Source organism: Enterobacter sp. 61D5 (assembly GCF_034107965.1).
Classification (GTDB): Bacteria; Pseudomonadota; Gammaproteobacteria; order Enterobacterales; family Enterobacteriaceae; genus Enterobacter; species Enterobacter cloacae_M.
Window position 1 is genome coordinate 1 of the sequence record NZ_JAWNFK010000011.1, and the last position, 113956, is coordinate 113956.

The window sequence follows — 113956 nt, forward strand, 5'->3', positions numbered from 1 at the left end:
CTTCTCCTAAACCAAGGTTTTTGAGAACCTCTGCGCTCAGCCCTGCATCGGCAATTTCTTTTAACGCATTGGCGATTAAAGGGTACTGTTTATGCGGATTATCAGCAGCAATATGCTTTTTCATCTGATCATCAGCGTAGCCCTTTACCTCAATAACTTTATCGTCAACATACTGGCGCGTTGCCAGCACAACGGATGGATCAATTTTCAGGGAAATTGACGATGTGCTCGACACAATTAGAATCATGCGAATGGTCTGCGTGCGGCCACTGCCTTCCTGCAGCTGAGGCTTATAAGTCTCCGGGCAGTTAGCCACGGCGATCAGAATGCCGTCGTCGTCATAGAGACCGATCTCTCGGATCCAGAAACCGCCCTCATTCTCGGGAATAATCTGTTCAGCGATGATCTGGCTGGTATTGTTTGGGTCAACAGCGAGCAGGTTCAGCGGCGCTATGCGTTTTTGGTTGACGAGCTTCGTCTGCGCCGGATCGGGGGTTGGCAACGTTCCGTTGGCGTCGCCTACCGCCATTTGCGTCAGGTTGAGTTGCGTACCAAGTGCCGTCGCGTTAGCTAGCCGCGCCGCGCCCTGATTCGTCAGTATGGCAAAATATTTTGCGGTCATGCGTTCACTCTCAGGTTATCAATCAAATGGATGGCCGAGGCCGGGTAATAATCACCACCGACAATAAGTTCCTCTGTGGTGTAGGGGTAAACAGCCAGCGCATCGCCGTGATAGCATCCTGCGCCGACATAAAACTCTCCCGTTGAGCTCAGGCTGATAGCCAGCCCGGTCATGTGTCTACTTGCCGGTTTGGCATCCTCAATGAGCCGTTCAAGCTCCTGATACATATCGTCAGTGATGCCGTTATCAAGCACACCGACAACCAGACGGAATGTGCCAGGCTCCTCACCGAGCTGCCACCACTCGCGCACCTCAATCAAAAAGCCAAGCGGTTCCACCACGCGACGCAATGCGCTGATGGTTCCTTTATGCTGATGGACGAAAAACGAGGACATAATGACGCTGCGCTTCGTGCTCTCCGGCCACGCCTCATCCCAGCGATCTACCGACAGCGCCCATGCCAGGTAGGGAAGTAAATTTACCGGGCACGCGCTGGGGTTCCATAAGGTGCGTAGCGGTACCGGCACTCGCTCAATATTCGAGAGCGCAGTAGCAGCGGCGATTTCCAGCGGTGAGGATCCAACGGGTAATAGCCTTTCACTCATCCGAACCCCCGATCGCTATCTGATACGAGGTACAGTTCGATGCCTGCGACTTACTCAGTACAATGTCAGAGTGGGGAGATTCCAGTTCCACGCGCTGCACGCCTTCAACGTGAAGTGCTGCATAAATGGCCGACAGGCGGATATCGCGTCCAAGGCGATGCTGCGCGCTGATATAATTTTGCAGCTTCTGCTCTGCAGCTTGCCTGATGGGTTCAGCTTCTGGTCCGGGATAAACGTAGAGCGTTGCGTTTATCTTGTAAGGCACAATTTCTGCTGACTGAACAGTCACACGATCGCCGACCGGGCGCACGGTTTCAGCGTTAAGCGCTTTTTCAACAACCGCCAGTAGTTCAGGACGAGCGGTGCCATCACCCTCACGGGATAACACCGAAATCGTCACGTATGCAGGCTGAGGGCTTTCAACCGAAACGTCAGCGACCCGTCCGTCGGCACTTCGACCATGATATTCATAGGCTCCAACCGGCCCCGCGACGCTCAATCCTTCAAATGCCTGCTGCGCGCGCAGTCGAAGGTCAGCGTCAGACTCCATGACGGCAGCCGTTGGCGGAATGGTAGCGTCATCTCCCGGGGTGATGATCAGGCGTTCGGTGTTATTGTTTCCCGCAATAACATCAAGGTCGTGACCTGCAGAATAGGCCAGCGTCACGGCCAGCGCAGCCTCATTAACCCGCTGGCGCCAGATGACTTCCCGGTAGGCGTTCTCCTGCAGCAGCTTCACAATCGGCTCGGATTCCAGCGTCAGCGTCCGTGCAATCGCTTCTCGCTCCTCTTCCGGATAGAGGGAGACAAAGGTGGCCTTTCGTTCTGCCAACAGCGTTTCATAATCCACCTCCTCCACGACATCAGGCGCGGCGAGCTGGCTCAGATCAACAATAGCCATAGCGTTTAACTCAGTGAAATGGTGATAGAAAAGGATTGCCCGGAGGTCGGGCGCGTGCCGGTGATATCGACATACAACGTCCCGTCGTTCTCCGAACGCTCGAAAGTGATGGCCGTCAGGCTTATCCGCGGCTCCCATTTCTGGATGGCGGAATAACAGGCGGCCATGATTTGCAGGCGCAGCGCCGGGCTCTGCGGCCTGTCGATCATCGCCGCCAGCAGCGAGCCGTAATCCCGCCGCATGACCCGCGAGCCAATCGGCGTAACCAGAATGTCGCGCACGCTTTGCCGGATGTGTTCAGCCTCTGAAATGCTCAGCCCGGTCTGCCTGTTCATCCCCCTGTAACGCACCGTCATTGTGTCCCCTTAGTCCAGCTTCCGCCGCTTTGCACACTGCCGTGCGCGTGGTTGTCCACCTGCACCCCGTTGGAGGTGAATTTACCGCCGGAATGCTCAATATTTCCGGCCATCACACCGCCCTTCTGCACTTCCAGCGAGGCGGTAATTAACTTGTTGGTACACACCACTTCAGGCGTATCCAGCGTGATGCGGGACGTTGACGTCACCCGCACCTCCGGCACGGTGGCGGTCAGCGATTCAGAGGCGGTAATGTCAGCCGTTTTAATGCCTGCAACCGTCAGCGCCCCGCGCCCGGGTTCGTACTCGATCACCGCGCCGTCAGGGAACGAGACGTGGAACGCGTCAGGTGACCCGGACGGCGCCGGATGGTCGTCAGAGAAAATGCCGGGCAGCACAAAGGCGGTATCAAGCTCGCCGCCGATGGCCAGCAGCAGCACCTGCTCTCCCTCGGAAGGAGCCCACCAGACGCGCGAACGTCCCGCACGACAGGTTAGCCAGTTCAGCCAGGTGGTTTTCATCCCGCCGGTCTGGACACGACAAAGCCCTCTGTTGAGGTCAACATCGGTCACAACACCGATACGAATAAGATTGCGGATCGCGCGAGCGATGCCGTTCATGGAAGTTAATGTATTCATGAGAAGAGAATGCCGTTCAGGAGGAACGGCAGCAACGAGACGGGGTTTTCTGCGGGATGATACAACAAGCGGTCCAGACGGCAGGCGGATGGCGGCCTTCAGCGCGGGGAAATTAGTCCTCCCACTGGCTGACCAGCTCGCCGTTGACGTACAGCGCCTTCGGCCGCGTGACGGGCTCCGGCAGCGGCGGCTCGGGGGAATACGTCGCATGCAGAGCGCCCTGCTCCAGGGAAACAAGAATACGCTCGGTTAATTGCACGCTGATGGTGATATCCATCGTATCGTCATCGTTTAAGACGACCGCGAAGGTGTAGCCGTTTTTGCGTCCTTCATCGAGGGTAAAAATATCCGGCTGGTTTTCCCGAAGCCAGGCCAGCACCGGGACGAAAAATCCCTCGCTGTCGCCGGTGAAGCCGCTAACCTTCGCGTTCAGCGCATACCGCTTTTCAAAGGAGAGCGAGGAGGCCAGTCGGGCGTCAATATTGCCGCCTCCGACCGACATCTGCAGGCGCTCCGGGTTGGCATTGAGTTGGGGGATCGCGTCAATTAATGCCTGACGCAGGCTCTTGAGTTTGTGCATCGAGTTTATCCTGACAGTCTTTGATGGTTTCAACCTGCAGCGCACAGGCGATAAGGGCGTATTCCAGCCTGCGAATATCCGCGCTGAGATCGCCGTTAGTGGCGGGCTCGCTTCCCGGCATCGGGCAGCGGCCCACCTTCGGGCAGGCGTTGTAAACAATGGGCTGCGGAGGCGCAGGCGGTGCGGGTGTGCAGCCTGCGGACAGCATCAGGCAGCTGAGCGGTATACCAGCGGCGTAACGCTTCATTTTCATTGAGTAATCTCCCGATAGTCGCTTCCCGTCTTGCCCTCTCCTCGCCCGCGGTAACAAGCTCCTCACGGAGCCTGACCTGGGCGTTTTCATTTGCTCTGGCCATCCGCTGCGACAGGGACAGCTGCTGGTTAAGCGTGGCGAGGGCCGTTTTTTGCTCGCTGGCGACCCGGTTGGCCGTGGCTAAGGAACGGGACAGGTTCAGGTTGTCATGACGAAGCCACAGCGCGATGGCCAGCAGCCCGGCCAGCGCCAGCATGAGCGTTCTCACGGCAGCCCCTTCATACACCAGGCCTTCTCGCGGACCCGGCGGTTTTCCAGCCCGGCATTTTTGACGCCGTTGACGTACACCCAGCGGGTAAGCTGCCCGCATGCCTGCGGCCACTGTTTACGTTTGATAAAGGACACCAGCGTTGAACGGCAGGCGGCGCCAGCGCCGACATTAAAGGTAAAAATCACCAGCGCGTCATAGACCCGGGGCGGCATCTCCAACGGCGCGCACGCCGCCAGACGCCGCTCAACGTTGAGCACATCGGCGACCAGGTTTACCGCAGCCTCACGCTCGGTAATGTCCCGCATCGGCACAACGTTTACCGTGTGGCCGATGCCTGACGTCCATACACCGGCGCTACACCGGTAGGGTGAAAGGCGACATCCTTCGAGATCGGCAATCAACGCCAATCCTTCCGGGGACGTTTTCAGTAATCGAAAGTCAGGCATCAGCACCGCCAGGGCCAGCACGCCGGCGACGCTGCAACGCTTAATGATTGAGTTCACGAATGCTCTTCTTATCGAGGCCAAGAGACTGGAGATAGCGCCAGGTTTTTCGCTTAAACCAGTAATTCGTTAATGCGGTAAAAATGGCGCAAAGACTCCCCACGTACAGCGCGACTTTTTCAGGAGACATCGCCCCGAACCAGGCCAGCGCCACGGCCAGCCAGTAGGCGATAACCGTGGTGATTTTCTCCAGGCTCAGTCCCATAGGTTTACGGATTCTTTTGTGGGGGCGCTATTCACCTCCGGCATCTCTACCGGCGTGCCGTGAGGCAAGATAACGCCTAACTGCGCGAGGCCAGGATTGGCCTTCAAAACGGCTTCAACGACGCCAGCCGTGCGCCCATAAAAGCGGGCGCAAACGGCATCAAGCGTGTCCCCCTGCATTGCATAGATTTTCATCAGACGCTCCCAACATCCGGTTTCCAGGTACCGTAGAGTTTCCCGGGCCAGCATGCTTTTCGCTATCGCTGTCGGATGGACAATCGCGGGCACAACAAATCGTCCGCGAGCGGCGAAGCGTGATTCAACGGAAGCGCAAAACAGGAATGAGGGTGTTGGTACGGGTGATGACGCCGGGGCTAGCGCCAGCTCTCGTCTTCCCAGACTTCCCGGAGGATAGCGTCCAGCGCCTCGCGATCGGCTTCTTTTTCAAGCCCCTGGAGCTCGACCCCCGTCACCGATCCGATTTTCACGTTCACCCGCGATGACGGAAACAGGGATCGTATTCTGCGGGTCAGTTCGCACTGAAAGGCCTCAACGACGGCATGGCCAATCTGCTGATCTTTATCGAGAGTAATGTTCACCCGAACGTTGCCCTCTTTTTTGATTCGTTCCGGAACAGGCGATGCTGAGAACACAACGGTAAATGCGTTGTTCTTGATTAAATTTCCCCGCGCAATCTCAGCAATCAAATTCAGGGCAATCTCACGATCTCTTTCCTGACACGTTCCTTCCGTCGTCAGTCGCGCAATCAGCTCGACTCGTTCAATCATGACCTGCTCGTTCAACTCTCTGTCCACACAACCTCCACCACGAGATACTGTATAAACATACAGTAGCACGTATTCATAAAAAGAGTGAAGCGAAAAATCAGAACCCTTGACGGTATGTACATGATATGGATGGAGATTAGCGGGCTCTCTGAGCGAAGAGATCCGTTAAATACCCAATACGTTCAAGGATTTTCCGCGCCTTTTGCTGGTAAGAACACGGTGCCGGAAATAGCGATCCGTCGGCTGCGCCCCTGCACCATTTATCGTTGAAGCGGCTGATGCCTCCCGCCATCAGATGCAGGGCTTCTGCCCGGCTGATGGCTATCCCGGTGGCGAGCCGTATCTCATCGATCACCTTCTCCGGTACCCCGTTCTGCGGGTCGCTCGCGAAGACGACGGGCGCTGTAGCGCCAGGGCGGATGAATTTGATGCGTTCGGTTAACGCCCGCCTCGCACGTCGGCTGAGGGGTTGAGAAAGATCGGTCTGCGTACAGTTATTGACAGAACTCCGAGAGGATACAGGCACACCCTTAAGATCCGCGGCCCGCTTCAGCACAATTTTCCACTGCGTGAGTCGGGTTAAAACTGGGCTGCCCGCGCCAACGGCAGAATCGTACACGCCGCGGATGCGGACCGTTTCCTCGCCGTACTGGTTAAACCCGGCGCGCGGCTCATACAGCGTGCGCACCTGTAAATCATCGCGACGCACAAACGGCCCGCCCTGCGCAGTAACGTAACCCGCCCAGTCCCCGGCGTCGGCAGCCTCCTGGACGGCGGCAAACTCAACGCTCAGACCGCGCGCGGCCTCGGTATCCACCAGACGCCGCAGCTCGCGGTAGACCGTTACCGGCGCGCCGCCGATGAACTGAAACTGGCGAATGTGCCAGCGTCCCGCCCAGGCCGACACGGCGGACGCCGTCTCCTTCAGCAGCCCGCCGCTTTCGCTATCGGTCTCGCCATCGAGCGCATAGCCGTCGATATTCTTTGAGATGTATTTGGCGATATAGCCGGTAGCGCTGCCTTTCTGCGGATCGATCGCGTTCGCGTGAAAGCGAGCCTGTCTGGCGCTTTCGCTCTGCAGCTCAACGGCATCCTCCTGCCGGGCATAATCCCCGATAATCCGGCGAACGCATTCGACGTCTTCCGGCATCATAAACATCAGCATGTGCCAGTGGGGCGTACCGTCGTGATGGGGTTCCGCAACGCGGATACCAAAGATACGGCGCCCGTCCCGGTGCAGTTTTGCGCGGATACGCGCCCACAGGCGGGTAAAGTAGATTTGCGTATCCGCCGGGCTGGCCCCGTTCCACTTCGCGTTGGGGAAGCCTGATTTCAGCGTTGCGTGATACTGCGCGGGCGCGGTTAAGGTATAGAACTCGCCCACGTAGCCCAGCGCCTCACAGATATTTTCAAACCCGCGGATGCGGGTCATCAGTTCACAGCGACGTATCGCCGGGTTGGCCACCGAGCTGTCGTATTTTTCAATCAGGCTGATGCGGTTGCCCTCTTCATCTTCCAGCTCCATGCCCTTGAGAAATTCGCGCGTGCGGCGCTTCTGCTCGCGCCACTCGGTCACGCAGCGTTTGCTCGCATACGCCGCTCTCCGTTTGCTGACGTTGCCGAGGGCAATCTGCAGATGTTCGCGCCAGGCAGCCGCGACCCGACGCAGGCGCCCGCGCCACCACGCCTCGGAAAACATGCGGATCACCGCCGCGGCAACGTCATCTTTGTTGAAAAATGTCTTCGACACCCGCTCCCAGTGCGGTGGCGACACGTTGAACTGTCGGGCGATCAGTCCGGCGCGCTGATACCAGACGTACAGCGTCTGGTATTCGCCCATTTCAGCATCGTTAATATTCGCCAGCTCGCCGCGAATAAAGCTGGCGATATCTGCGGCCAGCAGGTCGATGTCCGCACGGGACATATCCGGAAGGCGGTTATAGCGGGCAACCAGTTCGACCATCCGCGAGGCGAGGTATTGCAGAAGCTGAGTGTCGAAATGGCCGTCGAACACGGCCCTGGAAACTTCGTCGTGCAGTCCTGTGCAGGCATAGCGATCGGAGACCCGCCGCAGGCGAGGTAACATCCTTTTACAGAAGCGGATCAAAAAGGCGTTAGCCTGCGGGCTGCCCCGATGCTGTTCGAGGGCGTCAACCGTGCGCCAGATTTCGAAGCGTACGCAGTCGGGCTGCTGTGAAAGGGCAATTCTTGCCAGCTGCAGCGCCGCGAAAAGGCGATCGCGGCGCTGCAGCTGGGCATGGGTGAGGTAAGGGCTGGCAATGGCCGACCGTGGGGCATTCCACGGATAAGCAAATGACGTAGCCAACTTATCCTCCCCGGATGTGTTTATTTTTCATTTCCGCGATCTCCTGGCAGGTCACGCACAGGGCTACGCCGGGCACCGCTATTCGGCGCGCCTCCGGTATTGGCGCCTCGCAGTCCTCGCAGAGGAAACGCGAAGGCGATGCGGGTCGTCTGCGGGCGCGATTAATGTATCGCTCTCTGTCTTCCTGCTCGCGCGCCTGCGCAAGATCGATAAAATCGGCCATCAGTGCAGCTCCTGGGATTCGCGCTCGTAGCGAGCCGCCTCATGGCACAGCAGTTCGGCAACGTCTTCCCCGCTCATGCCGGTTTTGTAGATATGGCTCGCCAGCGCCTCCAGACGCAGGGAGACCGCGAGGGCTCGCGCGCATCGTTCCTCTGTTTTTGCCTCCGCCAGCAGGCGTTTCAGTTCTTCACTTCCGATCGGATAAGGGCGGTTTTCACTGTTTCGCATCACGCGTTCTCCTTAATTTCAGGCAATAGGGTGCCCGGCGGGTTTACGCCATTAGTTTTTGGGTTGGGTTATATCGGCATGGTCAGCCGTTCAGGAAATAAACTCACAACAGCACGAAAATGGTTCATGGCGTTAATCAGCGCCCGTTTCTCTTCGGTCGTCAGCTCACTGATATCGCACTCGTGGCGGGCGACGGGCAATCTCGCCAGGAAAAAGAGGGCGGCCAGCGCCCTGCTGTTCTCCTCAAAACAGGGATCGCGCCTATCGCGCATTTCAGCCATAAACCGCGCCAGATCTTTTCCGCTATCGCCCCCGTATCGAGCGCGCAGTTCAGCGACGTGGTTAAGCCCGCTAAGACGCGCTCCCACGCTAAGTGGAACCCTTGCACGGGCAGCTTCTATCGCCATATCTCCCCTCGCGTAAATTCACGCACGCTAGTGCGCTGAAAACGGGCACAGCACGGTATTTTCCGCCGTTTGATGATTGCGATTTCAGATGCCATGCTGCATGATTCCCATTTTGATAATGTCTGCAATCATTAGCCTCTGTTTGCCAACGCCTGCCGCTGATTGCCCGAATTTGTAATGATACTAATACTCAAATGAGTATTAGTAAACACCCAAAGGAATATATTTTGATTATAGATTCTCAAGTGAATAATGAAGAGTTACTCGATAGAATCTGTCAGGTATATGGTTTCACGCAGAAAATCCAGCTGGCCCGGCACTTTAATATCGCCGCCAGCTCGCTTCAGAACCGCTATGCGCGCGGTACCGTCTCTTACGACTTTGCGGTTCAGTGCGCGCTGGACACCGGTGCCAGCCTTCGCTGGCTGATGACCGGACAAGGAGCACAGTTTGAAGGTAACCCCGCGCCGGGCGATCCGGTTTCGGTTTCCGCATTCACACTGAGGGATGGAAAGCTGGAAGAAAATACCACTTTGAGTATCGATTCTGGTTTCTTTAACAAACCGCTGGCTCGCGGCATCGCCGTTCGGGCGGAGGGGAAGCTGCACTTTATTGAAAAAGAAGCATCGTTAACCGACGGCCTGTGGCTGGTTGAGATTGAAGGCACCGCCAGCATCCGCGACCTCACGCTGCTGCCGGGTAAAAAACTCCACGTGGCGGGCGGCAAGGTTCCGTTTGAATGCGGTATCGACGAGATAAAAACGGTGGGTCGCGTGGTGGGGATTTACAGCGAGGTTAGCTGAGGCTGCAAGATTCAAGGCTGACGACGCTCGCCAGCCTTTTGGCTGATTTTAAACGTTATTTTTCGATGTAGTTGTATGAAGTCAGAATTCCTTTGTCAGAAAAATCAACGGACAGCTGCTGCTTGCGGTCCAGATTAAGTGGAATGATGAGATAGATACGACGGTCGAGGATCTGCGACGTATATTCCCAGTGGCGCGTATTATTGTAGTCAGCCGTATTGGCAGGCACGCCAAAAGCAATCAGTACATCTTTGCGGGTCGTGACCTCTGGGATCAGCTTCTGCTTTATCTCTTTTTCAGAATACTGCGCCAGGCTTGTTGCTTTAGTTCCATCGTAGTTTGATGCACAAGAGGTGCTCAGGAGACAGACTAACGCCACGCCTAAGACATTTATGGTTCTCACTGTACAAAATCCTTTTCAATATAAATACCATTGACGGTATCCAGCGCGACTTCTTTCATATAAAGCACGCAATATCCCGTTTTATCGCTATAGCTAATATGGCCTTCGTAAATCTTTTTCTTTTCTGGCGTGAAGGTGAGCGAGACATTACATCCCTGGTATAAAGCGTGCTGAACAGTCGTTTTTTCATCTGGCACAATCAGCGTTTCAAAATAGTCTTTATCATATTTCTTGCCCGTCACTTTAGGGAGACCAATATCTTTTGTCGACCCAAGGAAAGGGTTCAGATAGCGATTGTGCTTAAGTACCCACCCACCAGTTTCTTTACCTGTCTTATCATACTGATAGATGCCATAACTCATCGGCGGGCCAATGAGGCGAATCTTAGCCACATCCTCGCTATTCGGAGGAGGCGTGTACATTTTCGGCTCAGGAAAGAAAGTGCTACAGCCAGAAAGACTCACTATTGCTGGAAGAATTATATATTTTAAAAATCGCATACCGTTACCTTTATATATACCATTTCTTATTTCCCGGGAGACAAGCCGGGGCATTAACGTCCCGGAATGTTATTAACAAATCACTCATAGATATAAAGGTCAACTAGAAAAAAATAAATTTAGGTTTAGTGTAATAAAAATGAGCGTGACGTTGGATTTTGAGGAATTCACGAATACGATTTGTACAATGAAATACCCATTGCTATATGATGCTCCTCAGGCACGGAAAGCGCTGCGAATCCCATGGCGAAGCGTGGAAGCACTGGCAGAGCAGGAACGGGGAACGCAAACCATCCTGTCTCTTTACTCACAAACCCTAAAAACTAAAGAAATCCCCCATCGCGCCGATCATCATCCGTGTGTATTATTTCCTGTAGCTTTTACAACAACTAACCTTAACTCAAATACTTAAGCGCCAAAGCGAAAGGCATCATGAGCACACCGATCAAACGGCTAGAAATCATTAAAAATGCCATTGAACTGGAAGATGACGACATCATCCAGAGCCAGCTGACACGGCTGAAAAATGAAGCGTTTGACGATGAGCTACAGGCAATCGTCGTGGCGCTTGAAAAGAAGAACTACACCGCTGCGATGGCGGCAATTACCGCCTGGCTTCAGGGCCAGCGCGCCGTGACCCAGTGGCGCGATCCGCAGGTGGCCGCCAGCAAGCTGGAGCTTAAGGCGCTGGAAGAACGTCTGCGCGATCTGATTGACCGCCGCAACGCCCGGGTGCAGCAGCTTGATGAGTTCAACGATCTCTATTTCTCTCGCCTCGGGCCGCTGATGCAGCAGATCCTCGCTCTGCGTAAAACCCTGGCCGAGCTGAACCTGCGCCGTCAGCAGGCGGAAGCGCGTCGCCGTGAGGAAGATTACCGTCGCTGCCAGCGCTATATGGCGCAGGCGGTAGAGGTGCTGGCAACGCTCACCCAGCGCTGGCGCGATCTACCGGCCGACTCAGTGCAGGCCGCTGAGGCGCGTAAGCATCTGGAGCAGCAAAGCAATCTGATTGCCAACCTGCTGGCCGAAGCGCTGGAGCTGGAGAGCGGCTTAACGCGCGAAGAGGAGCCTGCGCGTCAGGCGCGCGACGACGCTAACGAAGAGTACGAGAAATATCGCGAGCAGCATCACGATGCCGAAGTGCGGCTGCGCAAGGGTAAGGATCTTTCGGAAGAGGATCGGAACGAGCTCAAGCGTCTCTGGCGGCAGGCGAGCAAGCTCTGCCACCCGGATCTGGTGGCGGATGACCTGAAAGAGGAAGCTAACGCGATGATGGTCCAGCTCAACCAGGCGAAGCAGCGTGGCGACGTTAAAACCATTCGCTCACTGGTGGCGCGCCTGCAGCAGGGCTTTGAGCCACTGATGGCAAGCGACAGGTTGAACGATCTGGAACGTATCCGCAAAAAAATGGCGCAGGTTCGCGAGCAGATAGACACTTTAGTGAACGAGCTGGCGGAGCTTGAGAAAGAGGAGTCCTGGCTTCTGGTCTCGTCGCTGAACAATATGGAAGCGTACTTCGCTCAGCAGGAGAAAGCCCTGCACGAGGTCCGCGCCTCGCTCGAACATCAGGTGAGCGAAGCGCAGCTGGATTCCGCCGCCTGATTATTTGGCGTGCCAGTATGCGCTGGCACGCACCAGCTGCTGGTCAATCGCATCGGTTTCAAACTGACGGCTCAGCGTCTTCACTACCTTCCCTTCCCCGGTCAGCCAGATAAAGTAATCTTCCCCCGGAACGGCCAGCGCCGCCAGATGGTCCGCTACCGCCTGCTCGCTGTGGCCCACCACCCAGGTGATGTTGAATTCGCTCAGGTGCGCCAGATAATCCTTATAAGAGTCGTCCCCAACCGTCACTACCGCATGAATTTCCGGGCGAACCGGCAGTTTAGCAATGCTCTCTAAGCGTCGGCGCAGCGCGGGCATGCCGGACTCGTCGCACACGTACAGCTGCCAGGCGTAATCCTCCGGTACCACCAGCGAACCGCGCGGGCCGCCGATCGTCAGCCTGTCTCCCGCTTTCGCCTCAACCGCCCAGCGGCTGGCAACGCCGCCGTCATGAACGAAGAAATCGAGCACCAGCTCATGGTTTGCCTCGTCGTACAGCGGCGTGTAGTCGCGCGTCTGAGGACGTACGCCTTCACCCCAGTCGATGCCTTCATCGGTGACCACCGGCGGCACAAACACCGCGCCAGGGGCAGGGAAAAAGACTTTGGTATGGTCGTCGAAACCGCGGGAGCTAAAGCCCTCCAGCTGCTCGCCGCCTAAAACAATGCGCTGGAAACCCGCGCTGGGTCGCTCTACGCGGAGCACCGTCAGCTCGCGAAAGCGCAGGTCATTACGAACACGCTGTGGGTAACGGGTAGATGCCATTTTTAGCCCCTTCTCTGGTGAATACGATATATCTAAATCAATTTTCAAATGATAATGATTACTAATAAGCAAAAATGCAAGATCTTTTAGATTGCATCTGAATATATCTTAGATATAGTTTAGATATATCAAATTGAGAGAGCTACTATGCGACACGAACACGACAGCGGCGGGCGCCGACCGCGATTTTTCGGCCACGGCGATCTGCGGCTGGTGATTCTGGATATTCTGACCCGCAGCGCGAGCCACGGCTACGAGCTGATCAAAGAGATCGAGAATCTGACCCAGGGGAATTACACCCCGAGCCCAGGAGTGATCTACCCGACCCTGGATTATCTTCAGGATCAGGCCTTTATCACCATTACGGAAGAAGAGAACGGTCGTAAGACGATTACGATTACCGCTGAAGGACAACGCTGGCTGGACGAAAACAGGGAGCAGCTGGAACAGATCCAGGTGCGTATCAAAGCCCGTTCCGTCGGTTTTCAGCTGCGCAAAAACCCGCAGATGAAGCGGGCGCTGGATAACTTCAAAGCGGTGTTAGACCTGAAGGTGAATCAGGGAGAGCTTAGCGACGCGCAGCTCAAGCAGATTATCGGCGTTATTGACCGCGCGGCGCTAGAGATCTCCCAGCTGGACTAAGCCGGAGCGTGCTCGCTCACGCGGAAGACGCGTACCAGCTCCTTCAGGTGCATCGCCTGTTCGTTAAGCGATGCCGCCGCCGCGACGGACTCCTCCACCAGCGCGGAGTTCTGCTGGGTGGTGGCATCAATCAGGCCAATCGCGCTATTAATCTGCGAGATACCTTCCGTCTGCTCGTGGCTGGCCTGGCGGATTTCGCGCAGGATCGCGTCCATCTCTTCCACGTTACCGACCATCCCGTTGATCAGCCCACTCGCTTTTTCGACCAGGTTCATCCCGTCCTGAGTCTGGCTGGTGGAGCTCTCAATCAGCTCGCGGATTTCGCTGGCAGATGACGCACTCTTCTGGGCAAGCTGGCGAACTTCACCCGCCACCACCGCAAAGCCGCGACCGTGCTCGCCGGCGCGAGCCGCTTCCACCGCCGCGTTCAGCGCCAGAATGTTGGTCTGGAACGCAATGGCGTCGATCAGGTCGATAATGTCGGACATCCTGTTCGACGTCTCGTTAATCAGGCGCATTTTGCTGGTCACCTGCTTCATCATCTCGCCGTTGTTTTTAACCACCGTGGCGGCGTCCGCCGAGAGGTTGGTCGCTTCCCCGGTATGCGAGGCGGTATTTTTCACCGTCGCGGTGATCTGCTCCATCGAGGCGGCGGTCTGTTCTACAGAACTTGCCTGCTCTTCCGTGCGCGCGGCCAGATCCTGGTTCCCGGCGACAATCTGCGCGGCAGCGCTGGAGATATTCTCCGAGCCGGTTTGCACCTGCTGCACAATGTCCAGCAGTCGCGTTTTCATCTCCATCAGCGCATGCAGCAGAAGACCCGTTTCGTCTTTGCCGTGTGGCGTGATGCTGCCCGTCAGATCGCCCTCGGAAATGGCTTTAGCGAAATGCACCGCCTCGCCGAGCGGACGAGTGATAGCGCGCACGATAAACCAGCCGATCAGGCTGCCTGCCCCGACGCTAAAGAGCGTGAGCAGGATCAGCAGCAGTCGGTTAGACCTGAAATCCCCTTCCACCTGCGCGCCGGCACTCTGCATCTCGCTGTTTTGAATGGTAATCAGCTCCTTCACCTTCGCTTTATAAGCCTGCTGCACGGCGAGGGTGGTGGTCATCATCTCCTGAATAGCGCCCGCACGATTGTTGTTCTGCACCGCCTGCAAAATGCGGTAGCGCGAGTCCAGATACTGCTGGCGCACGCTGCGGATCTCCGCCAGCACCTGCTGAGACTTTTGATCCTGCAGCGCGTTGTTCAGCTCGCCCAGAATCACCGTGATGTGCTCGCTGATCTCTTTCAGGCGCTGCTGAGATTGCCCCGTGTAAGTGCCCTGCTCGTCCAGCAGCATCAGCTGTTGAGTGCTAATAAATTCCTGGAAGTTATCGATTAACTGGTTCGCTTTTACCGTGGTCGGATAATCGCTGGTAATAATCGATTGCATCCCGTTATTAGCCCGGTTCAGGCTTATCAGAGACAGGCTCGCGCTGATCGCCATCAGGACAATAAAGAACCCAAACGCCAGAAATAATTTCGTGCCGATCTTTACGTCATGTAAGAACATATTTTCTCCATCGATGTGATTATTTCTCAGACGATCGCTGTTATCGGTAACGATTACGCTAACTTTATGAGTTTGATCGTTTTTTTATTTCATAACCCACGCAATGGATAGGTAAAGGCTATTAATATTGCCTCATCGATCGTTACCAGACCGTCAAACCGGGTATTTTCGAAATAGCATTCTGAAGAACTGACTTAGGCAGGGATAAATAACCAAGGCGATTTCTTTAGTTATTTAATATTAACTTAACAATAAAATACATTAATAGTCACATACAGCAAGTAAAACGCCGCTTATTCCTTACGGAATAAACGGCTTTTTTAGGAAAATTACTGACTCAATGAAGCACGGTCACCGCATCCTTGAGGCGTCCGGCACGGTGCTTCACCATCGCAGAAATGTGGGCGCTCTCCTCGACCAGGTCGGCGTTTTTCTGCGTGATGCTGTCGAGTTCGGCCACCGCGCGGGTCAACTCTGACAGTCCGGTTGCCTGCTCGGAGGTCGCGTGGCTGATCTGGGCGATAAGCTGCGTCACGTTTTTCACCTGCTCGACAATATCATCCATTGTGCGGCCTGCGGCGTGAACCTGCTCAGAGCCGGACTGCACCTTGCTGGCGCTGGCATCAATCAGTTTACGAATATCATTCGCGGCACTGGCGCTGCGACTGGCGAGATGGCGGACTTCGCCCGCGACCACGGCAAATCCTTTGCCCTGCTCCCCTGCCCTTGCCGCTTCAACCGCCGCGTTCAGCGCCAGAATATTGGTCTGGAAAGCGATATCGTTAATCAGGGAAGTAATCGAGCCAATTCGCTGCGTGCTGTCGGCAATATCATCCATGGTTTTGACAACGGTCTGCATCGCGTTGCCCCCTTTCGTCGCCGCGCTGCTCGCGGCCACGGAGAGTTTATCCACCTCGGCAGCGGTTTCAGAGTTACTCTGAACCGAAGCGGCCATCTGGTTCATTGTCGCGACGGTCTGCTGCACGTTCGCCACGGTCTGACGCGTCCGATCGTTCAGGTCTTCATTTCCCTGCGCCAGCCTGTCGCTGCCGTCACGGACGCTCACCACCTGGCTCGACACGTCATTGATTAACCAGCGGCACATCAGGCCAAGTTGCCCAACCGCGCGCAGCGTCAGCCCCAGCTCGTCGCTGCGGTTCAGATGCTGCACGCTGTTGCGCTCCCCGGTGGCGACCTTCAGGGCCTGTCGCGCCACGTTCTCTACCGGGCGGACAATCTGCTGCTCAAACAGCAGTGTCCCCAGCAGCATGACCAGAGCGGCTGCGGCGAGCGGCATCCACCCGGCGGAGGTCGCGATCAGCGTGGCGGCGAGAACGGCAAAAAGCGCCACCATCACGCTGCGCACGCGCCAGCGCAGCGGCATAGCCGGCAGTTTACCCAGCCAGCCTTTTCCAACCACCAGCCCCTTGTGCACACGTTTCTTACAGCGCCCGTCGTTCAGCGCACGGTAGAGCGGCTCCACGGCGGCAATCTCATCCGCTGTAGCTTTGGTGCGAATGGACATATAGCCCGTCACCTGCCCGCGGCGCACCATCGGGACCGCATTCGCACGCACCCAGTAGTGGTCACCGTTTTTGCGCCGGTTTTTGACAATTCCGCTCCACGGCTCGCCCTGCTGCAGCGTGTACCACATATCGGCAAACGCGGCTTTTGGCATATCGGGGTGGCGCACCATATTGTGCGGCTGGCCCGTCAGCTCATCGAGCTGGTAGCCGCTCACCTTCACAAAGGTGTCGTTGGCGTGGGTAATGTAGCTGTGGACGTCTGTGGTAGACATTAAGGTGGTGTCATCGTCCAGAGGATATTCATTCTGGGTGACATAAGTTGGAGAGGACATCGTGGGCATCCCTTGCAGGTTATTTGAATGTTAATTTTGTGGGTCAATGTTTTTTCGGCGGTAAACAATTTATCTTTAGTTGTTAAACTTGATGAAGATCGCAAATTTGACTTAAACCATACTTTTTGTACGATTTTATAATTCATTGATTTCAAATACTTTCGATAAGAAATTACCTGTAAAGCATGACCAGTTAATGCCCACTTAAGTAGCAGGGAATGCACTTCTTTAGTGCAGTGGCGCTTTTCCGCTCTCCTTTGTCCTCTCAGTCCTGTACCGCTAAATCCCGTTTCGGTTGCTCCGGCATGATTAAATATTGTGCAACATTATTTTAACCTGGCGTTTATCCCGATTTTCGTTAAGTCCTCTGAAGTGGCGTAATCCCTGCAATACTTAATTCAGTATCATGTGATACGCGATCCCCGGGAGCACATTTTGAACAGGTTACCTTCCAGCGCCTCGGCTCTTGCCTGTACCGCGCACGCACTGAATCTCATTGAGAAGCGAACGCTCGATCATGAGGAGATGAAACAACTTAACCGAGAGGTCATCGATTACTTTAAAGAGCACGTCAATCCAGGGTTTCTGGAGTATCGCAAATCTGTTACCGCCGGCGGGGATTACGGAGCCGTAGAGTGGCAAGCGGGAAGTCTTAACACGCTTGTCGACACCCAGGGACAGGAGTTTATCGATTGCCTTGGTGGTTTTGGTATCTTCAACGTGGGGCACCGTAATCCAGTTGTGGTTTCCGCCGTACAGAATCAACTTGCGAAACAACCTCTCCATAGCCAGGAACTGCTCGACCCGCTTCGCGCCATGCTCGCGAAAACGCTGGCGGCCTTAACGCCCGGCAAACTGAAATACAGCTTCTTTAGCAACAGCGGCACGGAATCGGTCGAAGCGGCGATTAAACTCGCCAAAGCGTACCAGTCGCCGCGCGGGAAATTCACCTTTATTGCCACCAGCGGCGCGTTCCACGGTAAATCCCTGGGCGCACTGTCTGCTACCGCCAAATCCACCTTCCGCAAACCGTTTATGCCGCTGCTGCCGGGCTTCCGCCACGTGCCGTTTGGCGACATCAACGCCATGCGAACCGCGCTGAGCGAATGCCGTAAAACCGGCGACGACGTGGCGGCGGTGATCCTGGAGCCGATTCAGGGTGAAGGCGGCGTGATCCTCCCTCCGCAGGGCTATCTGCCCGCCGTGCGTCAGCTGTGCGATGAGTTTGGCGCGCTGCTGATCCTCGACGAAGTCCAGACCGGGATGGGGCGCACCGGCAAAATGTTTGCCTGCGAGCACGAGAACGTTCAGCCGGACATCCTGTGCCTGGCGAAGGCGCTCGGCGGCGGCGTGATGCCGATTGGTGCGACGGTTGCGACTGAAGAGGTCTTCTCGGTGCTGTTCGACAACCCGTTCCTGCATACCACCACCTTTGGCGGTAATCCGCTGGCCTGTGCGGCCGCGCTGGCAACCATCAACGTGCTGCTGGAGCAAAACCTGCCCGCGCAGGCGGAGCAGAAAGGCGACATGCTGCTGGACGGCTTCCGTCAGCTAGGCCGGGAGTATCCGGACCTGGTGCAGGACGCGCGTGGGAAAGGGATGCTGATGGCGATTGAGTTTGTCGACAACGAAATCGGCTACAGCTTCGCAAGCGAGATGTTCCGCCAGCGGGTGCTGGTCGCCGGGACGCTCAACAACTCGAAATCTATCCGCATTGAACCGCCGCTGACGCTGACGGTTGAGCAGTGTGAGCAGGTGCTGAAAGCAGCGCGTAAAGCGCTGGCAGCGCTGCGGGTGAGCGTGGAAGAGGCGTAAGTGACTCCCCTCCCTGCCGGAGGGGAGTTGTTAATTTTTTTAGAATAACCTGTAAAACACACCAAATCATCCAATCCTGTTTTTATATTATGTACGGAATGTTATTTTTTTTATAAAAATCTGTAAACCCCATCAAATCACCCAATCTATTTTTGATATCGCGTACGGGATATTACTCTCAACCCACTCATTTAAAATGGGTATTTTTTAAGAACAAAGACAAGACGACACACAGTCCAAAAGTAGACAATAATGAATTTGAAAATAAACATGTCGACTGTAAAAATGCGCACCGAACAGTAAGGAATACAAAATATAATTTAGTTCTATTAACAATACATAGAACCAAATTATTTAGAAGTAGGTGTTTACTTATTGAAAAAAGGAAATGATAACGCCGCCATCAAAAAAGCAGTGAGTATTGTTTCTGGCTCTGGCGAAAAAAATCATTAATATCTAATGGAGAAACAAATGAAAAAGCACGTATTAGCAATGGTTGTAACTGCTCTGATGGCAGGTGGTGCAGTATCTGTAGCCCAAGCTGCTGATGTAACTGTAGCTGGCGGTACGGTTAACTTTATTGGTGAAGTTGTTAACGCAGCGTGCGCAGTCTCTGCTGACTCTGTTGACCAGACTGTAACCCTGAGTCAGGTCCGCACCGTTCGTCTGGCTACAGCTGGTCAGGCAGCGGGTCAGAAAGAAGATTTCCAGATCAAACTGGAAGACTGCGATACCACCGTCAGCACTTCTGCTGCAGTCATGTTTAACGGCCAGTCAGATGCAGACGTAGCCGGTACTCTGGCTAACACCGCTGGCGCTGGCGCGGCTAAAAACGTTGCTCTGCAGCTGTACGGACCGGACGGTAAAGTTCTGGCAATGGGTGTTAAATCCTCTTCCATTACTCTGATCGACGGCTCCAACGTGGTTCCACTGAGCGTAGATTATATCGCGACTAAAGCGGCAGCTACCCCAGGTAACGTTGCAGCGGTAGCAACCTTTAATATGATTTATTCCTAATCAGGAATAATGCTGCAGGCCTCCGCAGCATATCGCGGAGGCTTTTTTTTATAATTTTGCAGTGGAGGCATTATGCGGCAATTGATGCGTCGCGACCTTTACAGCGTCCTGACCCCGTTCTTTATTACCTTCTCCCTTTCGGTTCACGCAGCTCCATTAACTAATTATATAAAAGATGGCTACGTACATTTTTATGGCAAGGTAGTGAACGCAGGATGTTCTGTTGCAACGGATAGTCAGGACCAGACTGTACAAATGGGACAAATACGAAGTAATACATTCAGCAGTCTGGGAGAATGGAATGACCCGCATTACTTCCAGATTAAACTTGAAGATTGTTCCACCGATGTCACGAAAACCGTCGGGATTATGTTTACCGGTGAAAGTGATGGCAAAGATCCGCTCGTTTTCCGGACAGGTAATCACGCAGGAGCATCAAATGGCGTGGGAATAGGGATTTCAGACTCCCTTGGCCATTTACTGGTTCCTAATACCTCTCCCGTTAGATATTCGCCGTTAGAAGAGGGTGAAACGGTATTGAATTACACAGCACGTTATCGGGCGACAAGCCGAAACGTCATTCCGGGTGATGCCAGCACGCAGGTTTGGTTTAGCCTTTATTATCAGTGATTAGAGAGTCAGAAATGAAATATCCTTACTTGAAAAAAACCGCTACCGGCCTGGTGGGGTTACTCATGCTAGGTTCAACAACATTTGCCCATGCCGGTGGCGTAGCACTTGGCGCGACCCGCGTTATTTATCCGCAGGGAGATAAACAAGTCTCTCTGCCTATTACTAACTCATCTGAAAGTACTGATTTCTTAATTCAGACATGGATCAATAATCCTGATGGCATTAAATCTTCAGACTTCATTATCACACCACCTCTTTTTGTGATTCACCCCAATAAAGAGAACACATTGCGAATTATGTATGTCGGTCCTGACCTGCCAACAGACCGTGAGAGCGTATTTTACCTTAACAGTAAAGCGATTCCGTCGATTGATAAATCCAAACTTTCAGCAAATAATCTGCAAATTGCGACGCAAAGTGTAATTAAGCTGTTCGTTCGTCCCAAACATCTGCCGACACCATCTATTGATGCGCCTAAAACGCTTCGTTGCCAGCTATCCGGGAATAAAATTACGCTAACCAACCCTTCACCTTATTATGTCACCTTAGTAAGGTTTTATTCCGGCGGAACAAAGTTACCTAACTCCATGGTCGCTCCAAAAAGCAATCTTACTGTTGATATTCCGGGCGGGAATAACGGAAAAATTACGTTCCAGACGCTCAATGATTTTGGCGCAAATACGCCTACGCAGTCCTGCGCAGGCTAATACCTAAGACTGGTGCAAACACATGAAGTGTAACAACCAACATAATATAAAATCATTTTCTCTCTCGGCGGTAGCCCTGGCGTTACTCAGTGCGTTGGTTTCTAACCAGAGCCAGGCAGGTAACTATTTCAACCCGGCATTCCTTGCGAGCGATCCCGCTGCAGTGGCAGATTTGTCGCGCTTCGAGGGTAATGGGCAGGCGGCCGGGAAATACCGTGTCGAAATTTGGCTTAACGGATCATTCCTTGCAACCCGTGATGTTACCTTCAATGCCCGTGAAAAAAATGATAAAAGCTCGGCGGACGATACCGGACTCATCGCCTGCCTGACGCCAAAAGCGCTGCAAAATATGGGCGTTAATATCAAAGCCTTCCCGGAATTAGCAAAATCACCGGAGGATAGCTGTGTTGATGTCGAAAAAGCGATTCCTTCTGCATCAAGTTCGTTTGATTTTGAGCATCAGAAATTAGAGATAAGTATCCCGCAGGCGGCAATGAATAATAATGCTCGCGGATATATTCCCCCGGAGGAATGGGACGACGGAATTAATGCTCTGCTGATGAACTATCAGTTCACCGGCTCAAACAGCCAGGATCACACTCAGGGCGGCAACTCGGATAATAACTATTTCCTTGGGCTAAACAGCGGCCTTAATCTGGGTCCATGGCGCCTGCGCGATTACTCATCCTGGAACTACGACAGTTCCAACAAAGACGAGAAGAGCAAGTGGGACCACATTAGCACCTATGCCCAGCGCGCGATTATTCCGCTGAAGAGCGAGTTAACGCTGGGTGACAGCTACACGCCGTCGGATATCTTCGACAGCGTGCCGTTCCGCGGCGTGCAGCTGGCGTCGGATGACAACATGCTGCCGGACAGCCTGAGAGGCTTTGCGCCGACGGTTCGCGGTATTGCCAAAAGCAATGCCCAGGTCACGATCAAACAGAACGGCTATGTCATTTATCAAAGTTACGTTACGCCAGGCGCATTTGCCATTGACGATCTGTTCCCCACCTCTTCAAGCGGTGACTTAACCGTTGAGGTCAAGGAGTCTGACGGTAGCGTAACCAGCTATTCCGTACCTTACTCCGCCGTTCCCGTTCTCCAGCGTGAAGGACGGGTCAAATATGCCGTCACCGCTGCGGAATACCGAGGTAACAGCGATCAGCAAGATGATATGAATTTTGCGCAGGGCACGCTGACATGGGGCTTACCTCACGGCTTCACCGCCTATGGCGGTAGCCAGTTATCCGATGATTATGCCGCATTCGTGCTGGGTGGCGGCGTCAACATGGGTAATTTCGGCGCCATTTCCGTCGATGTCACTCAGGCGCACAGTACCCTGGCGGACGACAGCACCCACGATGGTCAGTCGGTTCGTTTCCTGTATGCAAAATCGCTTAACGATCTTGGTACCAACTTCCAGCTGCTTGGTTACCGTTACTCCACATCCGGGTTCTATACCCTGGACGACACGGCTTATAAGCACATGGACGGCTACACCGCTGATTTCGACGATGACGACGATCAGGAAACCCCTGTCTGGGCCAGCTACTACAACCTTTACTACAGCAAACGCGGCAAGGTACAGCTGAACGTCTCCCAGCAGCTGAATGATTATGGCTCCGTATTTATCACGGGCAGCCAGCAAAGCTACTGGAACACCGATAACACCGACACGCTAATGCAGGTTGGCTACAGCGGCACGTATGCAGGGATTTCATACAGCCTGTCGTATAACTACAACAAAAATGCAGGCGCGCCGGAGAGCGATCAGATTTACGCGCTGAATATGTCTCTTCCGCTGAGCCGCTGGCTGACCCCAGGGGGCGACATTTCGCAAAGCAGCAACAACAATGCTTATGCAACCTATAGCCTCAGTACGGACAAACACGGCACCACCACCCAAAACGCAGGCATCAACGGCACGTTGCTCGAAAGCAATAACCTCAACTACAGCGTACAGCAGGGTTACCAGAATCACGGAACCGGCGCCAGCGGCAGCGCCAGCCTGCAGTACAACGGGGGTTACGGTAACGCTAACGTTGGCTACAACTACAGTTCTAACGGCGATTACCAGCAGGTGAACTACGGCCTGAGCGGCGGCGTGGTCGCGCATCGCAACGGCATCACCCTGAGCCAGCCGCTGGGCGACACCAACGTGCTGATTGCCGCACCCGGTGCGGATAACGTCAACGTTGAGGGTCAGGCGGGCGTGCATACCGATTTGCGCGGCTATGCCGTCGTGCCGTATGCCACCACCTATCGTCTGAACCGCATGGCGCTTGACACTAACTCGATGGGCGACGACCTGGATATCGACGATGCCGTCACCAACGTGGTGCCGACCAAAGGCGCTCTGGTTCGCGCCGAGTTTAAGGCCCACAAAGGCCTGCGCGCGCTGCTGAAACTGACGCATAACGGCAAGCCGGTACCGTTCGGCGCGGTGGTCTCCCGCAGCGATAAAGGGGGCGACACCATCGTCGGTGATGAAGGCGAAGCGTATGTGTCTGGCCTGTCACCGGAAGGGGAATTAAAAGTGCAATGGGGTAATACAGCAGAAACCCAATGCTCGGCAAAATATAGCCTGGTGCAAAGTAAACAATCCCTGGTTCGCCAGGTAGTAGGATGTAATTAATATGTTGAAATTATTTATCGCTGCGTGTTTAACAATTTGGTCAGTATGCGGTTGGGCAGGACAATGCTATACCGATAGTCGTGTCCCTATGTACTTCAATTATAATTTCGGTACACGCACCGTTACGAATCCCGACCAAAACAAAGCCGGGCAAACATTTCCTAATGCATACTCATGGGATTTAGGTCTGTCAACAGCCATAGGACATTGTTCATGCAGCGGTACCTTCTATGGAGTGTATTATAGTACGAGAACATCATTGCCTTTAGGGCATAACGATGGAACATTACAGTATTATAAAGTAAATGACAACATTGAGGTCGCTACAAATATTTATATAGGTGGCAAGCTCAGTAGATATATGCCAACTCCATGGAATTCAGTTTGGAATAATGGCGGTACCGGTGGTAGTCAGAACTGTGCCGATGGTGCGTATTTCGACACAGGCTCGAAAGGTGTTCTTTCATTATATATTGCAAAACCATTTATAGGTAGTTCATCATTCTCAACTACCGTCGTTTCGATTTATGGAGCAACATCACCTTCTGATTACATTGGTTCATACCCCCTTAGTGTAGTTAGTATATCTGGGGCAGTTGTCGTCCCTCAAACATGCAGTATTAATTCAGGGCAGACGATTACTGTTGATTTTGGCACCCTGCTCAGCTCCTCGTTTAAAAATACGGGTCAAAAGCCTGAAGGAATGACGGACAAATCGTTCAACGTCCCCATCAAATGCACCAACGTCGATGGTACGGCTAACCTGGCGCTACGCGTGACGGCAACCCCGGCATCCGGTAACGCTAACGCGATTGCCAGTAATAACGCAGATGTCGGCGTGGTGGTCACCAGCGAGCAGGGTACCGTGCTGACGCCAAATAACAGCAGCAGTGCGGTACCGTTTAACGTTGACAGCAGCGGTAACGCCAGCGTCACGCTGAAGGCCTACCCGATCAGCACCACCGGCAAGCAGCCGAAAGAAGGCTTATTTACCGCCCTGGCAACGCTGGTTATCGATTTTGCATAAAGGAAAGACCACGATGAATAAATTTAATCTGGCATGTCTGGCCTTATTATTCACAGGCCTGCCTGCGGCGAATGCTGCCGATAACCTGAAGTTTACAGGAACAATTGTAGCTTCATCCTGTGATGTGGATACAAGCAGCGCGAATCAGGACGTCACAATAGGGCAGTTCTCACCTGCGGATTTTCCAACCGTAGGTACAACAACGGCAGCAGCGAAATTTAATATTAAGCTCAATAACTGTAGCGAAGGTATTACGGGTTCGAAAGTATTGTTTAGCGGAACCAGCGATAGCAGTGACCCCACATTGTTAGCGTTATCCAATACCGGAAAAGGGACAGAAGGGAAAATGGCAACCGGTATTGGCGTACAGATATTAGATGCCAACCAGAACCCTGTCAGCATAAATAATACCGATTCGGATATTTACCCTCTGGTTGAGGGCACAAATACCCTTGATTTCTTTTTACGCTACAAATCAACTAAAACAGTCGTGACGGCCGGGGATGCCACTGCCGTTATGTATTTTGATATGAAATACCAATAAGAGGCGGCAATGAAACGTATTATGTTGGTTTGTACGCATCTCCTGCTCGGGCTGGCAGGATTCAATGCGACCGCTCATGACGGCACGGTGAATGTGCTGGGTAAAATTGTAGAAAATAGCTGTGCGGTAACCGCGGATTCGAAAACGCTCACCGTTAACTTAGGTAGCGTAGCGAGCAAGCAGTTTGCCAGGGCGGGTGATGGATCGGTTTTCGAACCTTTCGCCATCAATCTTGAGAAATGCCCGAGCGCGGTGAAAACCATTACCGTTCATTTCGAAGGAACGCCGGACAGCAAAAATGCTGATTTGCTCGCATTAACGACAGGAGCATCGTCGGCGGCAGGAATTGGGGTGGGGATCTATAACGCCGATCGCAGCCTTATCCCTTTTGGCGATGAGAGCGCAAAATTTACCCCTGCTGAAGGCGAAACGACTGCAACGCTGAATTTTTACGCCCGCTATGTGGCTAACGGTGGAACCGTTACTGCTGGTACGGCAAATGCCTCTGCAACGTTTGTTTTGACCTATGCGTAAATTGTGCATTCTGCTTCTGTTTTCCTGCTCAGTAGCACAGGCTGGTGTCGTCGTTGGCGGCACCCGTTTCGTGATCTCTGAAAAGAAAAAAAGCGTAAGCGTATCGGTCTATAACCGTTCTGCCATCGCCTACCTGGTGAATTCCAAGGTTACGCGTGGAGACATATGGTCCGGCAACGAAAATGCTCAGACAAGCGATGTCGCATTTACGATTACCCCTCCGCTTTTTTCACTTGCGGCAGGCAGAGAAAACACGCTTCGCATCGTTCAAACCGACGACAATTTACCGTCCGATCGTGAAAGTCTTTATACCGTAAGTATTGCCGCGATCCCGTCAGGCGCAGCTGAACCAGATAAGGTTCAGCTGGCGGTGCGGTCGAACCTCAAACTGTTCTACCGCCCTTCCGGGTTGAAGGGCAGCCCGGAAGACGCGTATCGACAGCTTGTATGGCGACATACCGCCAGCGGTCTTATTGTTGAAAACAAAACCCCTTATTACGTCACGCTATTCAACCTCAAGGTGAACGGTAAAGCGATTGATGACGCAGGGGTTGTGGCTCCGTTTAGCCAACGACAGAGCAACTGGTGTACGGACAAGGTGACCTGCCAGCTAGTCTGGCAAAGCATCAATGACTACGGGCGCGTGATGCCCGTAGTCACAAAAAACATTAATATTAAGTGAGTTAAAACATGAATCTGACCAAATCCATTTTCACCACGCTGGTATTGCTGACAGCGATTACAACACCTGTACTGAGCCAGGCACAGGAAAAACCCGCCTTCACGTCGGAGCAGCAGGCTGAAATCGGCAAAATCGCCGAGGACTATTTCACTGCGCATCCTGAAAAAATGGGGGAGGCGATTTCTATTTACCTCGCGACCCATCCTGAGTTTCTGGTAGCGGCCAGCGACACGCTTCGTCAGAACCAGCAGGCCGCCGCGAAAAAAGTGCAGGAGATGCAGCAGGCTGCACAGTCTAAATCAAACTAACAATATTTCCCCCTCATCTGCCGTGAGGGGTTTTCATCGCAGAAACACTCCCCTCTTATTCCGGCAAAAGCCCAACAAAGCTGCGTTTCTTACGCGGCTCCGACATCAGTTCCTCAAGCTTATCCACGCACGCCAGATAGTGCGGGGTTTGCTTGTGCGCCAGCACCGCCTCTTCGTCTTTATAGGCCTCGTAGATAAAGAACCGGGTTTTCACGCGCGGGTCCTGCAATACGTCAAAACGCAGGTTTCCCGGCTCCTTGATTGCCCCCTCGTGGTTGGCGCGAAACACCTCCAGAAACTCGTCCACCCGCTCGGGCTTGATGTTGATCTCCACCAGCGTCACGTTCATTTTGCTTCTCCCTGTTTCTCTTCCTGCCAGAACTGGAACGCATCGCGAGCGTTCCAGTTCTCATGAACCACTTTTTTCACCGCCTTCAGCATGGCTAGCGGCGCGCTGGACTGGAAGATATTGCGCCCCATGTCCACGCCGGACGCGCCCTGGTCGATCGCCCGCCAGCACATCTCCAGCGCCTCGTGCTCCGGCAGCTTTTTGCCCCCGGCGATCACAATCGGCACCGGGCAGCTGGCGGTCACTTTTTCAAAGCCCTCGTCCACGTAGTAGGTTTTGACGAACTGCGCCCCCATTTCGGCGGCGATGCGGCTGGCCAGCGAGAAATAGCGCGCGTCCCGCGCCATCTCTTTACCGACGCCCGTCACCGCCAGCGTCGGCATGCCGTAGCGCGCGCCCGCATCGACAAGCTTGATGATGTTGTTGATCGACTGATGCTCAAACTCGCTGCCGATATACACCTGCGCCGCCACCGCGCAGACGTTCAGGCGCAGCGCGTCTTCCATCGCCACCGCCACGCACTCGTTCGACAGCTCGCCCAGAATCGAGTTACCGCCGGAGGCGCGCAGCACCACCGGTTTGTTCGTCGCGGCTGGCACCTGGCTCCTGAGGATGCCGCGGGTGCACATCAGCACGTCGGTTTCGCCAAACAGCGGCGCGATGGAGAGATCGATGCGCTCAAGGCCGGTGGTCGGCCCCTGAAAGTAGCCGTGGTCAAAGGCCAGCATCACCGTGCGGTTGCTCTGCGGATTGAAGATGCGCGAAAGCCTGGACTGCATGCCCCAGTCCAGCGAGCCGCAGCCCTTCAGGGTGTAAGGCACATTCTTCTGCGGCGTGCCGATGCCAAAATCCTTGCCGTCTTTGATGTCGTCTAAATCAGCCATTTGCTCCCCCGTCAGAAATCGTATTTGCTGATGTTCTCTTTGGTGAACACCACCCGCTCCGGCAGCAGCACGATGCCGTTGCCCTTCGCCTCATACTGGTAGCCCTGCACGCTGTTCGGTTCGACCTTCAGCGCGCCGATATTTTTTACGTCCACGCTGTCGCCGACGTTAAGATCGCCTTTTTTCAGCAGGCGATCGGCGACATTGACCGCAATTTTGCCCTGTTGCACCACGTCCCACAGGCCGAAGGCCTTCACCGTGCCGCGCTCAACGTACGGGCGCATCACGTTCGGCGTGCTAAACCCGACAATCGCCACCCCTTCCCGCTTCAGGTTTTCCGCCGCCTGCGCCGCGGCTGGCAGCGCGTTGGCGTCCGGGGCGATGATTGCATCCAGATCCAGATATGCTTTTAAGATCCCTTCGGCGGTCTGGAGGGATTTGGTGGCGTCGTTATAGCCAAACTGGGTGGTCACGATCTGCCACTGGGGATGATCTTTCTCGATTTTGGCCTTCGCCTCTTTCACCCACTGGTTCTGGTCGGTGACGGTGGGGCTGGAGTAGAAGAACGCCACTTTAGCGTTTGGTTTGGTGACCTGCTTGCCCGCCATCTCCACCAGCAGTCCACCGAGCTGTTCCGGCGTCCCCTGGTTGATGTAGATGCTGCGGCACTCCGGCCTGGTGTCGGAATCCCAGGTCAGAACCTTGACGCCGCGCTGCATCGCGCGCTTCAGCGCCGGACACAACCCATCCGGCGACACGGCGGAGACGATGATGGCGTTATACCCCTGGTTGACGAAGTTATTGATGAGCTGCACCTGGCCGGAGACGCTCGGCTCGGTCGGACCGTCGTAGGTCACGTCCACGCCGAGATCTTTCCCCGCCTCTTTCGCGCCGTTGCCGCCGCTGGTGAAGAACCCCACGCCCACCAGCTTCGGGATAAAGGCAATGCGGTCCGCCGCCTGCGCCGAGGCGAAGCTGAGGGCCATTGCCAGGACTATCAGTTTTGTTTTCATCTTACGCTCCGGATAGTTTTCTAAAGAGAGAACGCACCCACTCGCGGTGCAGACTCAGCGAACGTCCCATCACCACCACAACCAGCAGCGCCCCTGACAGTGCGCTCGACACCTGGTTAGGGATGCCGACCATCTGTAAACCCTGCTGCAGGTAGCCCACCAGCAGCGCCGCCAGCGCCGTACCGACAACCGAACCTGACCCGCCGTAGATATTGGCCCCGCCCAGCACGGCGGCGGTGAGTGCGGGCATCAGCAAATCGCGCCCCAGATCCGAACGCGCGGAGCCGAAATAGGAGACCATCACCAGCGCGGCAATCGCCGAGGCCACGCCCACCAGCCCGTACAGCGCGTAGGGCATGCCGTTCACTGACAGCGCCGCATAGCGCGCCGCGCGCGGGTTTTGCCCGATCAAAAACAGGTGACGGCCAAAGCGCCCGCGGTGGGTAATCAGCCAGAAGAAAACGGTAATCACCGCGAACAGCACCAGCGGGATCGGCAGACCCAGCACCGTGAGGTTAGCGAACGCCGTGAAGCCGTCCGGGAAGCCGCCGATGCCCTCGTAGCCCGTCGCGCCCGCCATGCCGGAGAGCAGCAGCGCGCCGCCGCCGTAGAGGTAGAGCGTGCCGAGGGTGATCACCAGAGGGCTGATGCCGGTGTAGTGAATCAGCGCGGCATTAAGTAATCCGCACAGCAGTCCGAGCAGCAGCGTCAGCGGAATGGCGACCGACATAGGCCATCCAGCCTGCATCATCACGCCCAGCGCGATGGCGCACAGGCCAATGGTCGAGCCGAGGGAGATATCGATCCCGCCGCTAATAATCACCAGCGTGAGCGGCAGCGCCACAATGCCGATGCAGATAAAGTCGCTGGTGCTGAACAGCAGCATGTTGATGTCGAGCATGCGCGGGTTGATGGCGCCAAAGAGCAGGATCTCCAGCACCAGCAAAATCAGCAGCGCGCTTTCCCAGTTAAGCCTCATTTACGCCACCTCTTTTTTGCGTTTGGGAAACGGGGTGACGTGCTTTCCCCCTCTGTTACCCGGCTGGAAGCGACCGTACTTCAGCGCCCGCTGATGGCGTGCCAGCGCCTGGCGCAGGCGCCCGTCGAGCACCAAAACGCCCAGCAGCACCAGCCCGGCGATAAAGTCGTTCCACCACGCCGGGAGCCTGAACAGCACCAGCACGGTGTCGATTTGGGTCAGGAAGAAGGCACCGAGCAGCGCGCCAACCAGCGTGCCCGTGCCGCCCAGCAGCGAAATCCCCCCGAGCACGCAGGCGGCGATGGCCTTCATCTCCAGCCCGCTGCCGGTCTGGTTGGGCACAAAACCAATCTGCGCGGCAAAGACGATCCCTGCGCAGGCCGCCAGCATGCCGTTCAGGGTAAAGGCGAGCATTCGCGTGCGGTTCACCGCCACGCCCAGCTGGCGCGCGGCGGCGAGGTTATCCCCCACCGCGTAGAAATCACGCCCGAACGCGGTGCGCGAGAGCGTCCACGCACCTGTGGCCGCGACGATCAACACCAGCATGCCGAGCGGCGAAATGCCGATGGCGGCAGGCTCAGAGAGGGATTTCAGCCCGGGCGGCAGCCCCTCAATCCACTTTCCGCCGGTCCAGAGCAGCATCGCCCCGCGGTACAGCCCCAGCGTGCCGAGGGTGGCGACAATCGCCGGGATGCGCAGCCCCACCACCAGAAACCCGTTGAACGCCCCGGCCAAAGCGCCAATAGACAGCGCGAAGAGAATGGAAACCGAAAGGCTGTAGCCGCTGTTCAGCGCCACGCCGACGGCGATGGCGGACAGCCCGACGATGGAGCCGACGGACACGTCGATATTGCGGGTCAGCATTACCAGCGCCGCGCCGATGGCCAGCAGGATCAGGATCTGCGAGCTGGCGAAGATCATCCCCAGCGTCTGCAGGCTGAAGTATGAAGGGTTCAGCGCCACCAGCACGGCGAACAGCGCCAGAATGGCGAGAAACGCGCTCAGCTCGCGGTTTTTGAGTAAGGTCTTCATGATTGCCCTCCAAACGCCAGCGCCATCATCCTGTCGAGGCTGACGGCGTGGCGCGGCAGCTCGCCGCTGAGCACGCCCTGATGCATCACCAGCACCCGGTCCGCGAGCCCAGGAAACTCGTCGAGATCGCTTGAGATCATCAGCACCGCCACGTTCTGCGCCGCCACGCTTTTTATCAGCTGGTAGATATCGGCGCGCGCCGAGACGTCCACCCCGCGCGTCGGTTCATCGACGATCAGCAGCAGCGGATTGGCCTCCAGGCAGCGCGCCAGCAGCACCTTCTGCTGGTTGCCGCCGGAGAGCGTGCGCACGGTTTGATCCGCATGGTTGAGCTTGATCCCCAGCGCCCGGTGATAGCGCTCCACCACCGCCGACTCCCGCTTGCGCCGCTGCCAAATCGACGGCTCGTTCAGCGCCACCGTGTTCCAGCGGATCGGCGCATCGAGGAACAGACCGGACACCTGCCTGTCTTCCGGCAGGTAGACCAGCCCTTTTTCCAGGCGCGAACTTACCGGATCGTCGGTGATCTCCTGGTTTTCCAGCCAGACGCGCCCACCGCGTACCGGCCGCAGACCGTAGAGCGTTTCCGCAAACTCGGTGCGCCCGGATCCCACCAGCCCGGCCAGGCCGACGATCTCTCCGGCGTAGATCTCAAGGCTGAGATCGATAAACCCTTCCCCGGTAAGATCGTCAACGCGCAGCACCGGGAAATCCTGCGGCTGGGTGCGGCGGTTGCCCGGCAGCGCCAGCCACAGCTTTTGCGTATCGCTGAGGGATTTCTCCCGGCTTACCGGCGTCATGGCGGCGATCAGGGCGCTGTCGTCAAACTGCGCGGTTTCGCCGCTCAGCACCACCGCGCCGTCGCGCATCACCGAGACGTGGCTCGAAAGCATGCGAATTTCCGGCAGCTTGTGCGAGATAAAGACAATCCCGACGCCAAGCGCCTGCAGGGCGCGGATCTGGCGGAACAGCCGCTCGGTTTCGCCGGGCGTGAGGGAGGCCGTCGGTTCGTCGAGGATCAGGATCCTCGCGTTGCGCATCAGACCGCGCAGGATCTCCACCATCTGCTGGTCCGCCACCTCCAGGGTGCTGGCGGCGGCATCGAGGTTAAGCAGGCACTGCAGCTGCTGGAGCTTCTCCGCCAGCCGTTTTTCCAGATCGCGTTCGCGCGGCAGGCGGAACAGGATGTTTTCCCGCACCGTCAGGTTGGGGAACAGCAGCGGCTCCTGCGGCACCAGATAAATGCCTAACCCGTGCGCCTGAGCGGGCGTGAGCCGCGTATATGACTGCCCCTCGACAGAAAGTTCACCGCTGTCCGGCGTTTCCACCCCGGCGATGATCTTCATCAGCGTCGATTTTCCCGCGCCGTTTCCGCCCATCAGGGCGTGCACCTGGCCCGCAAGCAGCGTGAAATCTATGCCTTTTAAGACCGGCACGCCTGAGAACTGCTTGCTGATATTCCGCGCGTCGAGAAGTGAGGTCATCATCGCTCCGCTATTGAACAAATGATTTTTAGATTTAATAATGTTCAAAAGCGTAGACGGTGAACTATATTTACAACCGTGCAGGGATCACAGTTTTATCGATTGAGATTCAGATAAAGCAGAAACGATCGAAAAGATCCGTTTTGTCGCGTGGCTCACACTTTCCCTTCGCGCCATCACGAACATATGATCTAAATTTTTATAAGAGTTCAACTATGAGCGATAAACGCACTGCGGAAGAAGGACGGTTTGCCGGGCTGGCACTGGCGGAAGAGGAACTCGTGGCTCGCGTGGCCTGGTGCTACTACCACGACGGATTAACCCAGAACGACATCGGCGAGCGGCTCGGGCTGCCGCGCCTGAAGATCTCCCGCCTGCTGGAAAAAGGACGTCAGTCCGGGGTGATCCGCGTGCAGATCAACTCCCGCTACGAGGGCTGCCTGGCGCTGGAGACCGAGCTACAGCAGCGCTTCGGCCTGAAGCTGGTGCGCGTGATGCCCGCGTTAAATACGCCGCCGATGAACGTGCGGCTGGGCATCGGCGCGGCGCAGTCGCTGATGGGCGTACTGGAGCCCGGCCAGCTTCTGGCGGTGGGGTTTGGTGAAACCACCATGAGCTGCCTGCAGCACCTGAGCGGTTTTATCAGCTCGCAGCAGATCCGCCTGGTGACGCTCTCCGGCGGTGTCGGGCCGTATATGACCGGCATCGGCCAGCTGGACGCGGCCTGCAGCGTCAGCATGATCCCCGCCCCGCTTCGCGTGTCATCCGCAGAAGTTGCCGGGATCTTAAAACGCGAGACCAGCGTGCGGGACGTGATCCTCGCCGCGACCGCCGCCGACGTGGCAGTGGTCGGCATTGGTTCAGTGAACCAGCGCCGTGACGCCACGATACTGCGATCCGGCTATATCAGCGAAGGTGAACAGCTGATGTACGCCCGCAAAGGCGCGGTCGGCGACATTCTCGGCTATTTCCTCAATGCCGAAGGCGAGTGCGTTGAGGAGCTGGAGATCCACAAAGAACTGCTGGGCGTCACGCTCGATGAACTGGCGCAGCTGCCCACCATCGTTGGCGTGGCCGGAGGGGAAGAGAAAGCCGATGCGATTTATGCCGCACTGAAGGGTCGCCGTATCAATGGCCTGGTGACGGAGGAGACGACAGCCCGCGCGGTGCTGGCCCTGACGTAACGGGCAGGCCCTGCGCTAACAACGAGGCAAGCTCATGAGTTACCTTTTAGCGTTAGATGCAGGGACAGGCAGCGTTCGCGCCGTTATTTTCGATTTACAGGGCAACCAGATTGCCGTCGGCCAGGCCGAGTGGAAGCACCTGAGCGTGGAGAACGTGCCGGGATCGATGGAGTTCGACCTCGAGACCAACTGGCTGCTGGCCTGCCGGTGCATTCATCAGGCGCTGGAACGTGCGCGCCTGAGCGCGGCGGATATTAAGTCTGTCGCCTGCTGCTCGATGCGCGAAGGGATCGTGCTGTATGACCGCAACGGCGAGGCCATCTGGGCCTGCGCCAACGTCGACGCCCGCGCCAGCCGCGAGGTGGCCGAACTCAAAGAGATCCACGACGATCGTTTTGAATCCGAGGTGTATGAGGTTTCCGGCCAGACGCTGGCGCTGAGCGCCATGCCGCGCCTCCTGTGGCTGGCGCACCATCGCCCGGATATTTACCGCAAGGCCGCGACCATCACCATGATCAGCGACTGGCTGGCGGCGAAACTCTCCGGCGAGCTGGCGGTCGACCCTTCTAACGCGGGCACCAGCGGCATGCTGGATCTCTTCTCTCGCGACTGGCGTCCGGCGCTGCTCGACATGGCCGGGCTGCGCGCCGATATCCTCTCCCCGGTGAAAGAGACCGGTACCGTGTTGGGCGCGATTACCAAAGAGGCCGCGCAGCAGAGCGGCCTGCGCGAAGGCACCCCGGTGGTGATGGGCGGGGGCGACGTGCAGCTGGGCTGTCTGGGGCTGGGCGTGGTCCGCGCCGGCCAGACTGCGGTGCTGGGCGGTACCTTCTGGCAGCAGGTGGTCAATCTGCCGCAGGTGCGCACCGACCCCGACATGAACATCCGCGTGAACCCGCACGTTATCCCCGGCATGGCGCAGGCGGAGTCGATCAGCTTCTTTACCGGGCTGACCATGCGCTGGTTCCGCGACGCCTTCTGCGCCGAAGAGAAGCTGATCGCCGAGCGGATGGGGATGGACACCTATTCCCTGCTGGAAGAGATGGCGAGCCGCGTGCCGGCGGGTTCGCACGGGGTAATGCCGATATTCTCCGACGCGATGCATTTCAAGCAGTGGTACCACGCCGCGCCGTCGTTTATTAACCTCTCCATCGACCCGGAAAAGTGCAACAAAGCGACGCTGTTCCGCGCCCTGGAGGAGAACGCGGCGATTGTCTCGGCCTGCAACCTGGCGCAGATCTCTCGCTTCTCCGGCGTGACGTTTGAGAGCCTGGTGTTTGCGGGCGGCGGGGCTAAGGGTGCCCTGTGGAGTCAGATTTTAAGCGACGTCACCGGGCTGCCGGTGCGCGTGCCGGAAGTGAAAGAGGCAACGGCGCTCGGCTGCGCGATTGCCGCCGGCGCGGGTGCGGGGCTGTTTGCCGATATGGCCTCGACGGGCGAGCGGCTGGTGAAGTGGAGCCGCGAGTTCACGCCGAACCCGCAGCACCGCGAGCTGTACGACGGCATGATGCAGAAATGGCAGGCAGTGTACGCCGATCAGCTGGGGCTGGTAGACAGCGGGCTGACGACGTCGATGTGGCAGGCGCCGGGGCTAGTGCGGACATCCCCCTCACCCCGGCCCTCTCCCTAAGGGAGAGGGAGATTACGTCCCCTCTCCCCGTGGGAGAGGGTTAGGGTGAGGGCATCAGGCCACACCAATATTTGAATCCCATCACAATCACTGCATTCGCCTTTTCCCTTTTACTCCCCGCTGGCTAAATTAGTAACTCATCCGACCACATAACAATAATTTTACACTGGAAGAGACTATGAGCCGCTACCCGTCGTTATTCGCCCCCCTCGATCTGGGGTTCACCACACTCAAAAACCGCGTGTTGATGGGCTCGATGCACACCGGGCTGGAGGAGCATCCGGACGGGGCCGAGCGTCTGGCAGCCTTCTATGCCGAGCGCGCCCGCCACGGTGTGGCGCTGATAGTCACTGGCGGCGTGGCCCCAGCCCATTCCGGCGTGGGCATGGAGGGCGGCGCGGTCCTGAACGATGCATCACAGCTGCCGCACCACCGCATTGTGACCGACGCGGTCCACCGCGAGGGCGGTAAAATCGCCCTGCAAATCCTGCACACCGGACGCTACAGCTACCAGCCGAACCTGGTCGCGCCGTCGGCCATTCAGGCGCCAATCAACCGCTTTAAACCTCACGCCCTCACCCACGACGAGATCCTCGCGCTGATCGACGACTTTGCCCGCTGCGCGGCGCTGGCGCGCGAGGCGGGCTACGACGGCGTGGAGGTGATGGGCTCAGAAGGCTATCTGATCAACGAGTTCCTCGCGGCCCGCACCAACCAGCGCGACGACGAATGGGGCGGCGACTATGCCCGACGGATGCGCTTTGCCGTGGAGGTGGTGCGCGCGGTGCGCGAACGTGCGGGCGCAGACTTTATTATCGTCTTCCGCCTGTCGATGCTCGACCTGGTGGAAGGCGGCGGCACGTTCGACGAAACCGTGCAGCTGGCGCAGGCGATTGAAGCCGCAGGTGCCACGATTATCAACACCGGGATTGGCTGGCACGAGGCGCGCATCCCGACCATTGCCACGCCGGTGCCGCGCGCGGCGTTCAGCTGGGTAACGCGCAGGCTGAAGGGCAAAGTCTCTGTTCCACTAGTCACCACCAACCGCATTAACGATCCGCAGGTGGCGGACGATGTGATTTCGCGCGGCGACGCCGATATGGTGTCGATGGCGCGCCCGTTCCTGGCGGATGCCGAACTGCTCTCCAAAGCGCAAAGCGGCCGTGCGGATGAGATCAACACGTGCATCGGCTGTAACCAGGCCTGTCTGGATCAGATCTTCGTCGGCAAGGTCACCTCTTGCCTGGTTAACCCGCGCGCCTGCCATGAAACCAAGATGCCGATCGTTCCGGCGGACAGTAAAAAACGCCTGGCCGTGGTGGGCGCAGGCCCGGCGGGGCTGGCGTTTGCGGTGAATGCCGCCACGCGCGGGCACAGCGTGACGCTATTTGATGCGCTGGCGGAGATTGGCGGACAGTTTAATATCGCCAAACAGATCCCCGGCAAAGAGGAGTTCTATGAAACCCTGCGCTACTACCGCCGGATGATCGAGCTGACGGGCGTCGATCTGCGGCTTAACCAGTTTGTCAGCGCAGCGGATCTGATCGGTTTCGACGAGGTGATCCTGGCGAGCGGGATCGTACCGCGCACGCCTGCGATCGAGGGTATCGATCATCCGAAGGTGTTGAGCTATCTGGATGTATTGCGTGACAAAACGCCGGTCGGCGAGAAGGTGGCGATTATCGGCTGCGGCGGGATCGGCTTTGATACCGCCATGTACTTAAGCCAGCCGGGCGAGGCTACCAGCCAGAACATCGCCGAGTTTTGCGTGGAATGGGGCATCGACACCAGCCTGAACCAGTCCGGCGGGCTGCGCCCGGAAGGGCCGCAGCTGCCGAAAAGCCCGCGCCAGATCGTGATGCTGCAGCGCAAGGCCAGCAAACCGGGCGAAGGGCTGGGCAAAACCACGGGATGGATCCACCGCGCCACCCTGCTCTCGCGCGGGGTGAAGATGATCCCGGCAGTCAGCTACCAGAAGATCGACGATGAGGGTCTGCACATCACGATCGGCGGCGAGCCGCAGCTGCTGCGCGTGGATCATGTGATTTTATGCGCCGGGCAGGAGCCGAAGCGCGATCTGGCCGATCCGCTGCGCGAAGCCGGTAAAACGGTGCATTTGATCGGCGGGTGCGACGTGGCGATGGAGCTGGATGCGCGGCGGGCAATTGCGCAGGGCACCCAGCTTGCACTGGTTATTTAACGACGACGTCCCAGCTTCACCGCCTTCAGCACCACGAACTTATTGTTCGTCGCAATGGTGACGCAGTTGCCGAAAATCTTCTTCAGCTTGTGGAAGTAGTCCAGGTGGCGGTTCGCCACGATGTACAGCTCGCCGTTGATTTTCAGGCAGCGGCGCGCGTGGTGGAACATCTCCCACGCGACGTTATCCGTCAGGGCGTGCTTCTGGTGGAACGGCGGGTTGCAGAACACGGCGTTGAAGCGGAACGGCTCTACGCCGGACAGCGCGTTATTGATCATAAACTCGCAGCGGTCCAGCGCTTCCGGCATGTTGGTTTCCACGTTCAGACGGCTGGACGCCACCGCCATCGGCGACTCGTCGCTGAACACCACGCTGGCGTCCGGGTTCTTCGCCAGCAGCGTCAGCCCAATCACGCCGTTACCGCAGCCCAGATCGACAATCTCACCTTCCAGATTTTCCGGCAGATGTTCCATAAAGAAACGCGCACCGATATCCAGCCCGGTGCGGGAGAAGACGTTCGCGTGGTTGTGGATGGTCCAGTCGGTCCCTTCCAGCTTCCAGCTCAGGGTCTCCGGCGCGTCGGCCAGCTCCGGTGCGCTGAAGGTACAGTTGATCAGGCGCGCTTTTTTCCAGGCCAGCGTCGTGGTGGTCGGGCCGAGGACCTTCTCGAACAGCTCGAGCGTCGAAGTGTGAATATCGCGCGCTTTGGCTCCCGCGATAATGCGCGTTTCAGGCGTGACGACCTTACGCAGCGCGCGCAGCTGTTGCTCCAGCAGCGCCATGGTTTTTGGCACTTTGATCAGCACCACGCCCGGCGCCTGCGGGTAGTCTGCGGTGCTGTCGAGGAACTTCACGCTGGATTCTTCGATGTCGTTATGGCGCAGGTTTTCACGCGTCGCCAGCTCGCTCAGGTAGGAATCGCCGATGCTGTAAGGCGTGTGCTCCGCCAGGGCGCAGCCCAGCGCGCCAAAGGCGTCATTCAGGATCAAAACCGGGCCGCGGATTTCAGTCTCATCCAACTGCTGCAGCAGATATTCATCCGCCGCTTCCCACGCCATGAGCGGGTTAACGTCGTCCGTTTCCGGGAAACGTTTAAGGTTGAGTGAACGGAAACCGTTGTCTAAGTGGCTCATCGGCCCTCCTGAATGGTAAAATTTGGCGTATCCCTGAAAAGGGTGCGTGAGTATACCCGTTTTCGCATTAATTTGGGCTTTTGATGAACCAACTTACTTATCTCCAGGGCTATCCGGAGCATTTACTGACTCAGGTTCGCAGCCTGATTGCCGAGCAGAAGCTCGGCGCGGTGCTGGAAAAACGCTATCCCGGCACCCACGATTTCGCGACCGATAAGGCCCTCTGGCAGTATACGCAGGATCTGAAAAGCCGGTATCTGAAGAGCGCGCCGCCGATCAACAAGGTGATGTACGACAACAAGATCCACGTGCTGAAAAACGCGCTCGGCCTGCACACCGCCATCTCCCGCGTACAGGGCGGCAAGCTGAAAGCGAAGGCCGAAATCCGCGTCGCGACGGTTTTCCGTAACGCGCCGGAGGCGTTTCTGCGGATGATCGTCGTCCACGAGCTGGCGCACCTGAAGGAGAAAGAGCACGATAAAGCGTTCTATTCCCTGTGCTGCCACATGGAGCCGCAGTACCACCAGCTGGAGTTTGATACCCGCTTGTGGCTTACGCATTTATCGTTAAATGGTAATGCGGAATAGCGCACGCGAATTGTCATGATGACGTGCTACAGTGGCTAAAGGTTCCCCGCTACGGAGTACGTAAACGTTTATGATACGTTTCGCAGTCATTGGTACGAACTGGATCACGCGCCAGTTCGTCGACGCCGCCCACGAAACCGGCAAACTTAAGCTTACCGCAGTCTATTCCCGCAGCCTCGAGCAGGCGCAGAGTTTTGCCAACGACTACCTCGTTGAACATCTCTTCACTTCGCTTGATGACATGGCGCAAAGCGACGCCATTGATGCGGTGTATATCGCCAGCCCGAACTCCCTGCACTTCCCGCAAACGAAGCTGTTCCTCAGCCATAAAAAGCATGTGATTTGCGAGAAGCCGCTGGCGTCAAATATCCAGGAAGTGGAAGCGGCCATTGCGCTTGCCCGCGAAAACCAGGTGGTGCTGTTCGAAGCGTTCAAAACCGCCAGCCTGCCGAATTTCCTGCTGCTGCAGCAGTCTCTGCCGAAAATTGGCAAAGTGCGTAAAGCCTTTATCAACTACTGCCAGTACTCGTCGCGCTATCAGCGTTATCTGGACGGCGAGAACCCGAACACCTTTAATCCGGCCTTCTCGAACGGCTCGATTATGGATATCGGTTTCTATTGCCTGGCCTCTGCCGTGGCCCTGTGGGGCGAACCGCACGGCGTCAGCGCCACCGCCAGCCTGCTGGAGAGCGGCGTGGATGCGCACGGTGTAGCGGTGCTGGATTACGGTGACTTCAGCGTCACGCTGCAGCACTCCAAAGTCAGTGATTCCGTACTGCCAAGCGAGATTCAGGGCGAAGCCGGCTCGCTGGTTATCGAGAAGATCTCCGAATGCCAGAAAGTGAGCGTGGTGCCGCGCGGCGGTAAAGCGCAGGAACTGACGCAGCCTCAGCATATTAACACTATGCTCTATGAGGCAGAGGTCTTTGCCCGTCTGGTGGAAGACAACGAAGTGAATCACCCGGGTCTCGCGGTGAGCCGCACCACGGCGAAACTGCAAACGGAGATCCGCCGCCAGACCGGCGTGGTGTTCCCGGCAGACGGCGTGAGCGCGGAAGCTATCGCGTAAAGCTGTGTAATGAAACGGCGCAGACCATTGACGAAATCAATGGTCTGACATATTTTGTTACCTGCAAAGGGGAGTAACTTCTTCGTCGGTGGATCGTCATTACGATGCGTGTAATACCGCATCCGGTCGCCGGGCAACCCTCGTGGTTGTAAGTGAGACCTTGCCGGAAGGCGAGGTCTATGCATAAAAAGCTAACGGCTATCGTCTTCTGACCATGGCCGTTTTTGTTTTTTATGTGTAAGGAAAATAGTATGCATTCTGTCGGCACTCCAATGTTGTGGGGCGGATTCGCGGTTGTCGTGCTCATCATGCTGGCGATCGACCTCTTTTTGCAGGGGCGTCGCGGCGCACACGGCATGACCATGAAGCAGGCCGCCGCCTGGTCTCTGGTGTGGGTTACCCTTTCCCTGCTGTTCTGTGCTGCCTTCTGGTGGTATCTGGCCTCGACCGAAGGCCGGGCGGTGGCCGATCCTCAGGCACTCGCCTTCCTCACCGGTTATCTGATTGAAAAAGCCCTGGCGGTCGATAACGTCTTCGTCTGGCTGATGCTGTTCAGCTACTTCGCCGTGCCTGCGGCCCTGCAGCGCCGCGTGCTGGTCTACGGCGTGCTGGGCGCGATTGTTCTGCGTACCATCATGATCTTCGCCGGCAGCTGGCTGATTACCCAGTTCGAATGGCTGCTGTACGTCTTCGGCGCGTTCCTGCTGTTCACCGGAGTCAAAATGGCGCTGGCGAAAGAGGACGGCTCCGCGATTGGCGATCGCCCGCTGGTGAAGTGGATCCGCGGCCATCTGCGCATGACCGACAAGATCGAGAGCGAGCACTTCTTCGTGCGCCAGAACGGTCTGCTGTTTGCCACGCCGCTGCTGCTGGTGTTGATTCTGGTTGAGCTGAGCGACGTGATTTTCGCGGTAGACAGTATTCCGGCGATCTTCGCGGTGACCACCGACCCGTTCATCGTCCTGACCTCAAACCTGTTCGCCATCCTCGGCCTGCGTGCGATGTACTTCCTGCTGGCGGGTGCGGCGGAGCGCTTCTCGATGCTGAAGTACGGTCTGTCGGTGATTCTGGTGTTTATCGGTATCAAGATGCTGATCGTCGATTTCTACCATATCCCAATCGCCATTTCGCTAGGCGTGGTGTTTGGCATTCTGATCGTGACGCTGATTATCAATACCTGGGTTAACCGCCAGCACGATAAGAAGCAGCAGGTGGAGTAAAACGTTCGGTGCGGGCTGATGCCCTCACCCCGCCCTCTCCCACAGGGAGAGGGTGAACACACTTCTGTAACGTAGTAGTTAAAAAATATGATGCAACACGTAAAATCCAGCATTTTACGCTTCCCTCCTTTCGCGCATTCTCTATACTCGACCAGGCAAACATTTACTTACATCCGGACATAAATGTGACTAAGAGCACATTCGGAATGGAACGCAATTTCACTCAGGAATAATGTATGAGCACACAATCGACGGGTCTTTTTGCGCGCCTGGCGCAGGGAAGCCTGGTTAAACAAATTCTGGTAGGACTGGTGCTGGGTATTCTGCTGGCCATGGTGTCAAAACCTGCTGCGGAGGCAACGGGGCTGCTCGGCACCCTTTTCGTGGGCGCCCTGAAGGCCGTCGCACCGGTACTGGTTCTGATGCTGGTCATGGCGTCGATTGCCAACCATCAGCACGGACAAAAAACCAACATTCGCCCCATTCTGTTCCTGTATCTGCTGGGAACCTTCTCGGCTGCCTTAACGGCCGTGGTGTTTAGCTTCCTGTTCCCTTCCACGCTGCACCTGACCAGCGCGGCCGGTGACATCACGCCGCCATCCGGCATTGTCGAAGTGCTTCGCGGCCTGCTGATGAGCATGGTTTCTAACCCCATCACCGCGCTGATGAGCGGAAACTACATTGGCATCCTGGTCTGGGCGATTGGTCTGGGCTTCGCGCTACGTCACGGTAACGACACCACGAAAAACCTGGTCAACGATCTGTCCAACGCCGTGACCTTTATGGTGAAGCTGGTGATTCGCTTTGCGCCAATCGGGATCTTTGGTCTGGTTTCTTCAACGCTGGCAACCACCGGTTTCGACGCGCTGTGGGGCTACGCGCAGCTGCTGGTTGTGCTGGTCGGCTGTATGCTGCTGGTGGCGCTGGTGATCAACCCGCTGCTGGTGTTCTGGCAGATCCGCCGCAACCCGTATCCGCTGGTGCTGACCTGCCTGCGCGAGAGCGGCGTGTATGCCTTCTTCACCCGCAGCTCTGCGGCGAACATTCCGGTTAACATGGCGCTGGCGGAGAAGCTGAACCTGGACCGCGATACCTACTCCGTGTCGATCCCGCTGGGTGCAACCGTGAACATGGCGGGCGCGGCAATCACCATTACCGTGCTGACTCTGGCGGCGGTGCATACGCTGGGCATTCCGGTGGATCTGCCAACCGCGCTGCTGCTGAGCGTGGTGGCGTCGCTGTGTGCCTGTGGCGCATCCGGCGTGGCCGGCGGTTCGCTGCTGCTGATCCCGCTGGCGTGTAATATGTTCGGCATCCCGAACGAGATTGCGATGCAGGTTGTGGCCGTCGGCTTTATCATCGGCGTGCTGCAGGACTCCTGCGAAACCGCGCTGAACTCCTCTACCGACGTGCTGTTTACCGCAGCGGCCTGTCAGGCGGAAGACGCGCGTTTAGCGAAGAACGCCCTGCGAGGCTAACAGCAAAACGGCAACCCTGAGGTTGCCGTTTTTAGTGTTTGTACCCTCTCCCCGTGGGAGAGGGTCAGGGTGAGGGCATCAGGCCGCACCGATTAAAGCGTCACACCACTCTTAAAGATCGCCAGCTCGCGGAAGTCGTTCTTCTCGTTACAGGTCTGCTTGCCGTTAGCAAACTCCACGATAGTATCCACGAACTCCGTCAGTAGCTGCGGCATGGCTTTGCCGTGAATCAGCTGGCCCGCATCAAAGTCGATCCAGTGCTTTTTCTTTGCCGCCAGCTCGCTGTTGGTGGCGATTTTCACCGTCGGCACAAAACCGCCGTACGGCGTGCCGCGACCGGTACTGAACAGCACCATATGACAGCCGGCACCCGCCAGCGCGCTGGTGGCGACCGCATCGTTGCCCGGTGCGCTCAGCAGGTTCAGACCGTGGGTTTTCAGGCGCTCGCCGTAGCGCAGCACGTCGACCACCTGGCTCGCGCCCGCTTTCTGGGTGCAGCCGAGGGATTTCTCTTCCAGCGTGGTGATCCCGCCCGCTTTGTTACCCGGCGACGGGTTCTCATAAATGGGCTGGTTGTGGGCGATGAAGTACTGCTTGAAGTCGTTCACCATGGTGACGGTTTTCTCAAACGTCTCTTCGTCGCGGCAGTGGCTCATCAGAATACGCTCCGCGCCGAACATTTCCGGCACTTCGGTCAGCACCGTCGTGCCGCCGTTGGCAATCACGTAATCCGAGAAGCGGCCCAGCATCGGGTTAGCGGTAATGCCGGAAAGGCCATCAGACCCGCCGCACTCCAGCCCAAACTTCAGCTCGCTCAGCTTGCCCGGCTCGCGCCTGTCGTGACGCATCACCTCATAAAGCTGGTGAAGCTGTTCAACGCCCGCTTCCACTTCGTCGTCCTGATGCTGACACACCATAAAATGCACGCGCTCAGGGTCAAACTCACCGAGCGTATCGCGGAAGGCGTCCACCTGATTGTTCTCGCAGCCCAGGCCAATCACCAGCACCGCCCCCGCGTTCGGGTGGCGCACCATGTTTTGCAGCATGGTGCGGGTGTTAATGTGGTCGTCACCGAGCTGGGAACAGCCGTAGGTGTGGCTGAACAGATGCACCCCGTCAGTGCCTTCAGCATTGTTGGTCTCTTTCAGGAAGCGCGTCTGGATCTGACGCGCAATCCCGTTCACGCAGCCGACGGTCGGGAGGATCCACAGCTCGTTGCGGATCCCCACGTCGCCGCTGGCGCGACGGTAGATCTGCACCTCACGATCCGCCGCCTGACGTTCTTCTGCGGGTAAATCAGGTTGATAGCTGTACTCGTCCAGATCGCTCAGATTAGTGCGGGTATTGTGGGAGTGGATGTATTCACCCGGCGCAATATCCGCCAGCGCATGGCCGATGGGCAAACCGTACTTCACCACGTTCTCCCCTTTCGCTATGGGGATCAGAGCAAACTTGTGTCCACGAACGATCGCCTGACGCAGGGTGACGCTCTGGTTATCAACGGTCACCACGTCGCCTTCACCGAGATCCGTCAGCGCGACGGCCACGTTATCCAGCGAATGGATTTTGATGTATTGCATATCAACCTCAAACGGCCTTAGTTCAGTTCAATGGCGAAGTAGTCACGCGCATTGTTAAAGCAGATGTTTCTCACCATTTCGCCCAGCAGCTGGATATCCGCTGGCGCTTCGCCTGCGTGCACCCAGCGGCCAATCATCTGGCACAGAATGCGGCGGAAATATTCATGACGGGTATAAGACAGGAAGCTGCGGCTGTCGGTCAGCATGCCGACAAAGCGGCTTAGCAGACCCAGCTGCGCCAGCTGCGTCATTTGACGCTCCATGCCGTCTTTCTGATCGTTGAACCACCAGCCGGAACCGAACTGCATCTTGCCCGGCATCCCTTCGCCCTGGAAGTTGCCGACCATGGTACCCAGCACTTCGTTATCGCGCGGGTTCAGGCAGTACAGGATGGTTTTTGGCAGCAGGTTTTGTTCGTTCTGTTTGCTCAGCAGTTTAGACAGCTCTTCTGCCAGCGGACGGTCGTTGATGGAGTCGAAGCCCACATCCGCGCCCAGTAGCTTAAACTGGCGCTGGTTGTTATTGCGCAGCGCGCCGATATGGTACTGCTGTACCCAGCCGCGACGCGCGTATTCCGCACCGAGGAACACCAGTACCGCCGTTTTAAACTGCGCCACTTCGTGCTCGCTCAGGCCTTCGCCGGAGAGACGACGCGCCAGAATGCTGTCCAGCTCTGCTTCGTTTGATTCCGCAAACAGCACCACGTCCAGCGCGTGGTCTGCGACTTTACAGCCGTGCGCCGCGAAGTGATCCAGACGCTTGGTCAGCGCGGTTTGTAGATCGGCGAAACGACGGATGTCGGTATCCGACACTTCCGCCAGCTTCGCCATGTAGTCGGTGAAGGTGGCCTGCTCAATGTTGAAGGCTTTGTCCGGGCGCCAGCTTGGCAGCACTTTGATATCGAAAGAGGTGTCTTTCGCGACAACGGCATGATGCTCCAGGGAGTCGATCGGATCGTCGGTGGTGCCCACCATCTTCACGTTCATCTGCTTCATGATGCCGCGCGCGGAGAAGTTATCCTGCGCCAGCAGCGCATTGCAGCGATCCCAGATTTCATCCGCGGTCGTTGGGGAAAGCAACTTGCCGGTGATGCCAAACGGACGGCGGAGCTCAAGATGGGTCCAGTGATAGAGCGGGTTGCCGATGGTGTGCGGAACGGTCGCCGCCCAGGCGTCAAACTTCTCGCGGTCGGTCGCATCGCCGGTACACAGGCGCTCAGCCACGCCGTTGGTGCGCATGGCTCGCCATTTGTAGTGGTCACCCTTCAGCCAGATGTCATACAGGTTTTTGAAGCGATAATTTTCGGCAACCTGCTGCGGCGGTAAATGGCAGTGGTAGTCGAAAATCGGCTGGTCTTTTGCGTAGTCGTGGTACAGGCGGCGAGCAAATTCGGTATCTAACAGAAAATCTTCGGTCATAAACGGCGTCATTATCGTCTTCCTCATTACGGGAGCGCAGAAAGCGTATGTTCATATGCTGCAAAGTTATCACACCAATTTCCACCCGCCGAAGCTTTTTTCGTGAGTGAGATCAATAAACGTCAACAAATAAATTACCCTTAATGGGGTAAACCCTTCTGTAACCCCCGCCAGTACTGGCTTTGCGCGCAACGATTAATGTCCCCATAAAGAATCATACATTTGTGATGTCACTCACCTTTTAAAGTTGTATGACAAGTTATCTTTTCGCCGTCGCAAACACTCAGCCGACGGAATGCATTACCGGTGTGAGAGACATCGGGTTTAACGGTACGGATACCGACTTATGCACGCTTACTTATGGCAAGGTTCGGGCCGTTCCGGGACATACTTCCGGCTACGCCCCTCCCGTTACACAACTGCTCCCGGAAACGGTTGAGAGGTTGCCGTGCTCTGGCGCGGAAATAACATAACGATGAGGTTTTAGATGCGTAAAATTAAAGGGTTACGTTGGTATATGATCGCACTGGTGACGTTAGGCACCGTGCTGGGCTACCTGACGCGTAACACCGTGGCAGCAGCAGCGCCAACGTTGATGGAAGAGCTGCATATCTCCACACAGCAATACTCCTACATCATTGCCGCCTATTCCGCGGCTTATACCATCATGCAGCCTGTTGCGGGCTATGTGCTGGATATTCTCGGTACCAAAATCGGTTATGCCTTCTTCGCCATCGCCTGGGCGGTGTTCTGCGGCGCAACCGCGCTGGCAGGAAGCTGGGGTGGGCTGGCGCTGGCGCGCGGTGCGGTCGGTGCGGCTGAAGCCGCGATGATCCCGGCGGGTCTGAAGGCCAGCTCCGAGTGGTTCCCGGCGAAAGAGCGTTCCATTGCCGTCGGCTACTTCAACGTGGGCTCGTCCATCGGGGCGATGATAGCGCCGCCGCTGGTGGTGTGGGCGATCGTGATGCACAGCTGGCAGATGGCGTTCATCATCTCTGGCGTGCTGAGCTTTGCCTGGGCGATGGCGTGGTTGGTTTTCTACAAACACCCGCGCGATCAGAAAAAACTGTCTGAAGAAGAACGTGAATACATCATTGGCGGTCAGGAAGCGCAGCATCAGACCAACAACGGCAAAAAAATGACCGTCTGGCAGATCCTGGGCACCCGTCAGTTCTGGGGGATCGCCCTGCCGCGCTTCCTGGCTGAACCGGCCTGGGGTACCTTTAACGCGTGGATCCCCTTGTTCATGTTTAAAGTATACGGCTTTAACCTGAAAGAGATCGCGATGTTCGCCTGGATGCCAATGCTGTTCGCTGACCTGGGCTGTATCGTGGGCGGCTACCTGCCACCGCTGTTCCAGCGCTGGTTTGGAGTGAACCTGATTGTTTCCCGTAAGTTGGTCGTCACCATGGGCGCGCTGCTGATGATTGGCCCAGGCATGATCGGCCTGTTCACCAGCCCGTACGTCGCCATTGCCCTGCTGTGCATCGGTGGTTTTGCGCACCAGTCCCTGTCCGGCGCGCTGATTACGCTCTCGTCTGACGTTTTCGGTCGTAACGAAGTGGCAACCGCCAACGGTCTGACCGGCATGGCCGCCTGGACCGCGAGCACCATGTTTGCACTGGTGGTCGGCGCGCTGGCGGATACCATCGGCTTCAGCCCGCTGTTCGCGGTGCTGGCGATCTTTGACCTGATGGGTGCAGTGGTTATCTGGACGGTGCTGAAAAGCAAATCGGCAGAAGAGCTGGCGAAGGAGTCGCTCGGCAAACCGGCTACGCAGAGTTAGCGAAAATACGTTTCAACTAAGCCGCCTCCGGGCGGCTTTTTTAATGGCAAAATCTGGAGAGTGGCATGCAAAAGTGGTATAACAAATCATCTGCCGTACCCTGCCTGGAGCGCATATGGAAATCACCGAACCACGTCGTTTATATCAACAACTTGCTGCGGAGCTGAAAGATCGCATCGAGCAAGGGGTCTATCTTGTCGGTGATAAACTTCCCGCCGAGCGCTTTATCGCGGATGAAAAAAGCGTCAGCCGCACCGTGGTGCGTGAAGCAATTATCATGCTGGAAGTGGAAGGCTACGTTGAGGTACGCAAAGGCTCCGGCATTCACGTGATTTCTAATCTGCCGAAACACTCTCCCGTCGCGGACGAAAGTCTGGAATTCGCCAGCTATGGCCCGTTCGAGCTGCTCCAGGCTCGCCAGCTGATTGAAAGCAATATTGCTGAGTTTGCGGCGACGCAGGTGACCAAGCAGGACATCATGAAGCTGATGGAGATCCAGGAGAATGCCCGTAAGGAAAAATGTTTCCGCGATTCAGAGTGGGATCTGCAGTTCCACGTTCAGGTCGCTCTGGCAACCCAAAATACGGCGCTGGCGGCAATTGTTGAAAAAATGTGGACTCAGCGCGTTCACAACCCGTACTGGAAAAAACTGCACGACCATATCGATTCCCGTACCGTCGACAACTGGTGCGACGATCATGACCAAATCCTTAAGGCGCTGATTCGTAAAGATCCGCATGCCGCTAAGCTGGCGATGTGGCAGCACCTGGAAAACACCAAGCAGATGCTGTTCAACGAAACCAGCGATGACTTCGAATTTAACGCTGACCGCTATCTTTTTGCCGATAATCCGGTTGTTCATCTCGATACGGCTTCCAGTGCCGCAAAATAGATGACCTTTCTGCTGGCAGGCGCTACGTCGCGCCTTCCGGCTTACAGGAGTAAGCAAAACATATATAGTGTCAGCCTTTGTAAATCCCCTCGCTCACTTCCTGGGCTTACGCCAAAATCAACTCAACCCTGCAAATTCTGTGACGCAGAACGTTGGGCTTTGTTACAATTGGATTCAATTCCTTATTTTGTAAGTTAGTGCTTGCTAACCAGCCAATTAACAGGGAACAGTGTTGGCCACACCGCAATGTGTCCGCGAGCGACCATAATGAAATCACAACAACGTCGCCGTGCTGTTTGTCCCGGATAACAGGCGTGACGTTAACCGATTTCCAGGAACACTGAATGGAACTTTTGACCCAACTGCTGCATGCCCTCTGGGCGCAGGATTTTGAAACGCTGGCCAACCCTTCCATGATTGGCATGCTCTATTTCGTCTTGTTTATGATCCTGTTCCTTGAGAACGGTTTGCTGCCTGCTGCCTTCCTGCCCGGTGACAGTTTGCTGGTGCTTGTCGGCGTGCTGTGTGCCAAAGGGGCGATGGCGTTTCCACACACCATTTTATTACTGACCGTGGCGGCCAGTCTCGGCTGCTGGGTGAGCTATATCCAGGGAAGATGGCTGGGCAATACCCGGATCGTCCAGAACTGGCTCTCTCACCTTCCCGCGCATTATCACCAGCGGGCGCACCACCTGTTCCACAAGCACGGGCTTTCCGCGCTGCTGATTGGCCGCTTTATCGCCTTTGTTCGCACCCTGCTGCCGACCATTGCCGGTCTGTCGGGGTTGAGCAGCGCGCGCTTCCAGTTCTTTAACTGGATGAGCGGCTTGCTATGGGTGCTTATTCTGACGACGCTCGGCTATGCGCTGGGTAAAACGCCGGTCTTTATGAAATATGAAGACCAGCTGATGTCCTGCCTGATGCTGCTGCCTGTGGTACTGCTGGTCTTCGGCCTGATTGGCTCACTGGTTGTCCTGTGGAAGAAGAAATACGGAGCCAGAGGCTAACGATGGCTATCTCACCGCTCGCCCTGCGCCGTTTTGCCTTTGCCGTGATTACGCTGATCGTCCTCAGCGCCATGCTGCTGGCATGGAGCGCGCTTTCGCATCAGGAATCGACGCTGGCCATCCGCCCGGTAAACCAGGGCGCCAGCGTGCCTGACGGTTTTTCTGTCTGGCATCATCTGGATGCGAACGGGATCCGCTTTAAGAGCATTACCCCGCAGGACGATGTTTTACTGATCAAGTTTGATTCCCGTGCGCAAAGTGCCGCCGCGAAAGTGGTTCTCGATCGTACGCTGCCGCACGGGTATATCATTGCCCAGCAGGAAGATGACAGCCAGCCTGCAGCCTGGCTGTCATTGATTCGCGATACGTCGCATCGGTTTGGATAACTTCCAGGATTCCGAATCTTTTCACTCACTTTGGTGAATCCCCCGTTTACTTACTATGCTTAAGTACGCGGAGCACCCCTCAATGTACTCCGCATAACTTTGGATAGCGGCGAACGCCGCAACACAATGGAAGGTTTCGATAATGAAATTCCGCATGACTCTGGCTCTGGCCCTTTTTTCTTTAAGCACAGCATCCTTCGCAAACTCTCTCTGTCAGGAGAAAGAACAGGATATTCAGCGTGAGATCGGTTATGCCGAAAAGCATAACAATCAGCACCGTGTTGATGGTCTTAAAAAAGCGCTGAGCGAAGTGAAAGCGAACTGTTCAGACAGCAAGCTTCGTGCCGACCACAAGAAGAAAATCGCTGAACAGAAGGACGAGATAGCCGAGCGCCGTCGCGACCTGCAGGAAGCGAAAGAGAAAGGAGATGCGGAAAAAATTGCTAAGCGCGAGAAGAAGTTGAAAGAAGCGCAGGACGACCTGAAAGCGCTGGAAGCTCGCGATTATTGAGTTAACGGAAATCTCAACAGGAGAGAGAATCATGTCAAAAGATACGACGTCTGAACATCTGCGCGCTGAACTGAAATCCCTGGCCGATACCCTTGAAGAGGTGCTGAACTCCTCTGCTGACAAGTCAAAAGAAGAGGTCAGCAAGCTGCGCAGCAAGGCGGAGCAGGCGCTGAAAGAGAGCCGCTATCGCCTGGGTGAAACCGGTGATGCACTGGCGAAACAGACCCGCGAAGCGGCTGCCCGCGCGGACGAATATGTGCGTGATAATCCATGGACGGGTGTAGGGATTGGTGCCGCAGTGGGTGTGGTACTGGGTGTCCTTCTGACGCGTCGTTGATATGGAAGATCCTCGTCACGCACAAGGGCCTGCTAACAACGTCCTCGGCATCGGCCAGCGTATTTTAACGACGCTGGTCGGGATTGCCGAAACGCGCGTCCGGCTCGCAGTGGTCGAGCTGGAAGAGGAGAAAGCGAACCTCTTCCAGATGCTGCTGATGCTCGGGCTGACCATGCTCTTCGCCGCGTTTGGTCTGATGAGCCTGATGGTGTTAATCATCTGGGCCATCGATCCGCAGTATCGTCTTAACGCGATGATTGCCACCACCGTCGTTCTGCTGGTCGCCGCGTTGATAGGCGGTATCTGGACGCTACGTAAAGCGCGTAAGTCCACTTTCCTGCGCCATACGCGTCAGGAGCTGGCGAACGATCGAGCTCTGCTGGAGGATGACTAGCCTTGAGCGATAAAGCCGAACGTCAAAAGCGAAAAGCGTACCTGTTAAGCCAGATCCAGCAGCAACGGCTGGATCTGTCAGCCAGTCGTCGGGACTGGATTGACGCGACGCGACGGTTTGACCGGGGCTGGAATACCGTCCTGAGCCTGCGTTCATGGGCGCTGGTCGGCAGCAGCGTGATGGCTATCTGGTCCGTTCGTCATCCGAATATGCTGATCCGCTGGGCTCGTCGTGGATTCGGCGCCTGGAGCGCCTGGCGTCTGGTGAAAGCCACGTTGCGGCAGCAGCAGCTGCGGTGATAAAAGCAAAACGGTAACCCTGGTTACCGTTTTTTGTTTTTGCGCCCTCTCCCTATGGGAGAGGGTTGGGATAAGGGCTCCAGCGCGCACGCCCCTTACTCAATATCTTTGAAGAAGATTGACAGTTTTCCTTGCTAACAATTACCACCCTCCCCGTTTATTATCCTCTCCATCGACAGCAACGCCGCGGTATCTACCCGGAATTGCAGACAAATAATGTTCAGCCGCTCATGTGGTTTCCTGGAGAGTAAAATGAAAAAATTAGAAGATGTTGGTGTACTGGTCGCGCGTATTCTGATGCCAATTCTGTTCATCGTGGCAGGTTGGGGAAAAATCACCGGTTATGCGGGTACCCAGCAGTATATGGAAGCCATGGGCGTTCCGGGGTTCCTGCTGCCGCTGACCATTCTTCTTGAGTTCGGCGGCGGCCTGGCGGTACTGTTCGGCTTCCTGACCCGTACCACCGCGCTGTTTACCGCAGGCTTCACCGTGCTGACGGCGTTCATCTTCCACAGCAACTTTGCGGAAGGTGTGAACTCTCTGATGTTCATGAAAAACCTGACCATCGCGGGTGGCTTCCTGCTGCTGGCCGTCACTGGCCCGGGCGCATACAGCATCGACCGCGTTCTGAATAAGAAGTGGTAAGCACGCTATACTGAATGAACACAAAGCGAGGAGACATCTCCTCGCTTTTGCTATCTGACGGAGGAGAAAAAATGGGACAACTCGTAGACGGCGTATGGCAGGATGTCTGGTATGACACCAAATCCACCGGAGGTCGCTTCAAGCGCTCAGTTTCGGCCTTCCGTAGCTGGCTGACCGCCGACGGCGCGCCAGGCCCGAGCGGCGAAGGCGGCTTCGCGGCTGAGAAAGACCGTTATCATCTTTATGTTTCGCTTGCCTGCCCGTGGGCACACCGCACGCTGATTGTGCGTAAGCTTAAAGGTCTCGAATCCTTAATTCCGGTTTCGGTCGTGAACCCGCTGATGCTGGAAAACGGCTGGACGTTTGACAGTGATTTCCCCGCGGCGACCGGCGACGATCTTTACCACCACGATTTCCTTTACCAGCTCTATCTGCGCGCCGATCCTCACTACACCGGGCGCGTTACCGTGCCGGTCCTGTGGGACAAGAAAAACCAGACGATTGTCAGCAATGAGTCTGCGGAAATCATCCGCATGTTCAATACCGCGTTTGACGCGCACGGCGCCCGTGCCGGAGATTACTATCCGGCTGAGCTGCGTGAGAAAATTGACGAGCTGAACAGCTGGATTTACGACAACGTCAACAACGGTGTCTACAAGGCCGGTTTCGCCACCAGCCAGGAAGCGTATGACGAAGCGGTCGGAAAGGTGTTTGAATCGCTTGAGCGTCTCGAGCAGATCCTGGGCCAGCATCGCTACCTGACGGGCGATCGCCTGACGGAAGCGGACATTCGCCTGTGGACCACGCTGGTTCGCTTCGATCCGGTCTATGTCACCCACTTTAAGTGCGACAAGCACCGCATCAGCGATTACCTGAACCTGCATGGTTTCCTGCGCGACATCTACCAGATGCCGGGTATTGCCGACACGGTCGATTTCGACCATATCCGCACCCACTATTTCCGCAGCCACAAAACCATCAACCCGACGGGCATTATCTCCATTGGGCCGTGGCAGGATCTGGATGAACCTCACGGGCGCGACGTCCGATTTGGATAAATACGAAGGGCATCACCAGATGCCCTTTTTTAATTCACAATCTCCATCTATCCTTACCTCGATCGCTTAGAAAACAAGTGATTGACTGACTAATGAGGCAAGGAAAATGGACTGGTATTTAAAAGTACTGCGTAACTACATTGGATTTGGTGGCCGTGCCCGCCGCAAAGAGTACTGGATGTTCGTTCTGGTGAACTTCATTCTCATTATGGTGCTGGGTATTGTGGATAAAATTCTTGGCTGGGAGCGGGCTGGCGGTGAAGGCGTGCTGACCACCATTTACGGCCTGTTAGTCTTGCTGCCATCGTGGGCGGTGCTGTTCCGTCGACTGCACGACACCGATCGTTCAGCGTGGTGGCTACTGCTGCTGTTGATCCCGATTATTGGCTGGATCGTGATTTTGATCTTCAACTGCCAGAGCGGGACGCCGGGTGAAAACCGCTTTGGTCCGGATCCGAAGATCGGCGCATAAAAAAAGCCCGGTGGCGCTTACGCTTACCGGGCCTGCCAATTACGATTTTATTTATTGTATTGCGTGAAAAGCTTCGGAATTTCGCGTAAACACCATGATTTGGCTTCGCCCATGCTGTCACGGCGCCACGCCATAATGATATCCACCTCGTGGCTATATTCCGGGCTGACTACGCGCAGCCGCCCTTCAGCAATATCCTTTTCGACAAACGGGTACGGCATGGTCGCCACGCCCAGACCGGCCAGCAGCGCCTGACGTTTGTCTTCCAGTGAGGTGACCGTCAGACGAGGCTGTTTATCCAGCAGCTGCACCGTCAGCACCGGACGCTCACGCGCGGTATCCGCGACCGCCACGCCGCGATACTTCACGCGCGTCACTTCAGATAGCGGCTCCGGCTCCTGGTGAATCGGGTGATTGGGAGCAGCAACATAGACGTTCATCACGCTGTAGAGCTTGCGCGAGTTGATTTCCGATGAGGAACGGAAGTGCATGTCCGGCGCAATCACAATATCCGCCCTGCCCGTTTCCAGACGTTCCCACGCGCCTGCCAGCACCTCGGTGATGATTGACAGCTGCGTATTGGCCTTCGCCGCCAGGCGGTCCACCAGCGGGAACAGCGCTTCTGTCGGCACCAGCGCTTCGGTAACTAACGTCAGATGGGTTTCCCAGCCGCGCGCCAGCGCTTCGGCGTCCGTCGTGAGCTTGTCCGCCGCTTCCAGCAGCACGCGGCCGCGCTCCAGCAGCATTCGCCCCACGTTGGTGAATTTTGTTCGATGACCGGAGCGGTCAAATAGCACCACGTCCAGCTCTTCCTCCAGCTTCTGCATGGTGTAGCTTAGCGCAGACGGAACGCGCCCCAGCTCGTCTGCCGCCGCCGCAAAACTGCCGCGCCGGTCAATCGCGTCCATGACGCGAAGCGCCTCAAGCGTCAATGCTCTCTCTTTAGCCATCTCGTTCTCATTCAGGAAATTTGAACATACCGGGCAGAATATCTGGCTAACAATGCAGCGTCCATACCTTTACCATTGTTTTAGTGTAAAGAGAGGTCAAGTTTATGATTACGACAAGAACAGCTAAACAGTGCGGACAAGCCGATTTCGGTTGGCTGCAGGCCCGCTACACCTTTTCCTTTGGACACTACTTTGACCCTAAACTCCTCGGTTACGCTTCACTGCGCGTGTTGAATCAGGAAGTGCTCGCCCCGGGCGCTTCCTTCCAGCCGCGTACGTACCCGAAAGTCGATATCCTGAACCTGATCCTGGAAGGCGAGGCAGAATACCGCGATAGCGAGGGCAATCATGTCCAGGCAAAGGCTGGCGAAGCGTTGTTAATTTCCACGCAGCCGGGCATCAGCTACAGCGAACATAACCTCAGCAAAGATAAAACGCTGACCCGTATGCAGCTGTGGCTGGACGCCTGCCCCGAGCGTGAAAATCCGCTGGTACAGAAGTTAGATTTAACGGGCGATAAGCAGCAGCTGATTGCATCGCCGGACGGCAGTAAAGGTAGCCTGCAGCTGCGCCAGCAGGTGTGGCTGCACCATATCGAACTGAAGAAAGGTGAACAGGCGAGCTTCCAGCTTCATGGTCCGCGCGCCTATTTACAGTCTATTCACGGTACGGTACATGCGGTGACGCACACGGAAGAGAAAGAAGCGCTCACCTGCGGCGACGGGGCGTTTATTCGTGATGAAGCGAACATCACCCTGGTGGCGGATACGCCGCTGCGCGCGCTGCTGATTGATTTGCCGGTTTAGAGAATACCCTCACCCTAACCCTCTCCCAATGGGAGAGGGAACCGATCGAGCCACGGCAGAATCATCCGGCGCCTTACGCGACGTACGGAATCACTCTGCCAGCGCGTTAGCCATATCGGTTCTAATCTGCTTACGCTGTTCCGGCGTCAACACCTGGCTGACATCGAAGTAATATTTCACGCGGTAATAGCGGGCCTGCTCTTCAATTTTGCTAAAGGCGACAAGCTGGCTTTTCACCGTGCTTTCGTCCCATTTACCCGCCTGGAACATGTCGATCAGCGCGCCGTCCTTCACCCCTGTCATCGGGATCTTGCTGACATTTTGTTCCAGCTGCTTATGCAGATCTGCAATTTTCTTAACCTGCTCATTGCTGAGCTTCAGGTGCTGTACCAGCGGATCCTGCGATGGAGACGGGGCAGCCTCAACGTTCGCGGCCTGTGCCGTAAAACTGCACACTGCCAGCGAGGCGGCGACCAGCGCAATACGGGTCATTTTCATCATCTTACTGTCCTTACATGCTGTTATAGGGAAAAGCAGGCGTATTGTTTTTCAAGAGCGGATGAATATGTGTGAGTAATTATACAAACAATTTTGTATGTTTAGCGGGCAAAAAAATGCCCCCTGCGTTGAGGGGGCATGAGCACTCGCGTTTAGATGGATTGGGTAAACGTTCGCGAAATCACGTCCTGCTGCTGCTCCCGCGTCAGCGCATTAAACCGCACCGCATAGCCTGAAACGCGGATCGTCAGGTTCGGGTAATTCTCCGGATGCGCAATGGCATCAAGCAGCATTTCCCGGTTCATAACGTTGACGTTCAGATGCTGCCCGCCCTCAATGGACGCTTCGTGATGGAAGTACCCGTCCAGCAGCCCCACGAGGTTGGTTTTGCGCACCAGCTCGTCCTTGCCCAGGGCCTGCGGCACGATGGAGAAGGTGTAGGAGATCCCGTCTTTCGCATAGGTGAACGGCAGTTTGGCAACCGACGTTAGCGAGGCCACCGCCCCTTTTCTGTCGCGACCGTGCATCGGGTTCGCGCCAGGCGCAAACGGCGTGCCGCCGCGGCGTCCGTCCGGCGTGTTCCCGGTCTTCTGGCCGTAAACCACGTTGGAGGTGATGGTCAGAATCGACTGGGTCGGTACCGCGTTGCGGTAGGTTGGCAGCGCCTGAATTTTCTTCATAAAGCGCTCCACCAGGTCGCAGGCGATGCTGTCCACGCGATCGTCGTTGTTGCCGTACTGCGGATAGTCCCCTTCAATCACGAAATCGACTGCCAGACCGGTATGGTCACGCACCGGCTTCACCGTGGCGTATTTAATGGCCGACAGGGAATCCGCGGCTACCGACAGCCCGGCAATGCCGCAGGCCATGGTGCGGTATACGTCCCGGTCGTGCAGCGCCATCAGCGAGGCTTCGTAGCTGTATTTATCATGCATGTAGTGAATGAGGTTCAGGGCGCTGATGTACTGCACCGCCAGCCAGTCCATAAAGTGATCGAGGCTCGCCATCACGGTGTCGTAATCCAGCACGTCGTCCAGCAGCGGCTCGGTTTTCGGGCCGACCTGGATCTTCAGCTTCTCATCCACCCCGCCGTTGATCGCGTACAGCAGCGTTTTAGCGAGGTTGGCACGCGCGCCAAAGAACTGCATCTGCTTGCCGATCACCATCGGGCTGACGCAGCAGGCAATGGCGTAGTCGTCGCTGTTGAAGTCCGCACGCATCAGATCGTCGTTCTCGTACTGCAGAGAAGAGGTGACGATCGACACCTGCGCGGCGTATTTCTTGAACGCGATCGGCAGCTGTTCAGACCAGAGGATCGTCAGGTTCGGCTCCGGCGCAGGCCCCATGGTGTGTAGGGTATGTAGATAGCGGAAGCTGTTTTTGGTCACCAGCGTGCGCCCGTCCAGCCCCATGCCGCCGATCACTTCCGTCGCCCAGATAGGATCGCCGGAGAAGAGCGTGTCGAACTCCGGCGTGCGCAGGAAGCGCACCATGCGGATCTTCATGATGAAGTGGTCGATCAGCTCCTGCACCTGGACTTCATTCAAGCGTCCTGCCCGCATGTCGCGTTCAATGTAGATATCGAGGAACGAGGCCGTGCGCCCCAGCGACATCGCCCCGCCGTTCTGGGATTTCACCGCGGCAAGGTAGGCAAAATAGACCCACTGCACCGCTTCCTGGGCGTTCATCGCCGGGCGTGCGATATCAAACCCATAGTTCGCCGCCATCTGCTGGATCTGCAGCAGCGCACGCCTGTGCTCCGCAAGCTCTTCACGCAGGCGGATCGTCGCCTCCAGTTCTTCTCCGCGCTCCAGCCTGCCCTGCAGATCCGCAAACTGAAGTTCACGCTCGCGCACCAGATAAGCGATCCCGTACAGCGCCACGCGGCGATAGTCACCGATGATGCGTCCGCGCCCGTAGCCGTCCGGCAAGCCAGTCAGCACGCCGGATTTACGACAGCGCATCATCTCCGGGGAGTAGACGTCAAACACGCCCTGGTTGTGGGTTTTGCGCAGATCGGTAAAAAGGTATTCGAACTGCGGATCCATCTCCCGGCCATAGGCTTCGAACGAGCTGCGGATCATGTTGATCCCGCCGTACGGATGCAGCGCGCGCTTGAGCGGCTTATCGGTTTGCAGGCCGACGATCGTCTCCAGATCCTGGTCGATATAGCCCGGCCCGTGGGCGGTAATGGTGGTGGCAATGTTGGTGTCAAAATCCACCGGAGCGTGGGTGGCATTCTCCTGGCGAATGCCGACCATTACCTTCTGCCACAGCGCCGTCGTTGCTGGCGTCGCCTGCGCGAGGAAAGCTTCATCGCCTTCATAAGGGGTGTAGTTATGCTGAATAAAATCGCGGACGTTGACGGTGTTTTTCCATTCTTCACCGCGAAACCCGGCCCACGCGTCGCTGTAGGGCGCGACGCCCGTATCGATTGTTACTTTCATGTGTTTCTCGCTTTATCAGGCGTAAGCCGCAGCCGGGGTAACCTTCCCAAGACGGAGGGCGTCCAGCGCGATCATTTTTTCTTCGTTGGTAGGGACCACCGCGCAGGCCACGCGGGACGACCCGGTGGAGATCACGCGCTCGCCCGCGCTGCCCGGCAGGGCATTTTTGGCGTCGTCGAGGATGATGCCGAAGACTTTCAGATGTTCCGCCACCAGCGCGCGGACAAGCTTCGAGTTTTCGCCAATGCCGCCGGTAAAGACCACCCCATCCAGGCGGTGCAGCGACGCCGCGTGCCCGGCGATATGTCGCGCAATGCGGTGAACGAAGGTATGGATAGCCAGCTGCGCCCGCTCGTTGCCTTCGTGCCAGGCTTTCTCCAGCGTGCGTAAATCGGACGAGATGCCGGAGATCCCCAGCAACCCGGACTCTTTATTAACCACGCGCTCCAGGTCCTCAAACGATTGCCCGGTCTGGTGTGCAATCCACGCCATCGCACCGAAGTCCACGTCGCCGCAGCGCGTGCCCATAACCAGCCCTTCCAGCGGCGTCATCCCCATCGATGTGTCGACGCTTTCGCCGTTGCGCACCGCGCAGATGGACGCCCCGTTCCCGAGATGGGCAATCACCAGGCCGCTGTCATCGGAGGACAGCCCGAGAAGCGTATGCGCCTGCGCGGCCACGTAGCGGTGAGAGGTGCCGTGGAAGCCGTAGCGGCGCACGCCCAGCTCTTCAAAATAGCGGTACGGCAGACCGTACAGATAGGCCTGCGGCGGCAGCGTCTGGTGGAAGCTGGTATCAAATACCGCCACCTGCTGCACGCCCGGGAACAGACGCTCTGCGGCTTCCACGCCGTTCAGGTTGGCGTAGTTATGCAGCGGCGCCAGCGGGGAGACCTGGCGGATCTGCGCGATCACCTCTTCCGTAATCAGGGTCGACTCGCTGAAGCGGTCGCCGCCGTGCGCAATGCGGTGGCCAATTAAGGCCACGCTGCTCATCAGGTTACGCTTCTCCAGCTCCAGGGCGATGGCAGCCAGCGCCCCTTCGTAGTCCTGATGAGCCAGTCCGGCTGGCTCACCCCCGTTCACGGAAATAAAGGCCTTCTCGGTGTTGATCCCATCTGCAATGCCCGTCATCAGGGCATCGCAGCTTCTGGCGTCGAGCACCGAAAACTTAACGGAGGACGAACCGCAGTTAATTACCAGTACAACCGGATACTCAATCATCATGTGACTCCACTCTTCCTGAGCAATGGGTTAGAACAGTTTGTAAACGATATTCAGAATGGTCAGCAGGCCGACCGCGGTAACGAAGATGTTCTCGGTACGCCCTTTGTATTTCGCCAGCGCAGGCGCTTTGCGGATGGCATACATCGGCAGCAGGCACAGCAGAGAGGCGATGATTGGTGCGCCCATGGCTTCAATAAGGTCCAGAATGTTCGGGTTGGCGTAGGCCACTACCCAGGTGGAGCCCATGATGAACACCATGCTGATGGTGTTCAGTTTGCCGACAGAGACTTTCTTCTTATCGCCCTTGTAGCCGAACTTAAGGATCAGACCGTTCAGCCCTTCAAGCGTGCCCAGGTAGTGGCCGAAGAAGGATTTGAAGATAGCGACCAGCGCGATGATGGAGGCACCGTATTCCAGTACCGTTGCGAACGTCGATTTGGTGCCAGACATTGATGCAAAGTGGTTCGCCAGGTAGGAGAGCACCGGAATGTTCTGCGCCTTGGCGTCCGCCATGTTCTGCGGAGAGAGCGTAAACAGGCAGCTAAAGGCGAAGAACATTACCACGGCCACCATCAGCAGGCTGGCGCGACCGATGATTTTGGAACATTTCTGCTCGGTAAACTCTTTCCCGAACTCCGGCTCATACTCTTCGCGCTTGGAGACCACAAACGAGGAGACGATAGGCGAGAAGTTAAAGGAGAAGACCATGATGGAGATACCCAGCCACACGGTGACCAGAATGCCGTCATGACCGGTAAAGGCGATATCGCTCAGGTTGACCTGGTCGATCACCGCCGAGTTCCAGTAAGGGATCAGCGACAGGGAAATCAGCACCAGGCTGGCGATAAACGGAAACACCAGGAAGCTCATGACCTTCACCATCAGGTCTTTACCAAACCAGATAACAAAGGCCATCAGCAGCAGCAGGAACAGCGCCACGACGCCGCGATTCAGCGCGGGCAGCTGGAGCTGGTTTTCCCAGAAGGTCATAAAGGTGTTGGTAATGGTGACGCCATAAATCCACAGCAGCGGGCAAATGGCGAAGAAGTAGAGGAACGTGATGACCACCCCACCGGTCTTACCAAAGTGCTCTTCCACCGTTTCGGTGATGTTGCCGGAGACGTTGCTGCCGGAGAGGCACAAACGCGCCAGCGCGCGGTGGCAGTAAAACGCAATCGGAAACGCGAGAACCAGCATCAGCAGGATAGGGATCAATCCACCAAAGCCTGCGCGAATGGGGAAGAACAGCACGCCTGCGCCAATGGCGGTACCAAACAGGCCAAGTGTCCAGGTGGTATCAGACTTACGCCAGGAGGACGTTTTTGTCTGACCAACGATAATGCTTTCTGTGTTGCTCATAGGTCACCTTTATGCGTCAACGAAGCCGGTAATTTGGGAAACGCGGGAGAGGTCGATATTGCCGCCGGAAATAATGCAGACGGTTTTACGGCCCTGAATATAGCGATCGAGCTTGCCGCTTAATAACGCGGCACAGGCCAGCGCGCCGGCACCTTCCGTCACCACTTTATTTCGCTGAATAAGGGCAATCATGCTGTCGCGAATGTTGTCTTCGCTGACCAGCACAATGTCATCAACCAGCTCGCGAACAATTTCGAACGGTAAATTACCGGGACGAGAAACATCACAGCCGTCGGCCAGCGTGCCGGTAACGCGATGGCTCATTATTTCCCCGGCCTGGTACGATGCCGCCATGCCGTGAACATTTTCTGACTGCACGCCGATGATATTAATGGTGGGGTTGATGGATTTAATTGCCGTCGCAATCCCGGCAATTAATCCGCCGCCGCCGATAGGCACAATGACGTTATCCACATCGTACAAATCTTCGAGAATTTCCAGACCGATGGTGCCCTGCCCGGCAATCACTTTGGCGTCATCGTACGGCGGAATAAAAATACGCCCTTCCATCTCGACGATTTCGCTGACTTTGGCGATGGTGTCGTTGAAGTTCTCGCCGTGCAGCACAACTTCCGCCGAGTAGTCGCGCGTCGCGGCCACTTTAGACTTCGGCGCGCCCATCGGCATCACCACTTTGCCGTCGATGCCAAGCATGGCGCAGGAGAGGGACACACCCTGCGCGTGGTTTCCCGCGGAGCAGGCGACAACGCCTTTGCGTTTCTCGGCATCGGTCAGCGAGCTTAATTTGTTAAACGCGCCGCGGATCTTAAACGAGCCGGTACGCTGCATGTTCTCAAACTTCAGGAATATTTCGCCCTTACAGCGTTCGCTGAGATAATTCGAGCGCGGCATGCCGGTTTTATATACTTTTCCTGCCAGTCGTTTTCTGGCGTCCTGAATATCTTCAATCGTTACCGGGAGATCGTAGGTAATGTGCATAATATCCTCGTTATAATAATTCATTCTTTTCAGGCAAAGTCAGGGTATCAGAGCGTTACAGAGATAAGCTCTGGGTGTTTTTAAAATGAATACTCATTATTCATCGTCGTCTTTCGATATTCATCGACGAATACTGTTTTGCCAGCTCAACTAATACTGACGCCGATTTTTTAATCCTGTAATTTTTTGACCACACGGCGGCATAACGCGCCACGGGTAATTCATCTTCCACGGGCAACACAATAAACTGGTCAGAACCGAACGGCGCAATCATGTCGCGGGGAATAACCGTCAGATAATCGGCATTCAGCACAAGGTTATAAATGGTGACGACGGAATCGGTCTGGACGATGTTTTCGATGCTGATGTGGTTGTATTGCAGAGTGGTCAGAAGTTCTTTGTAGTAGCCCATATCGGTTTGCGGCATCACCCACTGCTCGTGCGTGAGCGATGCCAGTGTCGTCGGGCCGGTGCACGTTCGCGTTTTGCTGGCGACCAGCACAAACTCGGACTCAAACAGCGGTTCGACGTGCAGATCCTGCAGCAGCATTTCATCACTCAGGGTGCCGATAGCGAAATCCAGACGACCGTCGCGAATGGCCGGAAGGAAAGAGGAGAGCTGGGCTTCATACATCGAGACGCGTGCTTTTGGGAACACTTCCTTAAATTTTTTGATCATCTCTGACAGGAAGGTAAAGCCGATCAGCGACGGGTAGCCAAAGGAAACGTCCATAACGGTACTGAAACTCAGGCTGTTAATCTCACTCACCATGTTTTTCATTTCGCGGGTGATCGACTCTGAGTACGAGAGCAGAACCTGGCCTGCGGCAGTGAGTTTTACGCCGGTGTTTTTACGCACCATCACTTCCACGCCGAAGTAGGACTCAATATCGCTGATGATTTTACTGACGGCGGGTTGCGTCAGGCCCAGCTGTCTTGCTGCAGAACCTATGGAGCCACTTTTAATGACTTCCTGAAATACCACGAGGTGCTGTGTTTTCGGTAGAATAATAGTGTTCATAATATTCTGCGCTTATTTCCCTATGACGGAGCGAATTCTACCTAATAGTGTTTCAGAGGGTATGTGCTGTCACTCACAATTTGCTTTTTAGCACGCTTTACCGGAACAACAACAATCTGAAAATACATTTATTATCAATGACATATATAAATAAAGCCACACCATTACGCTGATATCGATCAACAAAATCAGTAGTAATAAATTTATTTTATGGCGATAACCTTGATAAATTTTCCGGCTTTAAAAAAATCAATAAAGACGATCTTTCAGGCAATTAAAGACCAATAAATAACCGCTATTTGTTTAAAACATTCTTTCAGTTTATTAAATTTTTTCGATGCGAATTGTCAGGTTTGCGAAAAAGAGTGGAATGCGTCACATATTCACGGGAGAAATGTATTTGATTTCAATATATGCATATCAAACGCGAAAAGTTTCGGGATCATTAAGGTAACAAACATAACAAATTATCAATACTAAAAATCGTGTTTTTTTAGCGTGAAATTTTGTGATGAAGATCATCTACAGATACAGAAACGACACTGAAGGGATAAAAACAGTGAAATGTGCTTAATGTCGCAAATATGAGAATTGATGTCGTTTGTCCCGTTGCCACGTGGCGCTGCGCTTACCCGGCCTGCTACACCCGGAAAGCAAAAACCCCGCCGAAGCGGGGTTTTTAAAGAAGTTGAAGCTGACCGATAAGCCGGGTTCTGTCGTGGACAGTCATTCATCTAGGCCAGCAATCGCTCACTGGCTCAAGCAGCCTACCCGGGTTCAGTACGGGCCGTACCATGTGAACCCCTATTTGGCCTTGCTCCGGGTGGAGTTTACCGTGCCACGGACTGTTACCAGCCGCGCGGTGCGCTCTTACCGCACCCTTTCACCCTTACCTGATCCCGCTTACGCGGGCCATCGGCGGTTTGCTCTCTGTTGCACTGGTCGTGGGTTTCCCCCCCAGGCGTTACCTGGCACCCTGCCCTATGGAGCCCGGACTTTCCTCCCCTCCGCCCGTCTCCCCCGAAAGGGACGACGACGAAGCGGCGACTGTCTGGTCAGCTTCGGCGCGCAGTATAGAGGGTTTGCGCGCCGCTGTCACCCTAAGGTGAAGGCAAGGCGTGATTAACGCGCCACTTCCACCTTCGCCAGCTTTTCGTAGTAGCATGCAATCGCGCTGTGGTCGGCCGTGCCCAGGCCATCGGCACGCAGCGCCTGCATCATCTCCATGACCGCCGCGGTCAGTGGCAGCTGTGCGCCTACGCCGTGAGACGTATCCAGCGCGTTCGCCAGATCTTTGATATGCAGGTCGATGCGGAAACCGGGTTTGAAATTACGATCCATGACCATCGGCGCTTTGGCATCCAGCACGGTACTGCCCGCCAGACCACCGCGAATGGCCTGATAGACCAGGTCCGGGCTAACGCCCGCTTTGGTTGCCAGCGTCAGCGCTTCGGACATGGCGGCAATGTTCAGCGCCACAATCACCTGGTTTGCCAGCTTGGTCACGTTACCCGCCCCGATGTCCCCGGTATGCACCACGGAGCCCGCCATGGCTTTCATCAGGTCGTAGTATCTGTCGAAAACGGCTTTATCGCCGCCGACCATCACCGACAGCGTGCCGTCGATCGCTTTCGGCTCTCCGCCGCTGACCGGCGCATCCAGCATATCGACGCCCTGCGCTTTTAACGCCTCGCTGATTTCACGGCTTGCGAGCGGCGCAATAGAGCTCATATCAATCAGCACCAGGCCCGGCTTCGCACCGTCGATAATGCCGTTCTCACCCAGCGCGACCTCTTTAACATGCGGGGAGTTTGGCAGCATGGTGATGATAACGTCGCACTGCTCGGCAATGGCTTTCGCGGTTGTGGCAGCTTCAGCGCCAGCCGCTATCACCTCTGCCACGGCCTGCGGATTGTGATCGGACACCACCAGTGAGTAACCCGCTTTGATGAGGTTCTTACTCATTGGTTTACCCATGATGCCCAGGCCAATAAAACCCACTTTCAGCGTCATAATCTGTTTCCTCAATGATGGTTATTTTTTAAAAGCGTCCGCTAATTTCTGCGTGGCTGAGCGGAATACGCCGAGGTCGCTACCGACGGCAACAAACGTGGCTCCCCACTCCAGATAGCGCCGGGCGTCAGCTTCAACCGGCGCCAGAATGCCGCAGGGTTTGCCGTGCGCTTTGGCGCGGGCAAAGATGTGCTGGATCGCGCGCTGCACGTCCGGATGACCGGCATTCCCCAGGTGTCCGAACGCGGCCGCCAGATCGCTCGGGCCGACGAAGATACCGTCCACGCCGTTTGTGGCTGCAATCGCGTCGACGTTATCAACGCCCTGTTGGCTCTCAATCTGAACCAGAATGGTGATGTTGCTATTGGACTGCGCGAAGTAGTCCGGCACGGTGCCAAACATATTGGCGCGATGCGAAACCGAAACGCCGCGGATCCCTTCTGGCGGATAGCGCGTTGAGGCTACGGCCAGTGCCGCTTGTTCTTCCGTCTCCACAAACGGGATCAGGAAGTTGTAGAAACCGATATCCAGCAGGCGCTTGATAATCACCGGCTCGTTGGTGGGCACGCGCACTACCGGGGCGCTGGGGCTGCCTTTCAGCGCCATCAGCTGCGGAATAAAGGTGCTGATATCGTTCGGCGCATGTTCGCCGTCCAGCACCAGCCAGTCGAAACCGGCCAGACCCAGCACTTCGGTGCTGATAGGGTTTGCCAGCGCGGACCAGCAGCCAATCTGAATCTGGTGCGCCGCGAGGGCCGCTTTAAATTTATTCGGGAAGATAGCGTTATTCATCGTAATTACCTTTTTAATTCCGCAGCCTTTTTCAGCATCATTTTATTTATTCAGACACCGCGCCAGCATTATATTTATTATTCTGACGTATTCTGGCGTTATAAAATCGTCATTCAGTATAAGACGCAATCCACGACCGCACATTGTTGTAATGCTCAAGCATTGCGGTAAATTTTGATAAAATTTTTTGCATATGCACAAGGCGCTGGGCGCTAATGCACAGAATCAGGGATTACCGGTTCGGGAGCGATCGCGATCACATTTTCATCTTCACTATGCTGACATGCTTTAATTCTGAAAGCCGCGTATTTATTTCTACCATTTGAAAATTGGCTGAATTTATTATCAGACACTTTGCTGGAGAATACTGAACAATGGCCGACATTGAAATTCGACAGGCATCGCCGACGGCGTTTTATATAAAAGTCCACGACACCGATAATGTGGCGATTATTGTCAACGACAACGGCTTAAAAGCGGGCACCCGCTTCCCGGACGGGCTGGAACTGATTGAGCATATTCCGCAGGGACATAAAGTCGCCCTGGTGGATATCCCTGCTAACAGCGAAATCGTACGTTACGGTGAGGTCATCGGTTATGCCGTTCGTTCTATACCACAGGGTAGCTGGGTTGAGGAGTCGCTGGTAGCGCTGCCGGAAGCGCCGCCGCTGAACACGCTTCCGCTGGCGACCCGCGTGCCGGAACCGCTTCCTCCGCTGGAGGGCTATACCTTCGAAGGCTACCGCAACGCGGACGGCAGCGTCGGCACCAAGAATCTGCTCGGTATTACCACCAGCGTGCACTGCGTGGCGGGCGTAGTGGATTACGTGGTGAAAATCATCGAACGCGATCTGCTGCCAAAATACCCGAACGTCGACGGCGTAGTTGGCCTGAACCATCTCTACGGCTGCGGCGTGGCGATTAACGCCCCTGCTGCCGTGGTGCCTATCCGTACCATCCACAATATCGCCCTGAACCCGAACTTTGGCGGCGAGGTGATGGTAATCGGTCTGGGGTGTGAAAAATTGCAGCCAGAGCGCCTGCTGCAGGGCACCGAAGATGTGAAAGCCATTCCGGCAGACGAGGCCAGCATCGTGCGTCTGCAGGACGAGCACCACGTGGGTTTCCGCTCAATGGTCGACGATATCCTGCAGGTGGCTGAACGCCATCTGGACAAGCTCAACAAGCGCCAGCGCGAAACCTGCCCGGCGTCTGATTTGGTAGTGGGAACACAGTGCGGCGGCAGCGATGCCTTCTCCGGCGTGACGGCCAACCCGGCGGTGGGCTATGCGTCCGATCTGCTTGTTCGCTGCGGCGCCACGGTGATGTTCTCCGAGGTGACCGAAGTGCGTGACGCCATCCATCTGCTCACGCCACGCGCCGTTAATGAAGAGGTCGGCAAGCGCCTGCTCGAGGAAATGGCCTGGTACGATAGCTATCTCGATATGGGCAAAACCGACCGCAGCGCCAATCCCTCACCGGGGAACAAAAAAGGCGGTCTGGCCAACGTAGTGGAAAAAGCCCTCGGGTCGATTGCCAAATCCGGCCAGAGCGCGATTGTGGAAGTGCTATCTCCGGGCCAGCGCCCGACGAAACGCGGCCTGATCTACGCGGCAACGCCGGCTAGCGATTTCGTCTGCGGCACGCAGCAGGTCGCATCCGGCATTACGGTGCAGGTCTTTACCACCGGGCGCGGCACGCCGTACGGCCTGATGACGGTGCCGGTGATCAAGATGGCGACCCGCACCGAGCTGGCAAACCGCTGGTATGACTTAATGGACATCAACGCGGGCACCATCGCCACCGGGGAAGAGAGCATTGAGGACGTGGGCTGGAAACTGTTCCACTTCATTCTGGATGTCGCCAGCGGGCGGAAGAAAACCTTCTCGGATCAATGGGGATTACATAATCAGCTGGCGGTGTTCAACCCGGCACCGGTGACGTGATTCATATTCCCAACCGCACCGAGCAGTCCCCTCTCCCCTATGGGGAGAGGGTTAGGGTGAGGGGAAAGCCCCCTTAAACCAGCACCACCTCAATCCCGCTTTTTCGCAGCCCTTCAAGGCTCTCCGTTGGAATGCCTTCATCGACAATAATCATATCAATCCTTTGCGTATCAATGATTTTATGCAGGCTTGAGCGGTTAAACTTGCTGGAGTCAGTGACAACGATAATACGCTCCGCCACCTCGCACATTTTGCGGTTCAGGCGGGCTTCGTCTTCGTTATGCGTACTCACGCCGCGGTCGAGATCGATGGCGTCAACGCCGAGGAACAGCAGGTCAAAATGGTAATTCTGTAGCGACTGTTCTGCCTGGTCACCGTAGAAAGATTGCGACTGACGGCGCAGATGCCCGCCGGTCATCAGCAATTCCACCCCTTCCGCTTCCAGCAACGCATTCGCCACGTTCATCCCGTTGGTCATCGCAATCACGTCCGTGTGCTGGCGCAGCATGCGGGCGATTTCATACGTCGTGGTGCCGGAGTCCAGAATAATACGGTGCCCGGGTTTGACCAGCGCGGCAGCGGCCTGCGCGATACTGCGCTTCACCGCCGTGTTCAGCGAGCTTTTATCCTCCACGGAAGGCTCAGCGCCCGGCATGTTGCCTTCGCAAATCAATGCCCCACCGTAAGCGCGAACGGCGATGCCCTGCTTCTCCAGGAACGCCAGGTCGTTGCGGATCGTCACCGTCGATACGCCATACAGATGAGACAGATCGTTAACCTGCACGCTTCCCTGCGCCCGCAACCGCTGAATGATCTGCTCTCGCCTTTCACTGGTGCCGGTGATGCGCTTTTCCGCGGATGAATCGGTGCTGCTCATACGAGCTCCTTAATAAATAGTCTTTCGTTTCATTTCGTTTTGTCTATTAAGGCCTTTCTTTTTCGGGAATGCAAGTCCCGCCTTACGTCCAGACGCAAGCCAACACTTAGCTGAAACCTTTCATTATGTTTCTTTTGTGAAACGGATCGGAAAACCATTATCTTTCGTTTTATTTTTATATCACCATGATGCAGGATTAAATGAAACAAAACGAAAGATAAATATCATTACCATCCGAAATGGAGAGGAAAGTGAAACATCTGACAGAAATGGTGGAACACCATAAACGGGGGGATTCAAACGGGATTTACGCCGTCTGCTCCGCGCATCCACTGGTACTGGAAGCAGCCCTTCGTTACGCGCATTCGCATCAGTCGCCGCTGCTGATCGAGGCCACCTCCAACCAGGTGGATCAGTTTGGCGGCTATACCGGCATGACGCCTGCGGATTTTCACGGGTTTGTCTGCCAGCTGGCCGAGTCGCTCGACTTCCCGACGTCACAGCTGATCCTCGGCGGCGATCACCTTGGCCCTAACCGCTGGCAAAACCTGCCGGCGCAACAGGCGATGGCAAATGCCGACGATCTGATCAAAAGCTATGTCTCTGCCGGATTCAAAAAGATCCACCTCGACTGCAGCATGTCCTGCGAAGACGACCCCGTTCCCCTGACCGATGCGATCGTTGCCGCACGCGCCGCACGCCTGGCGAAGATCGCCGAAGCGACCTGTCGCGAGCAGTTTGGTGAATCCGATCTGGTCTACGTTATCGGTACGGAAGTGCCGGTTCCCGGTGGCGCGCACGAGACGCTCACCGAACTTGCCGTCACCACGCCGGACGCGGCCCGCGCCACGCTTGAAGCGCACCGCCACGCGTTCGAAAAGGAAGGCTTACGCGACATCTGGCCGCGCATTATTGGCCTGGTGGTCCAGCCTGGCGTGGAGTTCGACCACGCGCACGTCTGCGACTATCAGCCGCAGAAAGCCGTTGCCCTGAGCAAAATGGTTGAAGCCTACGACACGCTGGTGTTTGAAGCGCATTCCACTGACTACCAGACGCCGCAGGCGCTGCGCCAGCTGGTTAACGATCACTTTGCGATTCTGAAAGTTGGCCCCGCCCTGACCTTCGCCCTGCGCGAAGCGCTGTTCTCGCTGGCCGCCATAGAAGAGGAGCTGCTGCCAGCGAAAGCCGTTTCAGGCCTGCGTCACGTGCTGGAAAACGTCATGCTCGACCGCCCGGAATACTGGCAAAGCCATTACCACGGTGACGGCAACGCGCGTCGCCTGGCGCGCGGCTACAGCTACTCTGACCGCGTGCGCTATTACTGGCCGGACAGCCAGATTGACCACGCCTTCGAACGGCTGGTGCGCAACCTGGCAGACGAGCCTGTTCCTCTGCCGCTGATCAGCCAGTACCTGCCGCTGCAGTACAGTAAAGTTCGCGAGGGTGCTCTCAAGTCAACGCCACGGGAACTCATCATCGACCGCATTCAGGACATACTCCAGCAGTACCACGCCGCCTGCGAAGGCGTAACGACTCAAAACGCATAATTAAAAAAGAGGAAAACGCTATGCCAAACATTGTCTTATGCCGCATCGACGAACGCCTGATCCACGGTCAGGTGGGCGTGCAGTGGGTGGGGTTTGCCGGCGCAAACCTGGTGCTGGTCGCTAACGATGAGGTCGCTGAGGATCCGGTTCAACAGAACCTGATGGAAATGGTGCTCGCGGAAGGGATCGCCGTGCGCTTCTGGTCGCTGCAAAAGGTGATCGACAACATTCACCGCGCCGCTGACCGCCAGAAAATCCTGCTGGTCTGCAAATCACCCGCCGATTTTCTGAAGCTGGTCGAGGGCGGCGTGCCCATCACCCGTATCAACATCGGAAATATGCACTACGCCAGTGGCAAACAACAAATTGCCAAAACGGTCTCTGTCGACGCGAACGATATCGCCGCGTTCAACGGCCTGAAAACGGCCGGTGTGGAATGCTTCGTTCAGGGCGTTCCAACAGAAACTGCTTTGGATCTCTTTAAACTGCTCTGAGGGATTCACAATGGAAATCAGTCTGTTGCAGGCGTTGGGGTTGGGCATACTCGCCTTTATCGCCGGTCTGGATATGTTTAACGGGTTAACGCACATGCACCGCCCGGTGGTGCTCGGGCCGCTGGTCGGCCTGATTCTGGGCGATCTGCACACCGGCATTTTGACCGGCGGTACGTTAGAGCTGGTCTGGATGGGGCTGGCCCCGCTGGCCGGTGCCCAGCCGCCTAACGTCATTATCGGCACCATTGTGGGTACCGCATTTGCCATCAGCACTGGGGTGAAGCCAGAAGTTGCCGTTGGCGTCGCCGTCCCGTTTGCCGTCGCGGTACAGATGGGAATCACGTTCCTCTTCTCGGTGATGTCCGGCGTGATGTCACGCTGCGATCGCATGGCGGCCAATGCAGATACTCACGGTATTGAACGGGTGAACTATCTTGCGCTGCTGGCGCTCGGCATCTTCTATTTTCTGTGCGCGTTCCTGCCGATCTACTTTGGTGCGGAACATGCGAAAACCGCCATTGACGTTCTGCCGGCACGGTTGATTGACGGCCTCGGCGTCGCAGGCGGCATCATGCCTGCCATCGGCTTCGCCGTGCTGCTGAAGATCATGATGAAAAACGTCTACATCCCTTACTTCATTATCGGTTTTGTCGCCGCCGCCTGGCTCAAGCTTCCGGTGCTGGCGATTGCGGCGGCCGCGCTGGCGATGGCGCTGATTGACCTGATGCGTAAATCACCTGAACCGACGGCTCCCGCAGCCCAGAAAGAGGAATTCGAAGATGGCATCTAACCACACCACCCTGCCGGGCGTGTCTGAAAGCGAAGAGACGCTGCTGACCGGCGTGAATGAAAACGTCTACGAAGACCAGAGCATCGGTGCCGAACTGACGAAAAAGGATATTAACCGCGTGGCCTGGCGTTCCATGCTGCTGCAGGCCTCGTTTAACTACGAGCGTATGCAGGCCTCCGGCTGGCTGTACGGGCTGCTGCCCGCGTTGAAAAAGATCCACACCAACAAGCGCGACCTGGCGCGGGCGATGAAAGGCCATATGGGCTTCTTTAACACCCACCCGTTCCTGGTGACCTTTGTTATCGGCATCATTCTGGCGATGGAGCGATCCAAGCAGGATGTGAACAGCATCCAGAGCACCAAAATTGCCGTCGGCGCACCGCTCGGCGGCATTGGCGACGCCATGTTCTGGCTAACCCTGCTGCCCATCTGCGGCGGTATTGGCGCCAGCCTGGCGCTGCAGGGTTCGATTCTGGGCGCAGTGGTCTTTATCGTCTTATTTAACGTGGTACACCTCGGCCTGCGCTTTGGCCTGGCGCACTACGCTTACCGGATGGGCGTCGCGGCCATTCCGCTGATTAAAGCCAACACCAAAAAGGTCGGCCACGCGGCGTCTATCGTGGGGATGACGGTGATCGGCGCGCTGGTGGCAACCTACGTCCGCCTCAATACCACGCTCGAGATCAAAGCCGGGGATGCGGTCGTCAAGCTGCAGGCCGACGTTATCGACAAGCTGATGCCTGCATTTCTGCCACTGGTCTATACCCTGACCATGTTCTGGCTGGTGCGCCGCGGCTGGAGCCCGCTGCGGCTGATCGGTATCACCGTGCTGCTGGGCGTTGTCGGTAAATTCTGTCACTTCCTGTAAAAGCAAAGAGGTTGCGATGTTAGGCATTATTTTGACGGGTCACGGCGGTTTTGCCAGCGGGCTTGAGCAGGCGATGAAGCAGATCCTCGGCGAGCAGCCGCAGTTTATCGCCATCGATTTTCCGGAAACCTCCACCACCGCGCGGCTGACCGCTCAGCTTGAGCAGGCGGTGAGCGAACTCGACGCAGAGCACGATGTTGTGTTTCTCACCGACCTGCTCGGCGGCACGCCGTTCCGCGTGGCGTCAACGCTCGCGATGCAAAGATCGGGCAGCGAAGTGATAACCGGCACCAACCTGCAGCTGCTGCTGGAGATGGTGCTGGAGCGCGACGGATTAAGCAGCGAGGCGTTTCGCCTGCAGGCGCTGGAGTGCGGACACCGCGGCCTGACGAGCCTGGTGGACGAGCTGGGGCGCTGTCGCGAGGAAGCCCCTGCCGAGGAAGGGATATGAGCCAGCTGCTGCGCGCGCGGCGGATCCTTACCGAACAGGGCTGGCTGGACGACCACCAGCTGCGCATTGAAAGCGGCGCGGTTGCAGCGATTGAACCCATCCCGGCGGGGGTTACGGCGCGCGATGCGGAGCTGCTTTGCCCGGCGTATATCGATACGCACGTCCACGGCGGCGCGGGCGTGGACGTCATGGATGATGCGCCCGACGTGCTGGACACTCTGGCGATGCATAAAGCGCGCGAAGGGGTGGGCGCATTTCTGCCCACCACCGTCACCGCGCCGCTGGAGGCCATCCACGCCGCGCTGATGCGTATCGCCCGGCGCGCTCAGTCCGGCGGCCCCGGCGCGCAGATCCTGGGCAGCTATCTGGAAGGACCGTACTTTACGCCGCAGAACAAAGGGGCGCATCCGCCGGAGCTGTTCCGGGAGCTGGATATCGCCGAGCTGGACAGGCTGGTAGACGTTTCACAGGGCACGCTGCGGGTAGTGGCGCTCGCACCGGAAAAGCCCGGCGCGCTGCAGGCGATTCATCATCTTAAACAGCGCGGCATACGCGTAATGCTGGGCCACAGCGCCGCCACGTACCGGCAAACTCTCGCCGCGTTTGATGCGGGTGCCGACGGGCTGGTTCACTGCTACAACGGCATGACGGGGCTGCACCACCGAGAGCCCGGCATGGTCGGCGCCGGGCTTACGGACAAACGGGCGTGGCTGGAGCTGATTGCCGACGGCCACCACGTCCATCCGGGGGCGATGCGCTTATGCTGCTGCGCGCAGGATCGCGTGGTGCTGATTACCGATGCCATGCAGGCGGCAGGTATGCCGGACGGTCGGTATACCCTGTGCGGTGAAGAGGTCACGATGCAAAACGGCGTGGTTCGAACCGGCTCCGGCGGGCTGGCGGGCAGCACGCTGTCGCTGGATGCCGCGGTCAGGAATATGGTGAAGTTTGCGGGCGTAGCCGCCGAAGAGGCGATCCATATGGCCTCGCTGCACCCTGCCCGGCTGCTGGGCATTGACGGTCAGCTTGGATCCTTAACCCCGGGCAAACGCGCCAATATCATTGCGCTGGACGGTGATTTACATCTCCAGCGGATCTGGATTCAGGGCCAGGCTCTCCCCCTTTAGCCCTTTCACTGTGTCTCCTTTTTGGCTTTACGGCCTGAAACCGTAAGGCCTTTCTTTTCCTTTCCTTAAATTCCTCCTTTATTTTCACGATCACACTTTTCGTTTTATTTCTTTTCATCCATTGAAGTTTCGATTTCTTTTCTATAGATTTTATTTAACTGCTTAAGTGAACAAGTGAAACGAAACGAAAGATAGCGACAAGATTGCCAGCGTCTGATGTGGAATTCACACGACTAAGGACTGAGTTATGCCACAAACCACTACCACCACTACAACCGGCACCTGGACCGAGGAAGAGATCCGCCAGCAGCCTGCCAGCTGGATCCGCTCGCTCAACAACATCGATAACCTGCGTGCTTCAATCGACAGTTTCCTGACGCCGCTGCTGCGCAAGCGCGATCTGCGGATCGTCCTGACCGGCGCGGGCACATCAGCCTTTATCGGCGATATCATTGCGCCATGGCTTTCAAGCCACACCGGGAAAAACTTCACCGCCGTCCCGACAACCGATCTGGTCACGAACCCGATGGACTACTTCAGCCCTGGGCACCCGCTGCTGCTGGTTTCGTTTGCCCGCTCCGGCAACAGTCCGGAAAGCGTCGCGGCCGTTGAGCTGGCAAACCAGTTCGTGCCGGAGTGCTACCACCTGTCCATTACCTGCAACGAGGCGGGGAGCCTGTACCAGAACGCCGTCGACAGCGATAACGCCTTTGCCCTGCTGATGCCTGCCGAAACGCACGATCGCGGGTTCGCGATGACCAGCAGCATCACCACCATGATGGCGAGCTGTCTGTCCGTGTTCGCCCCGGAAACGATCAATAGCCACACCTTCCGCGACGTCGCCGATCGCTGTCAGGCGATCCTCACCTCGCTCGGGGATTTCAGCCACGGCGTCTTTGGCAGCGAACCGTGGAAACGGATCGTGTATCTGGGAAGCGGCGGCCTGCAGGGCGCGGCGCGCGAATCGGCGCTGAAGGTGCTGGAGCTGACGGCGGGCAAGCTGGCGGCATTTTACGACTCCCCTACGGGCTTCCGTCACGGGCCGAAGTCGCTGGTCGATAGCGAAACGCTGGTGGTGGTGTTCATCTCCAGCCATCCGTATACGCGTCAGTACGATCTGGATCTGCTGGCCGAGCTGCGCCGCGATCGCCAGGCCCTGCGCGTCGTCGCCATCGCCGCTGAAAACGATCCGGTCATTGAAGCGGGTCCGCACATTCTGCTGCCGCCTTCACGTCCGTTTATCGATATGGAACAGGCGTTCTGCTTCCTGATGTATGCCCAGGTCTTTGCGCTCACCCAGTCGCTTAGCACAGGCATTACGCCCGATACGCCATCCGCCAGCGGGACGGTCAACCGCGTGGTGCAGGGCGTCGTTATTCATCCGTGGCAGGCTTAAGAGGATCTGATTATGAGTATTATCTCGACGAAATACCTTCTGCAGGATGCGCAGGCAAAAGGCTACGCCGTTCCGGCGTTCAACATCCACAACGCGGAGACGATCCAGGCGATCCTCGAAGCGTGCAGCGAAATGCGATCGCCGGTGATCCTCGCGGGCACGCCGGGCACCTTTAAGCACATTGCGCTGGAAGAGATCTACGCCCTGTGCAGCGCCTACTCCCACACCTACGACATGCCGCTGGCGCTGCACCTCGATCACCACGAATCGCTGGACGATATTCGCCGCAAGGTGAACGCGGGCGTACGCAGCGCGATGATCGACGGCAGCCATTTTCCATTTGAACAAAACGTGAAGCTGGTGAAGTCGGTGGTCGATTTCTGCCACCTCAACGACTGCAGCGTCGAAGCCGAGCTGGGCCGCCTGGGCGGCGTGGAAGATGACATGAGCGTGGACGCCGAAAGCGCGTTCCTCACCGATCCGCAGGAGGCGAAACGCTTCGTCGAACTGACCGGCGTCGATAGCCTTGCAGTCGCCATCGGCACCGCGCACGGCCTGTATACCAAACGCCCGAAAATTGACTTCCAGCGGCTGGCGGAAATTCGCGAAGTGGTCACCGTGCCGCTGGTGCTGCACGGCGCGAGCGATGTGCCGGATGAGTTTGTTCGCCGCACCATCGAGCTGGGCGTGTGCAAAGTCAACGTGGCCACCGAGCTGAAAATTGCCTTCTCTGACGCGGTTAAAGCCTGGTTTGCCGAAAACCCGCAGGGCAACGATCCGCGCTTCTACATGCGGGTCGGCATGGACGCCATGAAAGAGGTGGTCAGAAGCAAGATCGCCGTTTGCGGCTCGGCAAACCGGCTCCTGCTTTCTGCCGAAGCCTGATCCCATCGCGCATTACGTCAATCCCTAAAAAATAACTATAAGCCTCGCAAATATGAAGGCGCGTCCTTAAGCCAGACTGCGCCTTCCATTATCCTAAAAATCCGAGGAGTCCCTACATGACACAGGAAAAGTCGTTTAAATCGAAAGCGTGGGAATTTTTCCAAAGCCTGGGAAAGACGTTTATGTTCCCGGTCTCTCTGCTGGCCTTTATGGGGTTGCTGCTGGGTATCGGTAGCTCCGTCACCAGCCCTTCTACTATTAAAAGTTTTCCCTTTCTGGGCGGTGAGTTAACGCAGCTGACCTTTGGCTTTATCGCCATGGTAGGCGGGTTCGCCTTTACCTATCTGCCGCTGATGTTTGCCATGGCGATCCCGATGGGTCTTGCCAAACGCAACAAGGCCGTAGGCGCCTTTGCCGGGTTTGTTGGCTATATGCTGATGAACCTGAGCATCAACTACTACCTGACCGCCACCCACCAGCTTGCCGACGCCGCCACCATGAGACAGGTAGGACAATCGATCGTGCTGGGGATCCAGACCCTGGAGATGGGCGTGCTGGGCGGCATAGTGGTCGGGGTGATCACTTACTTCCTGCACGAGCGTTTTCAGGACACCGTGCTACATGACGCCTTTGCCTTCTTTAGCGGCATTCGTTTTGTGCCCATCATTACTGCCCTCACGCTGTCGCTGGTCGGGCTGTTTATCCCGCTGCTGTGGGAATACGTCGCGCTGGGGATTGCCGGAATTGGCCATATCATTCAGAGCACCAGCGTTTTCGGACCGTTCCTGTACGGCGTAGGCGTGCTGCTGCTTAAACCCTTTGGTCTGCACCATATTCTGCTGGCGATGGTGCGCTTCACGCCGGCAGGCGGCATTGAGATGGTCAACGGTCATGAAGTGGCCGGCGCGCTGAATATCTTCTACGCCGAGCTGAAAGCCGGACTGCCGTTTAGCCCGCACGTTACCGCGTTTCTGTCGCAAGGCTTTATGCCGACCTTTATCTTTGGCCTGCCTGCCGTGGCGTACGCCATCTACCGCACCGCGCGCCCGGAAAACCGCCCGGTGATTAAGGGACTGCTGCTTTCCGGCGTGCTGGTTTCCGTCGTCACCGGTATTTCAGAACCGATTGAGTTTCTGTTCCTGTTTATTGCCCCCGCGCTTTACGCCTTCCATATCGTCATGTCTGGCCTGGCGTTGATGGTGATGGCTCTGCTGGGGGTAACCATCGGCAACACCGACGGCGGGATCCTGGATCTGCTGATCTTCGGCGTGATGCAGGGGATGTCGACCAAATGGTATCTGCTGTTCCCGGTCGGTATCGCCTGGTTTGCCATCTACTTCTTCGTCTTCCGCTGGTACATCCTCAAACACGATATCAAGACGCCGGGACGTGAAGTGGACGCGCAGGGTGCGCAGCAGGCCGTCGAAGCCAACACCCGCGCGCGTGGGAAATCGAAATACGATCACGGGCTTATCCTGCGCGCCCTCGGCGGCAAAGAGAACATCGAGTCGCTCGACAACTGCATCACTCGCTTGCGCCTGGTGGTGAAAGAGATGGGGCTTATCGATCAGCAGGCGCTGAAAGCGGCGGGCGCCCTGTCTGTGGTGGTGCTGGATGCTCACAGCGTTCAGGTGATCATCGGTCCGCAGGTGCAGAGCGTCAAAACCGGCATTGAAGCCTTAATCTAACAGGGGGTTGTTGTGTTTGATTTCGACAAAATCATCGAGCGTAAAAGCGATAAGTGCCGTAAATGGGACCATGCTTTTGTCTGCTCACGCTTTGGTGATGTCCCGCAGGGGTTTATCCCGCTGTGGATCGCAGATATGGACTTCACCTCGCCACCGGCGGTTATTGAAGGCTTCCAGCGCATCGTTGAGCACGGCACCTTTGGCTATACCTGGTGCTTCGATGAATTCTACGACGCGGTGATGGCCTTCCAGCGCACGCGTCATCATGTTGAGGTGGAGAAATCGTGGATCACGCTGACCTACGGCACTGTCTCCACGCTGCATTACACGGTCCAGGCGTTCTGCACGCCTGGCGACAGCGTGATGATGAACACGCCGGTTTACGATCCGTTTGCGATGGCAGCGCAGCGCCAGGGAGTTCGGGTGCTTGCCAACCCACTGTGCGTGAAGGATAACCGCTATCAGCTGGATTTTAATCTGATTGAAGATCAGCTCAAAACCCACCGTCCAAAACTGTGGTTCTTCTGCTCGCCGCATAACCCCTCGGGCAGGATCTGGCGCGCGGATGAGATACGCCTGGTGTCCCATCTCTGTAAACGCTACGGCACAATTCTGGTTGTCGATGAGGTTCACGCTGAGCACATTCTGGACGGCACATTCGTCAGCTGTCTGACCTCGGGCTGTGCCGCACTGGACAACCTGATCGTGCTGACATCGCCAAATAAAGCCTTCAACCTGGGCGGGCTAAAAACGTCCTACTCCATGATCCCGAACGGTTCGCTGCGCCAGCGCTTCCGCCAGCAGCTTGAGAAGAACTCGATTACCTCACCCAATATGTTCGGCGTATGGGGGATTATCCTCGCCTACCAGCACGGCCTGCCGTGGCTTGACGCGCTGAACGGGTATCTGCAAGGCAATGCCCGCTACCTTGCGGACGCTATTCATACCCATTTTCCGGCGTGGAAGATGATGAACCCGGAGTCGTCGTATCTGGCCTGGATAGACGTAAGCGCCGACGACCGCAGCGCCACAGCGTTGACCCAACATTTCGCCCAGCAGGCCGGTGTCGTGATTGAAGACGGCAGCCACTACGTGCAAAACGGCGAAAACTACCTGCGGATTAACTTCGGCACCCAGCGCTACTGGCTGGAACAATCCATCAACCGAATGCTGAAGCATTACTGATTAGGATCTTAACCGATGAAAAAAGTGCTCACTCTCTCGCTGCTGGCTTTCTCTGTTTCTCATGGTGCTCTGGCCGCCAACTACGCGTTCAATAACGACAATATTGCTCTGTCGTTTGATGATGCAAACTCAACGGTAGTGGTTAAGGACAATAAGGCAAACCATCCACTCACGCCGCAGGAGCTGTTTTTTCTGACGCTGCCGGACGAGACAAAAATCCATACCGCGGATTTCACCATTAAGCACGTCGAAAAGCAGGACCACGCAATTGTCATTGACTTTACCCATCCAGACTTTAACGTAACGGTGAAGCTGAACCTGGTGAAGGGAAAATACGCCAGCATCGGCTACACCGTTGCCGCAGTCGGCCAGCCGCGAGACGTGGCAAAAATTACCTTCTTCCCGACCAAAAAGCAGGCTCAGGCGCCCTATGTTGACGGCGCGATCAATAGCTCGCCGATCGTGGCTGATTCGTTTTTTATTTTGCCGGACAAGCCCATCGTTAACACTTACGCCTATGAAGCGACCACCAATCTCAACGTAGAGCTGAAAACACCGATCCAGCCAGAGTCGCCGGTCAGCTTTACCACCTGGTTCGGCACCTTCCCGGAAATCAGCCAGCTGCGCCGCAGCGTGAACCAGTTTATTGATGCCGTGCGTCCGCGGCCGTACAAGCCTTACCTGCACTACAACAGCTGGATGGATATCGGCTTTTTCAATCCGTACACCGAGCAGGATGTGCTGAAGCGGATGGACGAGTGGAATAAAGAGTTTATTTCCGGGCGCGGCGTGGCGCTGGACGCCTTCCTGCTGGATGACGGCTGGGACGACCTTACCGGGCGCTGGCTGTTTGGCCCGGCATTCAGCAACGGTTTTGGCAAGGTACGGGAAAAAGCCGACAGCCTGCACAGCTCGGTCGGACTGTGGCTTTCACCGTGGGGCGGATATAACAAACCGCGCGACGTGCGCGTCTCGCATGCAAAAGAGTATGGGTTCGAAACCGTTGATGGAAAGCTGGCGCTGTCAGGGCCGAACTACTTTAAGAACTTCAATGAGCAGATCGTTAAGCTTATCAAAAACGAACACATTACCTCATTCAAGCTGGACGGGATGGGTAATGCAAATTCGCATATTAAGGGCAGCCCGTTCGCCTCGGATTTTGACGCCTCTATCGCTCTGCTGCACAACATGCGCAGCGCCAACCCGAATCTGTTTATTAACCTGACGACCGGTACCAACGCCAGCCCGTCCTGGCTGTTCTACGCTGATTCCATCTGGCGCCAGGGCGATGACATCAACCTGTACGGCCCCGGCACGCCGGTGCAGCAGTGGATGACCTACCGCGATGCGGAAACGTACCGCTCCATTGTTCGCAAAGGGCCGCTGTTCCCACTGAACTCGCTGATGTATCACGGGATCGTCAGCGCGGAAAACGCCTATTACGGGCTGGAAAAGGTGCAAACGGACAGCGACTTTGCCGATCAGGTCTGGAGCTACTTCGCGACCGGCACGCAGCTGCAGGAGCTGTATATCACCCCTTCAATGCTGAACAAGGCGAAGTGGGATACCCTGGCGCGGGCCGCGAAGTGGTCGCGGGAAAACGCCGGCGTGCTGGTGGATACGCACTGGATTGGTGGCGATCCAACCGCGCTGCAGGTTTACGGCTGGGCATCCTGGAGCAAGGACCAAGCGATTCTCGGCTTGCGTAACCCGTCGGATAAACCGCAAAGCTACTACCTGGATTTGACGAAAGATTTTGAAATCCCGACAGGGAACGCGGCGCAGTTTCGTCTGAAAGCGGTGTACGGCAGTAATTCAACCGTACCGGAGAAGTATAAAAACGCGGTGGTAATTACGCTGCAGCCGCTGGAAACGCTGGTGTTTGAGGCGGTGCCAGTTAACTAAAAGGCGCATAACGATCTGCAGGCCGGGTAAGGTGCAGCCGCCACCCGGCAAAACAGGCGGCAGGGGCTTACTCCCCCTGCTGCTCCAGCGCATGCTTATACAGCGCATTTTTCTTCACGCCGTGGATCTCCGCCGCTAGTGCCGCCGCTTTCTTCAGCGGCAGTTCCGCCTGCAGCAGCGCCAGCGTGCGCAGCGCGTCGGCAGGCAGCGCGTCTTCCTGCGCTTTATGTCCTTCGACAATCAACACCATTTCACCCTTGCGGCGGTTTTCATCTTCCTTCACCCACGCCAGCAGTTCACCCACCGGCGCACCGTGAATGGTTTCCCATGTTTTGGTCAGCTCGCGCGCCAGCACCACGTAGCGGGCCTCTCCCCACACGATCACCATATCTTCCAGGCTCTCCAGCAGGCGGTGCGTGGATTCGTAGAAAATCAGGGTGCGCGGTTCCGCCTCCAGATCTTTTAACACGTCGCGACGGCCTTTGGATTTAGCAGGCAGGAAGCCTTCATAGCAGAAACGATCGGATGGCAGACCCGCCGCACTCAGCGCAGCAATGGCAGCGCACGGTCCCGGCAGCGGCACAACGCGAATACCGGCTTCACGACAGGTACGCACCAGGTGATAGCCAGGATCGTTGATCAGCGGCGTACCGGCGTCGGAGACCAGCGCAATGTTCTGCCCCTCTTTCAGCTTCGCCACCAGCGTTTCGGCTTTTTGTTGCTCATTGTGATCGTGCAGGGCAAACAGACGGGCGTTAATCGCGAAGTGTTGCAGCAACAGGCCGGTGTGGCGGGTATCTTCAGCGGCAATTAAATCAACAGCTTGCAGTACGGTGAGCGCACGTTGGGTAATATCAGACAAATTCCCGATAGGAGTAGGTACAATATAAAGCTGGCCTTGAGAATTATCTGCCGTTTCGTGTTGTTTCATTGTTTCGTCCGTATTGCCGATTTAATATTGAGCATTGCGTAAAAAAAATCACTGGATACAGTATGGTACCGTTAACGTTTCTTCGAAAAAAAGCCACGCGCAGCGTGCCGCTTCTGCTGGCAGCCCTGATCTTTGCAGGCTGTGGCACCCAGGCACCTGACCAGAGCACCGCCCATCTTCAGGGTTCTGCTCAGGCTGATTCTGGCTTTTATCTGCAACAAATGTCGCAGAGTTCAAATGATACCAAGACCAACTGGCAATTACTCGCCATTCGTGCACTGCTGAAAGAGGGTAAAACCCAGCAGGCAGCCGAACTGTTTAACCAGTTGCCAAAAGATCTTAACGACGCCCAGCGTCGTGAGCAGAGCCTGCTCTCTGCCGAGCTGAAGGTCGCGCTGAAAGATTACGCCGCCGCGAAGAAGATCCTCGGGGATATTGACGTGAGCGCGCTGGATAAAAATCAGCAAGCTCGCTTCTGGCAGGCGGGCATTACCGCGGAGCAGGGGCGTCCTTCCCTGACGCTGCTCCGCGCCCTCGTCGCGCAAGAGCCGCTGCTCGGCGGTGCCGACAAGCAGAAAAATATTGATGCTACCTGGCAAGCGCTTGCCTCGATGACTCAGGAACAGGCGCAGGCGCTGGTCATCAACGCCGATGAAAACGTCCTTCAGGGCTGGCTGGATCTGCAGCAGATGTGGTTTAACAACCGCAGCGATCCAAAGATGCTGAAAGCCGGTATTACGGACTGGCAGACGCGCTACCCGCAAAACCCGGGTGCGAAAATGCTGCCAACCCAGCTGGTGAACGTGCAGAACTTTAAGCCAGCATCCACCAGCAAAATCGCCCTGCTTTTGCCGCTCAACGGCCAGGCGGCGGTGTTTGGCCGTACCATTCAGCAGGGCTTTGAAGCCGCGAAAAACGGTACCACCTCGGTAACCGGCAGCGCGGTTCCCGCGCAGGCGGCCCAGGCGGCTAACGTGAATGATGTGGTCAGCCCGTCCGCAGCGGAGACCAGCGACCTGACCACGGCGCAAGCGCCGGCGCAGGGTACGATGCAAAACCCGGTGACGGCTCCGACGACGCCTCCAGCTACAGCTGCACCTGCTGCGGCAGCCCCGGCTACTACAGCACCTGCTACTCAGGCTCCGGCCGAGACGCAAGCGGCGCCAGCGCCTGACGCAACGGCAGAACAGCCTCAACCGCAGCCTGCACAACCCGCGGCCCAACCTGCTGCGCAGCCGCAGGCCGTGGCAACCACCAGCGCCAACCCGGGCGCTGAGTTGAAAATTTACGACACCAGCTCGCAGCCGCTTGACCAGGTTCTGGCCCAGGTTCAACAGGACGGGGCGAGCATCGTTGTCGGTCCGCTGCTGAAAAACAACGTGGAAGAGCTGATGAAGAGCAATACCACGCTGAACGTGCTGGCGCTCAACCAGCCTGAGCAGGTTCAGAACCGAGCCAATATTTGCTACTTCGCGCTTTCCCCTGAAGATGAAGCCCGCGATGCGGCGCGCCATATTCACGAACAGGGTAAGCAGGCTCCGCTGCTGCTCATCCCACGCAGCGCGCTGGGCGATCGCGTGGCCAACGCCTTTGCCGATGAGTGGCAGAAGCTCGGCGGCGGCGTGGTGCTGCAGCAGAAATTCGGTTCCGTCTCTGAACTGCGCGCGGGCGTAAACGGTGGAGCGGGTATCGCGCTTAACGGCAGTCCTGTCACCGCGAGCCTGCCGCAGCAGCAGGGCGTGACGATTGGCGGGCTAACGATTCCTGCTCCGCCTACCGACGCGCAGATTAGCGGTGGCGGCAAAGTGGATGCGGCCTATATCGTTGCTACACCGCAGGAGATCGCCTTTATCAAACCGATGATCGCGATGCGTAACGGCAGCCAGAGCGGCGCAACGCTCTACGCCAGCTCGCGCAGCGCGCAGGGCACCGCAGGCCCGGATTTCCGTCTGGAAATGGACGGTCTGCAGTACAGCGAAATCCCGATGCTGGCAGGCAGCAACCCGGCGCTAATGCAGCAGGCGCTGAGTACCGTACGTAACGATTATTCGCTGGCGCGTCTGTATGCAATGGGTGTCGATGCATGGGCGCTGGCGAACCACTTTACCCAGATGCGTCAGGTGCCGGGCTTTGAGCTTAACGGCAACACCGGCGATCTGACCGCGACTCAGGACTGCGTGATCAACAGGAAGTTATCATGGCTCAAATACCAGCAGGGGCAAATCGTCCCGGCCAGTTAAGCCGTAAAGAGACCGGCGATGCGTGGGAATTAAAGGCGCGTCTCTGGCTTGAAGGCAAAGGACTGCGCTTTATCGCCGCTAACGTCCGCGGGCGCGGCGGCGAAATCGACCTGATCATGAAAGACGGTCAGGTCATCGTGTTTGTAGAAGTCCGCTTTCGACAGTCCTCCCGTTTTGGCGGTGCTGCCGCCAGCGTGACGCTCGCCAAACAACATAAATTATTACAGACTGCCCACTTGTGGCTTGCCCGCCATAATGGGAGCTTTGATACTGTGGATTGCCGGTTCGATGTGATAGCCTTCACCGGAAATGAGATCGAATGGCTTAAAAACGCTTTTGGCGAAGACGCATAATTAAGATTTAAAAGGGATAACGTGCTCGAAAGAATTAAAGTGTGCTTCACAGAAAGCATCCAGACTCAGATTGCCGCGGCGGAAGCCCTTCCGGATGCTATCTCGCGTGCCGCAATGACGCTGGTGCAATCCCTGCTTAATGGCAACAAAATCCTCTGTTGTGGCAACGGCACGTCAGCCGCCAACGCACAGCATTTTGCTGCCAGCATGATCAATCGCTTTGAAACAGAACGCCCGAGTTTACCCGCCATTGCACTTAATACCGATAATGTGGTCTTAACGGCGATTGCTAACGATCGTCTGCATGACGAAATTTACGCAAAGCAGGTGCGAGCCCTGGGTCACGCCGGAGATGTGCTGCTGGCCATCTCCACGCGCGGCAATAGCCGGGACATTGTCAAAGCCGTTGAAGCCGCCGTCACCCGCGACATGACAATCGTGGCCTTAACCGGCTATGACGGGGGTGAGCTGGCGGGTCTGCTTGGGCCGCAGGATGTGGAAATCCGCATTCCTTCTCACCGGAGCGCGCGTATTCAGGAGATGCATATGCTCACGGTGAACTGCTTATGTGATTTGATCGATAACACGCTTTTCCCTCACCAGGATGATTAAGGAGTTCTTATGAAGGCTTTATCGACCCTCGCAGTCCTTATGTCTGCATTACTGCTTCAGGGATGTATCGCTGCGGCCGTTGTGGGTACCGCTGCCGTAGGCACCAAAGCGGCAACCGATCCTCGCACCGTGGGGACACAGGTGGATGACGGTACGCTGGAGCTGCGCGTCAACAGTGCGCTGTCAAAAGACGAACAAATCAAGAAAGAAGCGCGTATCAACGTGACGGCTTATCAGGGCAAAGTGCTGCTGGCAGGCCAGGCGCCGAATCTGGAGCTCGCCTCTCGCGCGAAACAGATTGCGATGGGCGTCGAAGGGACCACAGAGGTGTTTAACGAAGTGCGTCAGGGCAAGCCAATTGGCCTGGGTGACGCCTCTTCCGATACCTGGATCACCACCAAAGTGCGTTCCCAGCTGCTGGGCTCGGACCAGGTGAAATCCTCCAACGTGAAAGTGACGACTGAAAACGGCGAAGTATTCCTGCTGGGTCTGGTGACCGACCGTGAAGGGAAAGCGGCGGCCGATATCGCCAGCCGGGTGAGCGGCGTGAAGCACGTCACCACCGCGTTTACTTACATCAAATAAAAAAAATCCCCTCGCTTGAGGGGATTTTTTTGTAGGCCCGGTAAGCGTAGCGCCACCGGGCTTTTTTCACAGAAGCGCAATACTCCCCACCATCACCCCGCTCAACGCCACCAGCCCTGCGGTCAGCCACAGCGCTTTCGCCGGGAACGACTTACGCAGCATGATAAGCGACGGCAGGCTGATCGCCGGCAGCGTAATCAGCAGCGCCAGCGCCGGCGCGGTGCCCATACCGGCCAGCATCATGGTCTGAACAATCGGGATCTCCGCCGCCGTTGGGATCACAAACAGGCAGCCTGCAACGGCCATTGCAATGACCCACATCAGCGTGTTGTCGATAGCGCCATCCGCATGCGGGAAGAGCCAGACGCGCGCCGCCCCCAAAACCAGTACCGCCAGGATATAGACCGGGATAGTGCTCCAGAAAAGCTGCCATAGCGCCCTGCCCCAGCGCGCAAAGAAGCCACCCTGCGGTTCGCTGACGTCCAGCTCAACAGACGCGGACTCTGGCGTCTTATCCTTCACCAGATTTTGCACCAGCGTCGCCACCACCAGCACGGTCAGCAGCCCGGCGACCAGACGGATGAACGCGAAATGCCAGCCCAGCACAAAGCCCATAAACACCAGCGTTGCCGGATTGAGCAGCGGGTTCCCCATCCAGAACGCCAGCGCGCCGCCCATCGACACGCGCTGACGCCGCATCCCTGCGGCCACGGGCGCGGCGCAGCAGGAACACATCATGCCCGGCAGCGAGAAAATCGTCCCCAGCAGCATGCCCTGAAAGCGCGGCTGCCCAAGGGTTTTCACCAGCCAGTTACGGGGGATAAGCACCTGAATCAGTGACCCCAGGATCACGCCTAAGGCGGCGGCCTTCCAGACGGCAAGGAAGTAGACCATGGCGTAGTCCCACGCCGCCTGAAGCGGGCTGGCATCCGCCTGAGCGAGAATAGATTTACCGATGCTGTGCGTTTCGGCGGCGGTGAAGGCTTTGCCGTAGTACGGCTGCCATTTCACGTACCAGAGGCCAACAATGACCACGAGAAAGAAGAGTGCGGGCTTCCACCACTGAACAGGTGTTGCCGCCTGAGATGAAGACTGACCAGTCATAGCATTCCCCGGAGAGTATTAGGTTATTAGCCGGGGGAGTTTACGCCTCGCCCTGCGCGATTTCACGCAGTTTTGCCGAAGGGATAATGTTTACGCCCGCTTTCGACGGGGCCAGCCCCTCTTTTAACATCGCGCGCGCGACGTCCCGCGCCTCGATGGATTTCCAGTTGCCGGGAAGAATGCGAAACAGCGGGGCAAATATCGACTCGTTAAACCGGCGTTCGTCCCGGTGGCCGATCAGCATCGAGGGGCGCACAATCGTCAGCTGCTCCCATTTCTGCGCTATCAGCGCATCCTCCATTTTGCCCTTCACCTTGTTGTAGAAGAAAGGCGACCCGGCACTGGCGCCCAGCGCGCTGACCACCAGAAAATGTTTGGCCCCCAGCTTTTTCGCCGTGAGCGCGGTATCCACCACCAGCGTGTAGTCGGCGTGGATAAAGGCCTCTTTGCTGCCCGCCTCCCGCCGCGTGGTGCCCAGACAGCAAAAGGCGATATCAATGGGATCCTCCACCTGCGCCAGCGCGTCGGTCAGCTGAGGATCGTGCGGATTAAAGACGCCGGATAAGTCCGCCAGCGGTCGACGCGTCGGGGCGGCGATATAGTTCACGCGGCGATCCTGAATCAGCAGCCGCAGCAGATGATCGCCCACTAACCCGGTAGCACCCGTAATCAATACCTGACTCATCTTTTCCCCTTTACAGAATTGTCCGTTTGCGAACTCAGCGTCGTCGACCACACTTAGAAGTCTGTTACAGGTAAGTATTTACCACAAGCGGAGAAAAATCAGTCTGAAGCCAAAACAACGGAGGAAGCATGGGCAAGAAAATCGCAGTCTTGATTACCGACGAGTTTGAAGATTCAGAATTCACCTCTCCAGCAGAGGCGTTCCGCAAGGCGGGACATGAGGTCATCACCATTGAGAAAGAGGCGGGTAAAACGGTGACAGGCCATAAGGGCGAGGCGACCGTAACCATCGATGAGACCATCGATAACGTGAGTCCCTCAGATTTCGACGCTCTGTTGTTACCCGGCGGCCATTCCCCGGATTCCCTGCGCGGGGACGAGCGCTTCGTGACCTTCACCCGGGACTTTGTCTCCACCGGCAAACCGGTCTTTGCCATCTGCCACGGCCCGCAGCTGCTCATCAGCGCAGAAGTGGTCCGCGGGCGTAAGCTTACCGCCGTGAAACCGATCGTTATCGATCTGAAAAATGCGGGGGCCGAGTTTTACGATCAGGAGGTGGTCAACGACAAAGACCAGCTGATCACCAGCCGAACCCCGGACGATCTCCCGGCGTTTAACCGCGAAGCGCTACGCCTGCTCGGCGCGTAACCAGTGCAGCTTCTTGCCAAAGCCCAGGGTGTTGTCGGTAAATTTCAGCTCATCGAGGCGGATTTCCCACACCGGGGCTTTTAGCGCAGCGGCAACGGGAAAGCGGCGCGTGTAGAGCTTACGGCGCGCGTCGCTCTCTTCACCATCCAGACGACGGATCTCCCCTTTAAACTGCACGCCGCGGATCAGCGCGACCGTTTTCGGCTGGCCGTTTACCGTCCCCGCCACCTTTGCCTGCTGGCCGGTCATCTGCGCATGCCGCGTTTTGTCTTCGCTCATGACATAAAAAGCCACGCGCTCAGGGTCATAGTAGTAAAACGCATTTGCGCACCACATTTCACCCTCGTGACAGACGCACCAGGTGACAACATGCTGCTTCGCCAGCCAGCGGTTAATGGCGGCCAGTGTTTCCATTTTCGTTCTCTCTCATGCTATGGTGCGTTCACCTTAACATACTGAATCCGTTTACCGTGTGCTGGTTTCTCTATCTTGTCCGAACCGCTGATAACGCACTCTACACCGGGATCACCACCGATGTGGCGCGGCGTTTTTTACAACATCAAACGGGAAAAGGGGCAAAAGCGCTGCGGGGGAAAGGGGAATTACAGCTCGCCTTCTCAGCGGCCGTCGGCGACCGTTCGCTGGCGCTCAGGCTGGAATACCGTATCAAGCAGCTGACGAAGCGCCAGAAAGAGCGCCTCGTGACCGGAGACGGCTCCTTTGAGGCGCTACGCGAGAGCCTGATTAAAAGCGATTGAAATGGTCGTGATACTCGACCAGGCCGTTGACGCCGTTGAGCGCGTCGTCCGCCAGACGGTGGACCTGGAAAGCGGATTCCGTACCCGGCCAGCGACAGCGCAGATCGTAATGCGCGGCCTGCTCAAAGCCTAAACGGCCATAGAACGCCGGATCGCCCAGCGTGACAACGGCGGCATAGCCAAACTCATTGAGCGAATCCAGCCCTTCATAGACCAGCTGACGCGCCAGACCCTGCCCGCGATAGCTTTCATCTACCGCCAGCGGCGCCATGCCGACCCACTGCAGCTCTTCGCCCTGAACGATGACCGGACTGAAGGCAACATAGCCCACCACCTGACCTTCGTCATCGGTGGCAACCAGCCCCAGCGTAATCAGGCCGTCTTCGCGAAGGTCGTGGACCAGTTGGGCTTCGGCATCGCTCGCAAAGGCGCGGCGTAACAACGCATCGATCCCCGGCGCATCAATCCCAATTTCGACTCGAATCAGCATGGCTCACCTACTGAAGTGTGTTTACCGTCCGGCGGGGTTTTCAGCCCGGCCTCAACGAAATCTGCCATTTGCATTAACATCACGCGCAGCGCTTTTGGCATCTGCTCCAGCTCAATGGCATCCATTAAATTCTTCACGTACAGGCCCAGTTCCGTGTCGCCTTCAATCACCAGACGGCGTTGGAAGAAGAGCGTATCCGGATCCTGCTTGCGCGCGGCGATCATCAGCAGATCGCTGGCGTTGGCGCTAAAGCTCACATCCGCGTCGGCGGATTCGCGTACGATCAGCTGGTCATTCTCAACGGAGGTAAACCAGCGCAGCCCGATGTCACGCACCTCAATGCTTAACCAGCGGCCTTCGAGGAATTCCAGCTCGCCGTCCTGCAGCGCCTGGCGGAACTGCCAGCTCAGGACCTGCTCTAGCACCTGGCGTTTTAGCGCGAACGGCGCCAGCTTGACCGGCACGCTCAGCATTGATGGTCCAAATTGTACGAGATGTGAACGCAGTTTATCCAGCACGAGCTTTACTCCCTGATATCTATAGTCCTGCTATTTTGCCATATCCGAAGCACGACATAGCGGCGTAAATCAACAAACCGTCGCCCGCCGTACCTCATTATTGGTGTCATCAATACGCCATTAGCTGCCTTAAATCAAAAATTGTCGCGTATGGGTTAATTAAAATCCCAGCTCGTTAACAATTTTGCGATCGACAACATCAGGATAAATTATGGAGCTGCTCTGCCCTGCCGGAAACCTTCCGGCGCTTAAGGCGGCCATCGAAAATGGGGCCGATGCTGTCTATATCGGGCTAAAAGATGACACCAACGCCCGCCATTTTGCTGGCCTCAACTTTACGGAGAAAAAGCTTCAGGAAGCCGTTAACTTCGTTCACCAGCACCGCCGCAAGCTGCATATCGCCATCAATACCTTTGCTCATCCTGACGGCTACGCCCGCTGGCAGCGCGCGGTGGATATGGCGGCACAGTTGGGTGCCGATGCGCTGATCCTGGCCGACCTCGCCATGCTTGAGTATGCGGCAGAACGCTATCCCCATATTGAGCGCCACGTCTCTGTTCAGGCATCTGCCACCAACGAAGAGGCGGTGCGTTTTTATCATCAACACTTTGACGTGGCCCGCGTGGTGCTGCCGCGCGTGCTCTCTATTCATCAAGTTAAGCAACTCGCGCGCGTCACGCCAGTGCCTCTGGAGGTTTTTGCCTTTGGCAGCCTGTGCATCATGGCCGAAGGCCGCTGCTATCTTTCGTCTTATTTAACCGGTGAATCTCCAAATACCGTCGGGGCCTGCTCTCCTGCCCGCTTTGTTCGCTGGCAGCAGACCCCTCAGGGGCTGGAGTCTCGCCTGAATGAGGTGCTGATTGACCGCTACCAGGACGGGGAAAACGCCGGTTATCCTACCCTGTGTAAAGGCCGCTATCTGGTCGACGGCGAGCGCTATCACGCGCTGGAGGAGCCGACCAGCCTCAACACGCTGGAGCTGCTGCCGGAGCTGCTGGCGGCCAATATTGCCTCGGTGAAAATCGAAGGACGTCAGCGTAGCCCGGCCTATGTGAGCCAGGTAGCGAAAGTGTGGCGTCAGGCCATCGACCGCTGTATGGCGGATCCGCAGAACTACGCTCCACAGCAGGCCTGGATGGAAACGCTTGGTTCGATGTCCGAAGGCACGCAAACCACGCTTGGCGCGTATCACCGTAAATGGCAGTGAGATCATCATGAAATATTCATTAGGACCGGTGCTCTACTACTGGCCAAAAGAGACGCTGGAAGATTTTTACCAACAGGCCGCGACCAGCAGCGCCGACGTGATTTACCTCGGCGAAGCGGTGTGCAGCAAGCGCCGCGCCACCAAAGTGGGCGACTGGCTGGATATAGCGAAAGGCCTGGCCGGAAGCGGCAAGCAGGTGGTGCTCTCCACGCTCGCGCTGGTGCAGGCGTCGTCCGAACTGGGTGAGCTGAAGCGCTACGTCGAAAACGGCGAGTTCCTGCTGGAAGCGAGCGATCTGGGCGTGGTGAACATGTGCGCTGAACGCAAGCTGCCGTTTGTCGCGGGCCATGCCCTGAACTGCTACAACGCCGTAACCCTGCGCCTGCTGCTCAAACAGGGAATGACGCGCTGGTGCATGCCGGTAGAGCTCTCGCGCGACTGGCTGGCAAACCTGCTTAAACAGTGCGACGAGTTGGGCATTCGCAATCAGTTTGAAGTGGAAGTGCTGAGCTACGGCCATCTGCCGCTGGCCTACTCCGCCCGCTGCTTCACCGCACGCTCGGAAGACCGCCCGAAAGACGAGTGCGAAACCTGCTGCATCAAGTACCCGAACGGACGCAGCATGCTGTCGCAGGAGAATCAGCAGGTGTTTGTCCTCAACGGTATTCAGACCATGAGCGGCTATGTCTATAACCTCGGCAACGAGCTGGCGTCGATGGACGGGCTGGTGGATATGGTGCGTTTATCGCCGCTGGATACCGGGGTGTTCGCTATGCTTGACGCCTTCCGCGCCAACGAAAACGGTGACTCACCGCTGCCGCTGACGGCAAACAGCGACTGCAACGGCTACTGGAGACGGCTTGCCGGGCTGGAGCTGCAGGCGTAAAAAAGGCTCACTTTGTTAACAACGGTTATCATTTTTTAATGCAGTATTAAAGATTCACCGTCGACAAAGTGAGCTGTTATGACTGACAAAACCATTCCGTTTTCGGTGCTGGATCTGGCGCCGATCCCTCAGGGCTCCTCGGCAAGAGAAGCCTTTTCGCACTCTCTGGATCTGGCTCAGCTGGCCGAAAAGCGTGGCTATCACCGCTACTGGCTGGCCGAGCACCACAATATGGTTGGCATCGCCAGCGCCGCGACCTCGGTTTTGATCGGCTATCTGGCGGCAAATACCACCACCCTGCACCTGGGCTCCGGCGGCGTAATGCTGCCGAACCACGCCCCGCTGGTGATTGCCGAGCAGTTTGGCACCCTGAATACGCTCTACCCGGGCCGTATAGATTTAGGGCTTGGTCGTGCGCCCGGCAGCGACCAGCCGACCATGCGTGCCCTGCGTCGCCATATGAGCGGCGATATCGACAACTTCCCGCGCGACGTGGCCGAACTTGTGGACTGGTTCGACGCGCGCGATCCGAACCCGCACGTGCGTCCGGTACCGGGCTACGGTGAGAAGATCCCGGTGTGGCTGTTGGGATCAAGCCTCTACAGCGCACAGCTCGCCGCGCAGCTGGGACTGCCGTTTGCGTTTGCCTCCCACTTTGCACCGGATATGCTGCATCAGGCGCTGCATCTTTACCGAACGAACTTCAAACCGTCCGAGCGTCTTGAGAAGCCGTACGCGATGGTGTGTATCAACATCATTGCGGCCGACAGCAATCGCGACGCGGAATTCCTGTTTACCTCCATGCAGCAGGCGTTTGTGAAGCTGCGTCGCGGTGAGACGGGCCAGCTTCCACCGCCGGTGGAGAATATGCATCAGCTGTGGTCCGCCTCCGAGCAGTATGGCGTACAGCAGGCCCTGAGCATGTCGCTGGTAGGCGATAAGGCGAAAGTGCGTCACGGGCTGGACGCGGTGCTGCGCGAAACGCAGGCGGATGAGATTATGGTTAACGGCCAGATTTTCGATCACCAGGCGCGTTTGCATTCGTTTGAACTGGCGATGCAGGTGAAAGAGGAGTTGGTGGGGTAGTTTTTTGCTTTTCTCCCTCTCCCTATGGGAGAGGGCCGGGGTGAGGGGTTCAACCCCTCGTTTTACTGATAAACGGGCAACAGGTTAAAACTCGACAGCACGTGTACCAGTGCGTTACCAACGCCGAATACCAGAATCAGCGCAATCATCGGCTTGCCGCCCCAGACGCGGAATTTTGGGCTGCCGAAGCGTTTACGTGATTTGCGCGCCAGCAGCGCCGGCACAATCGCCGCCCAGATAGTTGCCGCCAGCCCTGCATAACCGATGGCATACAGGAAGCCGTTCGGCCACAGCAGGCCGCCCACAATCGGCGGCAGGAAAGTCAGCAGCGCGGTTTTTAAACGCCCCATCGCAGAATCATCAAAGCTAAACAGATCCGCCAGGTAGTCAAACAGGCCCAGGGTTACGCCGAGGAAAGAGCTCGCCACCGCAAAGTTAGAGAAGATAACCAGCAGCAGATCCAGACTGCGGCTGTTCAGCACGCCGCTCAGCGCCTGCACCAGCACGTCGATGTTACCGCCCTTCTGAGCAATGCCGATAAATTCCGGACGCGGGATGTTGCCCATCGTCCCCAGCAGCCAAATCACATACAGACCCAGCGCCAGCAGCGTGCCGTAGACCAGACACTTCACAATGGTGCGGGGATCTTTGCCGTAGTACTTCATCAGGCTCGGCACGTTACCGTGGTAACCGAACGACGCCAGACAGAACGGCAGCGTCATCAGCAGGTACGGCGTGTAGGAGGTATTCACTTCGGAGACGTTAAACAGCGTGGCGGGCGTCACGTGTCCCAGCAGGCTGCCAAAGGTCAGGAAGAAGGTGATGACCTTAGCGCCTAATACGATCGCCGTCATGCGGCTCACCGCTTTGGTACTCATCCAGACGATAAACGCTACAGCCAGCGCAAAACACAGCCCCGCCAGACGCGCCGGAACGTTCAGCGACATCTCCGAGAAGGTGTGATGCAGAATCGAGCCGCTCGCCGAAATATACGCGTAGGTCAGGATATAGAGCACAAACGCGATGGATAGCCCGTTCACCAGGTTCCAGCCCTTGCCCAGCAGATCTTTGGTAATGGTGTCGAAGCTGGAGCCAATGCGGTAGTTCAGGTTTGCCTCAAGGATCATCAGCCCGGAATGGAGCATGCAGAACCAGGTGAAGACCAGCGCGGCCAGCGACCAGAAGAACCACGCACCGGACATGACCACAGGCAGGGAAAACATCCCGGCACCAATGATGGTACCGCCAATGATCACCACGCCGCCAAGCAGCGAGGGTGACGTTTGGGTGGTGGTTAGTGTCGCCATACAGCCTTTTCTCCAGTCAATCATGCGGTTCTGCATTTTAATGTGACGCAATGTACCAGTACAAGAGTACAAAGGGAATAAAAAAAGCCCCGATAGCGTATATCGGGGCTGTATATTTTACTTTACGTCAGAAGCGAAAGGCTTACGCGTCACCGAAACGACGGCGGCTGGTGCCCTCTTCACGACGTGGGCCACGGTTTTCGCGACGCTCGCCGGAGAAACGACGACCTTCACCACCGCGACCTTCGCTGCGGCCGCCTTCACGACGCTCGCCACCGAAGCTGCGACCACCGCCACGACGTTCACCACCGCGGTCAGGGCGTGGCTGTGCATCACCCATCAGCTGCATGTTCATCGGCTTGTTCAGGATGCGGGTACGCGTAAAGTGCTGCAGCACTTCGCCCGGCATGCCTTTTGGTAGCTCGATGGTGGAGTGGGATGCGAACAGCTTGATGTTACCAATGTAACGGCTGCTGATGTCGCCTTCGTTAGCGATCGCGCCAACGATGTGACGAACTTCAACGCCATCATCACGGCCCACTTCAATGCGGTACAGTTCCATGTCACCTGCGTCGCGACGTTCACGACGTGGACGGTCTTCACCACCACGCTCTGGACGGTCACCACGTGGGCCACGGTCATTGCGGTCGCCACGACGTTCGAAGCGATCGTCACGGTCACGGAATTCACGCTTAGGACGCATCGGCGCATCTGGTGGCACGATCAGGCTACGTTCGCCCTGAGCCATTTTCAGCAGTGCTGCGGCCAGGGTTTCCATGTCCAGTTCTTCGCCTTCAGCAACAGGCTGAATCTGCGACAGCAGCGCGCGGTACTGATCCAGATCGCTGCTTTCCAGCTGCTGCTGTACTTTCGCGGCGAATTTTTCCAGACGGCGTTTGCCCAGCAGCTCTGCGTTTGGCAGGTCCGCTTCTGGAATGGTCAGCTTCATGGTGCGTTCGATGTTACGCAGCAGACGACGCTCGCGGTTCTCAACGAACAGCAGCGCGCGGCCAGCACGACCCGCACGACCGGTACGGCCGATACGGTGAACGTAAGACTCGGAATCCATCGGGATGTCGTAGTTAACAACCAGACTGATACGCTCAACGTCCAGACCACGTGCTGCCACGTCGGTTGCAATCAGGATATCCAGACGACCGTCTTTCAGACGCTCCAGAGTCTGCTCACGCAGGGCCTGGTTCATGTCACCGTTCAGCGCTGCGCTGTTGTAGCCGCTACGCTCCAGGGCTTCAGCCACTTCCAGGGTCGCGTTTTTGGTACGAACGAAGATAATCGCCGCATCAAAATCTTCCGCTTCCAGGAAACGTACCAGCGCTTCGTTTTTGCGCATGCCGTACACAGACCAGTAGCTCTGGCTGATGTCCGGGCGAGTGGTTACGCTGGACTGAATACGCACTTCCTGAGGATCTTTCATGAAGCGCTTGGTGATACGACGAATCGCTTCTGGCATGGTGGCAGAGAACAGCGCGGTCTGATGACCGTCCGGGATCTGTGCCATGATGGTTTCAACGTCTTCGATGAAGCCCATACGCAGCATTTCATCTGCTTCATCCAGTACCAGGCCGCTCAGTTTAGAGAGGTCCAGAGTACCGCGCTTCAGGTGATCCAGCAGACGGCCCGGCGTACCGACAACAATCTGTGGGCCCTGGCGCAGGGCGCGTAACTGCACGTCATAACGCTGGCCGCCGTACAGGGCTACCACGTTTACGCCGCGCATATGTTTAGAGAATTCCGTCATGGCTTCTGCAACCTGAACAGCCAGTTCACGGGTTGGAGCCAGGACGAGGATCTGCGGTGCACGCAGGTCCGGATCAATGTTGTTCAGCAGCGGCAGCGAGAATGCTGCAGTTTTACCGCTACCAGTCTGGGCCATGCCCAGCACGTCACGACCAGAAAGCAGGTGTGGGATACACTCAGCCTGGATCGGAGATGGTTTTTCGTAACCCAGATCGTTAAGGGCTTCAAGGATAGGAGCCTTCAGGCCCAGATCTGCAAAAGTGGTTTCGAATTCAGCCATGTAGTACAAGTGCCTCGATATTAATGGCGGCCAGTCTACTTAGCTCATCGTGAAAATGATTAGCAATTTTCATTGAAAAGTGTGAACCGGCTCAAAGTAGGTGTATTGACGAACAACAACGCCCTCACCAGTTAAGGTGATGGCAATCAAAAGATTACGGGCTGATGTTTATGTCGTCAGCTATTGCTGGTCCGATTCTGCCAGGTCGTCATGCTCCTGGCCCAAGAGCGATAATTCCAACAATGCATAACGGTGCTCAACGAAGTTGTGTACGTTGTTAGCAACCGCTAATTTGAACAGTGCCGTAGCGCTGTCCATATCCCCCAGACTTAGGTAGTACTTACCTAAATAGAAGTTGGTTTCACTGAGATGCTCAGCGAGCGAGGTGTTATCCGTTGCGTCCGCCTTGAGGCGTTCCATCAGCGTTGCTTCGCTAATGTTGCCCAGGTAGAACTCGACAATGTTCCATCCCCACTGTTCCTTGTCCGATTTATCGAAGCGCTGTTTTAGTGCCTCTTTTGCCTGCTTCTCATCGAGCTTCCGCTCAACGATGTAAAGCCACAGGCTACGGAAAGGATCATTAGGATCGTCTTGATAAAACGCCAGCAGATCATCTTGCGCTAACTTATCACGACCGCCGTAATACAATGCGATACCGCGATTCAAGTGCGCGTAGTTGTAAGTTGGATCAAGCTCAAGTACAGAATCAAACGCTTCATAGGCAGCATCAAAATTGCCTGCCTGCGTTAAATAAATGCCTAAGTAATTGAATACTTCAGGCATATCAGGTCGGATAGCCAGCGCTTGTGAAAAATCATTTCGCGCCAATGCCCTCAGACCGAGACTATCATACAACACTCCGCGCTCATATAAAAGCTGTGCGCGTTCTTCATCGGTTAAAGCCCGACTGGCAAGTATTTGTTCCATGCGTGCCAGAATCACTTCCTGCTGCAAAGTCGGTTGCAATGGCACTGCGAGGACTTCGCTCTTACGCCAGGCAGAGTTGCTGCATCCTGCCAGCGTTAAAGCTGTCGCAACGAAACACCAGCGCAAAAAAGGCTTCATTTCCCACTCCCGAAGACAACTATTGGATGAACGTCCTGTCCCCCGGCGGCTTAACAAGGCGTCCTGCCTGATAATAGGCCCTCCGCAAAGCGGAGGGCAAATGGCAACTTACTCGCCTTGCTGTTCTGCTGCCTGTACTTCTGGCGCAGCAGCTGGCTGAGACTGCTCGGTTGCTTCTTTAATGCTCAGACGGATACGGCCCTGGCGATCAACTTCCAGAACTTTCACCGGTACTTCCTGACCCATCTGCAGGTAATCGGTCACTTTCTCAACGCGCTTGTCAGCGATCTGAGAGATGTGAACCAGACCTTCTTTACCGCCACCGATGGCAACGAACGCGCCAAAGTCAACGATACGGGTCACTTTACCTGCGTAGACGCGGCCCACTTCGATCTCTGCCGTGATTTCTTCGATGCGACGGATCGCGAATTTCGCTTTCTCGCCGTCGGTTGCTGCGATCTTCACAGTACCGTCATCTTCGATTTCGATCGTGGTGCCAGTCTCTTCGGTCAGCGCACGGATTACGGAACCGCCCTTACCGATAACATCTTTGATCTTGTCTGGGTTGATCTTGATGGTGTGGATACGTGGAGCGAATTGAGAAATGTCGCCACGCGGCGCGTTAATCGCCTGTTCCATCACGCCCAGGATGTGCAGACGAGCACCTTTAGCCTGGTTCAGAGCAACCTGCATGATCTCTTTGGTGATACCTTCAATTTTGATATCCATCTGCAGCGCAGAGATACCTTCGCGGGAACCCGCGACTTTGAAGTCCATATCACCCAGGTGGTCTTCGTCACCCAGAATGTCAGACAGAACAACGAAGTTGTCGCCTTCTTTCACCAGGCCCATTGCGATACCCGCAACGGCGGCTTTGATTGGCACGCCTGCATCCATCAGCGCCAGAGAAGCACCACATACGGAAGCCATGGAAGAGGAACCGTTGGATTCGGTGATCTCAGAAACCACACGAACGGTGTACGGGAATTTGTCTGCTTCTGGCATTACTGCCAGCACGCCGCGCTTCGCCAGACGACCGTGACCAATTTCACGACGCTTCGGCGAGCCAACCATACCGGTTTCGCCTACGGAGTACGGAGGGAAGTTGTAGTGGAACAGGAAGCTGTCAGTGCGCTCGCCCATCAGTTCGTCGATGATCTGTGCATCACGTGCAGTACCCAGGGTCGCGGTTACCAGCGCCTGCGTTTCGCCGCGGGTGAACAGCGCGGAACCGTGAGTACGTGGCAGAACGCCAGTACGCACATCCAGACCACGGATCATGTCTTTTTCGCGGCCATCGATACGCGGCTCGCCTGCCAGTACGCGGCTACGAACAACGTTTTTCTCGATAGCGTGCAGGATGTCGCTCAGTTCGTTAGCATCCAGCGCTTCGTCTTCAGCAACCAGCGTCGCGATAGTCTCAGACTTGATCACGTCAACCTGAGCGTAACGCTCCTGTTTGTCAGTGATGCGGTATGCATCGCTCAGACGAGATTCTGCCAGGGCTGCAACGCGTGCGTTCAGCGCGTCGTTTGCCGCTTCTGGCTGCCAGTCCCAACGTGGTTTACCGGCTTCTTTCACCAGGTCGTTGATGTTCTGGATAACGATCTGCTGCTGGTCATGGCCAAATACCACAGCGCCCAGCATCTGGTCTTCGCTCAGCAGTTCAGCTTCGGATTCAACCATCAGTACAGCCGCTTCAGTACCCGCAACAACCAGGTCCAGCTTACTTTCTTTCAGCTCTTCCTGGGTTGGGTTCAGCACGTACTGGTCATTGATGTAGCCAACGCGCGCGGCACCGATTGGGCCATTGAATGGAATACCAGACAGTGACAGGGCAGCGGATGCGCCGATCATGGCAACGATGTCCGGGTTAACCTGTGGGTTAACGGAAACAACGGTCGCGATAACCTGTACTTCGTTAACGAAGCCTTCCGGGAACAGCGGACGAACCGGGCGGTCAATCAGACGCGCAATCAGGGTTTCGCCTTCACTTGGACGGCCTTCACGACGGAAGAAACCACCCGGGATTTTACCGGCAGCGTAGGTACGCTCCTGGTAGTTAACGGTCAGCGGGAAGAAGTCCTGACCTGGTTTAGCTTTTTTCTGGCCAACAACGGTAACGAATACCGCAGTGTCATCCATGCTTACCATAACGGCAGCAGTAGCCTGACGTGCCATCATGCCGGTTTCCAGCGTGACGGTATGTTGACCATACTGGAATTTACGAACGATCGGATTCAGCAAAGTTCTGTCCTTTCTTAAATGTTTGACAGCACACCACCGGTGTGCTGTCGATTTAACCCGACCTTCTTCGCATCCTCGCGACTAATGACAACCAACACCCCCATGGGTGAAGCCTCTCATTAGCCGCGCGAACCTCTGCAATGAAGATCATTTATAGCAACAATACAATAGTTTCCAGTGAATTGCTGCCGTCTGGTTGAAAAAAGGGGCCATCAGGCCCCCTTTTCTGAAACTCGCAAGAATTAGCGACGCAGACCCAGACGCTCGATCAGCGCGGTGTAGCGTGCAACATCTTTACGTTTCAGGTAGTCGAGCAGTTTACGACGCTGAGAAACCATACGCAGCAGACCACGACGGCTGTGGTGATCTTTTTTGTGCTCTGCAAAGTGACCCTGCAGGTGGTTAATCTGTGCAGTCAGCAGTGCAACCTGAACTTCGGTAGAACCGCTGTCATTAGTACCACGACCAAACTCAGAAACGATTTTAGCTTTAGCTTCAACGCTTAGAGACATTTTCAAACTCCAAAGTATAAAGAATGTAAGGATGCCGATCTCTAATTCAGCAATCCCATGTACGCCCCGCAGATTGTTAAACAATTTACCAGGGGTTAAGCGGCGATATTCTACTCGTCTCCCCTGCTTATCGCAAGGTGAGCCGTTATCACCGTCACGCGTCGACCGGATATTCGACGACCAGACGACGCGGCGCAACGCGCCCTTCGCCATCCATTTCGCCCATACCGATGAATTTCCCTTCGTCACCTTCGGTCACGCGTACCAGTCCTTCCAGCGGCGCTTCCGCCGTACGAACCGGGTTGCCGTTCTTAAAGTAAACGGACGATGTTAAAGGAAGATTAACAACCGGGAAGTCTGCTGCCGGACTGTCCATCGGCATCAGCAAGGGATCCAGCAAATCTGCCGGCGCAATCCCCTGCGCTTCCGCCTGTTCTACCAGCTCGCGCAGATGTTCCAGGGTCACCATCCGCTCCACCGGGTACTTGCTCACCGCCAGGCGGCGCAGGTAAATCACATGCGCGCCGCAGCCCAGCTTTTCACCGAGGTCGTCGATGATGGTGCGAATATAGGTCCCTTTCGAACAGTGTACTTCCAGCTCCAGCTCATCGCCTTCATGGCGAATAAACAGCAGCTCATACACGGTTATCGGACGGGCTTCACGCGGGACGTCAATGCCCTGGCGTGCATATTCGTAGAGCTTCTTGCCCTGATATTTCAGCGCCGAATACATCGACGGCACCTGCATCGTGTCCCCACGGAAGCTCTCCAGCGCAGCATCAAGCTGCTCCGCGCTGAAGGTCACCGGACGCTCTTCCACCACCTGGCCATCCGCGTCGGAGGTATCCGTGCGCTGGCCCAGTTTAGCGATAACGCGGTAACGCTTATCGGAGTCGAGCAGGTACTGGGAAAACTTTGTCGCCTCTCCCAGGCAGACCGGCAGCATGCCGGTTGCCAGCGGATCGAGCGCGCCGGTGTGGCCCGCACGGTTGGCGTTATAAATACGCTTAACTTTCTGCAGCACGTCGTTGCTGGAAGCGCCCTGGGGTTTATCCAGCAGCAGCACACCATGCACGTCGCGACCACGACGACGAGGACGACTCATTAGTCCTCCTTGCTGTCGTCCGCCGGGTTAACACGACGCTCGTCGTCATGTTTAACCACGCTGGTCACCAGGTTGGACATACGCATACCTTCGACCAGCGAGTTGTCGTAGAAGAAGGTCAGCTCAGGCACGATACGCAGGCGCATCGCTTTGCCGAGCAGAGAGCGGATGAAACCAGAGGCTTCCTGCAGCGCTTTAATGCCGTTTTTCACTGCCGCTTCGTCCTGATCGTTCAGGAAGGTGACGAACACTTTTGCGTAGGCCAAATCGCGGGACATTTCGACACCGGAAACGGTGGTCATCATGCCGACGCGCGGGTCTTTAATTTCACGTTGCAGAATGAGTGCGATCTCTTTCTGCATTTCCTGCGCTACGCGCTGAGGGCGACCAAATTCTTTCGCCATAATAAATTCTCCAGACAAAAAAGGGGCTAAAAGCCCCTTTTAAAATTATTGCCGGGTGGCGCGAGGCGATCCCGGCTTACAATCGGTAATTAAGCGATGGTACGCTGAATTTCGATGATCTCGAACACTTCGATCATATCGCCAACGCGAACGTCGTTGTAGTTCTTCACGCCGATACCACATTCCATGCCGTTACGGACTTCGTTAACGTCATCTTTGAAGCGGCGCAGGGATTCCAGCTCGCCTTCGTAGATAACCACGTTGTCACGCAGTACGCGGATTGGGTTGTGACGCTTGATGTTACCTTCGGTAACCATACAGCCCGCGATCGCACCGAATTTCGGTGATTTGAACACGTCACGTACTTCAGCCAGACCGATGATCTGCTGTTTCAGCTCAGGAGACAGCATGCCGCTCATCGCTGCTTTCACTTCGTCGATCAGGTTATAGATGACGGAGTAGTAGCGCAGATCCAGGCTTTCAGCTTCAATCACTTTACGCGCAGATGCATCCGCACGAACGTTGAAGCCAACCAGGATAGCGTTGGAGGCAGCAGCCAGGGTCGCGTCGGTTTCGGTGATACCACCTACGCCAGAACCGATGATCTTCACTTTCACTTCGTCGGTAGACAGTTTCAGCAAGGAGTCGGAGATCGCTTCCACAGAACCCTGAACGTCGGCTTTCAGAACGATGTTCACTTCGTGAACTTCGCCATCGGTCATGTTGGCAAACATGTTCTCGAGTTTAGATTTCTGCTGACGAGCCAGTTTAACTTCACGGAATTTACCCTGACGATACAGTGCCACTTCACGCGCTTTCTTCTCGTCACGCACCACGGTCACTTCGTCACCGGCAGCCGGAACCCCGGACAGACCCAGGATTTCCACTGGAATGGACGGACCTGCTTCCAGCACTTCCTGACCCAGTTCGTTACGCATCGCACGAACACGACCGTATTCGAAACCGCACAGAACGATATCGCCTTTATGCAGCGTACCTTCGCGAACCAGAACGGTAGCAACCGGGCCACGTCCTTTATCGAGGAAGGATTCGATAACCGCACCGCTCGCCATACCGTTACGGATGGCTTTCAGCTCCAGAACTTCGGCCTGCAGCAGGATCGCGTCCAGCAGTTCGTCGATACCGGTACCCGCTTTCGCAGACACGTGTACGAACTGGCTTTCGCCGCCCCACTCTTCCGGCAGAATACCGTACTGGGAAAGTTCGTTTTTAACACGATCGGGATCCGCTTCTGGCTTATCGATCTTGTTCACTGCAACCACAACCGGCACACCTGCTGCTTTCGCGTGCTGGATAGCTTCGATGGTCTGCGGCATGACGCCGTCGTCTGCAGCAACAACCAGAACAACGATATCCGTCGCCTGAGCACCACGAGCACGCATTGAGGTAAACGCGGCGTGGCCCGGAGTATCCAGGAAGGTGATCATACCGTTGTCAGTTTCTACGTGGTAAGCACCGATGTGCTGGGTAATACCACCCGCTTCACCAGAGGCAACCTTAGTAGAACGAATGTAGTCAAGCAGAGAGGTTTTACCGTGGTCAACGTGACCCATGATAGTCACAACCGGTGCACGCGGTTCAGCCGCAGCACCAGTATCACGGTCGCTCATTACTGCTTCTTCCAGCTCGTTTTCACGACGCAGGATAACTTTGTGGCCCATCTCTTCAGCAACCAGCTGTGCGGTTTCCTGATCGATGACCTGGTTGATGGTCGCCATGGCACCCAGCTTCATCATTGCTTTGATGACCTGAGAGCCTTTAACCGCCATCTTGTTCGCCAGTTCGCCAACGGTAATGGTTTCGCCGATCACAACGTCACGGTTAACGGCCTGAGCCGGCTTCTGGAAGCCCTGCTGCAGCGCGGAACCTTTACGCTTGCCGCCTTTACCACCGCGAACAGCCGCGCGTGCTTCTTCACGGTCAGCTTTGGATTCAGCGTGCTTGTTGCCTTTTTTCGCCGGACGCGCTGCTTTTGCATTACGGCCACGGCCACGGCCGCCTTCTACTTCACGGTCGTTATCATCTTCAGCCTGACGGGCATGCTGAGAAGTGGTCACGTGATAGTCGCTGGTGTCTTCAGTCGGCTCAACGGTATTCACACCATTCTTCTCGTTTTCTTCTGCCATACGGCGCGCTTCTTCGGCGACGCGGCGAGCTTCTTCTTCCAGCTTACGGCGGGCTTCTTCTTCCGCTTTACGCTTCAGCTCGGCAGCTTCATTTTCACGGCGGGCTTTTTCAGCCTGGGCGGTTTTGGTCATTTCGTCTGTCTGTTGATTGCTCACTTTGTCTTTTTCCGCAGCGTCACGCTTCACTTTATCACTTGCGTCGCGTTTCGCTTTTTCTGCGGCCTCACGTTCAGCTTTTAATTCTGCTTCACGTTTGGCGGCTGCTTCCGCCTCACGCTGAGCTTGTTCTTCCGCTTCACGCTGTGCCTGCTCTTCCGCGGCAAGGCGTTCTGCCTCTTGCGGATCACGTTTTACAAAGGTGCGCGTCTTGCGGACTTCAATTTGTACCGATTTGCTTTTGCCACCGGTACCAGGGATGTTTAACGTGCTGCGCGTTTTGCGCTGCAGCGTTAACTTGTCAGGCGTAGAACCGTGTTCACGGTTCAGGTGCGTTAACAAGGTTTGTTTTTCTTGCGCGGTCACCGAGTCATCAGCGGACTTCGGGATCCCTGCATCAGCAAATTGCTGTACCAGGCGGTCCACGGAGGTCTGAATCTCAGCAGCCAGCGATTTTACAGTTACATCAGTCATGCTGTTCCTTCCTGCTACAGTTTATTACGCTTCGTCGCCGAACCAGCAAATATTACGTGCGGCCATGATGAGCTCGCCGGCTTTCTCGTCGGTTAAACCTTCGATATCAGCCAGGTCATCAACGCCTTGCTCAGCGAGATCTTCCAGCGTACAAACACCACGGGCAGCCAGCTTGAACGCAATCGCACGATCAAGACCTTCCAGATTCAGCAGGTCATCAGCCGGCTTCTTATCGCCAAGGCTTTCTTCCTGAGCCAGTGCCAGGGTGGTCAGTGCGTTTTTAGCGCGTTCACGCAGGGCTTCAACGGTTGGTTCATCCAGACCGTCAATTTCCAGCAGCTCTTTCATTGGCACATAGGCCAGTTCTTCCAGCGTAGAGAAACCTTCTTCAACCAGAACAGTGGCGAAGTCTTCGTCAATATCCAGGTATTTAGTGAAGGTATCGATCGCCGCATGGGCTTCAGCCTGATGCTTAGCCTGCAGGTCATCAACGGTCATTACGTTGAGTTCCCAGCCGCTCAGCTGTGACGCCAGGCGTACGTTCTGACCGTTACGGCCGATTGCCTGCGCCAGGTTGCCCGCTTCAACAGCGATATCCATGGTGTGTTTGTCTTCGTCAACAACGATAGACGCCACATCAGCTGGAGCCATTGCGTTGATCACGAACTGCGCCGGGTTGTCATCCCACAGAACGATATCAATACGTTCGCCGCCCAGCTCAGTAGAAACTGCCTGGACACGCGCACCGCGCATACCGACGCAAGCACCGACCGGGTCGATACGCTTGTCGTTGGTTTTCACCGCAATTTTCGCACGGGAGCCCGGATCGCGAGCCGCCGCTTTAATCTCGATAACTTCTTCACCGATTTCCGGCACTTCGATACGGAACAGTTCTACAAGCATTTCTGGTTTAGAACGGGTCACGAACAGCTGTGCACCACGCGCTTCAGGACGAACGGCGTACAGAACACCGCGAATACGGTCGCCTGGGCGGAAGTTTTCACGCGGCAGCATATCTTCACGCAGGATCACGGCTTCAGCGTTACCCGGCAACCCTTCGGATTTGATCTCCAGGGAGATGTTGTCGCGGTTCACTTTCTTCACCACGCCGGTGATGATTTCGCCTTCCTGATCGCGGAACTGATCGACAACCAGCGCGCGCTCGGCTTCGCGCACTTTCTGCACGATAACCTGTTTAGCGGTCTGAGTCGTGATACGGTCGAAGGTCACAGATTCAATCTGATCTTCAACGTACTCACCCACGTTCAGACTTTCGTCTTCAAAACGGGCGGCTTCAAGCGTGATCTCTTTGGTCGGCTGGGTCACTTCTTCAACGATTACCCAACGACGGAATGTATCGAAGTCACCGCTTTTACGATCGATTTCTACGCGAACATCGATCTCTTGTTCGTATTTTTTCTTGGTTGCTGTAGCCAGTGCACTTTCCAGCGCTTCGAAAATCTTCTCACGCGGCAGTGATTTCTCGTTGGAGACGGCTTCAACAACAGCCAAAATTTCTTTGTTCATCGCGGGCTTTTCACCTCAATCCAGACTGTTAAAAGTGGGGAACCAGGTTCGCCTTCTGGATATTACTCAGCGCGAACACTTCATCTTTGCCTTCGACTGTCACCGTGATCATTTCACCATCAACGGCTTTGATAATTCCCTGCCATTTACGGCGGTTCTGTACGGCCATACGCAGAACGAGAGCCACTTCTTCACCGGTAAAGCGCACATAGTGCTCGGCCGTGAACATCGGGCGATCGAGGCCAGGTGAGGAAACTTCCAGGTTGTACGCAACGGTAATCGGGTCTTCAACATCAAGAACCGCACTCACCTGGTGGCTGACATCAGCACAATCATCAACATTGATGCCATCTTCACTATCAATATAGATGCGCAGCGTCGATGTACGGCCGCGAACGAATTCGATGCCGACCAGTTCGTAGCCCAGTGCTTCGACCGGTGCAGTAATCATCTCTGTTAATTTTTGCTCTAATGTGGACAAGCCCACCCCCAAGACATAAAAAAAGGGCGTAAAGCCCAGTTATTCTGTAGTCAGATAACAAAAAACCCCGATAAATCGGGGCTTTAGATAACTGAACCCTATAGCCACAACTGTGGCCTGGAGCACTTTCCGAAAGAATTTTTTCAAATCCAGCTACGAAGGCTCTAAGTCTTCACAGTATATTTGAAAAAGAACTTTATGGGAAAGTGGTTGCGGGGGCCGGATTTGAACCGACGACCTTCGGGTTATGAGCCCGACGAGCTACCAGGCTGCTCCACCCCGCGCCTGAAACGTGGCAAATTCTACGCGTTTTGGACAGAATTTGCAAATAATGCTGGGATTTGGTACCGAAGACGGGACGTAAAATCGGCGTTTAGTATATTGATAGTTGACCCCACCTGTCAACCCAACTTCCGCCAGATCAATTAGACCAAAATTTTTACAAAAAACGCACGACTCTCTTCCGGTCTTCGCCAAAAGATGATTAAATGAATACTCACTTATTTTGCATAAAAATGCACAAGAGAGCGAAAGCGGTCTCTAATCAGTCAATCAAGCAGGGTTTTATTCTATGACGACGATTCTCAAGCATCTTCCGGTTGGACAACGTATTGGCATCGCTTTCTCAGGTGGCCTGGATACCAGCGCTGCACTGCTGTGGATGCGCCAGAAGGGAGCGGTTCCGTATGCCTATACTGCGAACCTGGGTCAGCCGGATGAGGACGACTACGATGCCATTCCTCGTCGCGCTAAAGAGTATGGTGCAGAGAACGCGCGCCTGATTGACTGCCGTAAGCAACTGGTCGCTGAAGGTATCGCGGCTATTCAGTGCGGTGCGTTCCATAACACCACCGGCGGCCTGACCTATTTCAACACCACCCCGCTGGGCCGTGCGGTCACCGGCACCATGCTGGTTGCGGCGATGAAAGAAGACGGCGTCAACATCTGGGGTGACGGTAGCACCTATAAAGGTAACGATATTGAACGTTTCTATCGCTATGGCCTGCTGACCAACGCCGAACTGCAGATCTACAAGCCGTGGCTGGATACCGACTTCATCGACGAGCTGGGTGGCCGCCATGAGATGTCCGAGTTTATGATCGCCTGCGGTTTCGACTATAAGATGTCTGTCGAGAAAGCTTACTCCACTGACTCCAACATGCTGGGTGCGACGCACGAAGCGAAAGACCTGGAATTCCTGAACTCAAGCGTGAAGATCGTTAACCCGATCATGGGCGTGAAGTTCTGGGACGAGAACGTCAAAATCCAGGCTGAAGAAGTTACCGTACGTTTCGAACGCGGCCATCCGGTTGCGCTGAACGGTAAAACTTTCTCAGACGATGTTGAGCTGATGCTGGAAGCTAACCGTATTGGCGGTCGTCACGGTCTGGGCATGAGCGATCAGATTGAAAACCGCATCATCGAAGCAAAAAGCCGTGGCATCTATGAAGCCCCGGGAATGGCGCTGCTGCACATCGCTTACGAGCGTCTGCTGACCGGCATTCACAATGAAGACACCATTGAGCAGTATCACTCTCATGGCCGTCAGCTGGGTAAACTGCTGTATCAGGGCCGCTGGTTCGATCCACAGGCGCTGATGCTGCGTGATGCGCTGCAGCGTTGGGTGGCAAGCGCAATCACCGGTGAAGTAACGCTGGAACTGCGTCGCGGCAACGACTACTCCATCCTGAACACCGTGTCTGACAACCTGACCTATAAAGCAGAGCGTCTGACCATGGAGAAAGGTGAATCCGTGTTCTCGCCGGACGATCGTATCGGTCAGCTGACCATGCGTAACCTGGACATCACCGATACCCGCGAGAAGCTATTCAACTATGTTGAGAATGGCCTGCTCTCAGCGAATTCCGATAACGGTCTGCCGCAGGTTGAAAACCTGGAGCACAGCGATAAGAAGTAATCGCTGATATAACGTGCAAAAGGCGTCCTATGGACGCCTTTTTTGTGCACTTTCGTAGGGCGGGTAAGCGCAGCGTCACCCGCCATTTTGCCCGGTGGCGCTGCGCTTACCGGGCCTACAAAACCACACCTCAGAATATGCAGACGAAAAAAAAGACGCCTTTCGACGTCTTTCTTCTGGAATATTGGTACCGAGGATGGGACTCGAACCCACAAGCCCGTTAGGGCACTACCACCTCAAGGTAGCGTGTCTACCAATTCCACCACCTCGGTACAGAATACTTAGTGCGGGATATCGCTGGCTGGCTTAGCCGGTGCAGCTGGCTGAGTTTGCTCAGTTTTCGCTGGCGCGCTCAGGTTTTCCCACTCGCTTCCTTTGCTGGTCTTGTTGCTGTTGATATTGCCAAGCACCAGACTGATGATGAAGAACAGCGTAGCCAGAATCGCCGTTGTGCGGGTCATGAAGTTCGCAGAACCACTTGAACCGAACAGCGTACCGGAAGCGCCTGCTCCGAAGGAGGCTCCCATATCAGCGCCTTTACCTTGCTGCAGCATAATCAGCGCTACGAGAGCGATGGCTACAATAAGGAAAACAACTAAAAGAGCTTCGTACATAATCAACCTGTTCCTTGCGGATTTGCCGCATACCAATGCTTCGACCAATTAGCAGGATTTTTGTTTCCCACTGAAGCGGGTGTGAATACTAACCAAAGCGAATGACCTTCGCAAGGGCATTTTTGACGCATTGTATCAACTGCGGAAAAAAACAGCAAAAAGCCATTAATTGCTTAAAACAAAGGCGACAAAAGCCGCCTTTTTATACATTTAGCGTGCACAATTATGCCGCTTTCACAGCATCCGCAATACGGTGTGCAAATTCGGTTACCTGCGCTTCGTCTTCACCTTCCACCATCACGCGGATCAGCGGTTCAGTACCGGACTTACGCAGCAGCACACGCCCACGATTGCCCAGGGCCGCTTCAACGTCAGCCATCACCGCTTTAACGTTCTCATTTTCCAGCGGATCGCCTTTACCGGCAGTGAAGCGTACGTTTACCAGGATCTGTGGGAACATTTTCATCCCGCTGCACAGATCGTGCAGGCTCATATGGTTGCGCGCCATCGCGGCAACCACCTGCAGCGCGGCCACGATACCGTCACCGGTGGTGGTTTTATCGAGCAGGATCACGTGACCCGAGTTTTCTGCGCCGATGCGCCAGCCCTTCTCCTGCAATTTTTCCAGCACATAGCGGTCACCCACTTTCGCACGGACAAACGGAATACCGAGCTGTTTCAGCGCCAGTTCCAGGCCCATGTTACTCATCAGCGTGCCCACCGCACCGCCGCGCAGCTGGCCCTGACGCAGGCCCTCACGGGCAATGATGTAGAGGATCTGATCGCCGTCGACCTTGTTACCTTCGTGGTCGACCATGATCACGCGGTCGCCGTCGCCGTCCAGCGCAATGCCCAGGTCGGCTTTCTCTGCCAGAACACGCGCCTGCAGGGCACGAACATCAGTTGCCCCCACCTGCTCGTTAATGTTCAGACCATCCGGCTCGCAGCCAATGGTGATGACTTTCGCACCCAGTTCGCGGAAGACATTCGGGGCGATGTGGTAGGTCGCGCCGTTTGCACAGTCCACCACAATTTTGAGGTGAGCCAGGCTTAGCTCATTCGGGAAGGTGCCTTTACAGAATTCGATATAACGGCCCGCCGCATCAACGATACGGTTAGCTTTACCCAGCTCTGCGGAATCAACGCAGGTGATCTCTTTTTCCATTTCGGCTTCAATGGCTTCTTCCACGTCATCCGGGAGCTTGGTGCCGTCAATGGAGAAGAATTTAATGCCGTTGTCGTAGAACGGGTTATGAGAAGCTGAGATAACAATCCCCGCTTCCGCACGGAAGGTACGCGTCAGATACGCGACTGCAGGCGTTGGCATTGGGCCCGTAAAGGACGCGGACAGTCCAGCCGCCGCCAGACCCGCTTCCAGCGCTGATTCCAGCATATAGCCGGAAATACGGGTGTCTTTACCGATAATGATCTTACGGGAACCATGACGCGCCAGCACTTTGCCAGCAGCCCATCCGAGCTTCAGGACAAAATCAGGGGTGATGGGAGCATCGCCTACACGCCCACGGATACCATCGGTACCAAAATACTTACGATTACTCATAGCGTTTGTTTTCCTTCGCTGCCAGTGTGGCTTCCACCACACGCATGGCTTCTACTGTTTCTTTGACGTCATGGACACGAATAATGTGCGCGCCCTGCATCGCCGCAATCACCGCGCAGGCCAGGCTGCCGCTCAGGCGTTCGCTCGGCCCCACGTTCAGCAACTGCCCAATCATCGACTTTCTCGACATCCCCACCAGCAGCGGCAGGTCAAAGTGATGGAATTCCGATAAGCGCGCAAGCAACGCATAATTGTGGGAGAGATTTTTACCGAAACCGAACCCCGGGTCGAGCAACAATTTCTCTTTTGGGATACCTGCACGTTCACAGCGCGCGATATGCTCAATAAAGAAGCGATTCACGTCGGCAAAGACATCATCATACCTCGGTGCTTCCTGCATGGTTTTCGGTTGGCCCTGCATGTGCATCAGGCATACCGGTAATCCCGTCTCTGCCGCAGCTTCCAGTGCGCCGGGCTCAGTGAGCGAGCGAATATCATTGATAATGTGAGCGCCCACTCTCGCCACTTCACGAATCACCTCGGGTTTAGAGGTATCAACGGAGATCCACACTTCAAACCGCTGCGCGATAGCTTCAACCACCGGCACCACGCGCGCCAGCTCTTCTTCCACAGACACATCCGCCGCACCGGGACGCGTCGATTCACCACCAACGTCAATGATGGTGGCACCCGCATTAATCATTAAATTCGCGTGCTTAACCGCCTCGATAAGCGTGTTATGCGTGCCGCCGTCAGAGAAAGAGTCAGGGGTAACATTCAGGATCCCCATCACATGGGGATGTGAAAGATCGAGATGCGAGTCCTGAGCGAATAATTTCATGGCGAAATCCCTGGTATCTATATCGTTAAACAGAAATGAAAAACCCCGGAGCAAGCTCCAGGGTTTGAGTTACAGACAAACGCTTCAACAGCAGTGGCTTACTTATCGCCCAACTGTTCTGACATGGTGTTGCCCGGGTTTGGCGTACGCGGTTCATCAACCGGACGCGGCGCACGCGGGGTGCCATTGTTGTCAGAATTATTGGAAGCGCCTGGGTCTTCCCAGCCCGCTGGCGGACGCACTTCACGGCGCGCCATCAGGTCGTCAATCTGCGGTGCATCGATGGTCTCATATTTCATGAGCGCATCTTTCATCGAATGCAGGATGTCCATATTGTCGGTCAGGATCTGGCGTGCACGTGCGTAGTTACGCTCTACCAGAGATTTTACTTCCTGATCGATGATACGAGCCGTCTCATCGGACATATGTTTCGCTTTAGCCACAGAACGGCCCAGGAATACTTCACCCTCTTCCTCTGCATACAGCAGCGGACCGAGTTTGTCGGAGAAGCCCCACTGCGTCACCATGTTACGCGCCAGGTTTGTCGCAACTTTAATGTCGTTGGACGCACCGGTAGAAACATGTTCCACACCGTAGATAATCTCTTCTGCCAGACGACCGCCGTACAGGGTAGAAATCTGACTTTCCAGCTTCTGGCGGCTGGCGCTGATCGCGTCGCCTTCAGGCAGGAAGAAGGTCACACCCAGCGCACGACCACGCGGAATAATCGTCACTTTATGCACCGGATCGTGTTCCGGCACGAGGCGACCGATAATCGCGTGACCCGCTTCGTGGTATGCGGTGGACTCTTTCTGCGCTTCCGTCATCACCATAGAGCGACGTTCCGCACCCATCATGATTTTGTCTTTCGCTTTCTCGAACTCCACCATCGATACGACGCGCTTGTTACCGCGAGCGGCAAACAGAGCTGCTTCGTTGACCAGGTTCGCCAGGTCCGCGCCGGAGAAGCCTGGGGTACCGCGCGCAATGATTGCCGCGTCGATATCTGGCGCCAGCGGTACGCGACGCATGTGAACTTTCAGAATCTGTTCACGGCCGCGAACGTCCGGCAGACCCACAACAACCTGACGGTCGAAACGGCCTGGACGCAGCAGCGCAGGGTCAAGTACGTCAGGACGGTTAGTCGCCGCGATAACGATGATACCTTCGTTACCTTCGAAGCCGTCCATCTCAACCAGCATCTGGTTCAGCGTCTGTTCACGTTCATCGTGACCACCGCCCAGACCGGCGCCACGCTGGCGGCCTACGGCGTCGATTTCATCGATGAAGATAATGCACGGTGCTGCCTTCTTGGCCTGCTCGAACATGTCACGCACACGAGATGCACCGACACCCACGAACATTTCGACGAAGTCAGAACCTGAAATAGTAAAGAACGGCACCTTCGCTTCACCTGCGATGGCTTTCGCCAGCAGGGTTTTACCGGTACCCGGAGGGCCAACCATCAGCACGCCTTTCGGGATCTTACCGCCCAGCTTCTGGAAACGGCTCGGTTCACGCAGGTATTCAACCAGTTCACCCACCTCTTCTTTCGCTTCGTCACAACCGGCGACGTCAGCGAAAGTAGTCTTGATCTGGTCTTCCGTCAGCATACGCGCCTTGCTCTTACCGAACGACATGGCACCTTTGCCACCGCCGCCCTGCATCTGACGCATAAAGAAGATCCAGACGCCAATAAGAAGCAGCATCGGGAACCAGGAAATGAAGATAGAAGCCAGCAGGCTTGGTTCTTCTGGCGGCTCACCTACCACCTTGACGTTTTTGGTCAGAAGGTTATCAAGCAGCTTAGGATCGTTCACCGGGATGTAAGTCGTGTAACGGTTACTATCTTTCTTGGTAACGTTGATCTCACGTCCGTTGATACGCGCTTCGCGAACCTGGTCCTGATTGACCTCCTGCAGGAAGGTAGAATAATCCACCTTGCGGCCATTCGACTCGCTGGGCCCAAAGCTCTGGAATACTGACATCAGCACAACGGCAATGACCAGCCAGAGTATTAGGTTTTTCGCCATGTCACTCAAGGGATTAACCTCATATTACAACTGTGTTAAAAACAGCGTCAGGATACTCTATATCCAGTTTCATTCAAACTTTCGCCTGAAATCTACCGGTTATCATTTTCGCCCGGTCGCTACAATATACACTTCTCGGGAACGGGCCCGGGAAGAGTCCGGCTTACGAACTTTAACCTTCGCAAACA

General features: G+C 56.2%; 116 protein-coding genes, 2 tRNA genes and 1 other RNA gene (1 of these 119 cut by a window edge). 54 read left to right on the forward strand and 65 right to left on the reverse strand.

The window, feature by feature from the left end:
* The 16 genes from UTM25_RS12070 to UTM25_RS12145 form a co-directional block, all read right to left on the reverse strand.
* Positions 1–622 (reverse strand): phage tail protein (locus UTM25_RS12070; protein ID WP_320714811.1); only part of this gene is annotated, 622 nt, incomplete at its 3' end.
* Positions 619–1227: a phage tail protein I gene (locus UTM25_RS12075; RefSeq protein ID WP_194401260.1), complete on the reverse strand. Its 609-nt coding sequence runs from the start codon at positions 1225–1227 to the stop codon at positions 619–621. The genes UTM25_RS12070 and UTM25_RS12075, both read right to left, overlap by 4 nt.
* On the reverse strand, positions 1220–2128 hold the full coding sequence (locus UTM25_RS12080; RefSeq protein ID WP_194401261.1) for a baseplate assembly protein: 909 nt from the start codon (positions 2126–2128) through the stop codon (positions 1220–1222). The genes UTM25_RS12075 and UTM25_RS12080 overlap by 8 nt, the downstream gene beginning before the upstream one ends.
* A 5-nt stretch (positions 2129–2133) precedes the next feature.
* Positions 2134–2484 (reverse strand): GPW/gp25 family protein, encoded by a 351-nt coding sequence (locus UTM25_RS12085; protein ID WP_023309241.1) that lies wholly within the window; start codon positions 2482–2484, stop codon positions 2134–2136.
* Positions 2481–3122 carry a phage baseplate assembly protein V gene (locus UTM25_RS12090; RefSeq protein WP_047646380.1) on the reverse strand — a complete coding sequence of 214 codons (642 nt, stop codon included), beginning with the start codon at positions 3120–3122 and terminating at the stop codon, positions 2481–2483. The genes UTM25_RS12085 and UTM25_RS12090 overlap by 4 nt, the downstream gene beginning before the upstream one ends.
* 112 nt (positions 3123–3234) lie before the next feature.
* Entirely contained in the window at positions 3235–3702 is a 468-nt protein-coding gene (locus UTM25_RS12095) for a phage tail protein (protein WP_194401262.1), read from the reverse strand.
* On the reverse strand, positions 3665–3910 hold the full coding sequence (lysC, locus tag UTM25_RS12100) for an Rz1-like lysis system protein LysC (RefSeq protein WP_233469417.1): 246 nt from the start codon (positions 3908–3910) through the stop codon (positions 3665–3667). The genes UTM25_RS12095 and lysC overlap by 38 nt, the downstream gene beginning before the upstream one ends.
* Entirely contained in the window at positions 3798–4211 is a 414-nt protein-coding gene (gene lysB, locus UTM25_RS12105) for an Rz-like lysis system protein LysB (protein ID WP_233469419.1), read from the reverse strand. The genes lysC and lysB overlap by 113 nt, the downstream gene beginning before the upstream one ends.
* Before the next feature lie 8 nt (positions 4212–4219).
* Positions 4220–4729: a glycoside hydrolase family protein gene (locus UTM25_RS12110; protein WP_194401265.1), complete on the reverse strand. Its 510-nt coding sequence runs from the start codon at positions 4727–4729 to the stop codon at positions 4220–4222.
* Positions 4713–4934 (reverse strand): HP1 family phage holin, encoded by a 222-nt coding sequence (locus UTM25_RS12115; protein WP_023309247.1) that lies wholly within the window; start codon positions 4932–4934, stop codon positions 4713–4715. The genes UTM25_RS12110 and UTM25_RS12115 overlap by 17 nt, the downstream gene beginning before the upstream one ends.
* Positions 4925–5128 carry a tail protein X gene (locus tag UTM25_RS12120; RefSeq protein WP_194401266.1) on the reverse strand — a complete coding sequence of 68 codons (204 nt, stop codon included), beginning with the start codon at positions 5126–5128 and terminating at the stop codon, positions 4925–4927. The genes UTM25_RS12115 and UTM25_RS12120 overlap by 10 nt, the downstream gene beginning before the upstream one ends.
* Before the next feature lie 179 nt (positions 5129–5307).
* On the reverse strand, positions 5308–5748 hold the full coding sequence (locus UTM25_RS12125) for a DinI-like family protein (RefSeq protein WP_029741403.1): 441 nt from the start codon (positions 5746–5748) through the stop codon (positions 5308–5310).
* Between the two features lie 109 nt (positions 5749–5857).
* Positions 5858–8047, reverse strand: a complete 2190-nt coding sequence (locus tag UTM25_RS12130) for a replication endonuclease (protein ID WP_194401267.1) — start codon at positions 8045–8047, stop codon at positions 5858–5860.
* 1 nt (position 8048) lies between these two features.
* Entirely contained in the window at positions 8049–8270 is a 222-nt protein-coding gene (locus UTM25_RS12135; RefSeq protein WP_194401268.1) for a TraR/DksA family transcriptional regulator, read from the reverse strand.
* Positions 8270–8497 (reverse strand): DUF2732 family protein, encoded by a 228-nt coding sequence (locus UTM25_RS12140; RefSeq protein WP_023309252.1) that lies wholly within the window; start codon positions 8495–8497, stop codon positions 8270–8272. Before UTM25_RS12140 ends, UTM25_RS12135 begins: the two co-directional genes overlap by 1 nt.
* Before the next feature lie 68 nt (positions 8498–8565).
* Positions 8566–8904 (reverse strand): DUF5347 domain-containing protein, encoded by a 339-nt coding sequence (locus UTM25_RS12145; protein WP_194401269.1) that lies wholly within the window; start codon positions 8902–8904, stop codon positions 8566–8568.
* 227 nt (positions 8905–9131) lie between these two features.
* Here UTM25_RS12145 and UTM25_RS12150 point away from each other — a divergent pair, with 227 nt between their 5' ends.
* Positions 9132–9707, forward strand: coding sequence for a phage repressor protein CI (locus tag UTM25_RS12150; protein WP_194401270.1), 576 nt, complete (start codon positions 9132–9134; stop codon positions 9705–9707).
* Positions 9708–9762: 55 nt separating this feature from the next.
* On the opposite strand, the gene UTM25_RS12155 is transcribed toward UTM25_RS12150, so the two are convergent.
* Both UTM25_RS12155 and UTM25_RS12160 read right to left on the reverse strand, forming a co-directional pair.
* Positions 9763–10110, reverse strand: coding sequence for a hypothetical protein (locus UTM25_RS12155; RefSeq protein ID WP_194401271.1), 348 nt, complete (start codon positions 10108–10110; stop codon positions 9763–9765).
* Entirely contained in the window at positions 10107–10610 is a 504-nt protein-coding gene (locus UTM25_RS12160) for a hypothetical protein (RefSeq protein ID WP_194401272.1), read from the reverse strand. Before UTM25_RS12160 ends, UTM25_RS12155 begins: the two co-directional genes overlap by 4 nt.
* A gap of 432 nt (positions 10611–11042) precedes the next feature.
* Between UTM25_RS12160 and UTM25_RS12165 the strand changes: the two genes are divergently transcribed.
* A complete protein-coding gene (locus tag UTM25_RS12165) occupies positions 11043–12212 on the forward strand; it encodes a hypothetical protein (RefSeq protein WP_063439558.1) in 1170 nt (389 codons plus the stop codon).
* Here UTM25_RS12165 and UTM25_RS12170 read toward each other — a convergent pair whose 3' ends face one another.
* On the reverse strand, positions 12213–12977 hold the full coding sequence (locus UTM25_RS12170) for a siderophore-interacting protein (RefSeq protein ID WP_194401273.1): 765 nt from the start codon (positions 12975–12977) through the stop codon (positions 12213–12215).
* A 147-nt stretch (positions 12978–13124) separates the two neighbouring features.
* Here UTM25_RS12170 and UTM25_RS12175 point away from each other — a divergent pair, with 147 nt between their 5' ends.
* Positions 13125–13619 (forward strand): PadR family transcriptional regulator, encoded by a 495-nt coding sequence (locus UTM25_RS12175; RefSeq protein ID WP_194401274.1) that lies wholly within the window; start codon positions 13125–13127, stop codon positions 13617–13619.
* Here the strand turns inward: UTM25_RS12175 and UTM25_RS12180 are convergent.
* Together UTM25_RS12180 and UTM25_RS12185 are read right to left on the reverse strand one after the other, a co-directional pair.
* Positions 13616–15175, reverse strand: coding sequence for a methyl-accepting chemotaxis protein (locus UTM25_RS12180; RefSeq protein WP_194401275.1), 1560 nt, complete (start codon positions 15173–15175; stop codon positions 13616–13618). The genes UTM25_RS12175 and UTM25_RS12180 overlap by 4 nt on opposite strands.
* A 337-nt stretch (positions 15176–15512) precedes the next feature.
* Positions 15513–17033 (reverse strand): PAS domain-containing methyl-accepting chemotaxis protein, encoded by a 1521-nt coding sequence (locus UTM25_RS12185; protein WP_194401276.1) that lies wholly within the window; start codon positions 17031–17033, stop codon positions 15513–15515.
* A gap of 435 nt (positions 17034–17468) precedes the next feature.
* On the opposite strand from UTM25_RS12185, the gene ygjG reads away from it, so the two are divergent.
* The 10 genes from ygjG to UTM25_RS12235 all read left to right on the forward strand — a co-directional run bounded on the left by ygjG (position 17469) and on the right by UTM25_RS12235 (position 26938).
* A complete protein-coding gene (ygjG, locus tag UTM25_RS12190; RefSeq protein ID WP_194401277.1) occupies positions 17469–18848 on the forward strand; it encodes a putrescine aminotransferase in 1380 nt (459 codons plus the stop codon).
* Between the two features lie 471 nt (positions 18849–19319).
* Entirely contained in the window at positions 19320–19865 is a 546-nt protein-coding gene (locus tag UTM25_RS12195) for a fimbrial protein BcfA (protein ID WP_194401278.1), read from the forward strand.
* Between the two features lie 72 nt (positions 19866–19937).
* Complete coding sequence (locus tag UTM25_RS12200) at positions 19938–20495, forward strand: fimbrial protein (protein WP_233469418.1); 558 nt, start codon at positions 19938–19940, stop codon at positions 20493–20495.
* A 14-nt stretch (positions 20496–20509) separates the two neighbouring features.
* Positions 20510–21205, forward strand: coding sequence for a fimbria/pilus periplasmic chaperone (locus UTM25_RS12205; RefSeq protein ID WP_194401279.1), 696 nt, complete (start codon positions 20510–20512; stop codon positions 21203–21205).
* A gap of 22 nt (positions 21206–21227) precedes the next feature.
* Complete coding sequence (locus tag UTM25_RS12210) at positions 21228–23843, forward strand: fimbrial biogenesis usher protein (protein WP_194401280.1); 2616 nt, start codon at positions 21228–21230, stop codon at positions 23841–23843.
* Between the two features lie 361 nt (positions 23844–24204).
* Positions 24205–24870 carry a fimbrial protein gene (locus tag UTM25_RS12215; RefSeq protein ID WP_233469421.1) on the forward strand — a complete coding sequence of 222 codons (666 nt, stop codon included), beginning with the start codon at positions 24205–24207 and terminating at the stop codon, positions 24868–24870.
* A 13-nt stretch (positions 24871–24883) separates the two neighbouring features.
* Entirely contained in the window at positions 24884–25414 is a 531-nt protein-coding gene (locus UTM25_RS12220; RefSeq protein WP_194401282.1) for a fimbrial protein, read from the forward strand.
* 9 nt (positions 25415–25423) lie between these two features.
* Positions 25424–25948 (forward strand): fimbrial protein, encoded by a 525-nt coding sequence (locus UTM25_RS12225; RefSeq protein WP_194401283.1) that lies wholly within the window; start codon positions 25424–25426, stop codon positions 25946–25948.
* Positions 25941–26630 carry a fimbria/pilus periplasmic chaperone gene (locus UTM25_RS12230; RefSeq protein ID WP_194401284.1) on the forward strand — a complete coding sequence of 230 codons (690 nt, stop codon included), beginning with the start codon at positions 25941–25943 and terminating at the stop codon, positions 26628–26630. Before UTM25_RS12225 ends, UTM25_RS12230 begins: the two co-directional genes overlap by 8 nt.
* An 8-nt stretch (positions 26631–26638) precedes the next feature.
* A complete protein-coding gene (locus tag UTM25_RS12235; RefSeq protein WP_194401285.1) occupies positions 26639–26938 on the forward strand; it encodes a hypothetical protein in 300 nt (99 codons plus the stop codon).
* A gap of 55 nt (positions 26939–26993) precedes the next feature.
* Here UTM25_RS12235 and lsrG read toward each other — a convergent pair whose 3' ends face one another.
* From lsrG to lsrA, 6 genes are read right to left on the reverse strand one after another with little or no spacing between them, the layout of a single operon-like run.
* Positions 26994–27287, reverse strand: coding sequence for a (4S)-4-hydroxy-5-phosphonooxypentane-2,3-dione isomerase (lsrG, locus tag UTM25_RS12240; protein ID WP_003862606.1), 294 nt, complete (start codon positions 27285–27287; stop codon positions 26994–26996).
* Positions 27284–28171 (reverse strand): 3-hydroxy-5-phosphonooxypentane-2,4-dione thiolase, encoded by an 888-nt coding sequence (lsrF, locus tag UTM25_RS12245; protein ID WP_126785755.1) that lies wholly within the window; start codon positions 28169–28171, stop codon positions 27284–27286. Before lsrF ends, lsrG begins: the two co-directional genes overlap by 4 nt.
* A gap of 11 nt (positions 28172–28182) precedes the next feature.
* A complete protein-coding gene (gene lsrB, locus UTM25_RS12250) occupies positions 28183–29184 on the reverse strand; it encodes an autoinducer 2 ABC transporter substrate-binding protein LsrB (protein WP_194401286.1) in 1002 nt (333 codons plus the stop codon).
* Between the two features lies 1 nt (position 29185).
* Positions 29186–30163 (reverse strand): autoinducer 2 ABC transporter permease LsrD, encoded by a 978-nt coding sequence (gene lsrD, locus UTM25_RS12255; protein ID WP_194401287.1) that lies wholly within the window; start codon positions 30161–30163, stop codon positions 29186–29188.
* Positions 30164–31195 (reverse strand): autoinducer 2 ABC transporter permease LsrC, encoded by a 1032-nt coding sequence (lsrC, locus tag UTM25_RS12260; protein ID WP_194401288.1) that lies wholly within the window; start codon positions 31193–31195, stop codon positions 30164–30166.
* Positions 31192–32679, reverse strand: coding sequence for an autoinducer 2 ABC transporter ATP-binding protein LsrA (gene lsrA, locus UTM25_RS12265; RefSeq protein WP_194401352.1), 1488 nt, complete (start codon positions 32677–32679; stop codon positions 31192–31194). The genes lsrC and lsrA overlap by 4 nt, the downstream gene beginning before the upstream one ends.
* Before the next feature lie 215 nt (positions 32680–32894).
* Between lsrA and lsrR the strand changes: the two genes are divergently transcribed.
* The 3 genes from lsrR to UTM25_RS12280 all read left to right on the forward strand — a co-directional run bounded on the left by lsrR (position 32895) and on the right by UTM25_RS12280 (position 37693).
* Entirely contained in the window at positions 32895–33863 is a 969-nt protein-coding gene (gene lsrR / locus UTM25_RS12270) for a transcriptional regulator LsrR (RefSeq protein WP_045403450.1), read from the forward strand.
* Between the two features lie 34 nt (positions 33864–33897).
* Entirely contained in the window at positions 33898–35493 is a 1596-nt protein-coding gene (gene lsrK / locus UTM25_RS12275) for an autoinducer-2 kinase (protein ID WP_320714824.1), read from the forward strand.
* Positions 35494–35671: 178 nt separating this feature from the next.
* The gene (locus UTM25_RS12280; protein ID WP_320714826.1) at positions 35672–37693 is read left to right on the forward strand and encodes an NADPH-dependent 2,4-dienoyl-CoA reductase; all 2022 of its coding nucleotides are present in this window, start codon (positions 35672–35674) and stop codon (positions 37691–37693) included.
* Here the strand turns inward: UTM25_RS12280 and rlmG are convergent.
* Positions 37690–38826 carry a 23S rRNA (guanine(1835)-N(2))-methyltransferase RlmG gene (gene rlmG, locus UTM25_RS12285; protein ID WP_023333530.1) on the reverse strand — a complete coding sequence of 379 codons (1137 nt, stop codon included), beginning with the start codon at positions 38824–38826 and terminating at the stop codon, positions 37690–37692. The two genes, UTM25_RS12280 and rlmG, sit on opposite strands and share 4 nt — an antisense overlap.
* 83 nt (positions 38827–38909) lie before the next feature.
* Between rlmG and UTM25_RS12290 the strand changes: the two genes are divergently transcribed.
* From UTM25_RS12290 to sstT, 4 genes are all read left to right on the forward strand, one after another.
* Positions 38910–39413 (forward strand): YgjP-like metallopeptidase domain-containing protein, encoded by a 504-nt coding sequence (locus UTM25_RS12290; RefSeq protein ID WP_023333531.1) that lies wholly within the window; start codon positions 38910–38912, stop codon positions 39411–39413.
* 70 nt (positions 39414–39483) lie between these two features.
* On the forward strand, positions 39484–40482 hold the full coding sequence (locus UTM25_RS12295; RefSeq protein ID WP_194401292.1) for a Gfo/Idh/MocA family protein: 999 nt from the start codon (positions 39484–39486) through the stop codon (positions 40480–40482).
* Positions 40483–40733: 251 nt separating this feature from the next.
* Positions 40734–41702 (forward strand): TerC family protein, encoded by a 969-nt coding sequence (locus UTM25_RS12300; protein ID WP_194401293.1) that lies wholly within the window; start codon positions 40734–40736, stop codon positions 41700–41702.
* 236 nt (positions 41703–41938) lie between these two features.
* Positions 41939–43180, forward strand: coding sequence for a serine/threonine transporter SstT (gene sstT / locus UTM25_RS12305; protein WP_159514968.1), 1242 nt, complete (start codon positions 41939–41941; stop codon positions 43178–43180).
* A gap of 92 nt (positions 43181–43272) precedes the next feature.
* Here the strand turns inward: sstT and UTM25_RS12310 are convergent, their stop codons facing one another.
* Both UTM25_RS12310 and uxaC read right to left on the reverse strand, forming a co-directional pair.
* Positions 43273–44760 (reverse strand): UxaA family hydrolase, encoded by a 1488-nt coding sequence (locus tag UTM25_RS12310; RefSeq protein ID WP_194401294.1) that lies wholly within the window; start codon positions 44758–44760, stop codon positions 43273–43275.
* Between the two features lie 17 nt (positions 44761–44777).
* On the reverse strand, positions 44778–46190 hold the full coding sequence (gene uxaC, locus UTM25_RS12315) for a glucuronate isomerase (protein ID WP_194401295.1): 1413 nt from the start codon (positions 46188–46190) through the stop codon (positions 44778–44780).
* A gap of 475 nt (positions 46191–46665) precedes the next feature.
* Between uxaC and UTM25_RS12320 the strand changes: the two genes are divergently transcribed.
* From UTM25_RS12320 to UTM25_RS12370, 11 genes are all read left to right on the forward strand, one after another.
* Positions 46666–47964 carry an MFS transporter gene (locus tag UTM25_RS12320; RefSeq protein ID WP_194401296.1) on the forward strand — a complete coding sequence of 433 codons (1299 nt, stop codon included), beginning with the start codon at positions 46666–46668 and terminating at the stop codon, positions 47962–47964.
* A gap of 115 nt (positions 47965–48079) precedes the next feature.
* Complete coding sequence (gene exuR / locus UTM25_RS12325; RefSeq protein ID WP_023309288.1) at positions 48080–48856, forward strand: transcriptional regulator ExuR; 777 nt, start codon at positions 48080–48082, stop codon at positions 48854–48856.
* A 344-nt stretch (positions 48857–49200) separates the two neighbouring features.
* A complete protein-coding gene (gene yqjA / locus UTM25_RS12330; RefSeq protein ID WP_023309289.1) occupies positions 49201–49863 on the forward strand; it encodes a DedA family general envelope maintenance protein YqjA in 663 nt (220 codons plus the stop codon).
* Between the two features lie 2 nt (positions 49864–49865).
* Positions 49866–50249 carry an EnvZ/OmpR regulon moderator MzrA gene (mzrA, locus tag UTM25_RS12335; protein WP_194401297.1) on the forward strand — a complete coding sequence of 128 codons (384 nt, stop codon included), beginning with the start codon at positions 49866–49868 and terminating at the stop codon, positions 50247–50249.
* A gap of 142 nt (positions 50250–50391) precedes the next feature.
* The gene (locus UTM25_RS12340; protein ID WP_023309291.1) at positions 50392–50760 is read left to right on the forward strand and encodes a DUF1090 domain-containing protein; all 369 of its coding nucleotides are present in this window, start codon (positions 50392–50394) and stop codon (positions 50758–50760) included.
* Positions 50761–50791: 31 nt separating this feature from the next.
* Complete coding sequence (locus UTM25_RS12345; RefSeq protein ID WP_008503141.1) at positions 50792–51097, forward strand: DUF883 family protein; 306 nt, start codon at positions 50792–50794, stop codon at positions 51095–51097.
* 1 nt (position 51098) lies between these two features.
* Positions 51099–51491, forward strand: coding sequence for a phage holin family protein (locus tag UTM25_RS12350; protein ID WP_023333540.1), 393 nt, complete (start codon positions 51099–51101; stop codon positions 51489–51491).
* 2 nt (positions 51492–51493) lie between these two features.
* Positions 51494–51790 carry a YqjK-like family protein gene (locus tag UTM25_RS12355; RefSeq protein ID WP_039260464.1) on the forward strand — a complete coding sequence of 99 codons (297 nt, stop codon included), beginning with the start codon at positions 51494–51496 and terminating at the stop codon, positions 51788–51790.
* A gap of 252 nt (positions 51791–52042) precedes the next feature.
* Positions 52043–52435 (forward strand): DoxX family protein, encoded by a 393-nt coding sequence (locus UTM25_RS12360; protein ID WP_023309292.1) that lies wholly within the window; start codon positions 52043–52045, stop codon positions 52433–52435.
* A gap of 71 nt (positions 52436–52506) precedes the next feature.
* The gene (locus tag UTM25_RS12365; protein WP_194401298.1) at positions 52507–53493 is read left to right on the forward strand and encodes a glutathione S-transferase family protein; all 987 of its coding nucleotides are present in this window, start codon (positions 52507–52509) and stop codon (positions 53491–53493) included.
* Between the two features lie 106 nt (positions 53494–53599).
* Positions 53600–53965 carry a DUF805 domain-containing protein gene (locus UTM25_RS12370; protein ID WP_029739660.1) on the forward strand — a complete coding sequence of 122 codons (366 nt, stop codon included), beginning with the start codon at positions 53600–53602 and terminating at the stop codon, positions 53963–53965.
* Between the two features lie 47 nt (positions 53966–54012).
* Here the strand turns inward: UTM25_RS12370 and UTM25_RS12375 are convergent, their stop codons facing one another.
* Positions 54013–54915 (reverse strand): LysR family transcriptional regulator, encoded by a 903-nt coding sequence (locus UTM25_RS12375; RefSeq protein ID WP_029739659.1) that lies wholly within the window; start codon positions 54913–54915, stop codon positions 54013–54015.
* Positions 54916–55019: 104 nt separating this feature from the next.
* On the opposite strand from UTM25_RS12375, the gene UTM25_RS12380 reads away from it, so the two are divergent.
* On the forward strand, positions 55020–55721 hold the full coding sequence (locus UTM25_RS12380) for a pirin family protein (RefSeq protein WP_023309295.1): 702 nt from the start codon (positions 55020–55022) through the stop codon (positions 55719–55721).
* Between the two features lie 90 nt (positions 55722–55811).
* Here the strand turns inward: UTM25_RS12380 and UTM25_RS12385 are convergent, their stop codons facing one another.
* The 9 genes from UTM25_RS12385 to garL form a co-directional block, all read right to left on the reverse strand.
* The gene (locus UTM25_RS12385) at positions 55812–56222 is read right to left on the reverse strand and encodes a Spy/CpxP family protein refolding chaperone (protein ID WP_194401299.1); all 411 of its coding nucleotides are present in this window, start codon (positions 56220–56222) and stop codon (positions 55812–55814) included.
* Positions 56223–56371: 149 nt separating this feature from the next.
* Entirely contained in the window at positions 56372–58666 is a 2295-nt protein-coding gene (gene pflB, locus UTM25_RS12390) for a formate C-acetyltransferase (RefSeq protein ID WP_194401300.1), read from the reverse strand.
* A 15-nt stretch (positions 58667–58681) separates the two neighbouring features.
* Positions 58682–59890: a propionate kinase gene (tdcD, locus tag UTM25_RS12395; protein ID WP_194401353.1), complete on the reverse strand. Its 1209-nt coding sequence runs from the start codon at positions 59888–59890 to the stop codon at positions 58682–58684.
* 30 nt (positions 59891–59920) lie between these two features.
* Entirely contained in the window at positions 59921–61252 is a 1332-nt protein-coding gene (gene tdcC / locus UTM25_RS12400; RefSeq protein ID WP_023333551.1) for a threonine/serine transporter TdcC, read from the reverse strand.
* A 9-nt stretch (positions 61253–61261) separates the two neighbouring features.
* Complete coding sequence (gene tdcB / locus UTM25_RS12405) at positions 61262–62251, reverse strand: bifunctional threonine ammonia-lyase/L-serine ammonia-lyase TdcB (RefSeq protein WP_045403593.1); 990 nt, start codon at positions 62249–62251, stop codon at positions 61262–61264.
* Positions 62252–62351: 100 nt separating this feature from the next.
* Positions 62352–63272, reverse strand: coding sequence for a transcriptional regulator TdcA (tdcA, locus tag UTM25_RS12410; protein WP_194401301.1), 921 nt, complete (start codon positions 63270–63272; stop codon positions 62352–62354).
* Positions 63273–63958: 686 nt separating this feature from the next.
* Positions 63959–64335, reverse strand: an RNA gene (gene rnpB, locus UTM25_RS12415) — RNase P RNA component class A.
* Positions 64336–64394: 59 nt separating this feature from the next.
* On the reverse strand, positions 64395–65285 hold the full coding sequence (garR, locus tag UTM25_RS12420; protein ID WP_194401302.1) for a 2-hydroxy-3-oxopropionate reductase: 891 nt from the start codon (positions 65283–65285) through the stop codon (positions 64395–64397).
* A gap of 21 nt (positions 65286–65306) precedes the next feature.
* The gene (gene garL, locus UTM25_RS12425; RefSeq protein ID WP_194401303.1) at positions 65307–66077 is read right to left on the reverse strand and encodes a 2-dehydro-3-deoxyglucarate aldolase; all 771 of its coding nucleotides are present in this window, start codon (positions 66075–66077) and stop codon (positions 65307–65309) included.
* A 374-nt stretch (positions 66078–66451) separates the two neighbouring features.
* On the opposite strand from garL, the gene garD reads away from it, so the two are divergent.
* On the forward strand, positions 66452–68023 hold the full coding sequence (gene garD, locus UTM25_RS12430) for a galactarate dehydratase (protein WP_194401304.1): 1572 nt from the start codon (positions 66452–66454) through the stop codon (positions 68021–68023).
* Positions 68024–68096: 73 nt separating this feature from the next.
* Here garD and UTM25_RS12435 read toward each other — a convergent pair whose 3' ends face one another.
* Positions 68097–68900 carry a DeoR family transcriptional regulator gene (locus tag UTM25_RS12435; RefSeq protein ID WP_194401305.1) on the reverse strand — a complete coding sequence of 268 codons (804 nt, stop codon included), beginning with the start codon at positions 68898–68900 and terminating at the stop codon, positions 68097–68099.
* A 251-nt stretch (positions 68901–69151) separates the two neighbouring features.
* On the opposite strand from UTM25_RS12435, the gene kbaZ reads away from it, so the two are divergent.
* The 11 genes from kbaZ to UTM25_RS12490 all read left to right on the forward strand — a co-directional run bounded on the left by kbaZ (position 69152) and on the right by UTM25_RS12490 (position 81236).
* On the forward strand, positions 69152–70447 hold the full coding sequence (gene kbaZ / locus UTM25_RS12440) for a tagatose-bisphosphate aldolase subunit KbaZ (protein ID WP_320714834.1): 1296 nt from the start codon (positions 69152–69154) through the stop codon (positions 70445–70447).
* A 20-nt stretch (positions 70448–70467) separates the two neighbouring features.
* Positions 70468–70941 (forward strand): PTS N-acetylgalactosamine transporter subunit IIB, encoded by a 474-nt coding sequence (gene agaV / locus UTM25_RS12445; RefSeq protein WP_194401307.1) that lies wholly within the window; start codon positions 70468–70470, stop codon positions 70939–70941.
* 10 nt (positions 70942–70951) lie between these two features.
* Positions 70952–71731, forward strand: a complete 780-nt coding sequence (gene agaW / locus UTM25_RS12450) for a PTS N-acetylgalactosamine transporter subunit IIC (protein WP_024906387.1) — start codon at positions 70952–70954, stop codon at positions 71729–71731.
* The gene (gene agaE / locus UTM25_RS12455; protein WP_194401308.1) at positions 71721–72599 is read left to right on the forward strand and encodes a PTS N-acetylgalactosamine transporter subunit IID; all 879 of its coding nucleotides are present in this window, start codon (positions 71721–71723) and stop codon (positions 72597–72599) included. The genes agaW and agaE overlap by 11 nt, the downstream gene beginning before the upstream one ends.
* A gap of 16 nt (positions 72600–72615) precedes the next feature.
* A complete protein-coding gene (gene agaF, locus UTM25_RS12460) occupies positions 72616–73050 on the forward strand; it encodes a PTS galactosamine/N-acetylgalactosamine transporter subunit IIA (RefSeq protein WP_194401309.1) in 435 nt (144 codons plus the stop codon).
* Positions 73047–74177 carry an N-acetylglucosamine-6-phosphate deacetylase gene (gene nagA / locus UTM25_RS12465; RefSeq protein WP_194401310.1) on the forward strand — a complete coding sequence of 377 codons (1131 nt, stop codon included), beginning with the start codon at positions 73047–73049 and terminating at the stop codon, positions 74175–74177. Before agaF ends, nagA begins: the two co-directional genes overlap by 4 nt.
* Positions 74178–74424: 247 nt before the next feature.
* On the forward strand, positions 74425–75573 hold the full coding sequence (locus UTM25_RS12470) for an SIS domain-containing protein (RefSeq protein ID WP_194401311.1): 1149 nt from the start codon (positions 74425–74427) through the stop codon (positions 75571–75573).
* 12 nt (positions 75574–75585) lie between these two features.
* On the forward strand, positions 75586–76458 hold the full coding sequence (kbaY, locus tag UTM25_RS12475) for a tagatose-bisphosphate aldolase subunit KbaY (RefSeq protein ID WP_194401312.1): 873 nt from the start codon (positions 75586–75588) through the stop codon (positions 76456–76458).
* Between the two features lie 116 nt (positions 76459–76574).
* On the forward strand, positions 76575–78146 hold the full coding sequence (gene malX / locus UTM25_RS12480) for a maltose/glucose-specific PTS transporter subunit IIBC (RefSeq protein WP_194401313.1): 1572 nt from the start codon (positions 76575–76577) through the stop codon (positions 78144–78146).
* 12 nt (positions 78147–78158) lie between these two features.
* Positions 78159–79331: a PatB family C-S lyase gene (locus UTM25_RS12485; RefSeq protein ID WP_194401314.1), complete on the forward strand. Its 1173-nt coding sequence runs from the start codon at positions 78159–78161 to the stop codon at positions 79329–79331.
* 15 nt (positions 79332–79346) lie between these two features.
* On the forward strand, positions 79347–81236 hold the full coding sequence (locus UTM25_RS12490; protein WP_194401315.1) for an enterotoxin: 1890 nt from the start codon (positions 79347–79349) through the stop codon (positions 81234–81236).
* 67 nt (positions 81237–81303) lie between these two features.
* On the opposite strand, the gene rsmI is transcribed toward UTM25_RS12490, so the two are convergent.
* The gene (gene rsmI, locus UTM25_RS12495; RefSeq protein ID WP_194401316.1) at positions 81304–82167 is read right to left on the reverse strand and encodes a 16S rRNA (cytidine(1402)-2'-O)-methyltransferase; all 864 of its coding nucleotides are present in this window, start codon (positions 82165–82167) and stop codon (positions 81304–81306) included.
* 62 nt (positions 82168–82229) lie between these two features.
* Between rsmI and UTM25_RS12500 the strand changes: the two genes are divergently transcribed.
* From UTM25_RS12500 to dolP, 4 genes are read left to right on the forward strand one after another with little or no spacing between them, the layout of a single operon-like run.
* Positions 82230–84407, forward strand: a complete 2178-nt coding sequence (locus UTM25_RS12500; protein ID WP_194401317.1) for a penicillin-binding protein activator — start codon at positions 82230–82232, stop codon at positions 84405–84407.
* Positions 84365–84760: a YraN family protein gene (locus UTM25_RS12505; RefSeq protein ID WP_194401318.1), complete on the forward strand. Its 396-nt coding sequence runs from the start codon at positions 84365–84367 to the stop codon at positions 84758–84760. The genes UTM25_RS12500 and UTM25_RS12505 overlap by 43 nt, the downstream gene beginning before the upstream one ends.
* A gap of 21 nt (positions 84761–84781) precedes the next feature.
* A complete protein-coding gene (diaA, locus tag UTM25_RS12510; protein WP_003861754.1) occupies positions 84782–85372 on the forward strand; it encodes a DnaA initiator-associating protein DiaA in 591 nt (196 codons plus the stop codon).
* Between the two features lie 9 nt (positions 85373–85381).
* Positions 85382–85957, forward strand: coding sequence for a division/outer membrane stress-associated lipid-binding lipoprotein (gene dolP / locus UTM25_RS12515; protein WP_029739641.1), 576 nt, complete (start codon positions 85382–85384; stop codon positions 85955–85957).
* Positions 85958–86023: 66 nt separating this feature from the next.
* On the opposite strand, the gene UTM25_RS12520 is transcribed toward dolP, so the two are convergent.
* Both UTM25_RS12520 and UTM25_RS12525 read right to left on the reverse strand, forming a co-directional pair.
* Positions 86024–87061 carry a permease gene (locus tag UTM25_RS12520; protein WP_194401319.1) on the reverse strand — a complete coding sequence of 346 codons (1038 nt, stop codon included), beginning with the start codon at positions 87059–87061 and terminating at the stop codon, positions 86024–86026.
* 40 nt (positions 87062–87101) lie between these two features.
* A complete protein-coding gene (locus tag UTM25_RS12525) occupies positions 87102–87746 on the reverse strand; it encodes an NAD(P)H-binding protein (RefSeq protein ID WP_126785732.1) in 645 nt (214 codons plus the stop codon).
* 128 nt (positions 87747–87874) lie between these two features.
* Between UTM25_RS12525 and UTM25_RS12530 the strand changes: the two genes are divergently transcribed.
* Positions 87875–88393, forward strand: a complete 519-nt coding sequence (locus UTM25_RS12530; RefSeq protein ID WP_023333577.1) for a type 1 glutamine amidotransferase domain-containing protein — start codon at positions 87875–87877, stop codon at positions 88391–88393.
* Here the strand turns inward: UTM25_RS12530 and UTM25_RS12535 are convergent.
* Positions 88373–88807, reverse strand: a complete 435-nt coding sequence (locus UTM25_RS12535; protein WP_047173369.1) for a YhbP family protein — start codon at positions 88805–88807, stop codon at positions 88373–88375. The two genes, UTM25_RS12530 and UTM25_RS12535, sit on opposite strands and share 21 nt — an antisense overlap.
* A gap of 14 nt (positions 88808–88821) precedes the next feature.
* Here UTM25_RS12535 and UTM25_RS12540 point away from each other — a divergent pair, with 14 nt between their 5' ends.
* Entirely contained in the window at positions 88822–89151 is a 330-nt protein-coding gene (locus UTM25_RS12540; protein WP_023309323.1) for a GIY-YIG nuclease family protein, read from the forward strand.
* Here the strand turns inward: UTM25_RS12540 and UTM25_RS12545 are convergent.
* On the reverse strand, positions 89138–89641 hold the full coding sequence (locus UTM25_RS12545) for a GNAT family N-acetyltransferase (RefSeq protein ID WP_023309324.1): 504 nt from the start codon (positions 89639–89641) through the stop codon (positions 89138–89140). The two genes, UTM25_RS12540 and UTM25_RS12545, sit on opposite strands and share 14 nt — an antisense overlap.
* Positions 89635–90159, reverse strand: coding sequence for a ubiquinone anaerobic biosynthesis accessory factor UbiT (gene ubiT, locus UTM25_RS12550; protein ID WP_194401320.1), 525 nt, complete (start codon positions 90157–90159; stop codon positions 89635–89637). Before ubiT ends, UTM25_RS12545 begins: the two co-directional genes overlap by 7 nt.
* 211 nt (positions 90160–90370) lie before the next feature.
* Between ubiT and ubiU the strand changes: the two genes are divergently transcribed.
* The 3 genes from ubiU to UTM25_RS12565 all read left to right on the forward strand — a co-directional run bounded on the left by ubiU (position 90371) and on the right by UTM25_RS12565 (position 93338).
* Complete coding sequence (ubiU, locus tag UTM25_RS12555; RefSeq protein ID WP_023309326.1) at positions 90371–91366, forward strand: ubiquinone anaerobic biosynthesis protein UbiU; 996 nt, start codon at positions 90371–90373, stop codon at positions 91364–91366.
* Positions 91367–91373: 7 nt separating this feature from the next.
* Positions 91374–92252: a U32 family peptidase gene (locus tag UTM25_RS12560; protein ID WP_194401321.1), complete on the forward strand. Its 879-nt coding sequence runs from the start codon at positions 91374–91376 to the stop codon at positions 92250–92252.
* 78 nt (positions 92253–92330) lie between these two features.
* Entirely contained in the window at positions 92331–93338 is a 1008-nt protein-coding gene (locus UTM25_RS12565; RefSeq protein WP_047646424.1) for a luciferase-like monooxygenase, read from the forward strand.
* 62 nt (positions 93339–93400) lie between these two features.
* Here the strand turns inward: UTM25_RS12565 and mtr are convergent, their stop codons facing one another.
* The 12 genes from mtr to UTM25_RS12625 form a co-directional block, all read right to left on the reverse strand.
* Positions 93401–94645, reverse strand: a complete 1245-nt coding sequence (gene mtr, locus UTM25_RS12570; protein WP_194401322.1) for a tryptophan permease — start codon at positions 94643–94645, stop codon at positions 93401–93403.
* 142 nt (positions 94646–94787) lie between these two features.
* Entirely contained in the window at positions 94788–96683 is a 1896-nt protein-coding gene (locus tag UTM25_RS12575) for a DEAD/DEAH family ATP-dependent RNA helicase (RefSeq protein ID WP_023309330.1), read from the reverse strand.
* Positions 96676–96756: a protein YrbN gene (gene yrbN, locus UTM25_RS12580; protein WP_097397692.1), complete on the reverse strand. Its 81-nt coding sequence runs from the start codon at positions 96754–96756 to the stop codon at positions 96676–96678. The genes UTM25_RS12575 and yrbN overlap by 8 nt, the downstream gene beginning before the upstream one ends.
* Before the next feature lie 107 nt (positions 96757–96863).
* Positions 96864–97748, reverse strand: coding sequence for a lipoprotein NlpI (gene nlpI, locus UTM25_RS12585; RefSeq protein ID WP_023309331.1), 885 nt, complete (start codon positions 97746–97748; stop codon positions 96864–96866).
* 108 nt (positions 97749–97856) lie between these two features.
* On the reverse strand, positions 97857–99995 hold the full coding sequence (pnp, locus tag UTM25_RS12590; RefSeq protein WP_194401323.1) for a polyribonucleotide nucleotidyltransferase: 2139 nt from the start codon (positions 99993–99995) through the stop codon (positions 97857–97859).
* Positions 99996–100237: 242 nt separating this feature from the next.
* Positions 100238–100507, reverse strand: coding sequence for a 30S ribosomal protein S15 (gene rpsO, locus UTM25_RS12595; protein WP_003861789.1), 270 nt, complete (start codon positions 100505–100507; stop codon positions 100238–100240).
* A 154-nt stretch (positions 100508–100661) separates the two neighbouring features.
* The gene (gene truB / locus UTM25_RS12600; RefSeq protein ID WP_045355410.1) at positions 100662–101612 is read right to left on the reverse strand and encodes a tRNA pseudouridine(55) synthase TruB; all 951 of its coding nucleotides are present in this window, start codon (positions 101610–101612) and stop codon (positions 100662–100664) included.
* Positions 101612–102016: a 30S ribosome-binding factor RbfA gene (gene rbfA / locus UTM25_RS12605; RefSeq protein WP_003024988.1), complete on the reverse strand. Its 405-nt coding sequence runs from the start codon at positions 102014–102016 to the stop codon at positions 101612–101614. Before rbfA ends, truB begins: the two co-directional genes overlap by 1 nt.
* A gap of 89 nt (positions 102017–102105) precedes the next feature.
* A complete protein-coding gene (gene infB / locus UTM25_RS12610; RefSeq protein WP_023309335.1) occupies positions 102106–104793 on the reverse strand; it encodes a translation initiation factor IF-2 in 2688 nt (895 codons plus the stop codon).
* A gap of 24 nt (positions 104794–104817) precedes the next feature.
* Positions 104818–106320 carry a transcription termination factor NusA gene (nusA, locus tag UTM25_RS12615; protein ID WP_029739628.1) on the reverse strand — a complete coding sequence of 501 codons (1503 nt, stop codon included), beginning with the start codon at positions 106318–106320 and terminating at the stop codon, positions 104818–104820.
* Between the two features lie 28 nt (positions 106321–106348).
* Positions 106349–106801 carry a ribosome maturation factor RimP gene (gene rimP / locus UTM25_RS12620; RefSeq protein WP_014833432.1) on the reverse strand — a complete coding sequence of 151 codons (453 nt, stop codon included), beginning with the start codon at positions 106799–106801 and terminating at the stop codon, positions 106349–106351.
* Positions 106802–107008: 207 nt separating this feature from the next.
* A tRNA-Met gene (locus UTM25_RS12625) sits at positions 107009–107085 on the reverse strand.
* A gap of 287 nt (positions 107086–107372) precedes the next feature.
* On the opposite strand from UTM25_RS12625, the gene argG reads away from it, so the two are divergent.
* Positions 107373–108719 carry an argininosuccinate synthase gene (argG, locus tag UTM25_RS12630; protein WP_194401324.1) on the forward strand — a complete coding sequence of 449 codons (1347 nt, stop codon included), beginning with the start codon at positions 107373–107375 and terminating at the stop codon, positions 108717–108719.
* Between the two features lie 185 nt (positions 108720–108904).
* On the opposite strand, the gene UTM25_RS12635 is transcribed toward argG, so the two are convergent.
* The 6 genes from UTM25_RS12635 to rlmE all read right to left on the reverse strand — a co-directional run.
* Positions 108905–108991, reverse strand: a tRNA-Leu gene (locus tag UTM25_RS12635).
* A gap of 9 nt (positions 108992–109000) precedes the next feature.
* Positions 109001–109333 carry a preprotein translocase subunit SecG gene (gene secG / locus UTM25_RS12640; RefSeq protein ID WP_054829684.1) on the reverse strand — a complete coding sequence of 111 codons (333 nt, stop codon included), beginning with the start codon at positions 109331–109333 and terminating at the stop codon, positions 109001–109003.
* A gap of 223 nt (positions 109334–109556) precedes the next feature.
* Complete coding sequence (gene glmM, locus UTM25_RS12645; RefSeq protein WP_023309339.1) at positions 109557–110894, reverse strand: phosphoglucosamine mutase; 1338 nt, start codon at positions 110892–110894, stop codon at positions 109557–109559.
* Positions 110887–111735, reverse strand: coding sequence for a dihydropteroate synthase (folP, locus tag UTM25_RS12650; protein WP_181593927.1), 849 nt, complete (start codon positions 111733–111735; stop codon positions 110887–110889). Before folP ends, glmM begins: the two co-directional genes overlap by 8 nt.
* Positions 111736–111833: 98 nt before the next feature.
* The gene (ftsH, locus tag UTM25_RS12655; protein WP_029739626.1) at positions 111834–113768 is read right to left on the reverse strand and encodes an ATP-dependent zinc metalloprotease FtsH; all 1935 of its coding nucleotides are present in this window, start codon (positions 113766–113768) and stop codon (positions 111834–111836) included.
* Positions 113769–113870: 102 nt separating this feature from the next.
* On the reverse strand, positions 113871–113956 hold the end of the coding sequence (gene rlmE / locus UTM25_RS12660) for a 23S rRNA (uridine(2552)-2'-O)-methyltransferase RlmE (protein ID WP_003861812.1). It continues 541 nt past the right edge of the window; only the last 86 of its 627 coding nucleotides appear in the window; the start codon falls outside the window, past its right edge; it ends in the stop codon at positions 113871–113873.

Bases quoted from the DNA above. Each gene is read 5' to 3' on its own strand.
- UTM25_RS12075 (WP_194401260.1), bottom strand. From the start codon at position 1,227: ATGAGTGAAAGGCTATTACCCGTTGGATCCTCACCGCTGGAAATCGCC.
- UTM25_RS12080 (WP_194401261.1), bottom strand. From the start codon at position 2,128: ATGGCTATTGTTGATCTGAGCCAGCTCGCCGCGCCTGATGTCGTGGAG.
- UTM25_RS12085 (WP_023309241.1), bottom strand. From the start codon at position 2,484: ATGACGGTGCGTTACAGGGGGATGAACAGGCAGACCGGGCTGAGCATT.
- UTM25_RS12090 (WP_047646380.1), bottom strand. From the start codon at position 3,122: ATGAATACATTAACTTCCATGAACGGCATCGCTCGCGCGATCCGCAAT.
- UTM25_RS12095 (WP_194401262.1), bottom strand. From the start codon at position 3,702: ATGCACAAACTCAAGAGCCTGCGTCAGGCATTAATTGACGCGATCCCC.
- lysC (WP_233469417.1), bottom strand. From the start codon at position 3,910: ATGCTGTCCGCAGGCTGCACACCCGCACCGCCTGCGCCTCCGCAGCCC.
- lysB (WP_233469419.1), bottom strand. From the start codon at position 4,211: ATGCTGGCGCTGGCCGGGCTGCTGGCCATCGCGCTGTGGCTTCGTCAT.
- UTM25_RS12115 (WP_023309247.1), bottom strand. From the start codon at position 4,934: ATGGGACTGAGCCTGGAGAAAATCACCACGGTTATCGCCTACTGGCTG.
- UTM25_RS12120 (WP_194401266.1), bottom strand. From the start codon at position 5,128: ATGAAAATCTATGCAATGCAGGGGGACACGCTTGATGCCGTTTGCGCC.
- UTM25_RS12135 (WP_194401268.1), bottom strand. From the start codon at position 8,270: ATGGCCGATTTTATCGATCTTGCGCAGGCGCGCGAGCAGGAAGACAGA.
- UTM25_RS12140 (WP_023309252.1), bottom strand. From the start codon at position 8,497: ATGCGAAACAGTGAAAACCGCCCTTATCCGATCGGAAGTGAAGAACTG.
- UTM25_RS12145 (WP_194401269.1), bottom strand. From the start codon at position 8,904: ATGGCGATAGAAGCTGCCCGTGCAAGGGTTCCACTTAGCGTGGGAGCG.
- UTM25_RS12160 (WP_194401272.1), bottom strand. From the start codon at position 10,610: ATGCGATTTTTAAAATATATAATTCTTCCAGCAATAGTGAGTCTTTCT.
- UTM25_RS12165 (WP_063439558.1), top strand. From the start codon at position 11,043: ATGAGCACACCGATCAAACGGCTAGAAATCATTAAAAATGCCATTGAA.
- UTM25_RS12170 (WP_194401273.1), bottom strand. From the start codon at position 12,977: ATGGCATCTACCCGTTACCCACAGCGTGTTCGTAATGACCTGCGCTTT.
- UTM25_RS12175 (WP_194401274.1), top strand. From the start codon at position 13,125: ATGCGACACGAACACGACAGCGGCGGGCGCCGACCGCGATTTTTCGGC.
- UTM25_RS12180 (WP_194401275.1), bottom strand. From the start codon at position 15,175: ATGTTCTTACATGACGTAAAGATCGGCACGAAATTATTTCTGGCGTTT.
- UTM25_RS12185 (WP_194401276.1), bottom strand. From the start codon at position 17,033: ATGTCCTCTCCAACTTATGTCACCCAGAATGAATATCCTCTGGACGAT.
- UTM25_RS12195 (WP_194401278.1), top strand. From the start codon at position 19,320: ATGAAAAAGCACGTATTAGCAATGGTTGTAACTGCTCTGATGGCAGGT.
- UTM25_RS12200 (WP_233469418.1), top strand. From the start codon at position 19,938: ATGCGGCAATTGATGCGTCGCGACCTTTACAGCGTCCTGACCCCGTTC.
- UTM25_RS12205 (WP_194401279.1), top strand. From the start codon at position 20,510: ATGAAATATCCTTACTTGAAAAAAACCGCTACCGGCCTGGTGGGGTTA.
- UTM25_RS12210 (WP_194401280.1), top strand. From the start codon at position 21,228: ATGAAGTGTAACAACCAACATAATATAAAATCATTTTCTCTCTCGGCG.
- UTM25_RS12215 (WP_233469421.1), top strand. From the start codon at position 24,205: ATGCCAACTCCATGGAATTCAGTTTGGAATAATGGCGGTACCGGTGGT.
- UTM25_RS12220 (WP_194401282.1), top strand. From the start codon at position 24,884: ATGAATAAATTTAATCTGGCATGTCTGGCCTTATTATTCACAGGCCTG.
- UTM25_RS12225 (WP_194401283.1), top strand. From the start codon at position 25,424: ATGAAACGTATTATGTTGGTTTGTACGCATCTCCTGCTCGGGCTGGCA.
- UTM25_RS12230 (WP_194401284.1), top strand. From the start codon at position 25,941: ATGCGTAAATTGTGCATTCTGCTTCTGTTTTCCTGCTCAGTAGCACAG.
- UTM25_RS12235 (WP_194401285.1), top strand. From the start codon at position 26,639: ATGAATCTGACCAAATCCATTTTCACCACGCTGGTATTGCTGACAGCG.
- lsrG (WP_003862606.1), bottom strand. From the start codon at position 27,287: ATGAACGTGACGCTGGTGGAGATCAACATCAAGCCCGAGCGGGTGGAC.
- lsrF (WP_126785755.1), bottom strand. From the start codon at position 28,171: ATGGCTGATTTAGACGACATCAAAGACGGCAAGGATTTTGGCATCGGC.
- lsrB (WP_194401286.1), bottom strand. From the start codon at position 29,184: ATGAAAACAAAACTGATAGTCCTGGCAATGGCCCTCAGCTTCGCCTCG.
- lsrD (WP_194401287.1), bottom strand. From the start codon at position 30,163: ATGAGGCTTAACTGGGAAAGCGCGCTGCTGATTTTGCTGGTGCTGGAG.
- lsrC (WP_194401288.1), bottom strand. From the start codon at position 31,195: ATGAAGACCTTACTCAAAAACCGCGAGCTGAGCGCGTTTCTCGCCATT.
- lsrA (WP_194401352.1), bottom strand. From the start codon at position 32,679: ATGACCTCACTTCTCGACGCGCGGAATATCAGCAAGCAGTTCTCAGGC.
- lsrR (WP_045403450.1), top strand. From the start codon at position 32,895: ATGAGCGATAAACGCACTGCGGAAGAAGGACGGTTTGCCGGGCTGGCA.
- lsrK (WP_320714824.1), top strand. From the start codon at position 33,898: ATGAGTTACCTTTTAGCGTTAGATGCAGGGACAGGCAGCGTTCGCGCC.
- UTM25_RS12280 (WP_320714826.1), top strand. From the start codon at position 35,672: ATGAGCCGCTACCCGTCGTTATTCGCCCCCCTCGATCTGGGGTTCACC.
- rlmG (WP_023333530.1), bottom strand. From the start codon at position 38,826: ATGAGCCACTTAGACAACGGTTTCCGTTCACTCAACCTTAAACGTTTC.
- UTM25_RS12290 (WP_023333531.1), top strand. From the start codon at position 38,910: ATGAACCAACTTACTTATCTCCAGGGCTATCCGGAGCATTTACTGACT.
- UTM25_RS12295 (WP_194401292.1), top strand. From the start codon at position 39,484: ATGATACGTTTCGCAGTCATTGGTACGAACTGGATCACGCGCCAGTTC.
- UTM25_RS12300 (WP_194401293.1), top strand. From the start codon at position 40,734: ATGCATTCTGTCGGCACTCCAATGTTGTGGGGCGGATTCGCGGTTGTC.
- sstT (WP_159514968.1), top strand. From the start codon at position 41,939: ATGAGCACACAATCGACGGGTCTTTTTGCGCGCCTGGCGCAGGGAAGC.
- UTM25_RS12310 (WP_194401294.1), bottom strand. From the start codon at position 44,760: ATGCAATACATCAAAATCCATTCGCTGGATAACGTGGCCGTCGCGCTG.
- uxaC (WP_194401295.1), bottom strand. From the start codon at position 46,190: ATGACGCCGTTTATGACCGAAGATTTTCTGTTAGATACCGAATTTGCT.
- UTM25_RS12320 (WP_194401296.1), top strand. From the start codon at position 46,666: ATGCGTAAAATTAAAGGGTTACGTTGGTATATGATCGCACTGGTGACG.
- exuR (WP_023309288.1), top strand. From the start codon at position 48,080: ATGGAAATCACCGAACCACGTCGTTTATATCAACAACTTGCTGCGGAG.
- yqjA (WP_023309289.1), top strand. From the start codon at position 49,201: ATGGAACTTTTGACCCAACTGCTGCATGCCCTCTGGGCGCAGGATTTT.
- mzrA (WP_194401297.1), top strand. From the start codon at position 49,866: ATGGCTATCTCACCGCTCGCCCTGCGCCGTTTTGCCTTTGCCGTGATT.
- UTM25_RS12340 (WP_023309291.1), top strand. From the start codon at position 50,392: ATGAAATTCCGCATGACTCTGGCTCTGGCCCTTTTTTCTTTAAGCACA.
- UTM25_RS12345 (WP_008503141.1), top strand. From the start codon at position 50,792: ATGTCAAAAGATACGACGTCTGAACATCTGCGCGCTGAACTGAAATCC.
- UTM25_RS12350 (WP_023333540.1), top strand. From the start codon at position 51,099: ATGGAAGATCCTCGTCACGCACAAGGGCCTGCTAACAACGTCCTCGGC.
- UTM25_RS12360 (WP_023309292.1), top strand. From the start codon at position 52,043: ATGAAAAAATTAGAAGATGTTGGTGTACTGGTCGCGCGTATTCTGATG.
- UTM25_RS12365 (WP_194401298.1), top strand. From the start codon at position 52,507: ATGGGACAACTCGTAGACGGCGTATGGCAGGATGTCTGGTATGACACC.
- UTM25_RS12370 (WP_029739660.1), top strand. From the start codon at position 53,600: ATGGACTGGTATTTAAAAGTACTGCGTAACTACATTGGATTTGGTGGC.
- UTM25_RS12375 (WP_029739659.1), bottom strand. From the start codon at position 54,915: ATGGCTAAAGAGAGAGCATTGACGCTTGAGGCGCTTCGCGTCATGGAC.
- UTM25_RS12380 (WP_023309295.1), top strand. From the start codon at position 55,020: ATGATTACGACAAGAACAGCTAAACAGTGCGGACAAGCCGATTTCGGT.
- UTM25_RS12385 (WP_194401299.1), bottom strand. From the start codon at position 56,222: ATGATGAAAATGACCCGTATTGCGCTGGTCGCCGCCTCGCTGGCAGTG.
- pflB (WP_194401300.1), bottom strand. From the start codon at position 58,666: ATGAAAGTAACAATCGATACGGGCGTCGCGCCCTACAGCGACGCGTGG.
- tdcD (WP_194401353.1), bottom strand. From the start codon at position 59,890: ATGATTGAGTATCCGGTTGTACTGGTAATTAACTGCGGTTCGTCCTCC.
- tdcC (WP_023333551.1), bottom strand. From the start codon at position 61,252: ATGAGCAACACAGAAAGCATTATCGTTGGTCAGACAAAAACGTCCTCC.
- tdcB (WP_045403593.1), bottom strand. From the start codon at position 62,251: ATGCACATTACCTACGATCTCCCGGTAACGATTGAAGATATTCAGGAC.
- tdcA (WP_194401301.1), bottom strand. From the start codon at position 63,272: ATGAACACTATTATTCTACCGAAAACACAGCACCTCGTGGTATTTCAG.
- garR (WP_194401302.1), bottom strand. From the start codon at position 65,285: ATGACGCTGAAAGTGGGTTTTATTGGCCTGGGCATCATGGGTAAACCA.
- garL (WP_194401303.1), bottom strand. From the start codon at position 66,077: ATGAATAACGCTATCTTCCCGAATAAATTTAAAGCGGCCCTCGCGGCG.
- garD (WP_194401304.1), top strand. From the start codon at position 66,452: ATGGCCGACATTGAAATTCGACAGGCATCGCCGACGGCGTTTTATATA.
- UTM25_RS12435 (WP_194401305.1), bottom strand. From the start codon at position 68,900: ATGAGCAGCACCGATTCATCCGCGGAAAAGCGCATCACCGGCACCAGT.
- agaV (WP_194401307.1), top strand. From the start codon at position 70,468: ATGCCAAACATTGTCTTATGCCGCATCGACGAACGCCTGATCCACGGT.
- agaW (WP_024906387.1), top strand. From the start codon at position 70,952: ATGGAAATCAGTCTGTTGCAGGCGTTGGGGTTGGGCATACTCGCCTTT.
- agaE (WP_194401308.1), top strand. From the start codon at position 71,721: ATGGCATCTAACCACACCACCCTGCCGGGCGTGTCTGAAAGCGAAGAG.
- agaF (WP_194401309.1), top strand. From the start codon at position 72,616: ATGTTAGGCATTATTTTGACGGGTCACGGCGGTTTTGCCAGCGGGCTT.
- nagA (WP_194401310.1), top strand. From the start codon at position 73,047: ATGAGCCAGCTGCTGCGCGCGCGGCGGATCCTTACCGAACAGGGCTGG.
- UTM25_RS12470 (WP_194401311.1), top strand. From the start codon at position 74,425: ATGCCACAAACCACTACCACCACTACAACCGGCACCTGGACCGAGGAA.
- kbaY (WP_194401312.1), top strand. From the start codon at position 75,586: ATGAGTATTATCTCGACGAAATACCTTCTGCAGGATGCGCAGGCAAAA.
- malX (WP_194401313.1), top strand. From the start codon at position 76,575: ATGACACAGGAAAAGTCGTTTAAATCGAAAGCGTGGGAATTTTTCCAA.
- UTM25_RS12490 (WP_194401315.1), top strand. From the start codon at position 79,347: ATGAAAAAAGTGCTCACTCTCTCGCTGCTGGCTTTCTCTGTTTCTCAT.
- rsmI (WP_194401316.1), bottom strand. From the start codon at position 82,167: ATGAAACAACACGAAACGGCAGATAATTCTCAAGGCCAGCTTTATATT.
- UTM25_RS12500 (WP_194401317.1), top strand. From the start codon at position 82,230: ATGGTACCGTTAACGTTTCTTCGAAAAAAAGCCACGCGCAGCGTGCCG.
- UTM25_RS12505 (WP_194401318.1), top strand. From the start codon at position 84,365: ATGGCTCAAATACCAGCAGGGGCAAATCGTCCCGGCCAGTTAAGCCGT.
- dolP (WP_029739641.1), top strand. From the start codon at position 85,382: ATGAAGGCTTTATCGACCCTCGCAGTCCTTATGTCTGCATTACTGCTT.
- UTM25_RS12520 (WP_194401319.1), bottom strand. From the start codon at position 87,061: ATGACTGGTCAGTCTTCATCTCAGGCGGCAACACCTGTTCAGTGGTGG.
- UTM25_RS12525 (WP_126785732.1), bottom strand. From the start codon at position 87,746: ATGAGTCAGGTATTGATTACGGGTGCTACCGGGTTAGTGGGCGATCAT.
- UTM25_RS12530 (WP_023333577.1), top strand. From the start codon at position 87,875: ATGGGCAAGAAAATCGCAGTCTTGATTACCGACGAGTTTGAAGATTCA.
- UTM25_RS12535 (WP_047173369.1), bottom strand. From the start codon at position 88,807: ATGGAAACACTGGCCGCCATTAACCGCTGGCTGGCGAAGCAGCATGTT.
- UTM25_RS12540 (WP_023309323.1), top strand. From the start codon at position 88,822: ATGCTATGGTGCGTTCACCTTAACATACTGAATCCGTTTACCGTGTGC.
- UTM25_RS12545 (WP_023309324.1), bottom strand. From the start codon at position 89,641: ATGCTGATTCGAGTCGAAATTGGGATTGATGCGCCGGGGATCGATGCG.
- ubiU (WP_023309326.1), top strand. From the start codon at position 90,371: ATGGAGCTGCTCTGCCCTGCCGGAAACCTTCCGGCGCTTAAGGCGGCC.
- UTM25_RS12560 (WP_194401321.1), top strand. From the start codon at position 91,374: ATGAAATATTCATTAGGACCGGTGCTCTACTACTGGCCAAAAGAGACG.
- UTM25_RS12565 (WP_047646424.1), top strand. From the start codon at position 92,331: ATGACTGACAAAACCATTCCGTTTTCGGTGCTGGATCTGGCGCCGATC.
- mtr (WP_194401322.1), bottom strand. From the start codon at position 94,645: ATGGCGACACTAACCACCACCCAAACGTCACCCTCGCTGCTTGGCGGC.
- UTM25_RS12575 (WP_023309330.1), bottom strand. From the start codon at position 96,683: ATGGCTGAATTCGAAACCACTTTTGCAGATCTGGGCCTGAAGGCTCCT.
- yrbN (WP_097397692.1), bottom strand. From the start codon at position 96,756: ATGAAAATTGCTAATCATTTTCACGATGAGCTAAGTAGACTGGCCGCC.
- nlpI (WP_023309331.1), bottom strand. From the start codon at position 97,748: ATGAAGCCTTTTTTGCGCTGGTGTTTCGTTGCGACAGCTTTAACGCTG.
- rpsO (WP_003861789.1), bottom strand. From the start codon at position 100,507: ATGTCTCTAAGCGTTGAAGCTAAAGCTAAAATCGTTTCTGAGTTTGGT.
- truB (WP_045355410.1), bottom strand. From the start codon at position 101,612: ATGAGTCGTCCTCGTCGTCGTGGTCGCGACGTGCATGGTGTGCTGCTG.
- rbfA (WP_003024988.1), bottom strand. From the start codon at position 102,016: ATGGCGAAAGAATTTGGTCGCCCTCAGCGCGTAGCGCAGGAAATGCAG.
- infB (WP_023309335.1), bottom strand. From the start codon at position 104,793: ATGACTGATGTAACTGTAAAATCGCTGGCTGCTGAGATTCAGACCTCC.
- nusA (WP_029739628.1), bottom strand. From the start codon at position 106,320: ATGAACAAAGAAATTTTGGCTGTTGTTGAAGCCGTCTCCAACGAGAAA.
- argG (WP_194401324.1), top strand. From the start codon at position 107,373: ATGACGACGATTCTCAAGCATCTTCCGGTTGGACAACGTATTGGCATC.
- secG (WP_054829684.1), bottom strand. From the start codon at position 109,333: ATGTACGAAGCTCTTTTAGTTGTTTTCCTTATTGTAGCCATCGCTCTC.
- glmM (WP_023309339.1), bottom strand. From the start codon at position 110,894: ATGAGTAATCGTAAGTATTTTGGTACCGATGGTATCCGTGGGCGTGTA.
- folP (WP_181593927.1), bottom strand. From the start codon at position 111,735: ATGAAATTATTCGCTCAGGACTCGCATCTCGATCTTTCACATCCCCAT.
- ftsH (WP_029739626.1), bottom strand. From the start codon at position 113,768: ATGGCGAAAAACCTAATACTCTGGCTGGTCATTGCCGTTGTGCTGATG.